The 115,343-nt window shown below is 54.3% G+C and carries 108 protein-coding genes and 3 tRNA genes (2 of these 111 cut by a window edge); 44 read left to right on the top strand and 67 right to left on the bottom strand.

The genetic code is table 11. The annotated features are described in order from the left end of the window. From VN12_RS20155 to VN12_RS20145, 3 genes are all read left to right on the top strand, one after another. Positions 1-322: the 3' portion of a GntR family transcriptional regulator gene (locus VN12_RS20155; RefSeq protein WP_146678490.1), read on the top strand. Its footprint begins 77 nt before the window's first position; the window shows 322 of its 399 coding nt (coding positions 78-399); its start codon lies beyond the left edge, outside the window; the stop codon is at positions 320-322. 65 nt (positions 323-387) lie between these two features. Then, positions 388-1,323 carry an ABC transporter ATP-binding protein gene (locus VN12_RS20150; protein ID WP_146678489.1) on the top strand — a complete coding sequence of 312 codons (936 nt, stop codon included), beginning with the start codon at positions 388-390 and terminating at the stop codon, positions 1,321-1,323. A gap of 26 nt (positions 1,324-1,349) precedes the next feature. After that, positions 1,350-3,392 carry an MFS transporter gene (locus VN12_RS20145; RefSeq protein WP_146678488.1) on the top strand — a complete coding sequence of 681 codons (2,043 nt, stop codon included), beginning with the start codon at positions 1,350-1,352 and terminating at the stop codon, positions 3,390-3,392. 257 nt (positions 3,393-3,649) lie between these two features. Here VN12_RS20145 and cysS read toward each other — a convergent pair whose 3' ends face one another. Further along, positions 3,650-5,221 carry a cysteine--tRNA ligase gene (cysS, locus tag VN12_RS20140; protein WP_146678487.1) on the bottom strand — a complete coding sequence of 524 codons (1,572 nt, stop codon included), beginning with the start codon at positions 5,219-5,221 and terminating at the stop codon, positions 3,650-3,652. Positions 5,222-5,304: 83 nt separating this feature from the next. Beyond that, the gene (locus VN12_RS20135; protein ID WP_146678486.1) at positions 5,305-6,018 is read right to left on the bottom strand and encodes a zinc metallopeptidase; all 714 of its coding nucleotides are present in this window, start codon (positions 6,016-6,018) and stop codon (positions 5,305-5,307) included. Between the two features lie 321 nt (positions 6,019-6,339). Between VN12_RS20135 and VN12_RS20130 the strand changes: the two genes are divergently transcribed. From VN12_RS20130 to VN12_RS20115, 4 genes are all read left to right on the top strand, one after another. Further along, on the top strand, positions 6,340-8,064 hold the full coding sequence (locus VN12_RS20130; RefSeq protein WP_146678485.1) for a TlpA family protein disulfide reductase: 1,725 nt from the start codon (positions 6,340-6,342) through the stop codon (positions 8,062-8,064). Continuing rightward, positions 8,061-9,029 (top strand): alpha/beta hydrolase, encoded by a 969-nt coding sequence (locus VN12_RS20125; RefSeq protein WP_146678484.1) that lies wholly within the window; start codon positions 8,061-8,063, stop codon positions 9,027-9,029. Before VN12_RS20130 ends, VN12_RS20125 begins: the two co-directional genes overlap by 4 nt. 178 nt (positions 9,030-9,207) lie before the next feature. Then, positions 9,208-9,768, top strand: coding sequence for a DUF1579 domain-containing protein (locus tag VN12_RS20120; RefSeq protein ID WP_240491205.1), 561 nt, complete (start codon positions 9,208-9,210; stop codon positions 9,766-9,768). 73 nt (positions 9,769-9,841) lie between these two features. Beyond that, the gene (locus VN12_RS20115) at positions 9,842-11,368 is read left to right on the top strand and encodes a sulfatase (protein ID WP_205855096.1); all 1,527 of its coding nucleotides are present in this window, start codon (positions 9,842-9,844) and stop codon (positions 11,366-11,368) included. Positions 11,369-11,385: 17 nt separating this feature from the next. Here VN12_RS20115 and VN12_RS20110 read toward each other — a convergent pair whose 3' ends face one another. The 5 genes from VN12_RS20110 to VN12_RS20090 all read right to left on the bottom strand — a co-directional run bounded on the left by VN12_RS20110 (position 11,386) and on the right by VN12_RS20090 (position 16,489). Beyond that, positions 11,386-12,750 carry a Gfo/Idh/MocA family protein gene (locus VN12_RS20110; protein WP_146678483.1) on the bottom strand — a complete coding sequence of 455 codons (1,365 nt, stop codon included), beginning with the start codon at positions 12,748-12,750 and terminating at the stop codon, positions 11,386-11,388. 56 nt (positions 12,751-12,806) lie between these two features. Beyond that, positions 12,807-13,748 carry a ThuA domain-containing protein gene (locus tag VN12_RS20105; RefSeq protein WP_146678482.1) on the bottom strand — a complete coding sequence of 314 codons (942 nt, stop codon included), beginning with the start codon at positions 13,746-13,748 and terminating at the stop codon, positions 12,807-12,809. A gap of 187 nt (positions 13,749-13,935) precedes the next feature. Continuing rightward, positions 13,936-14,577: a type II secretion system protein gene (locus VN12_RS20100; protein WP_168164520.1), complete on the bottom strand. Its 642-nt coding sequence runs from the start codon at positions 14,575-14,577 to the stop codon at positions 13,936-13,938. Between the two features lie 11 nt (positions 14,578-14,588). After that, the gene (locus tag VN12_RS20095; protein ID WP_146678480.1) at positions 14,589-15,884 is read right to left on the bottom strand and encodes a PQQ-binding-like beta-propeller repeat protein; all 1,296 of its coding nucleotides are present in this window, start codon (positions 15,882-15,884) and stop codon (positions 14,589-14,591) included. 185 nt (positions 15,885-16,069) lie between these two features. Then, positions 16,070-16,489, bottom strand: coding sequence for an FHA domain-containing protein (locus VN12_RS20090; protein ID WP_146678479.1), 420 nt, complete (start codon positions 16,487-16,489; stop codon positions 16,070-16,072). Between the two features lie 207 nt (positions 16,490-16,696). Between VN12_RS20090 and VN12_RS20085 the strand changes: the two genes are divergently transcribed. The 7 genes from VN12_RS20085 to VN12_RS20055 all read left to right on the top strand — a co-directional run bounded on the left by VN12_RS20085 (position 16,697) and on the right by VN12_RS20055 (position 31,418). Then, on the top strand, positions 16,697-17,092 hold the full coding sequence (locus VN12_RS20085; RefSeq protein ID WP_146678478.1) for a hypothetical protein: 396 nt from the start codon (positions 16,697-16,699) through the stop codon (positions 17,090-17,092). A gap of 36 nt (positions 17,093-17,128) precedes the next feature. Then, positions 17,129-19,222: an elongation factor G gene (gene fusA, locus VN12_RS20080; RefSeq protein ID WP_146678477.1), complete on the top strand. Its 2,094-nt coding sequence runs from the start codon at positions 17,129-17,131 to the stop codon at positions 19,220-19,222. A gap of 90 nt (positions 19,223-19,312) precedes the next feature. Further along, positions 19,313-20,383, top strand: coding sequence for an NAD(P)/FAD-dependent oxidoreductase (locus VN12_RS20075; RefSeq protein ID WP_146678476.1), 1,071 nt, complete (start codon positions 19,313-19,315; stop codon positions 20,381-20,383). 59 nt (positions 20,384-20,442) lie between these two features. Beyond that, complete coding sequence (gene uvrA, locus VN12_RS20070; protein WP_146678475.1) at positions 20,443-26,496, top strand: excinuclease ABC subunit UvrA; 6,054 nt, start codon at positions 20,443-20,445, stop codon at positions 26,494-26,496. 90 nt (positions 26,497-26,586) lie between these two features. Then, positions 26,587-27,045: a hypothetical protein gene (locus VN12_RS20065; RefSeq protein ID WP_146678474.1), complete on the top strand. Its 459-nt coding sequence runs from the start codon at positions 26,587-26,589 to the stop codon at positions 27,043-27,045. Between the two features lie 61 nt (positions 27,046-27,106). Then, entirely contained in the window at positions 27,107-30,688 is a 3,582-nt protein-coding gene (dnaE, locus tag VN12_RS20060) for a DNA polymerase III subunit alpha (RefSeq protein ID WP_146678473.1), read from the top strand. Between the two features lie 10 nt (positions 30,689-30,698). Continuing rightward, complete coding sequence (locus tag VN12_RS20055; RefSeq protein WP_146678472.1) at positions 30,699-31,418, top strand: hypothetical protein; 720 nt, start codon at positions 30,699-30,701, stop codon at positions 31,416-31,418. A gap of 13 nt (positions 31,419-31,431) precedes the next feature. Here VN12_RS20055 and VN12_RS20050 read toward each other — a convergent pair whose 3' ends face one another. Together VN12_RS20050 and VN12_RS20045 are read right to left on the bottom strand one after the other, a co-directional pair. Next, positions 31,432-32,652, bottom strand: coding sequence for a cofactor-independent phosphoglycerate mutase (locus VN12_RS20050; protein WP_146678471.1), 1,221 nt, complete (start codon positions 32,650-32,652; stop codon positions 31,432-31,434). Between the two features lie 43 nt (positions 32,653-32,695). Next, positions 32,696-34,060 carry a homoserine dehydrogenase gene (locus tag VN12_RS20045; RefSeq protein ID WP_146678470.1) on the bottom strand — a complete coding sequence of 455 codons (1,365 nt, stop codon included), beginning with the start codon at positions 34,058-34,060 and terminating at the stop codon, positions 32,696-32,698. 104 nt (positions 34,061-34,164) lie between these two features. Here VN12_RS20045 and VN12_RS20040 point away from each other — a divergent pair, with 104 nt between their 5' ends. Then, complete coding sequence (locus VN12_RS20040; protein ID WP_146678469.1) at positions 34,165-35,532, top strand: tRNA modification GTPase; 1,368 nt, start codon at positions 34,165-34,167, stop codon at positions 35,530-35,532. Positions 35,533-35,553: 21 nt separating this feature from the next. Here VN12_RS20040 and VN12_RS20035 read toward each other — a convergent pair whose 3' ends face one another. Genes VN12_RS20035 through VN12_RS20020 form a run of 4 tightly spaced genes read right to left on the bottom strand, consistent with a single transcriptional unit; the run spans position 35,554 to position 39,851 of the window. Then, positions 35,554-37,065, bottom strand: a complete 1,512-nt coding sequence (locus VN12_RS20035; RefSeq protein WP_146678468.1) for a helix-turn-helix domain-containing protein — start codon at positions 37,063-37,065, stop codon at positions 35,554-35,556. A gap of 27 nt (positions 37,066-37,092) precedes the next feature. Beyond that, complete coding sequence (gene gluQRS / locus VN12_RS20030; protein ID WP_146678467.1) at positions 37,093-38,217, bottom strand: tRNA glutamyl-Q(34) synthetase GluQRS; 1,125 nt, start codon at positions 38,215-38,217, stop codon at positions 37,093-37,095. A gap of 24 nt (positions 38,218-38,241) precedes the next feature. Next, complete coding sequence (locus VN12_RS20025; protein WP_146678466.1) at positions 38,242-39,357, bottom strand: hypothetical protein; 1,116 nt, start codon at positions 39,355-39,357, stop codon at positions 38,242-38,244. Further along, positions 39,285-39,851 (bottom strand): DUF2760 domain-containing protein, encoded by a 567-nt coding sequence (locus tag VN12_RS20020; RefSeq protein WP_146678465.1) that lies wholly within the window; start codon positions 39,849-39,851, stop codon positions 39,285-39,287. The genes VN12_RS20025 and VN12_RS20020 overlap by 73 nt, the downstream gene beginning before the upstream one ends. A 281-nt stretch (positions 39,852-40,132) precedes the next feature. Between VN12_RS20020 and VN12_RS20015 the strand changes: the two genes are divergently transcribed. The 7 genes from VN12_RS20015 to VN12_RS19985 all read left to right on the top strand — a co-directional run bounded on the left by VN12_RS20015 (position 40,133) and on the right by VN12_RS19985 (position 47,486). Further along, positions 40,133-40,903 carry a hypothetical protein gene (locus VN12_RS20015; RefSeq protein WP_146678464.1) on the top strand — a complete coding sequence of 257 codons (771 nt, stop codon included), beginning with the start codon at positions 40,133-40,135 and terminating at the stop codon, positions 40,901-40,903. 7 nt (positions 40,904-40,910) lie between these two features. After that, entirely contained in the window at positions 40,911-41,849 is a 939-nt protein-coding gene (locus tag VN12_RS20010; RefSeq protein WP_146678463.1) for a rhomboid family intramembrane serine protease, read from the top strand. Positions 41,850-42,018: 169 nt separating this feature from the next. Then, positions 42,019-43,455, top strand: a complete 1,437-nt coding sequence (locus VN12_RS20005; protein ID WP_146678462.1) for a hypothetical protein — start codon at positions 42,019-42,021, stop codon at positions 43,453-43,455. A 79-nt stretch (positions 43,456-43,534) separates the two neighbouring features. Beyond that, positions 43,535-44,227, top strand: coding sequence for a DUF3299 domain-containing protein (locus VN12_RS20000; RefSeq protein ID WP_146678461.1), 693 nt, complete (start codon positions 43,535-43,537; stop codon positions 44,225-44,227). A gap of 174 nt (positions 44,228-44,401) precedes the next feature. After that, entirely contained in the window at positions 44,402-45,541 is a 1,140-nt protein-coding gene (locus VN12_RS19995; protein ID WP_146678460.1) for an ABC transporter permease, read from the top strand. A 38-nt stretch (positions 45,542-45,579) separates the two neighbouring features. Continuing rightward, positions 45,580-46,344, top strand: a complete 765-nt coding sequence (locus VN12_RS19990) for an ABC transporter ATP-binding protein (RefSeq protein ID WP_240491204.1) — start codon at positions 45,580-45,582, stop codon at positions 46,342-46,344. Positions 46,345-46,352: 8 nt separating this feature from the next. Beyond that, positions 46,353-47,486 (top strand): HlyD family secretion protein, encoded by a 1,134-nt coding sequence (locus VN12_RS19985; RefSeq protein WP_146678459.1) that lies wholly within the window; start codon positions 46,353-46,355, stop codon positions 47,484-47,486. Here the strand turns inward: VN12_RS19985 and VN12_RS19980 are convergent. Both VN12_RS19980 and VN12_RS19975 read right to left on the bottom strand, forming a co-directional pair. Continuing rightward, positions 47,483-48,652: a zinc ribbon domain-containing protein gene (locus tag VN12_RS19980; RefSeq protein ID WP_146678458.1), complete on the bottom strand. Its 1,170-nt coding sequence runs from the start codon at positions 48,650-48,652 to the stop codon at positions 47,483-47,485. The two genes, VN12_RS19985 and VN12_RS19980, sit on opposite strands and share 4 nt — an antisense overlap. A gap of 228 nt (positions 48,653-48,880) precedes the next feature. Further along, positions 48,881-50,155 carry a 6-phosphofructokinase gene (locus VN12_RS19975; RefSeq protein WP_240491203.1) on the bottom strand — a complete coding sequence of 425 codons (1,275 nt, stop codon included), beginning with the start codon at positions 50,153-50,155 and terminating at the stop codon, positions 48,881-48,883. Between the two features lie 182 nt (positions 50,156-50,337). Between VN12_RS19975 and VN12_RS19970 the strand changes: the two genes are divergently transcribed. The 5 genes from VN12_RS19970 to VN12_RS19950 all read left to right on the top strand — a co-directional run bounded on the left by VN12_RS19970 (position 50,338) and on the right by VN12_RS19950 (position 57,040). Then, positions 50,338-52,011 carry a tetratricopeptide repeat protein gene (locus tag VN12_RS19970; RefSeq protein ID WP_146678456.1) on the top strand — a complete coding sequence of 558 codons (1,674 nt, stop codon included), beginning with the start codon at positions 50,338-50,340 and terminating at the stop codon, positions 52,009-52,011. A 273-nt stretch (positions 52,012-52,284) separates the two neighbouring features. Continuing rightward, positions 52,285-53,274 (top strand): polysaccharide biosynthesis/export family protein, encoded by a 990-nt coding sequence (locus tag VN12_RS19965; protein WP_168164519.1) that lies wholly within the window; start codon positions 52,285-52,287, stop codon positions 53,272-53,274. Between the two features lie 72 nt (positions 53,275-53,346). Next, the gene (locus VN12_RS19960; protein ID WP_146678454.1) at positions 53,347-54,483 is read left to right on the top strand and encodes a GNAT family N-acetyltransferase; all 1,137 of its coding nucleotides are present in this window, start codon (positions 53,347-53,349) and stop codon (positions 54,481-54,483) included. Positions 54,484-54,605: 122 nt separating this feature from the next. Further along, positions 54,606-55,967: a glucose-1-phosphate adenylyltransferase gene (glgC, locus tag VN12_RS19955; protein WP_146678453.1), complete on the top strand. Its 1,362-nt coding sequence runs from the start codon at positions 54,606-54,608 to the stop codon at positions 55,965-55,967. Next, entirely contained in the window at positions 55,964-57,040 is a 1,077-nt protein-coding gene (locus tag VN12_RS19950) for a GGDEF domain-containing protein (protein ID WP_146678452.1), read from the top strand. The genes glgC and VN12_RS19950 overlap by 4 nt, the downstream gene beginning before the upstream one ends. On the opposite strand, the gene VN12_RS19945 is transcribed toward VN12_RS19950, so the two are convergent. The 6 genes from VN12_RS19945 to VN12_RS19920 all read right to left on the bottom strand — a co-directional run bounded on the left by VN12_RS19945 (position 57,007) and on the right by VN12_RS19920 (position 66,781). After that, the gene (locus VN12_RS19945) at positions 57,007-58,254 is read right to left on the bottom strand and encodes a hydrolase (RefSeq protein WP_146678451.1); all 1,248 of its coding nucleotides are present in this window, start codon (positions 58,252-58,254) and stop codon (positions 57,007-57,009) included. The two genes, VN12_RS19950 and VN12_RS19945, sit on opposite strands and share 34 nt — an antisense overlap. Then, the gene (locus tag VN12_RS19940) at positions 58,239-58,964 is read right to left on the bottom strand and encodes a metallophosphoesterase (protein WP_146678450.1); all 726 of its coding nucleotides are present in this window, start codon (positions 58,962-58,964) and stop codon (positions 58,239-58,241) included. Before VN12_RS19940 ends, VN12_RS19945 begins: the two co-directional genes overlap by 16 nt. 29 nt (positions 58,965-58,993) lie before the next feature. Beyond that, the gene (locus tag VN12_RS19935) at positions 58,994-62,095 is read right to left on the bottom strand and encodes a PSD1 and planctomycete cytochrome C domain-containing protein (RefSeq protein ID WP_146678449.1); all 3,102 of its coding nucleotides are present in this window, start codon (positions 62,093-62,095) and stop codon (positions 58,994-58,996) included. Between the two features lie 114 nt (positions 62,096-62,209). After that, a complete protein-coding gene (locus VN12_RS19930) occupies positions 62,210-64,762 on the bottom strand; it encodes a serine/threonine-protein kinase (RefSeq protein WP_146678448.1) in 2,553 nt (850 codons plus the stop codon). A 1-nt stretch (position 64,763) separates the two neighbouring features. After that, the gene (locus tag VN12_RS19925) at positions 64,764-65,444 is read right to left on the bottom strand and encodes a hypothetical protein (protein WP_146678447.1); all 681 of its coding nucleotides are present in this window, start codon (positions 65,442-65,444) and stop codon (positions 64,764-64,766) included. Between the two features lie 536 nt (positions 65,445-65,980). Beyond that, positions 65,981-66,781, bottom strand: a complete 801-nt coding sequence (locus VN12_RS19920) for a hypothetical protein (protein ID WP_146678446.1) — start codon at positions 66,779-66,781, stop codon at positions 65,981-65,983. Positions 66,782-67,584: 803 nt separating this feature from the next. Here VN12_RS19920 and VN12_RS19915 point away from each other — a divergent pair. Then, positions 67,585-68,103, top strand: a complete 519-nt coding sequence (locus VN12_RS19915; RefSeq protein ID WP_146678445.1) for a phage integrase family protein — start codon at positions 67,585-67,587, stop codon at positions 68,101-68,103. Between the two features lie 165 nt (positions 68,104-68,268). Next, on the top strand, positions 68,269-68,547 hold the full coding sequence (locus VN12_RS19910) for a hypothetical protein (RefSeq protein ID WP_146678444.1): 279 nt from the start codon (positions 68,269-68,271) through the stop codon (positions 68,545-68,547). On the opposite strand, the gene VN12_RS19905 is transcribed toward VN12_RS19910, so the two are convergent. The 11 genes from VN12_RS19905 to VN12_RS19855 form a co-directional block, all read right to left on the bottom strand. Beyond that, positions 68,521-68,916, bottom strand: a complete 396-nt coding sequence (locus VN12_RS19905; RefSeq protein WP_146678443.1) for an ERV1/ALR-related protein — start codon at positions 68,914-68,916, stop codon at positions 68,521-68,523. The two genes, VN12_RS19910 and VN12_RS19905, sit on opposite strands and share 27 nt — an antisense overlap. After that, positions 68,895-70,085, bottom strand: coding sequence for a hypothetical protein (locus VN12_RS19900; protein WP_146678442.1), 1,191 nt, complete (start codon positions 70,083-70,085; stop codon positions 68,895-68,897). The genes VN12_RS19905 and VN12_RS19900 overlap by 22 nt, the downstream gene beginning before the upstream one ends. A gap of 4 nt (positions 70,086-70,089) precedes the next feature. Continuing rightward, a complete protein-coding gene (locus tag VN12_RS19895) occupies positions 70,090-70,410 on the bottom strand; it encodes a hypothetical protein (RefSeq protein ID WP_146678441.1) in 321 nt (106 codons plus the stop codon). Positions 70,411-70,416: 6 nt separating this feature from the next. After that, positions 70,417-71,250 (bottom strand): hypothetical protein, encoded by an 834-nt coding sequence (locus VN12_RS19890; protein ID WP_146678440.1) that lies wholly within the window; start codon positions 71,248-71,250, stop codon positions 70,417-70,419. After that, positions 71,250-73,508, bottom strand: coding sequence for a hypothetical protein (locus VN12_RS19885; RefSeq protein ID WP_146678439.1), 2,259 nt, complete (start codon positions 73,506-73,508; stop codon positions 71,250-71,252). The genes VN12_RS19890 and VN12_RS19885 overlap by 1 nt, the downstream gene beginning before the upstream one ends. Beyond that, entirely contained in the window at positions 73,509-74,108 is a 600-nt protein-coding gene (locus tag VN12_RS19880) for an HK97-gp10 family putative phage morphogenesis protein (protein WP_146677734.1), read from the bottom strand. It abuts the gene before it with no gap. 250 nt (positions 74,109-74,358) lie between these two features. Beyond that, a complete protein-coding gene (locus VN12_RS19875; RefSeq protein ID WP_146677735.1) occupies positions 74,359-74,910 on the bottom strand; it encodes a hypothetical protein in 552 nt (183 codons plus the stop codon). 29 nt (positions 74,911-74,939) lie between these two features. Further along, positions 74,940-75,401, bottom strand: coding sequence for a hypothetical protein (locus VN12_RS19870; RefSeq protein WP_146677736.1), 462 nt, complete (start codon positions 75,399-75,401; stop codon positions 74,940-74,942). Next, positions 75,402-75,806, bottom strand: a complete 405-nt coding sequence (locus VN12_RS19865; protein ID WP_146677737.1) for a DUF3168 domain-containing protein — start codon at positions 75,804-75,806, stop codon at positions 75,402-75,404. Then, on the bottom strand, positions 75,803-76,123 hold the full coding sequence (locus tag VN12_RS19860) for a phage head closure protein (protein WP_146677738.1): 321 nt from the start codon (positions 76,121-76,123) through the stop codon (positions 75,803-75,805). Before VN12_RS19860 ends, VN12_RS19865 begins: the two co-directional genes overlap by 4 nt. Further along, on the bottom strand, positions 76,120-76,722 hold the full coding sequence (locus VN12_RS19855; protein ID WP_168164450.1) for a head-tail connector protein: 603 nt from the start codon (positions 76,720-76,722) through the stop codon (positions 76,120-76,122). Before VN12_RS19855 ends, VN12_RS19860 begins: the two co-directional genes overlap by 4 nt. A gap of 95 nt (positions 76,723-76,817) precedes the next feature. On the opposite strand from VN12_RS19855, the gene VN12_RS25950 reads away from it, so the two are divergent. Continuing rightward, a complete protein-coding gene (locus VN12_RS25950; RefSeq protein WP_168164451.1) occupies positions 76,818-76,991 on the top strand; it encodes a hypothetical protein in 174 nt (57 codons plus the stop codon). On the opposite strand, the gene VN12_RS19850 is transcribed toward VN12_RS25950, so the two are convergent. The 16 genes from VN12_RS19850 to VN12_RS26855 form a co-directional block, all read right to left on the bottom strand. Beyond that, complete coding sequence (locus tag VN12_RS19850) at positions 76,988-77,335, bottom strand: hypothetical protein (RefSeq protein ID WP_146677740.1); 348 nt, start codon at positions 77,333-77,335, stop codon at positions 76,988-76,990. The genes VN12_RS25950 and VN12_RS19850 overlap by 4 nt on opposite strands. A 76-nt stretch (positions 77,336-77,411) precedes the next feature. Then, the gene (locus VN12_RS19845) at positions 77,412-78,887 is read right to left on the bottom strand and encodes a phage major capsid protein (protein WP_146677741.1); all 1,476 of its coding nucleotides are present in this window, start codon (positions 78,885-78,887) and stop codon (positions 77,412-77,414) included. Positions 78,888-79,087: 200 nt separating this feature from the next. Continuing rightward, on the bottom strand, positions 79,088-79,663 hold the full coding sequence (locus tag VN12_RS19840; RefSeq protein ID WP_146677742.1) for a hypothetical protein: 576 nt from the start codon (positions 79,661-79,663) through the stop codon (positions 79,088-79,090). A 33-nt stretch (positions 79,664-79,696) separates the two neighbouring features. Further along, positions 79,697-80,620 (bottom strand): hypothetical protein, encoded by a 924-nt coding sequence (locus VN12_RS19835; protein WP_146677743.1) that lies wholly within the window; start codon positions 80,618-80,620, stop codon positions 79,697-79,699. A gap of 23 nt (positions 80,621-80,643) precedes the next feature. Further along, positions 80,644-81,051, bottom strand: coding sequence for a hypothetical protein (locus VN12_RS19830; protein WP_146675973.1), 408 nt, complete (start codon positions 81,049-81,051; stop codon positions 80,644-80,646). Beyond that, a complete protein-coding gene (locus tag VN12_RS19825; protein WP_146675972.1) occupies positions 81,051-81,347 on the bottom strand; it encodes a hypothetical protein in 297 nt (98 codons plus the stop codon). The genes VN12_RS19830 and VN12_RS19825 overlap by 1 nt, the downstream gene beginning before the upstream one ends. An 856-nt stretch (positions 81,348-82,203) precedes the next feature. Continuing rightward, the gene (locus tag VN12_RS19820; protein ID WP_146678438.1) at positions 82,204-84,147 is read right to left on the bottom strand and encodes a hypothetical protein; all 1,944 of its coding nucleotides are present in this window, start codon (positions 84,145-84,147) and stop codon (positions 82,204-82,206) included. Continuing rightward, positions 84,138-84,791, bottom strand: a complete 654-nt coding sequence (locus tag VN12_RS19815; RefSeq protein ID WP_146678437.1) for an HK97 family phage prohead protease — start codon at positions 84,789-84,791, stop codon at positions 84,138-84,140. Before VN12_RS19815 ends, VN12_RS19820 begins: the two co-directional genes overlap by 10 nt. Beyond that, entirely contained in the window at positions 84,788-86,287 is a 1,500-nt protein-coding gene (locus tag VN12_RS19810) for a phage portal protein (protein WP_168164518.1), read from the bottom strand. Before VN12_RS19810 ends, VN12_RS19815 begins: the two co-directional genes overlap by 4 nt. An 80-nt stretch (positions 86,288-86,367) precedes the next feature. After that, a complete protein-coding gene (locus tag VN12_RS19805) occupies positions 86,368-88,161 on the bottom strand; it encodes a terminase TerL endonuclease subunit (RefSeq protein WP_146678435.1) in 1,794 nt (597 codons plus the stop codon). Next, positions 88,158-88,613, bottom strand: coding sequence for a P27 family phage terminase small subunit (locus tag VN12_RS19800; protein WP_146678434.1), 456 nt, complete (start codon positions 88,611-88,613; stop codon positions 88,158-88,160). The genes VN12_RS19805 and VN12_RS19800 overlap by 4 nt, the downstream gene beginning before the upstream one ends. Continuing rightward, positions 88,614-88,766: an HNH endonuclease gene (locus tag VN12_RS26860; RefSeq protein ID WP_409994286.1), complete on the bottom strand. Its 153-nt coding sequence runs from the start codon at positions 88,764-88,766 to the stop codon at positions 88,614-88,616. 115 nt (positions 88,767-88,881) lie between these two features. Further along, positions 88,882-89,199: a hypothetical protein gene (locus VN12_RS19790; RefSeq protein ID WP_146678432.1), complete on the bottom strand. Its 318-nt coding sequence runs from the start codon at positions 89,197-89,199 to the stop codon at positions 88,882-88,884. After that, positions 89,196-89,696, bottom strand: a complete 501-nt coding sequence (locus VN12_RS19785) for a fatty acid desaturase CarF family protein (RefSeq protein WP_146678431.1) — start codon at positions 89,694-89,696, stop codon at positions 89,196-89,198. Before VN12_RS19785 ends, VN12_RS19790 begins: the two co-directional genes overlap by 4 nt. After that, positions 89,684-90,814: a trypsin-like peptidase domain-containing protein gene (locus VN12_RS19780; RefSeq protein WP_146678430.1), complete on the bottom strand. Its 1,131-nt coding sequence runs from the start codon at positions 90,812-90,814 to the stop codon at positions 89,684-89,686. The genes VN12_RS19785 and VN12_RS19780 overlap by 13 nt, the downstream gene beginning before the upstream one ends. A 4-nt stretch (positions 90,815-90,818) precedes the next feature. Beyond that, a complete protein-coding gene (locus VN12_RS26855; protein ID WP_168164517.1) occupies positions 90,819-91,007 on the bottom strand; it encodes a helix-turn-helix domain-containing protein in 189 nt (62 codons plus the stop codon). Between the two features lie 338 nt (positions 91,008-91,345). Between VN12_RS26855 and VN12_RS19770 the strand changes: the two genes are divergently transcribed. From VN12_RS19770 to VN12_RS19755, 4 genes are all read left to right on the top strand, one after another. Continuing rightward, the gene (locus VN12_RS19770) at positions 91,346-92,062 is read left to right on the top strand and encodes a DNA-methyltransferase (RefSeq protein WP_146678428.1); all 717 of its coding nucleotides are present in this window, start codon (positions 91,346-91,348) and stop codon (positions 92,060-92,062) included. A gap of 468 nt (positions 92,063-92,530) precedes the next feature. Continuing rightward, a complete protein-coding gene (locus tag VN12_RS19765; RefSeq protein ID WP_146678427.1) occupies positions 92,531-92,911 on the top strand; it encodes a hypothetical protein in 381 nt (126 codons plus the stop codon). Between the two features lie 907 nt (positions 92,912-93,818). Then, complete coding sequence (locus VN12_RS19760) at positions 93,819-94,220, top strand: hypothetical protein (protein ID WP_146678426.1); 402 nt, start codon at positions 93,819-93,821, stop codon at positions 94,218-94,220. Positions 94,221-94,317: 97 nt separating this feature from the next. Beyond that, entirely contained in the window at positions 94,318-94,497 is a 180-nt protein-coding gene (locus VN12_RS19755) for a hypothetical protein (protein WP_146678425.1), read from the top strand. 21 nt (positions 94,498-94,518) lie between these two features. Here the strand turns inward: VN12_RS19755 and VN12_RS19750 are convergent, their stop codons facing one another. The 17 genes from VN12_RS19750 to VN12_RS19675 form a co-directional block, all read right to left on the bottom strand. Beyond that, positions 94,519-94,710 (bottom strand): hypothetical protein, encoded by a 192-nt coding sequence (locus tag VN12_RS19750; RefSeq protein ID WP_146678424.1) that lies wholly within the window; start codon positions 94,708-94,710, stop codon positions 94,519-94,521. Then, complete coding sequence (locus tag VN12_RS19745; protein WP_146678423.1) at positions 94,707-96,392, bottom strand: ParB/RepB/Spo0J family partition protein; 1,686 nt, start codon at positions 96,390-96,392, stop codon at positions 94,707-94,709. Before VN12_RS19745 ends, VN12_RS19750 begins: the two co-directional genes overlap by 4 nt. A gap of 84 nt (positions 96,393-96,476) precedes the next feature. Beyond that, positions 96,477-97,439 (bottom strand): hypothetical protein, encoded by a 963-nt coding sequence (locus VN12_RS19740; protein WP_146678422.1) that lies wholly within the window; start codon positions 97,437-97,439, stop codon positions 96,477-96,479. A gap of 344 nt (positions 97,440-97,783) precedes the next feature. Then, positions 97,784-98,383 carry a hypothetical protein gene (locus tag VN12_RS19735; RefSeq protein WP_146678421.1) on the bottom strand — a complete coding sequence of 200 codons (600 nt, stop codon included), beginning with the start codon at positions 98,381-98,383 and terminating at the stop codon, positions 97,784-97,786. Positions 98,384-98,423: 40 nt separating this feature from the next. Continuing rightward, positions 98,424-98,804, bottom strand: a complete 381-nt coding sequence (locus tag VN12_RS19730) for a hypothetical protein (protein ID WP_146678420.1) — start codon at positions 98,802-98,804, stop codon at positions 98,424-98,426. A 97-nt stretch (positions 98,805-98,901) separates the two neighbouring features. After that, positions 98,902-99,219 (bottom strand): hypothetical protein, encoded by a 318-nt coding sequence (locus tag VN12_RS19725; RefSeq protein ID WP_146678419.1) that lies wholly within the window; start codon positions 99,217-99,219, stop codon positions 98,902-98,904. Further along, the gene (locus VN12_RS19720; protein WP_146678418.1) at positions 99,206-99,511 is read right to left on the bottom strand and encodes a hypothetical protein; all 306 of its coding nucleotides are present in this window, start codon (positions 99,509-99,511) and stop codon (positions 99,206-99,208) included. The genes VN12_RS19725 and VN12_RS19720 overlap by 14 nt, the downstream gene beginning before the upstream one ends. A 482-nt stretch (positions 99,512-99,993) precedes the next feature. Next, complete coding sequence (locus VN12_RS19715; protein WP_146678417.1) at positions 99,994-101,094, bottom strand: tyrosine-type recombinase/integrase; 1,101 nt, start codon at positions 101,092-101,094, stop codon at positions 99,994-99,996. Continuing rightward, the gene (locus tag VN12_RS19710; protein WP_146678416.1) at positions 101,081-101,491 is read right to left on the bottom strand and encodes a hypothetical protein; all 411 of its coding nucleotides are present in this window, start codon (positions 101,489-101,491) and stop codon (positions 101,081-101,083) included. The genes VN12_RS19715 and VN12_RS19710 overlap by 14 nt, the downstream gene beginning before the upstream one ends. Continuing rightward, a complete protein-coding gene (locus tag VN12_RS19705) occupies positions 101,488-101,829 on the bottom strand; it encodes a hypothetical protein (RefSeq protein WP_146678415.1) in 342 nt (113 codons plus the stop codon). Before VN12_RS19705 ends, VN12_RS19710 begins: the two co-directional genes overlap by 4 nt. Further along, positions 101,804-102,325 carry a GNAT family N-acetyltransferase gene (locus tag VN12_RS19700; RefSeq protein WP_168164516.1) on the bottom strand — a complete coding sequence of 174 codons (522 nt, stop codon included), beginning with the start codon at positions 102,323-102,325 and terminating at the stop codon, positions 101,804-101,806. Before VN12_RS19700 ends, VN12_RS19705 begins: the two co-directional genes overlap by 26 nt. Further along, entirely contained in the window at positions 102,309-102,653 is a 345-nt protein-coding gene (locus VN12_RS25945) for a hypothetical protein (RefSeq protein WP_168164515.1), read from the bottom strand. The genes VN12_RS19700 and VN12_RS25945 overlap by 17 nt, the downstream gene beginning before the upstream one ends. A gap of 158 nt (positions 102,654-102,811) precedes the next feature. Continuing rightward, positions 102,812-102,903 (bottom strand) — tRNA-OTHER (locus VN12_RS19695). A 255-nt stretch (positions 102,904-103,158) separates the two neighbouring features. After that, positions 103,159-103,235, bottom strand: a tRNA-OTHER gene (locus tag VN12_RS19690). A 216-nt stretch (positions 103,236-103,451) separates the two neighbouring features. Then, positions 103,452-103,676, bottom strand: a complete 225-nt coding sequence (locus VN12_RS19685) for a helix-turn-helix transcriptional regulator (RefSeq protein WP_146678413.1) — start codon at positions 103,674-103,676, stop codon at positions 103,452-103,454. Between the two features lie 119 nt (positions 103,677-103,795). Continuing rightward, the gene (locus tag VN12_RS19680) at positions 103,796-104,320 is read right to left on the bottom strand and encodes a hypothetical protein (protein ID WP_146678412.1); all 525 of its coding nucleotides are present in this window, start codon (positions 104,318-104,320) and stop codon (positions 103,796-103,798) included. Between the two features lie 90 nt (positions 104,321-104,410). After that, positions 104,411-104,483 (bottom strand) — tRNA-Phe (locus tag VN12_RS19675). Between the two features lie 196 nt (positions 104,484-104,679). Between VN12_RS19675 and VN12_RS19670 the strand changes: the two genes are divergently transcribed. From VN12_RS19670 to VN12_RS19625, 10 genes are all read left to right on the top strand, one after another. Next, positions 104,680-106,359 (top strand): prenyltransferase/squalene oxidase repeat-containing protein, encoded by a 1,680-nt coding sequence (locus VN12_RS19670; protein ID WP_168164514.1) that lies wholly within the window; start codon positions 104,680-104,682, stop codon positions 106,357-106,359. Between the two features lie 19 nt (positions 106,360-106,378). Then, positions 106,379-107,287 (top strand): hypothetical protein, encoded by a 909-nt coding sequence (locus VN12_RS19665; RefSeq protein ID WP_146678410.1) that lies wholly within the window; start codon positions 106,379-106,381, stop codon positions 107,285-107,287. Between the two features lie 11 nt (positions 107,288-107,298). Then, positions 107,299-108,099, top strand: coding sequence for a 3-methyl-2-oxobutanoate hydroxymethyltransferase (gene panB / locus VN12_RS19660; protein ID WP_146678409.1), 801 nt, complete (start codon positions 107,299-107,301; stop codon positions 108,097-108,099). An 18-nt stretch (positions 108,100-108,117) separates the two neighbouring features. After that, positions 108,118-108,753 carry a peroxiredoxin family protein gene (locus tag VN12_RS19655; protein WP_146678408.1) on the top strand — a complete coding sequence of 212 codons (636 nt, stop codon included), beginning with the start codon at positions 108,118-108,120 and terminating at the stop codon, positions 108,751-108,753. Between the two features lie 237 nt (positions 108,754-108,990). After that, entirely contained in the window at positions 108,991-109,485 is a 495-nt protein-coding gene (locus tag VN12_RS19650) for an RNA polymerase sigma factor (protein ID WP_146678407.1), read from the top strand. Further along, positions 109,482-110,090, top strand: a complete 609-nt coding sequence (locus VN12_RS19645) for a hypothetical protein (RefSeq protein WP_146678406.1) — start codon at positions 109,482-109,484, stop codon at positions 110,088-110,090. Before VN12_RS19650 ends, VN12_RS19645 begins: the two co-directional genes overlap by 4 nt. Positions 110,091-110,274: 184 nt before the next feature. Next, positions 110,275-111,852 (top strand): hypothetical protein, encoded by a 1,578-nt coding sequence (locus tag VN12_RS19640; protein WP_146678405.1) that lies wholly within the window; start codon positions 110,275-110,277, stop codon positions 111,850-111,852. 111 nt (positions 111,853-111,963) lie between these two features. Next, entirely contained in the window at positions 111,964-113,118 is a 1,155-nt protein-coding gene (dgt, locus tag VN12_RS19635; RefSeq protein WP_240491202.1) for a dGTP triphosphohydrolase, read from the top strand. 20 nt (positions 113,119-113,138) lie between these two features. Next, the gene (locus VN12_RS19630) at positions 113,139-113,867 is read left to right on the top strand and encodes an SOS response-associated peptidase (RefSeq protein ID WP_146678404.1); all 729 of its coding nucleotides are present in this window, start codon (positions 113,139-113,141) and stop codon (positions 113,865-113,867) included. Between the two features lie 237 nt (positions 113,868-114,104). Then, positions 114,105-114,446 carry an ATP-dependent Clp protease adaptor ClpS gene (locus VN12_RS19625; RefSeq protein ID WP_146678403.1) on the top strand — a complete coding sequence of 114 codons (342 nt, stop codon included), beginning with the start codon at positions 114,105-114,107 and terminating at the stop codon, positions 114,444-114,446. An 84-nt stretch (positions 114,447-114,530) separates the two neighbouring features. Here VN12_RS19625 and VN12_RS19620 read toward each other — a convergent pair whose 3' ends face one another. Next, complete coding sequence (locus tag VN12_RS19620; RefSeq protein ID WP_146678402.1) at positions 114,531-115,013, bottom strand: ATP-dependent zinc protease; 483 nt, start codon at positions 115,011-115,013, stop codon at positions 114,531-114,533. A gap of 26 nt (positions 115,014-115,039) precedes the next feature. After that, positions 115,040-115,343, bottom strand: partial view of a gamma-butyrobetaine hydroxylase-like domain-containing protein gene (locus VN12_RS19615; protein ID WP_240491448.1) — the 3' portion only. The gene runs 23 nt beyond the window's last position; the window shows 304 of its 327 coding nt (coding positions 24-327); its start codon lies off the right edge, out of view — the gene reads right to left on this strand; it ends in the stop codon at positions 115,040-115,042.

Genomic DNA, 115,343 nt, shown 5'->3' with positions numbered 1-115,343 from the left:
CGTTGCTTCGGGCGAATTATCAGTGGGAGTTTCGGTTCCTAGCGTTCGGCAATTGGCTCGTGAGTTGGTGATAAATCCTAACACGGTGGCGAAAGCGTATGCCGAGTTAGTAGATCGCGGATTTCTAGAAACGCAGGCGGGCAAAGGTTACTTTGTTGCCAAGCGGCGGCAGGTGTACACCAAAGCGGAGCGTTTGCGGCGGATTGATGAATACATCGAACAGCTGGTGAATCAAGCGGTCACGTTGGATATTGAGCGCGAAGTAATCGTTCAGCGTTTACAGGAACGCTTTGAAAACAATTTGAAGCCCGCGAGCGATTAGATCGACGTGATGGCCGACATTGGCACTTTTCTTTCCGTTTTCATTCACAAGGAAGGGGCGAATCGATGAAGCCGATCGCAATTTCTGCTAACAATCTGACTCGATACTTTGGTAAAACGCCTACCGTTCGGCAGGTGTCCTTTGATCTTCCAGTTGGAACCGTGACAGGTCTGCTGGGGCTCAATGGAGCTGGTAAATCAACGTTGATCAAGATGCTGATGGGGCTGCTAGCTCCAACCCGGGGTACTTGCTCGGTTCTCGGTGTTGACAGCACCATTCTGACTCCCAGTGTTCGAGCTCGGATTGGCTATACCATTGAAGGGCACTTCGCCTACGGCAGCATGACCGTTCGCGACTCAGAGCAACTGCAATCGGATTCATTTCCGAATTGGAATCCGACTCTGTTTCAAAATACGATTGATCGATTTGGGATTCGTCCTACCGCTCGCATTCGAACACTCAGCCGCGGTCAGCGCGCGGGAGTATCGATTGCATTGACCATGAGCAGTATTCCGGAGCTTTTGATATTGGATGATCCCGCTTTGGGGTTGGATCCTGTTTCACGGCGAGCTCTCAATGAAACAATCCTTGAGTTTATGGAAGATGATTCCCGTACCGTTCTCTTAAGTAGCCATCTGCTGGATGACATCGAACGCGTGACGGATCGCGTGCTTGTAATGGTGGACGGTCGTATTCTCGTGAACAGCACCGTATCTGCATTCTTGGAAAGGGTATCCATTTGGTCATGCGATACCAGCGGGGAGACTCGTCAGGTACCCTGCGTTCCCGGTCTGATTCATGCCTACCAAACAGGGAGAAGGCTAACGATGGCTGTTGTCGACGTGGACCAAGAATCGGAAGCCGCAATGGTGCGAATCGGCGGTCCATCGCTGAGTCGAAGCGATTCGTCTTTTGATGAATGTGTTGTCGCTTATCTATCTCGTTCGCGAAGCTCGCATTCGTTCTTAGGGAACAGCGCGACAGCCACTTCAACCCGTTAAGTCAGAGTTAGAAAAGGAAGAATGCAATGAACGCTTTGCTGCGAAAAGAAATCCGAGACGCAGTCCGATGGCTTCCGATGGGAATAGCGTTGCTCGGCGTGATCTTGATTTATGTTTCTCGCACGATTCACGCTCCGAGTTTATCCAGTCAGTTAACCATGATCGCGTGGTTAACTTCCCTTCTCTACGGTTCGTTCTTGAGTCTGGTAACGTTTTTACCTGATGAGCGTGAGGCTGCTCGAGCCTTTTTGATAAATCGTGCGATCTCTCCGGATCAGATTTTTCGAATACGCATCCTGGTTGGGCTGATAGTTTACGGGTTGGGGATGTTGATTCCCTTCAGTGCACTCGCGATCTATCTTGCATCGATCGGTCCAGTCCGTTTGCCAGTCAGCCCATGGCAATTGGTTCCTGCTTTCTTGGTGATCGTTACGGGCACGAGTTTCTATTTCGCAGGAATCGCCATCGCTTGCCGGCCATCCAACTGGTTTGGAACTCGTTTGTTGCCGTTGGCAACGGCCATCGGAGGCAGCTGTTTGTCGTTCATCCTGCACATCCACGCATCAATGATCGTGACGGTGTTGGTTTATGCCTTATCTTGCATATCCGCGCTTGTGATGGCCTTTGCCGCACGTCACTCGTTTGTGAGGAAACCGAGTGAACTGGAGCCGACTCGGCTTCGATCCATGTCGCTGGCCACGAATTCCGTACTCCTCTCATCGAGCATTTTGATCGTTGGCGCTGTGGGTCTTTTGCCCCTTCATTTTCTTGATCAAGTCGCCTACATGTATCCAACGATTGAATTCGATAAGGATGGAATACCTATCTATGCGATTCGCAGTTCTGCACGAAACCGAGGCGGAATAAACGAAGTGCTGGAATCGATTCCGATGACTGACTCATCCGATTCAAAACCGGAAGGTATCGCGATTTCTGACTTCGGGACCCATTTCTCGATTAACTCCTTGCGAGTTCCGGAGAACCAGTTCGATCCGACATTTGTGCAAGCGAGTCATGATGGGCAACGGCAAATGTACTTCGATCCATCGGGATACCTGTTGGTTTACCAGGTAAATCCAGTTCTGGGGATGGTTTTGGATTATGTCATCGCGTCCGACGCGGTGTCGCTCCCCAACGAGTCTCGCGGGACTCCCTTCCTAAGAATCCCTCGGTTTTTGACGTTAGCTTCTTTCTATCCCTCCGTTCCTTTCAGTTCGGAACGTGCGCATCCTACGTCAGCTCAATTCGATCGATTGGCAGAATGGGCATTTGTGACCAGTGACGGAATCAAACGCGTCGAGTTGCAGAAGCGAACTATCGAGACATTGATCGAGGAATCGATCGATTCCATTGGCTTCCCCGTAAAAGGGGGGATTGAGCGATTTGCCGTGCAGTCTGGAGATTCCGTACGAATCTACAAGAGCGACGTGGCTGAGGCTGGCATCCAGCCCAAGCAGTTTACGTTGGAGTCGACGCTCAAAATAGATGGGAAATCTGGGGGCTTTCTCTGGTATCTCGATAGCGAGAACTGGAGTTACTTGGATGGCTATGCAATGCAGCGCTATTTCCATGTGACTCGTAGTACAGCAGGTAAGACGCGAGAATATACATTCGTCCTGCCTCGTGAAACGCTGGCGTCCTTGGGACGTGTTCGGAGCGAATCCTTGTTTGTATTTGGGGCCTTGCCCCCCGTGCTGACCATTGGCAGTTTAATCCTCACGCAATCGTTTTTCGATTTCAATACGAATGACTATATACCTCTCTTCCTCCAGATGATGGTCTCTACCGCTTTGATATTCTTCGTATCTCGGCATCGAGGACTGAGACCAAGGCAGACGTTGCTTTGGTGCTTGCTTGCAGTTTTGTTTGGACTGGGAGTGCCGCTTGCCGCGTTCGCAATATATCCACTTGCAGTGTATGAGTGTTGCAGCGCCTGTCATCGACGTCGTCGAGTTGAACTCGCGAGTTGCGAGCATTGCGGAGCGAATTGGGACGCGTTGCCATCCGAAGGAATTGAAGTCATGGAAAGCGAAGCGGTGGAAACACTGGTTGCTGCCGGGCCCGCATGAAGATGCAAATCAATCCGTGTAAGGCATGGCAGACCAGAGCGACGGGTCAGAAAGCCAATTTCGGTTCATGGTGAAGGGCGAGCTTGGCAAGATAACCAATTGGCGGCAATTTCCTGCGCGACGGGATAGCCGCTTGGGTGCAAACGCGTGAAGATCGAGCCCGCCCCTTCACAAGAGAACACCCTGCGATTCCCAGGACAACAGAGGTGGGGGACAGACAGACGCTGTCCCCCCGCGTCGCACGCATTTGCCTTTGCTTACGATGCGGCTTCCCAGGTCGTACCGTTCTTGCCGTCTTGCATGCTGATTCCAAGCTTGTTTAGGCCGTCACGCACCGCATCGGAGGTGGCGAAGTCCCGTTTTGCACGCGCGTCTGCGCGGAGCTGGATAACAAGCTGCATGACTCCCTCTAACAACTTCGCGGTGTTGTCGCTCCCGCTGGTTTGCTTCGGCGGCTTGAGGAAGATGCCGAGGATCCACCCCAGTTCCTTGAGAATGCTCATGCCGGTCTGCAAAGACGCTGTGAGGGTGGATGTTCGCTTGGCAGGATCCTCCAATTGTTCGCTGTCGATCAACCGATTGAGAACGCGTACGATTTCAAACAGGTCTCCCATAGCGCCGCCAGTGTTGAAGTCGTCGTCCATCTTGGTCAAGAACGACTCGCGGAGCTGAACCAACTCCTGCACCAGAGGATGCGCATCTTGGGGAGAGACAAAGTCCGATCGACGTTTTCGGATGGGCATCGCAGACGCGTCGTAAAAGTCAGCGCCCGTGATTTTCTGGTATCGTTGGATAAGACGATAAAATGTTTCCAGCGATGCACCGGCTTCATCGAGGGGAGTGTCGCCGAAGATGGTGGTAGATCGGTAGTGGGATCGGAGTAGGAAGAATCGAATGCGCTCTCCGGTGTGGCGCTCGATCAAGGTTGCGAGTCCGCCGGCCCCTTTGGATCGGGATATCTTTCCGGCGGTCGCTTCTTCTGCGGAAGGGGACTCCGATTCGCGATCGCTTTTCCCTCCCACCTTTCCTTTTTCCGCATCGGCTCGCATCAAGCCATTGTGAAGCCAGTACCGGACCATGGGTTGGCCGTGGCAGCAACGACTTTGTGCCAGTTCGTTTTCATGGTGGGGGAATACAAGATCGAGTCCGCCGCCGTGGATATCAAAAGTTCTTCCTAGAATTCGCCGGCTCATCGCGGAGCACTCAATATGCCAACCGGGTCGACCATTCCCCCAAGGGCTCGACCAACTCGGCTCTCCAGGCTTTGACGATTTCCAAAGGGCGAAGTCGCCGGGCGACCTTTTGCGTGAAGCCGTTTCGCCCCCTTCCCCTTGCTGGGCATCGGCCGTGCGATTGCTCAAGCGGCCGTATTCGAGGTCTTTGAGAACGTCGAAATAGACGTCTCCTTGGCTTTCGTAAGCAAATCCCTTCTCGATCAGCTCTTCGATAAAACGAATAATCTCTTCCATGTTCTCGGTGGCTCGCGGCATATGGTCGATTTGGTCGACACCGAGCGATTGCAAGTTGGAGAGATAATCAGCCGTCATTTGCGTTGCGAGTTGGAACATGGAGATGCCCTTTTCTCGCGACTTATTGATCAGCTTGTCATCCACATCCGTGATGTTTACAACCCAAGTCACTTCGAATCCAGAATAGACCAAATAGCGTTTGATCGTATCGAAGATGACAGGCCCAACCATGTGACCAATGTGGGCCTCGGCGTAAACCGTAGGGCCGCACAGATACATCCCCACTTTCCCCGGTTCGACGGTCTGAAAGGGTTCTTTGGTCTTTGTGAGGGTGTTGTAGATGCGAATCGATGAAGTCATATCCGTGCTCTAGTTGGTTCTAGGGTCAAGTGCAGAGCACGGATTCTAACAAAGACCTCCCTATTGGAGGCAATATCGAACGCTTAGGAATCCCGGTTCGATTGGCCAGCGCCGCTGATCAACAGGAATTGCAGGACGTAGTAGGCGACTTGCGCGACCGATTGGAGCGTTGCGGCCACGTACGTCAATGCCGCTGCATTCAGCACCTTGCTCACGTAGGGAAGTTCACTCGGGCCGATCAACCCCAGGCCGACGAGTTCGTTTTTGGCCCGCGTGCTGGCATTGAATTCCACGGGCAAGTTGACAACTTGGAAAACCACGACCGCCGAGAATCCGATGATTGCGATGAGCATGAATGGTAGGGCAAGTTTCGATAGCCCTGCCATCAACAATCCGAAAGCTGCCATCATCAAAATGCTAGCAATCGAGCTACCAAAACCTGCGATGGGCACCGCCATGTTCCGGATCACGAGAGGTGCGTAGCTTTTCGCATCTTGGATCGCGTGTCCGACTTCGTGGGCTGCGATTCCAACGGACGCCATCGAGTGACCTTGGTAAACCTCAGGACTCAGCCGAACCACTTTGGAGCTAGGGTCATAGTGATCGGACAAGTGCCCGTGGCCCTGTTCGATTGGAACATCGTAAAGACCATTGGCATCGAGAATCCGACGCGCAGCCTCCGCTCCCGAAAGCCGAGCGGGAACCTGGCTCATCGCGCGATAGCGTGATTGAACCATCCATTGTGCAAGCAACGCCAGCAGCATGGGGGGAACAAGAAAAAGGAGGTAAGTCAGCATCTATCGGTTTCCTTAACGGGGAGGGCTATTGAAATCGTAATGGCAGATTGTGGTCGCCGATCATCCACGAGCACTTGTTGTGCCATCTGATCGGAATCTACAACGCATCCTAGCAGGAATCCAAATGAACCTGGTGGATCGGTTGAGAATAGGCTGGTCCGATGGAAGGTTGGATGGGGAAATTCCACCTCTGCCGCGTGGAGGATGGTTCGAGGGTCGTCTTAGTTTGGTTCATGGGCGGCCTTGCCATCTGGTTGGATATCGGTCAAGCTCAGGGGGTGCGCAATAGGCCCGCGATCGGGCGTTGCTAGGCGCATCGTTATGAGAAATTTTGTAGAAGGTAGGAAGACCGTGCTAAGTTCCCCATTCTCCCGAAAAGCCGCCCGCGTTTGGATTGCGATCACGCTCGCCTCGTTGACTTCGTTCGGTTGCGGTCCGGAGAAGAAGGAAGAGATATCCGCGGAAACCAGCGGTTACATGCCAGCGGACAAGAAAGGTGGAGTCGCATCTGCCAAGCCGGCAGGAGGCACGCCGGAGAAGGATGCCAAGGTAGCTGCTGACGCGAGCACCACCAACGCGGCCGCTCCTGTTCCCCCCGCCGTTGCGTCGTCAGATTCGGCGCCAGGATCGAAAGACCCTGCCATGCCCGCAGCCCCGACACCGCCGGAATTCGAACTTGGGAAAATCGACCCCAAGATCGCAGCTCGAGAGTTTATGACACTGAAGCTGCCGGAAAGTCTTACCGATGCCGAGACGCTCAAAACCTACATTGCAAAGAACTCCCGGTCGATGCGTGAACTGCTGGCCGAAGCCAATCGTCAGACTTTGCCTAGCGATGAAGCGCTCAAGCGAGGAATGGAACTAGGTCGAGACAAGGTGAAGGCGGCCGATGCGTTGGCCAAAATTGCTGCCGACGACGAACAAAAGTCTCTCGCGGCTCTCTCCAAGCTCGAAGCTCTCGCGCAGATGACGAGTATGGGAGATATTCTTTCCTCGGATGATCTCAGGGACTTCGCAAGCAAACTGACTTCGAGCGAGCTGCCTCAAATCGCCGAACAAGCGGCTGCGCTATTGTTGGCCTTGTCCATCGGCGACCTGGAAAAGGGGACCACGACTCCTGAGGCAGTGATCGCGACGATCGAAAAATCGCTTGAGGCCAAAACACTAGGAGCACCAACCCTATCGAGCATCACCGGTGCAATCGAAGCGCTCGAGGCGAAAACAGAAAAGCCCCAACTGGAATTAGCTCAAAAAGTGGAGGCCAAGTTTCGCGACAGCAAGGACACGAGCCTTTCCATGACTTCCTGGAAACTCCTCGCGCAGCGCACCCCTAGCTTGGACGCGTTGACGCAAGCCCTCGAGCCTGGGTCCGAGACGGCCATGAAGCCAGAGGAGATCGAAGCTAAGGTTCAGCAAGTGCTCAAGGATCTCCCTTCGCAATGGACGTCGTTCTTCATCGCTTCCCAGTCCACCAACGTGGAGTACTCGGGGAGAATCGAAGCGGCCAAGGTACTGATCAAGACGGTCGAGTCACAATTGGATTCCCTTCCCCCCTCTGAGAACATCAAGGAGCTCAAAGCGACTTGTGAAAATTTTTGGAAGCGTGTGGATGTGCTGGGTAAAGAACTGGACCTATCCGGCTTAGTTGACACGGAAGGGAAACCGTTTCAGATCGACGATTACAAAGGCAAGGTTGTCGTGCTCGACTTCTGGGCGACTTGGTGTGGGCCTTGCTTGGAAGAAATTCCGAGCATGCGAAAGCTGCTTGAGACCCGCAAAGAGCAAGGGGTTGAGGTGGTTGGAATCAACGTGGATGAAGATCGCACTCGCCTCGATGCCTTTCTGAGCACAGAAAAGCTTCCGTGGAAAACCTTTGTGTCCGGCAATCCAGAGAAGAAGGCCTTCGAAACAGAAGCCGTAGCACGGCTTGGGATCAACGCTATCCCCTTCATCGCCATCCTCGGCAAAGATGGCAAGGTAGCGGCGATTCATACCCGCGGCCGAGCCTTGGACACAAAAGTTGCCGAACTAGTGGGTGCACCATGATCGGTGCTCGAAAATCCAAACGCTTCATAGGCGTTCGCCTTTTTTCGGGAATCGCCCTCTCGGTCGCTTCCTCGATACTCCACCCTGGTACGGCCGTCGGGATCGAGCCCCAGCAGTCCACGGCGAAAAAGTCTTCTTCGAGTGACGTTCCGATCGTTAAGGAGATCGCTTATCTGCCTGCCGATCGAATCGAGAAGGGGGACCTTTACCTTCCTCCGGAATCGAAGGGAGACGACGCAAAGGAACGTGAGGCGGCGGAGCGGCGTCCAGCGATCTTGATCATCCATGGCGGTGGTTGGGTCGGGGGCAAGCGGGATGCTGCCAGAGAGATCAACATCGGGACGACGTGTGCATTGGAAGGCTATGTCTGTCTGAGCATCGATTACATGCTACACGATCCGAAAAGCGAGAAACCTTGCTGGCCTCAAAACCTGTACGATTGCAAGACCGCTGTTCGGTGGTTGCGAGCGAACGCGGAAAAGTATCGTATCGATCCGGAACGAATTGGTGTCATCGGTGGTTCGGCTGGTGGTCATTTGGCCGCCATGGTCGGGGTTACCGGTCCAGAATGCGGATTGGACCCTGCCGGACCGTACGGTGAGTTTCCGTGCAGCGTGAGGTGCGTCGTCGATCTGTATGGTCCGGTCGATGTTACCGATCGAGACGACGTGAGCGCGCTGAGAGCAAAGCGAGCCGATGCGCCGGAATTGTACAAGTCGTTTTCGGTTCAGACGTATCTGGATCCGAAGGATCCCCCCGTTCTCATTTTGCATGGCACGGCGGACAAGACCGTCCCGGTCGAGCAATCGACTCGGTTCGCCGAAGCGCTCGCCAAGGCGGGCATCGAACATCAACTCGAGATCATCGAAGGGGCTCCTCATACGTTCCATCTGCAGCCAAAGCAAAAGGATCTGCGACCCTTGGTCTTGGGATTCTTCAACAAGCACTTGCGGTGGGAGCGATAACCTCTTCCTGGTATCGTCGTGATTCCCGGCATCGTCGTGAAACGGTTTTCCATGGTTCCTGCGAGCGGCAAAAAAGATCATCATCGGCGAGATGGTGTCGATTTTGCCGATCGGCGTTCGACTGCCTGATAGGATTGAGCTTGTTCCCGTTTCACGTTCCCTGCAAAGGAGAATTCTCATGAAGTCGTTGATCGCATCCCTGCTTTTGTTGGTTTCCCTTGGTCTGGCCGGCCAAATCATTGCCCAAGAACCACCTGAGATGCCTAAGCCAACAGCTGAGCACAAGTGGCTCCACAAGTTCCTTGGGACGTGGGATTCTCAAGCGACAGCGAAGATGGGACCGGAGCAGCAGGAGATGAAGTGCACAGCAGCAATCGTTTCCAAACCGCTTGGGGAATTCTGGATCATCAATGAGATGAAGGGCGAGTCATTCGGCTCCCCCATGAACGCCATTCAAACCATCGGTTACGATCCGAATCTAAAGAAGTATGTGGGAACTTGGGTTGATTCCGAGAACAGTTTCATGTGGAAATACGAAGGGACTGTCGATGCTAGCGGAAAGATACTGACGTTGGAGGCGGAAGGCCCCAATTTCATTGGCGATCTAAAGACCATGACCAAGTTCCATGATATCTACGAGTTTCGCTCGGAAAATGAGATAATCGTTACCTCTAAAATACTGGGGGGCGATGGCAAGTGGGTCACATTTATGACAGGGACATCCAAGAAGAAAAAGTAGGTTGTCCTCCAAGAGACTGGCGGATCCATGTACATTGGGAGGGTCGACACGATTCTCTCCCAAGGTACTAAAAATGAGCCGAATGACGCGATGGTTTCGAACGGGTTGGGTGCAACCTCTAGTTTTTCTACTCACATTGGTTGCTGCTCAGACTCCATTCGGGAGCCTTCTTGGTGAGGAGCAGCCAACCGGTGCACCCAAGGGTGAGCAATCGCCACGTCGGCCGAATATTGTCTTTGTTATGGCTGACGATCTCGGGTACACGGACTTGGGATGCTTTGGAAGCAAGTACTACGAGACACCTCATATAGATAGATTGGCTTCGCAAGGGATGCGGATGACCAATTACCACCAGTGTCAGAATTGCACTCCTACCCGCGCTGCCTTGATGAGCGGTCAGTACGGTGCACGGACGGGGGTATATACGGTGGGTGGAATCGATCGCTTTTCATGGCAACAGCGCCCCCTTCGGCCTGTCGACAATGTGACGCAATTACCCCTTGATCGGGATATCATTGCGAAGCAGCTCGGGAAAGCCGGGTACAAGACGGCCATCTTTGGCAAGTGGCATATCGGTGAATCCGGAGAGTATCATCCTGGCAAACGAGGTTTTGACGAAGCGATCACCAGTGCGGGGAAGCACTTTGATTTCAACACCAATCCCAAAACGGATTATCCACCCGGTACCTATTTGGCAGATTTCTTAACGGATCGCGCCGAAGACTTTATCCGCCGCCATCGCGATGAAGCCTTCTTTTTGTATTTGCCTCACTTTGGAGTTCATTCGCCCTATCAAGCAAAAGAAGATTGGATTGCGAAGTTCCGATCGAAGCCCGCCGTTGGAGGACATCGCGATCCTGTTTATGCTGCGATGATTGCCTCGGTCGATGAGAGCGTAGGCCGCATCACGCGGTTGCTCGACGAACTCCAGCTGTCCGACAATACGTTGGTGGTTTTCACGAGCGACAATGGTGGTGTCGGCGGGTATGTTCGAGAGGGCATTAAGAAGGGGGGAGATGTAACCGACAACACTCCCCTTCGCAGCGGAAAAGGGAGTCTCTACGAAGGAGGGACTCGCGACCCATTCATCGTTCGCTGGCCCGGCGTGGTATCCGTGGGGTCCACATGCGACGTGCCGACCATTCATGTCGATGTCTATCCGACACTTCTCGAGATCGCATCGGCTCCAAAGCCGTCCCATGTTCTCGATGGCGTGAGCATGGCTTCCCTGTGGAAGGATCCTGCGAGCGAATGGAAACGGGACGCGATCTACCAGCACTTCCCTGGTTATTTGGGGGCGGGTGAAAACACTTGGCGTACCACGCCGGTCAGTTTGATTCACCAGGGGGATTGGAAGCTCATGGAGTTTCTCGAAGATGGCAGATTAGAGCTTTACAACCTGCGCGAGGATATTGGCGAATCCAAAAACCTAGTCCAACGAGAGCCCGCGAAAGCCAAGGAGCTTCATGAGAAATTGATCCGTTGGCGCATCGAGGTGAAGGCACCGATGCCAACACCCCATCAAGCAGATTCCAGTGCGGGGGACTCCAAGCCCCCCAAAACGCCAAAGAAGAGGAAGCGAGATCGCGAATTGCAATAGTTCGGCGTTCCGTGCGATCAGGCGAGTCCGTCGACGGTAAAGCCTTCGCGGTAGTTCCGTTTGATCAGAGCCTGGGCTTCGGAATGATTTTCAATCTTCATTTGATCGGGATTCCAGCGAAGGGGCGAGCCAGGGAATCGGTTTGCCAATACACCCAGTAGCACCGCTTCCGTGAGAGGTCCTGCGTAATCGAAGTTGGCAGTTGTCGGTGTTCCTCCCAGGCAGGCATCAATGAAGAGATGATAGTGATTGCCATTGGGGGCGATCTCGATCTTGGTCGATTTGAAATCCGTTTCCGGCAGAAGGATCGGCTGAGCGACGTGAGGAAGGAGTACATAGCCTTTCTCCCCGACGAACATCGAGCCTTGATCGGGCAGCCCGAGGGGCTTGCCTTCTTTGTCCGTCTGCTTTGGCCAATCAGCAGTGTTCGGCATCAAGCCACCATCGCTCCACGTGAGAACAAAGGAGTCGGTGGTGAAGGGGGATGAACCGAAGCGGAATGTGGTTTGATTCTTCAGCCCGTAGGAATCTTTCGGTGGGACGGGGCTAGAGGATTCCACCAAGTGGGGAGTTCCAAGTTTCAGTGCCGTGAAGACTGGATCGAGAATATGGATCGCCATATCTCCCATGGTTCCACAGCCGAAGTCATACCATCGTCGCCAGTTCGCAGGATGGTAGTGACCCTCGGCAAAGGGACGTGCTGGTGCTGTTCCGAGCCACAAGTCCCAATCGACATGGGCTGGAACTGCAGTTTGCATGGGAGCTGGACCTTCGTAGCCCCAGGTCTTGCTACTCCAGGAATGGACTTCCTTCACCTTGCCGATCGCGCCGCTTTGAATGAGATTCACGGCGGTTCGGTACGCGGTGTGGGAGTGGATTTGGGTTCCCATTTGGGTGACGACTTTGGCCTTTGCGGCGGCGAGCCTGAGTTGTCTCGCTTCGTAGACATCATGGGTCAGCGGTTTCTGGCAATACACATGTTTTCCATGATTCATCGCAGTCATGGCGGCGGGAGCATGGGTGTGGTCAGGTGTGGAGACACTGACGGCATCGATTTGATCGTGCATGGCGTCGAGCATTTTGCGGTAGTCACTAAAGACCTTGGCCATCGGATGCTTTTCTTTCGCGGCTGCCAGTCGCTGGGCATCGATATCGCACAGCGCAACGACTTCGACTTTCGCATGCGAGCTCAGCGCCCCCAAGTCCGCGGCTCCCATTCCTCCCACTCCGACGCTGGCCAATCGAACTTTGCCACCGTCGATACCTGGGCTTCCGACGGCCGAATGGACCCCTTGCATCCAAGCAGCAGTGATCGCGCCGGCTTGAGCGGAACGAGTGAGGAAGCGACGTCGATTCGATCGAGATGGTTGCTGATTGGCCATTTGGCATAGTCCTTTTGAAGGAGGGGGGATGGAAGGGAGGGGAGGGCTCTCGAAAACTACTTGCGATTCTTAGGATCGAGGTTGGCATCGAGTTCTGTTGCGGTGACCGATGACTTGACACCATCGACCGGTACATCCACCTTGGCGATCCAAAGCAAGGCGTTCAGTACGACTTTGCGAAAGTTCTCGTCCCCCCAATTGTCGTGGTTGTGACCACCAGTGAAACCGAAGCCTCGCCCCCCGTCGGTTCGCTCGACCGCCCACATCATGGCCTCGGATCGACCGGAGTTAGCGACGATGTGTTCGTAGGGGCCTTTGGGATAAACGTAAGGACCATCGCGGACGTCATCGGACGGAGCGGCGACGAGAATAGGTGTAAATTTGGTTCCTTCGATAACAGCAGGTTCATTGCCGGCGATATCCGAGAGGAATCGCATGTTCATGTACCATTCGTCGCGGATGGTAAAGGGTTTCACGCCGCGGGTGATCGGATGCTCGGGGAACTTGGCAAACTGCGGTTCCCACATGGGGTTACACGAGAACATGTGTTCGTAATGGCCGCCGATAAACTTCTTGAACTCGCGACCGGCTTGGTCGGGAACAATTTCGACGCCGTAGTGCATGAAGCCCAGACCAAGCCCCTTGTCGGCCATGGCCTCGATCTTCTTCAATCGGCGTCCGTTTTCCTTCACAATTTCATGTCCGCCTCCACCATCCATATAAAAGACAATGGCATCGGCGTCATCCAGCATCGACTCGTCCTGTGGCCAGCCATTGAGCGTGAACTCCGTTCGGAGCCCGGGTACTTCTGACAGGCATTTTTTCAAAAGCTGAACACCCGCATTGAACTCATGCATGCGAGGTGGGTGCGACGGCTTGCCAGCGATGAGCACCAGCTTTCGCGAAGATTCATTCGACTGGGCCGAAGCAGGCTGCGAGCTGGTTCCGAAGAGAACGAGAGCAGCCCAGGTCACAAGGCAAAACAACGAAAGACGCATTTTGATGGGAGGGGAAAAGGGGAAGGATGGAGAGAACTCGCCGGAGGCGACCTGGGACAATATACCTGGGAACGGGGGAGGTCGCTAGAAAATCTAATACGGGCGCTGGTCTCAGCTCGGTTGATGGAGAAAGAAGGCAATAAGCAACTGGGAGACGACGGGATGGGGCCTGACTTTCCAATTGGGGTTAGTCGGCGCGTCCGACGCCCTGTTGAAAGCCCTGTGAGGAGAAGTAGCCACCGGAGTGGGGGCCGGTTCGACTGCGGATTTGTTGCGTTGACAACTCGGGGCTCAAGGCCCAACGCGTTTGGAAATCGATCGGCGCATCGAACAAAGAGAAATGCTCGCGACGATTCGTCGTCGAAAGGACGTAATGACCAAAGAAGATTTCACCGTCTTGTTGTCGATCCAGCGATTCGCGACGGGGGCATCGAAAGATCTTCGGGGGCCGATAGGCGATTTCGGGCAGCTCAGCGATCGGTCCCTCGAGTGGGAGTCTTTCGTAAAGATTCTTTTGTTCGACAAAGGGTAAGACCTCGACCATCCAGCCGCTGATCGCATTGGGCTGGGGTGGCTTGGGGAGCTGTTTGTGGACTTCGATGTAATGTACGAGTCCCTTGTTCAGCTGGTCGATGTTGTTCTTGCACATCAACTCGCGCGCTCGCTCGCGCGCGGCTTGGACGGCAGGGAACAATAGCCCCATAAGCGTTGCGAGGATGGCGATTACGACCAAGAACTCGACCAGCGAAACACCCCAGGATCGCCGTTGGAATCGAGGCTTGCAGCGCAGGCTTATCGGATTGCTCCACACCATTTTGAATCGTTCCATCGCAAGGGGAATCATGGCGCTGCGATGCAGAAGAGATGTTTCTCGCCACGAATGAAGAGTTCGTTGTCCGCCACTGCCGGCGTTGCGTCGACACCTTCCCCAATGGAATTGGTCGCGACGACGGCCAGGGAATCGCTATCGCGAACGACCACGATCGTACCTTCCCGGTCGGTCAAGTAGAGATGCCCACCCGCGGCGATAGGAGATGCGTAGGTCGCTTTGATTCCCGGAACGCGAGCGGCACTAAAAAGAACCTTGCCAGTTTGGATATCGACGCAGGTTAGCAGCCCGGTCCTCGCTTTGTAGTAGTAGACACGGTTGCCGCTGAGAACCGGAGAAGCGACATCAGGCGTATTCTCTTTATGCGACCACCGAAGCTTATCCGTGGCAGCCAAATTACCTCGACCGCTCAAATCGAAAGCCCCGATGAATGCCCCGCGATATCCACTCGCGACGATCGCCGTGCCGTTGGCGGAAACTGCGGATGCGCAAGGTCTTTCGGTTTGACCGCCGCAATGCCACAGTTCCTTTCCTGTGTTCAAGTCGTAACCGCGGGCTGCATTTTGGCCGTTCATCACAACTTGCTTAGAGCCGTCGGGTGATATCGCGATATGGGGAGTCGACCAGCAGGTTGGTTCAGGTCGATTCGCGGTCCAGATCACGTCGCCAGTTTTTTTGTTGAGGGCAAAGAGTTTAGACTCTTGTTCGTGATCCCATGGGACGATGATCTTGTCGTCCACGATGGTCGGGGAGCTCCCTTCGCCGAAACCATTGCGAATGGTCATATCGCCGAAGTCCCGTTTCCAGACTAGTTTCCCATCCATCGTGTAGCAGAAAAGTCCTTGGGAACCGAAGTGTGCGTAAACGTGTTCACCGTCGGTGCAGGGGGAAGCAGAGGCGTAGGTGTTGGTCTCGTGGGTACTCTCATGGGGAGCGGCTTCCAGGGCCGTTTGCTGCCAGAGCGTTTTCCCTGTCTGACGATCGAAGCAATAGACCTGAAACGCGAGTCGGTTGCCGGAGGACGTTGGGGCAGCCGTTACGGCGAATACCTTTTGTCCCCAGACAACGGGTGAGCCCGAGCTCTTGCCGGGAATCGCTACTTTCCATTTCACATTCGTGGTGTCGCTGAACTCGGTGGGTGGCTGGCCGGTTAATGCCACGCCATTCCCATTGGGACCTCTCCAATGGCCCCAGTTCTCTGCCAGAGAGGAGGGTGCCTGCGCGAAGGCGAGCAAGCCCGTGAGCGCGAAGGTTCGCAGTGGAATCGAAAGCTGGGGAGCAGACTCGAACGGTAAACGGCGACGCATGAAACCCCTCACTTGCAGTTGTACAAAGGTCATCGCGCGATCGAATCAGCCGATCCTCTCGTGGCACAACGTTCGTTGCCTACCACCCGTCGCGCGTCAGAGAGTGGTCGGACGATAGTGTAGCAGTTCGCAAAGTTGACAGGGGGATTCGGCTAGGAGGGGGGACCGAAGTGCCAACAACCGTTCTACTCGTCGGGGTGGTCGGAGTCTGGTTTCTTTCGGCGTTCCAAGCCCGCTTGTTCCAGCAGGGAGGAACGATGGGAGAAATCGATGACGTCGTCGTCCCCTGGAGGAGGCCCCATTGCGCCTAGATCTTCGGGGTTGTATCGGATTTCGTATTGGTGTTTGGCGATGGTGAGGATGACGCCCGGATCCAATCGCTTTCGGCTGACGCGGTAGCCGTTCACCTTGGTGCCGTTACGGCTATCCAGATCCTTGACGAACCAATATCCTTGTTCCAGCGATAGTCGGCAGTGTTGGCCTGAGACATTGGGAAATCGGAGGACGATATCGCAGTTGTCCCGTCGACCGATCAAGATCCGTTCTTTCTTGAGCGGAATGTCTTCGCCACCGCCGGTGGGGACAAGAAAACCGAAGTTCGCCATGATGCACTCGAAAGAGGAATAGAATCGGGCGTTCGCTTGTGGCGAGCGTCTTATTCACCCGCCACGGATCCATCCACTGTACGACGCGAAAATCGCGCGGTCAACTTTTTGGTTCCCAAACCGGCGTTCCTTGCTGGTTCACGGCGGGCTCCCGCCCGTCGCTCCTCCTCCCATTCTTCCGTAACCCCATCAAAACGAGTTCCCAATATGCCTTGGATTACCGTCTTTTTCGGATTTTTGCTCTGCGGACTGACCGGCTTTACCGCCATGTTGATCGAAGGTGAACTGAAGCCTGGGACTTGGCTGATTCCAGCCGGATTTGGCATCGTCCTCATCCTTTTAGGGGTGATAGCATTGCGGGGCGGGAAGGTTCGCAAGCACGCGATGCACACCGCCGCGCTGATCGGAACGATTGGCGCATTTTTGTGTTTGTTCCAAGGGATCAGCGGATTGATCAAGCTGATGAGGGACCAAGAAGTGAACATGCTCGCTTTTGGAATGGTCTGGTCGATGGCGATCATTTGTCTGACCTTCGTGGGGGCTTGCGTGCAATCCTTTATCGCGGCGAGGAAGGCGAGGGAGCGAGAATCGCTACAGGGCTAGGATTTCGCGTTCGAAGGGGGTACATTGCCTCCCACTATGGCACGAGAACTTAAGACCTTACGGAACATCGGTATCATCGCCCACATCGACGCCGGAAAGACTACGGTCACCGAGCAGATGCTCTACATGAGCGGAGCCAAGCACCGCGCTGGGGCAGTCGATTCAGGAACCACGGAGACCGACGACGATCCTGAGGAACAGCAACGGGGCATCACGATCTTCGCAGCCTGCGTGACGTTCCGTTGGAAGGATTGCACGGTCAATTTGCTTGATACTCCTGGTCACGTCGACTTCACCGCTGAGGTCGAACGCTGTCTTCGTGTTCTCGACGGCGCTGTCGTCGTCTTTTCGGCCCGCGAGGGGGTGGAAGCTCAAAGCGAGACGGTTTGGAGGCAGGCAAATAAGTACGGTGTTCCTCGCGTCGTTTTCATCAACAAATTGGATCGTGAAGGGGCGGACTTTTACCGCGTTCTCGAGGAGATTGGTCCCCGTTTGCATGCGGACCCCGTCGCAATCCAAATCCCGGTCGGGCAAGGACCGGCGCACACGAGCGATCCGTTTCGCGGCATCATCGATTTGATCGATCTCAAGTTCTTAACGTTTAACCATGACGACAATGGGAAGACGGTCGAGGTGCATGAGGTTCCGGAGGAGCTTCGAGCCGACGCGATGGATTGGCGCAATGAGATGCTCGAAAAGCTCTATGCCCATAGCAGCGAAATGATGGAATTGGCGATGGAAGAAAAGCCGATCCCGAGCGACCTGATTCGGGCAACGCTTCGTGACGCCTGTATTCAAATGAAGTTGCAGCCAGTGGTGTGTGGCTCTGCCCTGCACGGTGCCGGGGTTCAACCTCTCTTGGACAGCGTGGCGACGTATTTACCTTGCCCCTTGGATCGACCGCCCGTGGAAGGGGTCGATCCCAAGAAGCGTGATAAGGTTTTGCTGCGAAATCCGGATGCGAAAGAACCTTTCTGCGGCTTGGTTTTCAAGATTTTGCCGGCCAAAACCGGCGACATGTTTTGGATCCGCGTTTATTCGGGACGTTTGGAATCCAATTCCCGCGTATACAATCCCAATCGCGATAAGAAAGAGAACGTCGCCCAGTTATGGCAAATCCATGCCACAAAGAAAGAGCGACAGGGACAAATCGATGCACTGGAGTGCGGGGACATCGCATGCGCGATCGGCCCTCGCGATTCGATCACGGGGGATACGCTGTGCGATACCCGCGAGATGATCGAGCTCCCATCGATCCAGTTTGCGCAGTCGGTTATTTCGATGGCGATCGAGCCCGAGAACACCACCGAACGGAAGAAGCTGGCGGAAGTTTTGGAGATGCTCAAGCGTCAGGATCCAACTTTCCATGCGGTCGAGAACGCCGAATCGGGGCAGACTCTCATCAGCGGAATGGGAGAATTGCACTTGGAAGTGATCAAGAATCGGTTGGTGCGCGACTTCAAGTTAGCGGTGAAATTCTACAAACCGCGTGTCAGTTATCGAGAAACCATCGCCGATACGGCCGAGGTCATGGGCGAATGCCATCGCCAAGTCGGATCGCAGCAGTTGTTCGCGCGGCTTCGCGTCCGATTTGAGCCGCTCGAGGATCGTTCTGGCAAAGTGATCGTGCTGGATCGAACGCCTGTCGAGCAGATGCTTCCCGACAATCTTCGCCAAGCCGCGTTGGAGGAGCTTCGCAATCGCGCGGAAGGGGGTGGACTGATCGGATCGTTCCCCATTACGGGAATACGAATCAGCATTTTGGGAGCCGAGACAGCGGAAGTCGGGTCCGATGAAGTCGCGTTTCGCATCGCCGCCAATGATGCATTCGACGAAGGGCTCAAACTGGGTGAGCCGACATTGCTCGAACCTGTCATGAAGATGGACATCACCACTCCCCCCGATTACTTGGGGGAGATTGTCGGCGATTTGCAACAACGACGCGGATTGATCGAGCGAACCGAAGCCCGCGGAGCGGTAACCAGCGTGATCGCGTTAGCACCGCTCAAGGAGCTATTTGGTTATTCGAGTGCGATCCGTTCGCTAAGTCAGGGAAGAGCGGGCTGTTCGATGGAACCCCACGGCTATCAAGTCGCACCGAAAGAGGACGCGGACGCCTTCGCCATGTAACGTTCGCAACTGGTCGGACGCGTACAATTCGTATACAAATCCACGACGATTAATTCTTGATTCGATTCTCCCGGACATTGGATAGCTAGTATGAGCAACGTTGAAAATTGCATTATCATCGGGAGCGGACCCGCGGGATGGTCTGCTGCGATTTACGCCGCCCGTGCCAATCTGAAGCCTCTGCTCTTCGAAGGGGCAATGACCGAAGATAATCGGATCAACGGCCGTTATCCGATGGGGCAGTTGGCCCAAACGACCGAAGTGGAAAACTATGCGGGGTTTCCTTCTGGCAAACTCAAGGAGTTTCTAGAATCGGCTATATCCGAGGACCGCAAGTACATGCTCCCACCGGTCGAAGAGCATCCTCACGCAGTCACAGGTCCTGAGTTGATGGAGCTGATGCGTCAGCAAGCAACGAACTTCGGAACAAGAGTGATCACCGATGACGTGACTTCCGTTGACTTTAGTGGCCAGCCGCTGAAGCTTCACACGTCGGAGAACGGTTGTTTCGAAACGCACACCGTAATCCTTGCGACGGGTGCTAGTGCGAATTACTTGGGACTGCCGAGTGAAACCAAATACAAGAACCGTGGCGTCAGCGCTTGCGCGGTCTGCGATGGTGCTTTACCCCGCTTCCGCAACAAGCCCCTCGTCGTAGTGGGTGGCGGGGATTCGGCCGTGGAGGAGGCCAGCTATTTGACCAAGTATGCGTCGAAGGTTTACATGATTCTTCGCCGAGGCGAGATGCGTGCTTCGAAGATCATGCAGGATCGTGCGTTGTCCAATCCAAAGATCGATCTCGTAAAATTCTCGGTGGTCGAGGAAGTGCTCGGTAACGAGTCGGACGATCGCGTGGGTGTAACAGGCATTCGATTGAAGAATGTAGAAGACGGATCGACTCGCGACATCGAGGCCTCGGGACTCTTTCTGGCAATCGGGCATACGCCCAACACGAAATTCCTAGGTGGCCAGGTCGAAACTCACGCCAGTGGATACATCCGCTGGACTCAGCCGTACCGAACATTGACGAGCGTGCCAGGAGTCTTCGCAGCGGGAGATGTCGCTGACGACTATTACCGACAAGCCATCACATCGGCTGGAACGGGTTGCATGGCGGCTTTGGACGCGGAACGATATTTGGGAGCGGCGGGAATCCACTAGAAGACAACGCCCCAGTGTGTGTGGGATCAACAAAACGCTTTTGATGAGGCAAATGAAACTTGGCAACGACGCGTGATCTGCCGATCGTCGTTCGCGGTGCTCGCGAACACAACCTTCAAAACGTAGATCTGACGCTCGCTAGGAACCAGCTCATTTGCTTTACCGGCGTGTCGGGCAGCGGAAAGAGTTCGCTCGCTTTCGACACATTGTACGCCGAGGGGCAGCGACGCTATTTGGAGAGTCTATCCACTTACGCTCGTCAGTTCGTAGGTCAGATTCCGAAGCCGGATGTGGATTATCTTTCCGGACTGAGCCCTTCGATCTCGATCAGCCAAAAGTCGACTGGGAATAATCCTCGTTCGACGGTAGGGACGATCACCGAGATTCACGACTTCCTTCGCGTTCTCTTTGCACGAGTTGGCACGGGATTCTGCCCAGACTGTCAGATTCAGATTTCATCGCAGACTCGCGATCAGATGGTCGAGAAGATCATGGGGCTCGATCGTTCGAAACCCTACTTGTTTCTCGCTCCTATTGTTCGAGGGCAGAAGGGGGAGCATCGGGATCTGTTCGAGGATTTGCGTAAACAAGGCTTTAATCGAGCACGCATCGACCAACGCGTGTATCTCCTTTCCGAGCCCCCGTCCCTGGAGAGACAGATCAAGCACCACGTGGAATTGGTCGTAGATCGCATTTCCGTTGAAGCTAGCAGTCGGCAGCGGATCGCAGAAGCGGTGGACACTGCGATTCGATTTGGTGAAGGAACACTCTTACTCGCCCCCATGGTCCCCGGCGAGGACGATACGGCAACCTACGACACGGCTGACGATATTGTCTTTTCGACGAGTTACGCGTGCGCTTCGTGTGGCAAATCCTATCCCCCACCTTCTCCGCAATTGTTGAGTTTCAATTCCCCACAGGGGGCGTGCCAAGAATGCGAGGGCTTAGGGGAATCTTTTCGTTATGATCCCGAGCTATTGATTCAGCTGCCGGACAAATCGATTAAGAACGGTGCGATTCCACTGATCGGCAAACACAGCGAGATGACGCGATGGTATCGCCGATCGATCTCCCTGTACTGCGCGACGATTGAGGGAAGCCTGGGATTGGAGACTGGGAGTCTCCTCTCGACTCCTTGGTCGAAACTCTCAGAGGCGGAGCAAGAAGCGCTGCTCAACGGTTACCAAGGGGAATCGGTGAGGGTAAAGGGCAAAGCGTTACATGGACAAGACTTCCGTGGAATCGTACCTGAGTTGCGCGATACTTATCGCGCGACGTCGAATCCATTTACGCGTGCCAACCATGAGCGCTGTATGCGAATCGGTCGGTGTCCGGCATGCGACGGTTCTCGATTGAATGCACAAGCGAGATCGATTCGACTGAAGACGCACGCGAAGGGCTTCCACAACGTCCCTTGGTATTCGATCGGTGGCGTTTCCCGCCTCTCGATCGATCGATGCAGTGAATTTTTTGAAGGTTTGGAATTGAGCCCACTCCAATGGCAGATTGGAGAGGAAGCGGTCAAGGAGATTCGAGCGAGGCTTCGATTTTTGATCGATGTTGGTCTCGGGTATCTTTCGCTCGATCGGACGGCTCCGACTTTGTCAGGCGGAGAATCGCAGCGTATTCGGCTTGCTAGCCAGATCGGATCCGGACTGGTAGGGGTGCTCTACGTGTTGGACGAACCGAGCATTGGGCTCCACCCGAGGGACAACGATCGGTTGCTCGCCTCGCTCCAACGTTTGCGCGATCTAGGGAATACTCTGATCGTTGTTGAACACGACGAAGACACGATGCGCATCGCGGACACCATCGTCGATTTCGGTCCGGGACCTGGTGTTCGAGGGGGGAAGCTAATCGCGTCGGGGACGCTCGACGACATTATTTCGAATGACGAAAGCCTGACGGGAGGCTTTCTCAATCGAACCCGGCGCATTCGGTCCCCCGAGTCGCGACGGCCTGGAAACGGGAAGAAAATCAAGATTCTCGGAGCGGAACATCACAATCTGAAGAACCTCGATGTTGATATTCCACTCGGGTGCTTCATCGCCGTCACCGGTGTGAGCGGCAGCGGGAAAAGCTCATTGATCACCGAGATCCTATCGCCAGCCATTCGGGGTGTTTTTCAGCGGGGTGTGGAAGAGTCTGGAAAGCACCGCGAAATCCAAGGGATCGAGCATATTGATAAGGTCATTGATATCGATCAAAGTCCCATTGGACGGACCCCGCGCAGCAACCCTGCAACCTATGTCAAAGTCTTTGACGAAATACGTTCCCTATTTGCCGAATTGCCTGAATCCAAACGGCGAGGATTCGATGCGGGCACATTTAGTTTCAATACGGAGCAAGGCCGATGTTCGGCTTGTGAGGGGCATGGAGCAGTACGGCTTGATATGGAGTTTCTCGCCGACCTTTGGGTTCCCTGCGCGGTATGCGAAGGAAAGAGGTACGACCGAGCGACATTGCAGGTGGAGTACAAAGGGAAATCGATCGCCGATTGCTTGGAGCTCGATGTCCAGCAAGCTCTCGAGCACTTCAGCGAGTTTCCAAAGATCGCGAGCAAACTAGAGACGTTGCACGGAGTCGGATTGGATTACCTCAAGCTGGGGCAACCGTCCCCGACCCTATCGGGGGGCGAAGCGCAACGTATCAAATTGTCCAAGGAGCTGAGTCGTCGATCGACGGGCAAGACCGTGTATGTGCTGGATGAACCGACGACGGGCTTGCACTTCTACGACATCGATTTACTACTCGGCGTGTTGCAGTCCCTGGTGGAATTGGGAAACACGGTGATCGTCGTCGAGCACAATCTCGATCTGATCCAAGCAGCCGACTGGGTGATAGACCTGGGACCGGAGGGGGGAGAGGCTGGTGGTCAGGTCGTTTGCACAGGGACTCCAGAAGAGGTTTCTCGGTGCAAAGCGTCGCATACCGGAAAGGCACTTGCACGGTATTTCGAGTCGCACCGAAAAGTATCGAAGAAAAAGAAAGCTACGCCGAAAACCAAAACGAAGAAGGAACAAAAAGATGCACCGGCGTTGCAGGATATTCACGTCGTTGGCGCGGAACATCACAATTTAAAGAACGTCGATTTGACCATCCCCCGCAACAGAATGACCGTTTTTTGTGGTCAAAGCGGCAGTGGAAAGACGTCGATGGCGATGGATACGTTGTATGCGGAAGGGCAACGTCGGTTTGTGGAGAGTTTGAGCCCGTATGTACGGCAGTTTGTCGGTCAAATGCCCAAAGCCAAGGTTGCTCGGGTCGATGGTTTGAGTCCCTCCGTGGCCATCGAGCAGCGGAATCTATCGCATACACCGCGCAGCACGGTCGGGACGGTAACGGAGATTTACGATTACGTTCGTGTGTTGTTTGCCCGTCTTGCCCAGATGCATTGCACGCAGTGCGATGCGCCGGTGAGCAGCCAGACCAGCGATCAAATCCTCGATCGCATTCGAGACTTAGCGGCTGCTCAAGGCACTGGCCGGGCATTGCTGCTCGCCCCGGTCGCCCCAAATGCAAACACCGACCTCACGAGCTTCCTCACATCGCTCCGCCAGCAAGGCTTCGTGCGGATGCGGATCAACGGAAAGGTGTATCCGCTCGACGATATACCCACCTTGCAATACCAGTCGCGAAATGAATTCCAGTTGGTGGTCGACCGGTTGCAGTGGGATCGGCTCGATCCTAAAAGTTTGAGGGACAGCGTCGATACGGCCCTCACGATGGGAAATGGGATTTTACAAATCGCCATGGTCGATGACTCAAGGTCAGAGGTGCACTGGGAGGTCAAAACGATGTCGCTGCAGCTCGCCTGCCACGCGTGCGGCATCTCATTTCAGCCCCTGACACCGCACAGATTTTCTTTCAATTCTCAGGTCGGCTGGTGCGAAGCCTGCCTGGGAATCGGTTCGATGCGCGGGATCGATCCCAATGCGGCTTTCGAAACAGAGAAGAGTTTATTGGAAGGAGGATTGCCAATTTGGCCCGATCTTCAATCTCCCCTCTCGCGAGCCATGTTGTATGCGTTGGGGCGTGAGACCGGATTGCCGTTGGATCGACCCATCAAACAGTTAACGGCCGGGCAACGCGCTATGCTCCTCAAGGGCCTTCCAAATCGTCAATTTGTTGTCACCCAAGGGGATTTGGCAGCGGCGATCGATCCGAATGCGGCTCCGAATTCGAAGGTGTATATGACATTTGCCTATCGAGGCGTTTACGCGGCTGTGGAATCCGCATCTAGTTCGAACATCCGCGATCGATACGCGTTGGCAAACTTCATCAACGAGGGACCATGCATTGATTGTGGTGGTGCACGGGTTTGTTCCGAAGCAGCCCACGCCCGATATCGCAATCATACGATCTCTGACATTGTCAAATTACCAATTGGATCGTTAAATGAACGGGTGCTCAGTTGGAAGCTTTCGAAGCGCGAGCAAAAAATTGCAGGCGAACTTCTGCGCGAAATCCAGCATCGCTTGCAATTTCTATGCGATGTGGGGTTGGAGTATTTGACCCTAGATCGCTCGGCGAACACCTTGAGCGGAGGCGAAGCACAACGTATCCGGTTGGCCAGTCAACTCGGCGCCGGATTGAGCGGCGTCCTTTATGTTTTGGATGAGCCGACCATCGGGCTGCATCCTCGTGATAACGATCGACTGATTCGGGCCATGAAGTCGCTTCGGGACCTGGGGAATACCTTGGTCGTTGTTGAGCACGATCGCGAGGTGATTGCGCAAAGCGATCAGTTGCGAGACTTTGGGCCGGCGTCCGGGCCGCTTGGAGGCAATGTGGTCGCGCAGGGTACTCCCGCACAAATAGCCCGCGCGAAGAACTCGGTAACGGGACCTTTTCTGAGTGGTAAAAAGAAGATCACACCCCCTTCAACCCGTCGTGTTTCCCTCGACGATGCGATCCACATATCCAAGCACGATTGGACCGATATCGCGATCACACCGCACGGTTGGTTAACGGTGAAAGGAGCCGAAGCGAACTCTCTCAAGGGAATCGATGTGTCGATCCCGATCGGTTGTTTCACCGCGGTGACGGGTCCGAGCGGAAGTGGCAAGAGTAGCTTGATCAACGGAATTCTGTACCCCGCCTTGGCACGATACTTTTACGCTACGGATGGTGTGCCGGGCCCCTTTCGCGAAATCAGGGGACATTTGCATTTTAAGAAAGTGCTCAAGGTAGATCAGTCGCCACTGGGGGCGTCTCCGTCAAGCAATCCAGCGACCTACACCGGAGTCTTTGATCATATTCGGCAGCTATTTCAACGATTGCCGGAAGCGAAAACCAGAGGTCTCACAGCCGGTCATTTCAGCTTCAACGTTTCGGGCGGGCGATGCGAGAAGTGCGAGGGGTTAGGGCAAGTATGTATTCAGATGCACTTTCTACCCGATGTTTGGATTTCATGTGACGCCTGCAACGGACGGCGGTATACCTCCGAGGTCCTCGCCGTGAAATTCAAAGGGCATTCGATCGACGATGTGCTCAACATGTCGATCGGGGAAGCGAGAGATTTGATGAGCGAGATCCCGAAGATCCATCACATGCTTTCAACCCTCTGCGATGTCGGGCTGGACTATCTCGCGTTGGGGCAAAGCGCCCCGACGTTGAGTGGTGGTGAGGCTCAGCGGGTCAAATTGGCAACCGAGCTTTGTCGCCCCAACAATGGGAAGACCATTTATCTTCTCGATGAACCAACGACCGGATTGCACTTCAATGACATCCAGAAGCTCCTTCACGTCTTGCAAGCCTTGGTGGATAGCGGGAACACGGTTGTCGTAATCGAACACAACCTCGATATCATCCAATGCGCCGACTGGATCCTCGACCTCGGCCCGGAGGCAGGCGAGCAAGGAGGAGAACTTGTCTTCGCCGGTACCCCTGAAAAACTGATCGAATATGCTTCGAATAGAAGCTATGGCGATGCGGAAGGGATCGCTTTGCAAGTTTCCGAAAAGAAGACAAGGGGACGCAAAGCGGCTTCGAAAACCGACATTGCATCATCCGCCAAACCGACGGGCCACCGCAGTTATACGGGCGAAGCGTTGCGAGAATTTTGGGAGGGGACCAAGCGGCCGTCCCGACCGCCGAGCAAGCCTCGATGACCCGTGCTTCAATTCCGTTTGGTCTTCGCTCCCCGAGGAGATATAACTGAGAGAAGTCTTATTGAATCCCTCTCTCCAAGGATCGAATCAGTGAAAATGCAGATCGTTACCAAGCTTTCGTTGCTTTCGTGGATGTGCCTCGCAGCTGCCATGGTGGGGTGCGATACCAAAGGGGATGTGACGGTGGAAGGAGCGCCCGATTTGAGCGAAATCGTCGCGCCTGATGTCGAAATGCCGACCCCTCATTCTCCCGCTGAAGCGGTAAAAACGGTGTCGGTGAAGATCGACACGATGAGCTGTGTCGAAGGTTGTTTCAACGGAATCCAGAGCGTCCTCAAAAAGCGGGAGGGCGTGGTGGATGTCGGGCTGGCTCCGCAGAAGAATACGGAGGGATTGATCGACAACTCAGTGATCACCATTTCGTATCGAGGGGAACTGGATCGAGCCAATATTGAAAAAACGATCCTGGGAGCCGGGTTTGACGGCGTCGAGTTTGTCGAGCCTTCCGAAGCGACCGCTACCGATTCGACGGGCGAGCCGACCAAGTAGTTGGTACGCGATCGATTGAGCTCCGATTTTTAGACCTTCTTGACGTAACCGTGGCGACCGAATGGAATCCAACACCCCTGCCCAGCGTCCGTTTGTTCACTTGCACTGCCACAGTCATTACAGTTTGCTCGATGGTGCAAGCCCGATCGGCAAACTGCTCAAGAGGGCCAAATCGCACGGCATGACCGCGTTGGCGCTCACCGATCACGGTAACCTGCACGGCTCTCTCGAGTTCTACAAGAAGGCTCGGGATTTGGGCATCAATCCTATTCTGGGGTATGAAGCCTACGTCGCGCCGGGCAGTCGTTTCGAACGGGACGCTTCCTCGTCGAAAGAAGCGGCGTACCATTTGACGCTGCTGGCTAAGAATCAAACCGGCTTTAAGAACTTGATCCGCCTCGCTTCGGCAGCAAGTCTGGAAGGTTTCTATTTCAAGCCGCGAATCGACAAAGAGATCCTGGCGAAGTACAGCGAAGGGATTATCTGCCTCAGCGGTTGTGTCTCGAGCGAGTTTTCGCGCGCGATCCTTCGGGGACAAGACACCGATGCGGCGATTCGAGACGCGACCCATGTCACCGAATGGTTTTCGAAGGTCTTTCAAGATCGATTTTTCATCGAGATTATGAACAACAATCTCGAGATCCAGCGGCAGCAAATGGCCGGGGCAATCGATGTGGCGAATCGAGTCGGTATTCCCTTGGTCGCCACCAGCGATGCCCATTATGTCGACAAAGAAGACGCAGAAGTGCAAGACGTCTTGCTTTGCATTGCAACGGGAAAATTCCGCACCGATACCAATCGCATGCAGATGGAAGGGGATCAGTTCTACCTCCGTTCGCCGGAGGAAATGTACCAGCACTTCCCAGGTCATGCCGATGCCGTCGCTCGATCGCAGGAGATCGCCAATTCGGTCGATATCGATTTGGAATTGGGTAAACGGAACTTCCCGACCTATCGGTTGCCCAATCCCGAAATCACTGCCGACGATTACTTGCGAGAGCTGTGTACCAATGGTCTCAAGGCCCGGTATGCGAAGAGTCCTGACATGCTCGTCGATGGCGAATTGGCAACGGTGGTTCAAGAGAGATTGGATCGCGAGTTGGGTGTGATTCGCAAGCTGGGATTCTCGAATTACTTTTTGATCGTATGGGATTTCGTCCGTTACGCACGTGAGATCGACGTACCCGCGACCGCTCGGGGGTCTGGAGTCGGTGCACTGGTGTGTTATGCGCTGTACTTGTCCCACGTTTGTCCCGTCCGGTATGACTTGCTGTTCGAACGGTTCTTGGACGAGAGCCGATTGGAGGCGCCCGATATCGATATCGATTTTTGCCAGGAGCGACGGGGCGAAATCATTCGGTATGTAAAGGAAAAGTACGGCGAGTCGAACGTAGCTCAGATTGGAACGTTCGGTACGTTGAAGGCGCGAGGGGCGATCAAAGACGTGGGGCGAACGCTCGGATTGCCGTTGAATCGGGTTGCTCAAGTCAGCGAGTTGGTTCCGGACGATCCTAAGATCTCGATTCAAAACGCGATGGAGGAAAGCGAAGACCTCAAGAAGCTTTACGAGAGCGATTCCGATGTCCGCGAATTGCTCGATTATGCGATGAAGATCGAAGGGATGGCACGCAACATCGGTACGCATGCCGCGGCCGTCGTGATTGCGGACAAACCCCTTACCGAATACGTCCCATTGATGCGCGTATCGGGCAAAGAGGACATTATCACCCAGTGGTCGATGGGGGACGTGGAAGCGGCCGGATTGCTCAAGATGGACTTTTTGGGCCTCCGCAACTTGACCATCCTTTCCAAATCGGTCGACATCATCGAGCAGACTCGAGGAGTTCGAATCGACCCACTCGATTTCCCGCTGGATGACAAAGAGACCTTTGAGTTGCTCAAACGCGGGGAGACGAAAGGGGTATTTCAGTTGGAGTCTGGAGGGATTCGCGACTTGCTCCAGCGTATGAAGCCCGACCGATTCCACGATATCATCGCGACCAATGCGCTCTATCGGCCCGGTCCTCTCGAAGGGGGAATGGTCGATGAATATGTCGCCGTGAAACTGAAGAAGAAGCAGGCTACTTATATCCATCCCGTTCTCCAAGAGATCTTGGAAGAGACCAACGGCGTGATGGTTTATCAAGAGCAGGTCATGCGGATTCTGAACCGATTGGGAGGAATCGAGCTCGCCAAAGCCTACACGTGTATCAAGGCGATCAGCAAAAAGAAGGAAGAATTGATCGCTGCCAACGCCGAGAAGTTTCTGGCGGGATGCCTGGAGAAAGGTCTAACCCGGAAGGAAGCCGAAGACTTCTGGAACATGATTCTTAAGTTCGCGGGGTACGGCTTCAACAAGAGTCATTCGACAGCTTACGCGCTCGTCGCATACCAAACAGCCTACTTAAAGACCCACTACAAAGTGGAGTTCATGGCCGCCTTGTTGACGGGTGATATTCCCAACCGGAACTTCAAACGAAAAGATGGTCTGGTCGAGCATATCGAAGATTGCCAACGGATGGGAATCGCTGTGGAGGCCCCCAGTGTCAATACATGCTCTGCCGACTTCAGCGTCGCCGATGGCAAGATTCACTTTGGCCTTTCGGCGATCAAAGGTTGCGGTAGTTCCGCTGCCGATGCAATTGCCACCGAAAGGAAAAAGAACGGGCCTTTCAAAAACATCTTTGAGTTTTGCGAACGTGTCGACGCAGCAGCTTGCGGCAAATCCACGATCGAATCATTGATCAAAGCCGGTGCCATGGATTGTTTCGGTGCAAAGCGGGCGCAGGTAATGGCTGTGATCGAGAAAGCTCTGCAGGGAGGAGCCGCGAAGCTGAAGGACAAGAAGAGCGGACAGATGAGTCTCTTCGACGATGTTTCGGCGGTCGCCGAAGAGGTCAAGGTGGTATTGCCAGATGTTCCGGAGTTTCCGGAACGTGAGAAACTGGCGATGGAAAAAGAAGTGCTCGGGTATTACTTGACCGCCCATCCCCTTTCCGAATATGCGACAACCCTGCAAGCATTTTGTTCGCATACTTCCTCGACGATCAAGAATGCGAAGCATCGTGACGAAGTGTTGATGGGAGGGATGATTTCCTCTATCAAGATGGCGTTTATCAAGAATCCGAAACCGGGGCAGTCAGCCAAGTACGCCAATTTCGACTTGGAAGATATGGATGGTTACGTTCGTGGAATATGCTGGCCAAGCGACTTTGAGCAGTTCGGCGAATTGATCCAGCACGATGCGGTTGTTTTGGCGCGGGGAACCGTCGACAAGCGAGGGGAAGGGGACGAAGTAAATTTCATCGTCAATGAACTTATTCCGATCGCTGAAGCGGACACCAAGTTCACAACCGGGATACACATTCTGTTCGATCAATCACGACACGACCCTGAATTGATGACGAAGATTCGCGAGATCCTGCGCGGGTATCCAGGCCAACGCGATGTGATGTTCGCGTTGCGATTGCACTCTGGTGAAACAGTACACATCAAAGCGACGAAACATCGGGTTGCCATCGATTCCGAATTGCGAACACGATTGGACGATTTGTTGGGACCCCCGAGCCATAAACTGCTAGCGACCAAGCCGAAGATGAAGAGCGGTGGTAGCCAAAACCAGTTCCGTCGATCTGCGACGTGAGGATTCGCGCATGGTTCTTGCGTCGTTGAAAAAGCCGTTTCTCATCTCCCTGATCGTTTCCATCGTGTTGGCCGCGTGTATCGGGATCGTTATTGTCTTGATCGGTCGATTTAGTCCTTTCGAGGCCCGGATCCTGTTCTCGACTTTGGTCATCGCTGGAGGGAGCTTGGGAGGGCTAGCATGCAGTCCTGGGTTGCGTAGAGAACTGTTCTCGGGGCGAGATCTCTTTGTCGAGTCGGTAGCGATCCTAGGCGTCGGGTTGTCGCTCCTCGCTACCTTGTTCAGTCTGGTACTCATATGGTCGGACCGGTTCGTTATCGGCTTTTGGCAAACGAACATGGTACTGGTGGTTTCTGCAATCGCCTGTGGCCACATCGTTCTACTCTCGCTCGCGAGATTAGCGAGTCGAGTTCAGTGGTTGCAGTTCGTCGCCAGAGGTGGCATTATCGCACTGGCAATTCTCATTTCGATGATGATCCTCGCTCCTGCATCGTTTTTCTTGGAGGCCCAAGTTCTCGCGGTGCTATCGATCTTCGTGACGGCCATGACAACGACAATTCCTGTGATGCACAAACTTCATCCTGCGGAAGTTGACGTGGACGTTTCGACGAGGTCCCTAGATCGTTCGGCACTTTCAGAGAGTCTCCAGCAATTGGATGCTGAAATCGACCGTGTGAAAGCTCGCCTCGCAGAATTGGAAGCGAAGCGAGCGAAGATCATTCGGGGCTAGCGAGCTGTCGTTTTTATCGTCCAGAAAAGCCCGCTTGGATCCAACTCGGAATCAATTTCCATCCATCCGGAAACTGAAGATTCGATTCCCCTGCTGCGACTTCATCGTAGCTCTTCGAACCATCTGCTTGAATGCCTTTACCGCATGTGGCAAAAGGTACCCAGCCGTGCGAATGCTTCTTGGTGCTGACCGGGGTCGGGTGATCTGGCATGACGAGAATGCGGTAGTCGCCGATCTTTTCCAACGCATCGAGAACGGGTCCGACGACGTGATGATCGATCGCTTCGAGGGCTTTGATCTTTTCATCGACTCGCCCCTCATGGCTCGCTTCATCGGTGGCTTCGACGTGGACGCAGACGATATCGTGCGTTTTTAAAGCTTCGATAGCAGCCTGTCCTTTTCCAGCATAGTTGGTATCGAGGTACCCAGTTGCGCCGACGACGTCGATTCGATCCCAACCGATCAAGGCAGCTAGACCTCGAAGCAGGTCGACGGCGGTGATCATGGCACCGCGGCATCCGTGAAGAGATTCAAAGGAGGGAAGTTGTGGAGTCTTTCCCAGTCCCCAGAGCCAGAGGTTGGTCGCTGGACGTTTGCCAGCAGCCACTCGTTTTTGATTGACCGGATGATCTTGGAAAACCGCTTGGCTTTCTTCCATCAGGCGACAGAGAAGTTCGCATCCGGGTCCCTTGGGGAAGTCGCTTTCGATCGATTCATCGGTCAGGTCGTGCGGGGCGGTCGTGCGCGTGTCCGACGAGAATGGAACATCGGAGGGAGACTGGCCTCGGTAGATCAAGAGATTCCTGTAACTGACACCTGGGACGAATTCCAACTGGGCGTTCCCCAGCTTCTCTTGAGCTGTCCGGAGCATCTCCGCCGCTTCTTCGCTCGAAATGTGATCCGCGGTGAAGTCGACCATAATCTGATCTTGGACGGTTACCAAATTGCATCGGATCGCCCAATCGTAGGGCCCGAGTTGGATCCCCTGCGCGGCGGCTTCGATTGGAGCCCGCCCGGTAAAGAACTCGTGCGGGTTATAGCCAAAGAGCGTCATATTTGCGACTTCGCTGCCAGGCGTGAAGACGCGCGGCACGTTGTCCGAACGTCCCACGACGCCTTGTTGTGCGATGCGGTCCATGTTGGGGATCTTCGCGGCTTGAAGCGGTGTCTTTCCGCCGATCGACTCGACAGGGAAATCCGCGCAGCCGTCCGGAATGATGATAACCCATTTCATAGTCGTGTCGTTTCTGATTGGAGGTGAAAAGGTCCTGTTCGCGTCATGCTTTATCCCCTTCGGAAACACGAAGATAAACGGCTTCGTCGCGCACGGAGGCTAAATTACGGATTTCGGTGTTGGCCGCCATGGCAGCCGATTCGGTCGCTTGGTGGGTCATGATCACGAGTGGGACAGTCAAAGGCGAACCCTCGCGTCCATCCCGCGACTCATCCGACGAAGAACCCGTTGTTTGCTCGGGCTCGGGCTCGTGCTGGATGATCGATGCGATCGATACTTGGTGTTTACCAAGGATGCCTGTGATTTGAGATAGAACACCAGGTTCGTCGGCGACGTGAAACCGCATGTAATAGCGGCCCTTGGAATGCTCGTAAGGTAGAATTTCGATTTTCGATTCCCGGTCGGACCAAAGTTCCAATCGCCGGAACGTAATATCGGTACGACCGGCTGCGGTATCGATCATATCGGCGACCACCGCGCTCGCGGTCGGCATCTGTCCTGCCCCTTTGCCGTGGAAAAACATATCTCCAACCGCGTCGCCGACGACCAAAATTGCATTGTAGGCCCCTCGAACTTCCGCGAGCGGACGTCCTTTTCGGATCAGCGTCGGTGAGACATGAAGTTCGAGCTGACCGGTTTCTTCGTGCAGGTGAGCCGTGGCAATCAGTTTGATTCGATATCCGAGTTCGGATGCATATCGCAAATCGGCAAGCTGAAATGCTTCCAAGCCACGGCGATGGATCTCTCTCCATTTCACGCGAACACCGAATGCGAGGTGGGCGAGAATAGCAAGCTTCTGCGCGGCATCGCTTCCATCGACATCCATCGTCGGATCTGCTTCCGCGTACCCGAGTTCCTGAGCGTGGCGAACCGCGTCGGCGTAGTCTTCCCCCTGCTCCTCCATCTGTGTGATGATGTAGTTGCTCGTACCATTGAGAATCCCGCGGAGCGAGCGGATTTGATTGGCAGAAAAGCATTGCGAAATGTTCGCAATGATCGGGATTCCCCCCCCCACGCTCGCCTCAAACGCGATGGTCCGACCCAACGCTCGAGCTCGATCGAAGAGTTCCTCTCCGTGTTCGGCAAGGAGCGCTTTGTTTGCGGTGACTACATCTTTTCCTGCATCGAGCAACTGCAACATGATCGTGCGAGCCGGCTCGATGCCCCCGACCAAGTGCGCGACAACTTCGATATTCGGATCTTGGAGGACGGAGTTCAAGTCATCCGTCAAAACCCCTTTGGGCAGTTGGATAGATCGATTCTTCTTCAGGTCCCGAACGGTCGCCTTTTCAAGCCAAAGAACGCGGCCCGCGTGGCGAGCCAAACGGTCCCCATGATCGAGCAGGAGTTTTGCCACCCCGGTGCCGACAGTTCCCATGCCGACAATGGCAACCCTTGTTTTCTCCATGAAAGAGCGTCATCCTCTGTTGGTGATCATCCGAAAAGGCACAATAGTAAACCAAGATCACGATCTCGCAAAGTTACCGTTCCGCAAACCGGGATGCCCAGGGCATGCAATTCGATACCGAAACGACCATCTGCGCCATCGCCACAGGCGAGGCGCCTGCCCTCCGAGGAGCGATTCGGATCACCGGTCCGGATACGCTGGCCATGCTCCGAACTCTTGGCCCGCTTCCTGAAAAAATCCCGTTTGCCCAACGAGTCGGGATGGACATCGACCTCGGAGAGCTCGGGCCGCTCCCCGTCTCGGTTTTTTGTTGGCCGGACTCCAGAAGTTACACCGGTCAGCCTTCCGCCGAATTGCACACGCTCGGTGCACCGGTCTTGTTGAGCGAACTACAACGAAAACTGATTTTGTCCGGGGTGAAACTCGCGCAACCAGGAGAGTTCACGCTCCGAGCGTTTCTGGCAGGAAGGCTGGACTTGACGCAATGCGAAGCGGTGCTCGGTGTCATCCACGCACACGACCAACGAAGTCTTGCGGTGGCACTGAACCAATTAGCGGGAGGGTTGGCCGCACCTTTGGCTGACACTCGTCGCGATTTGATCCATTTGTTGGCGGACATCGAAGCTGGATTGGATTTTGTCGACGAGGACATCCAGTTCATTTCACCCGAGCAGATCGAGTCGAGGTTGCTCGATGCCCTATCGAGTGTAGAAGGGATCCTCTCCCAAATGGACTCTCGCTCCGGACAAAAACACGAGTGGCAGATCGCTCTCACCGGTCCTCCCAACGCGGGCAAGAGCTCGCTTCTCAATGCCATTGCAGGCACCGAGGTCGCGATGGTTAGCCCGACACCTGGCACCACGCGTGATTACCTTCGTTACCGTGTCCAACAGTCCGATGTCGCGTTCGATCTGCTCGATACCGCTGGCATGGAAGAGTGGCAGGAGGACTCACCGCGCGGCCTCGCACAGGCATTTACTCGATCGCAGATCGAGCAAGCGGACTTGCTTCTTTACTGTTCTCCACACGATGAGTTGTCAGAACCAATCCCTGCCCCGGTGTTGAGTTCGTCCAAACCGATTTGGCTCATCGAAACAAAATGCGATGTATCTCGCCCTCACGGTGGGACACGCGATCGAAACGTCGAACGCATCGAGGCGCGATACGAAGTCAGTTCGAAGACAGGGGACGGTGTCGCGGAGCTTGGCCATGCCCTCTTGCATTGGGTACAGCAACAAAAAGCGGAACAGGCCGACGCGGTTCCGATGACGGTGGAGCGATGCCAAGGCGCTTTGTTAAACGCAAAGGGTGCGATCGCAGCCGCCCTCGATGCTGTCCGAGGTCGATGTGGCGATGAAATCATCGCTGCCGAAATTCGGATAGCGTTAGACGAAATTGGTTTGGTAGCAGGCACGGTCTACACCGAAGACGTGTTGGACGCGCTCTTCAGTCGGTTTTGTATCGGCAAGTAGCTACCCAAGCCAATTGGTGAATCAGTCATCGCGGATTTCTTCGAACTGCGGGAGATCGCCCTCGGCCTCCTCGTCTCCCGAGGTCGAGTCTTGGATCAGTCCCCATTGTTGCAATCGACGAATCATACGAGCGCGAGAAATGGATAGGAGTTTCGACGCCGCGGTGCGATTTCCTTTGCAATGCTCGAGCGCCTCCATGATAAGCTGCTTCTCAACTTGCTCGAGGACTTCATCGAGCGCAATGGGTTCGAGAGAAGGAGGCCGTTCAAAGTGGCTGGGGCTCGTACGGATTGCGATCGGAAGGTGGGATACGCCGATCTCGCCTCCCTCGGATTGTTGAATCGAAGATTCGAGGACGCTGGCCAACTCCTCGTAGCTCCCTGGCCAGGGATAGGCTAGCAACGCATCTTTTGCTGGAGAAGCGATCGTGAGGTGCCGAGAGATTTTCTCGGAGCGAATGCGAAGCCCTTGCTCCGCCAACTGCTGCCTTGCTTGAAACCAGCTTGCAATGATGGAATCCAAGTCTTCCAACCTTTCGCGAAGCGAGGGGAGCTCGATGCGGAGCGGTGAAAGACGTAACCAAAGGCGCAACCATAACGAGTTCGTGCCACGCGATTCGTGAAGCGGCTTACGGCAGCTCGCAAAGGTAACGAGCTCCGGTCTCGAGGCGAGATAGCGATCCAAGGCGAGCAGGAGTTCTTCTGGAAGTTCATCGAGTCTCGATAAAAAGAGACTGGCTCGGGACCCAAAGGAACGAATGACTTCATCCACCGCTTCGAGGACGCTTTCCAAAAGCGATCCATCCATAAGATGGCAGTCAACCCGGATGGTCGATCCGGGTTGATAAAGCAGATTCTTTCGCGAGGCACGCGTGCGGGCGAGCATGGCAATGAGGGCGTCCCGCTCTTCACAAACATCACCGATCAAGATGGTCGAGGTCTCGGATGCGCATGCCATTTCCCATTGCTGTCGCAGTAGTACGGCTCGTAGCGACTGTCCCGCGATTAACCATGGCCAAGGTAGTGACGATTCTCCATCGGTCGATTTTGGCAAAGGGCATTCGCGGCTGCCCGATTGCAATCGTCGATAAATATCGAGCAATCGTTCCGGCAGCCGAAGCACCAACAACGTACCTGTTGGCCCCGGTACGCCCATCCCGTCGCTATGCGGCTCCAGTGGTACAATCACTTTCGCCGTCGCGTCGTCCCATGACGAAACGTGAAGAGAACTCCGATCCCAAAGGGTGGGGGGAGCGAGCTGGGCGATCCAATCGGCGAGACGGTCGGTGGCGCCGTCTGGCTCGGTATCCGGTTGACCTTCGAGAGGTCGAGAATGAAAACGGCAGTTGAGACCAATCAAGTCCAAGGGAACGGAATCGGGCCCGCGAATTGATGCGATCCAAGCCAACATCGCTTCATTCGCGTAAACGAGAATGTCTTGCTCGTCTAGCACATACATCGGAATGTCCGAGCTACCGATCAGTCTGGCAATCTGCCGCTTCGCAATCGATTTATTCGGATCATCCGAGGACATACGAGGGAGCCTTGTCGTGAGGAGGTATCATGCGGGGCGTGGCAACAGAACTTGTACGGGGTCTTTTGGGATTCTATCGAGCAGCGTTCGATCCTGCCTGAGCATTGACTCCAATTCCCCGAGATCTATTTCTTCTGGGCGATCGATCCAGCCTAAGCTGTTTGCCAAAAACCCTAGTATCAAGCGATTGGAATAACCCTCGTCTCGAAGGGTGCAAAGCCGGGTGTCACCATGCCGTTTCGCGAGCCGCCTACCGTCTGGTCCAACGACGAGTGGCGCGTGAAACCAGCGAGGAGGGGCCCATCCCATCGAGCCGTAGAGAGCCAGCTGCCGATAGGTGCTGCTGACCAAGTCCGCTCCGCGCACCACTTGGTTGATTCCCATGTCATGATCGTCAACGACTACCGCGAGTTGATAGGCAGGTGGACCGTAGTTTCGAGCGACGACAAAGTCGCCCAGGGATTGGATCGGTGCAAGACTTTGTTTTCCAAGGAAATCATCCCACCACGTCATTCGAAGTGTCTCGCGATCGATTTCGGTCGCACCGCTCGGAAGGGCCGCGATCGAAGAGAACCGAAATCGCCATGCGTACTTGAGACCTTGTGCGTCGAGTCTTTCTGCATCGCATGCGGTGCGATACGAACAAGTGCCCGGGTAAACAGGCCCATCGACGGGATGGGGCATTAAAGTGGAGCTTCCCTCCCCTGGCGTCGGTTCGTGGGGGGCGCTCGCCGATTGTTCGATTTCGCTACGGGTGCACGTGCAAGGATAGATCACTTCCTTTTCGCGAAGCGTTTCCAAAATCGTTTGGTAGCGAGCCAATCGCTCGGACTGTAGCACGTATCCTCGTTCGCGAAGAGACTTTCCCCAAAAGATCTCCCTCGCTTGGTCTGACTGCCCGGACACTGCGGTCGCATCGACCTCTTCCATGCGGTCCCATGTTAGCCCGAGCCATCGAAGATCTTCGAGCAACAGTGACTCGGCACCAGCCTTGGTGCGCGGAGTATCCAAATCTTCGACTCGCAAGTAAAGTTTGCCTTGATTGCATCGCGTCAGCATCCAAGCCACGAGATAGGTTCGAGCGTTACCCAGATGTTGGGCGCCCGTCGGAGAGGGTGCCAGCCGACCGATGGTTGGAGGATTCGGAGCCATGGGATTATTCGCAGTCACTCATGATCATAAATCGTTCCATGGTGAAACGTGCGAACCGCTATTTCGGCCTCCGGTTAAGGTGATAGAGATGCCGGGCAGTCTGCGCTGAAACGCGTCGATAATCGATTCCGCCGCTGCCCCTTCGGGTAAGGCCAAAGCGACGCTTGGCCCCCAGCTGCTTTGCGCAGCGCCCCGGTATCCCAATCCTTTTGCCGTTTCGATGATGCGTTGGATCGATTGAGATCGATAAACACCTCCCTGCACCTTCTCAAACACTTTCCCAGCTAACTGCCCATATTGGCCAATATGGTGGTCCCACCTTGTCCAATCGTTCGACTCGAGGGCGGGCACCAGATGTTCTTCGATCAGAGAAAGCATGGCTCCCCGGCCCGCATTGGGGTGCTGCGAGCAGACTTGAAACATTTCCTTTTCAGCATCGCCGGATTCCCCTTCGGTGTTCCTGTCTCGCAACAAGAGAACGGGCCAGTTGGGGAAAGGGAGAAGACGAACGCTTCTCGAGGGCAGGCCGTAATCGAGGATAACGCCACCGGCCAGGTAACCTGCCAAACCGATGTACGAACGAAGACCTCGCCCGCTCAGGCGTGCCAATTCCTCGATAGACAGCCGGCAACCCATGGGGTCTCCCGATGCGGCAGCCATCAAGGCGTGGATCACCATACAACTCCACTGCGTTCCGGAACCCAGACCTTGATGCGGGCGCTGGGTGGTGGCAAGCCATAGGCTGCGAACAGGCAGGTGCGATCTGCTTGGATGGATTGCAAGCCAGCGACGGCACAACTCCAAAACGCGGCCTTGCCACTCGTTTGGTGCAACGACTTGTAATTCGTCGATGTGACACTCTGCGATTTCGAACCGAAGGGTGGAGTAAGGATCGGTTACCATCCAGCCGATTCCGCCGTAACAGCTGTTTGTGCCAGGATGGATCTCCACGAGTCCCAAGTGCAGTCTGGACCCGGCTCGAATTTCATATCGGTTCGAGGGGGCATCGGCCGAGTTGGTGGCGGGGGACAAGCTGGTCATGCGGTGGTTGATGGAAGATCCGCGCGTCAAGTTTCCACTTCGGCCGCTGCGAGGACCAAAGAGTCGTCGGCGTTGCCCGACCAAGTCGGAAGATTGCATTGAGTGGCGATCCAGCCGGGGTGAACGACTCGGCCGTTCGTTTTGGGCGATCCGAGCAATCGCCAGCGAATGGGGGATGGGGTATCGGGAATGGAGACTGCTTCCCCCTCCGATTGTTCGAGCAGGGGTTTGATTCCGAAGGCCTGTTGCAAGCACTTTTTAGAGTCTCGCAGGACATCGCGCGCGGCGGCGCCGATTTGCGCATCGCTGTATTGGTCGAGGGACTCTTGGATCAAATCGATCAGTCTCGCCTCTCGTTGGAGCGTGCTGAGCAGCGTCAGCGCTTCACTTCGTGTGGATTTCGGGGCGATCGGCGCGGGCTTTTTCGGAGTCGCAAGGGGTCGTTCCGGCTCCATCGTTGGCTTCGATCCCGATGGGGTTTGCCCCCGATCGGGCTGGGCCGGGGCGGGCAAAAGAAGTTTTTGTACCGCAGCCGCTCGCTCCTTGTTCAGGAGAACGGCGAAGAAAGCGCGGAATGCGAGCAGGATTCGCATGAGACTCGCTCAAGAGGAAAAAGGGTGGACGAACGCGAAATCGAGCGAGTGAGTATACCGCAAGCCTTTTCCGTCGGGCAGCCGTTTCGATGCTGCACTGGTGGCATGTCCTGCGGTATACTTCCCGTGCGATATGGCGCAGCGAGGACGATTCAAAGGATATGAGGAAACCAGCCAAACCGAACGGGTCATCGAAGATGGGCGAGGAGCAAAGGCTTTCGAACGCTGCGCGGCCGTCGACTCCCGCTGCTACATCCTTGTCGACATCGCAGCGGATCGCCATGCAAAAGCAGTTGGGGGAGGTGTTGTACCGGGACCCACATGTGTGGCGCGATCGATCGGAACGTCAGAAGTGGATCGCAGATCGAATCTTATCACGATCCAAAGTGATGAAGACTCGAAATTTTCATGCCGTTTCTCGCAGCGATCTCGAGTCGATGGCTTGGTTGTATGACGAGTCGTTCTTGGGGGGGATCGCGTTGCCTTTGGCGGAATCGTATGGTCTTTCCTTTCGATTGAGTTCGCGAATGACTCGGGCGGGTGGAAAGACGACGCGGACGACCTTTCCGCCCACGGCGGGCAAACCGGGGCGTACTCATTACGAAATCGCCTTGTCGACGTCCCTCTTGTTTCAATCTTTTCGTGCTCCGGGCGATACGATTCGGGTTTGCGGGTTCGAATGCCAAGACCGTCTCACCGCCATGCAACGGGTGGTCGAGCACGAGTTGATCCATCTTTGTGAGATGCTGGTTTGGATCCAAAGCGACTGCGCTGCCGGACGTTTCCAGTCGATTGCGAAGAGTTTGTTTGCTCACACGGAGCATCGGCATGAGTTGATTACCCAGCAGGAGCGAGCGGCCAAGGAATTCAATATTCGTCCCGGCACGCGCGTTGCGTTTCGACATGAAGGAAAAACCTTGGTCGGCCTGGTCAATAGGATTACTCGTCGAGCCACTATTCTGGTAGAAGATAGTCGCGGGCAGCGCTTTAGCGATGGTCGCCGCTACGTGAAGTACTACGTTCCCATCCAACAACTCCGCCCAATCGCTTGATCAACGCATGAGACATTTAACGGACATCGATTCGAAACCCCAAGCGGAGGCTTTTGTCGCTTATCTGCTCACCAAAGGAATATCGACCCACGTCGAGACCGAATCCCCGCGACCGGGAACGAGCGATCCCAGTTGGTCCATATGGATCCGAGAGGAAGACCGGATTCCCGAGGCGGATCGAGAGCTGCAATACTTTCTCGCGGACCCGAATCACGAGCGGTATCGCAGTGCGATAGTCGAGGCGAGGGCGATTGTTCAGAAGGAACGCGACTTACAAAAGCAACGCGAGAAAAACGTTCAAAAGGTCAAATACACGCGCCCGGCCGGTGTGGGAGGCAAGATGCCGCCTTTGACATTGGCTTTGATCATCCTGTGCGTTGTGTTGGGGTTGGTCACGGAGTTCGGGTACGTGAGCGATGGGAACCGACTCGGTGCGATAGCGATGAAGGAACTGAAGTTCGTCGATTACGCGAAATACGTCGAGACGCGCGATCCCGCCTACTCGCTGAAACAAGGGGAAATCTGGCGCGTCATCACTCCAGCTTTCTTGCACGGCGGAACACTGCACTTGCTGCTAAACATGATCTCGCTCGCATCCTTGGGGCGATTGACCGAACGTGTCGAAGGGATCGGAAAGTATTCGATCATTCTTCTTCTGTCCGCGATCGGCGCGCACTTGCTGCAGGGGTTGATGCCTACCCAGTTCTGGGGGACACCCAATTTCGTGGGCATCTCAGGAGTCGTTCTGGGGCTTTTCGGTTATTTGGCGGTGAAGTCTCAGTTGCGGCCCGATTGCGGTTTCTACTTTCCTCCCGATGGTTACGTGCTTACGGGGATGCTTTTGTTGGCAGGCTTCTTGAGTCAAGGCGGTTTAGGAATGGCGAATATGGCGCACCTAGGTGGGTTGGCGACCGGCGCACTTCTTGGACTTTTTTGGAGCCGCTAAACTCCGCCAGGACCGTTAAAGTCCCACCCCCTTTTGGTAATTTATTCCATTCACTCCTGGTCCTGACCCCTACAAATGACTTAAATTAAACGGTCCGCCCCGCCCTAGGTCTGGGGCCGCCCGGGACTTGAGTCGACTTGTTAAGGTTCGTGGAATGAGGAATGTATCGATGGTAAGGATTTTAGCAGTTCTCGCGTGCGCATTTGTCGCTTGGACGAATCCTTGGAACTCGCTAGGGAACGCCCACGCCATGGCGTCCCTGTGTCCCTTCTGCACCGCCGCAGGTCAGACGCTTCGGCAAGAAATGGAATCGATGGACGTTGTGGCCATCGCGACTCTCGTCCCCGATGGCCGCGATGACATCGATGGGCTTGCGAAGTTCAAGCTGGAGGCGATCCTCAAAGGGGACGCGCTCGTCAAGGTGGGGCAGGAATTTCAAGCCACCTATTTCGGACCTGGCAAATCGACAAAGCGTTTCCTCATGCAGGGTGTCGACCCTCGCGAACTGGTTTGGTCCTCTCCCGTCCCCCTGACTGACGAAGGGGAGAAATACGTCTCGAAGCTTTTAAAACTCCCCCAGGATCCCGTCGAGCGATTGGCGTTCTTTCAAGAATATTTCGAGCATCCCGATGCTTTGCTTTCTCGCGATTGCTATGACGAGTTTGCACTGACTCCCTATGAAGAGGTGATCAAGCTCAAAAGCAAGATGGATCGCCCCAAGCTCATCGGGTGGGTGCAAGATCCCGCAATGGCTCCCGATCGCAAACGGCTCTACTACACGATGCTAGGTGTGTGTGGAACCAACGAAGACACCGTGTGGATGGAGAAGATGATCACGAGTACCAAGCCCGAGGATCGCGCCGGTTTGGATTCGTTGATCGCCGCTTACTTGACACTCAAAGGGGAAGCTGGCCTTCCCTTGATCGTCGATTCCTTTTTGAAAAACCCTGAGTCTCAGTACGTTGATATTTTTGCTGCGGTAATGGCATTGCGATTCCACTCCACCGAGGGGAAAGTGTTGACGAAGCCTGCCGTTGCCAAGGCGATGTGCCATTTGCTCGAACGACCCGATTTGGCCGACTTGGTCATTCCCGATCTAGCACGTATGGAGGACTGGTCCCAATTGGATCGTTTGACCCAGCTCTTCAAAGATGCCAAGGAAGACAATGCGTGGATTCGGATGCCGATCGTGAACTACACGAGAGCTTGCCCGCTCCCCGAGGCCAAAGAGCGACTTAAAGAGATGGAGCAGATCGATCCGGCAGCCGTGAAGCGATCGAAGACGTTCTTCCCTATTCCTATTCCGGGCTCGAATGCTCCCAAAAAGGACGAGTCGAGCCAGATCCGTTGGGCTCCGAAGAGCATTCTCGCGGATGCGTCCAGTGGGGCTGATGAAGAAAGGGTGTTCCGAGCAGGCTTCGCGGCTCGCATGCAGTCGCGCGTCGCTACGGTGGCAGGAGAATCGATCGTTTTCAACGATTTCGATACTACTCTATCGAATCCACATTCCATTCACTTGAACCACTGGCGAGCGCTCGGCGTAGTATCGCTCGCAACATTGACAACCGGTACGTTTATGTGGTTGGTTGCTACCCGAAACGGCTAGGCATCGACAGGTGTTTTGGCATCGACCCTAGTCCCTCGACAAATTAGGTTCTCTTGCTTTTCCGAGAGACTCATCGCGTATGTTGAAACCTGAATCGCAAAACGAGGCATTCTTTCAAGGGGTTGCTGAAGACCTACCTGAGGAGTTCTCCTACAAGGCGCTGAGCCGAGCGGCTATCTTGTCGGTGTTCTTTGGCCTCTTTGGTCTTCTCGCTTGGTTCTCCCCGCTGTTGACGGTTTTGCCATTCCTGGCGACCCTCTTCGCGTGCTTAGCTTTCTATAATCTCAACAGATTTCCGGCCGAGCTAACTGGGAAGCTTTGGGCTGCCATCGGCGGTGTCCTAGGTATTGCCTTGTTGATCGGGGCTCCTGCCAAACACTCTTACATTTATTTGACCGAGGTTCCGGACGGATACGAACGCATTTCGTTCGCTGCCTTAAAAAGTCCTATGGGGGCTCCCGATGTGCCAACGCTGGAAGCATTGAAGCTCAACGGGAAGAAGATCTTCTTAAAGGGGTACATCCACCCCACCTCGTTGGCCAGTATGAGCTCCAAGTCGTTTGTCCTGGTCCCCGATTGGGCGACTTGCTGCTTCGGTACACAACCGCCATTGACACACATGATTGAAGTCCGATTGGTGAACGAGAAGTTTGCGACTCGATCGTACCGGCAGCATTCTCTCGCGGGGACTTTCGAGGTAATGCCACAAATCAAAGAGATCGATGGCTTGACGGGCGTCTATTACGTCCTCGAAGCAGAGCATTTTCAGTAGCAGGGTGCGGAGCAGGATTCCGTGGAGGAGGGGGCTTGGGAATCCAACGATGGACCGTCCCTTTATCTTTCGCATCTACCTTTCATGCATCCGGCGTCGTGGGTACAACCGTACAACGCCTCGACCGTTGGTTTCATCCGCCGGTCTTCTCTTCGCGGTTGATGGAACTCCACTATGTTTTGGATCGCGCTCAAGATGCTTTTTCACGACCGAGCCAAATACTTAGGCTTGGTCATTGGCGTCGCGTTTTCCACGCTTCTTATCAATCAGCAGTTGGGGATTTTCTTGGGGCTCCTGGCACGTGCAGCCGCCGTCATTGTCGACGTGCCCGAAGCCAACATCTGGGTGATGGATCCTGGGGTAAAGAATCTAGACACGGTGTTTCCTCTCCGAGATACCGAACTTGGACGCGTTCGAGGGGTACCAGGCGTGGAGTGGGCAGTACCATTTTTTAAATCGATGGCCACCATTCGGACGGCAACGGGGGAGCTTGAGTCGGCACTTCTCCTCGGCGTCGACGATGCCTCGCTAGTAGGTGTTCCTTCGGAGGTGGTCCTAGGGGAGATCGAAGAACTCAGGCGTCCGGATGCTGTGGCGGTGGGGCTAGACGGGTACGGAAAAGTTTGGCGGAATGAACCCATCACGCTAGGGCGCACCGTGGAACTAAACGATCGCCGAGCCGTTGTCGTGGCAGTGGTCAAGGACTCCCCCAAATTCACATCGTCGATTACGTTTTTCACCCGTTACTCCCAAGCATTGCAGTACACCAACAACGGCCGCAATCAAATGTCGTTTATTCTCGCTCGAGCGCAAGGTTCGCAATCGGCGGAGCAAGTTGCAGCGACCATTTCCGAAAAGACAGGACTTCAAGCCATGACGTCGGTCGAGTTTCGGAATAAGGCCATCCAATATGTGATCGACAATACCGGCATTCCCGTGAGTTTTGGGACAGTAGTGGGGTTGGGGATTTTGGTAGGGGTCTGTGTGGTGGGATTGATGTTCAACCTGTTCGTCTTGGAAAATCTTCGATACTTTGCCGTTCTCAAAGCGATCGGTGCCCGCAATGCGAAATTGGTTGGAATGGTATTTCTACAGGCCATAGTCGTTGGTTTCGTGGGTTTCAGTTTAGGGCTCTTCGGGGCAGCCTCCTTCTTTGAATTCGCTGGAAGGAACTCAAACTTCGCTGGCTTCTATTTGCCTTGGCAGATTGGCCTCCTCTCGGGAGCGGTTGCGGCGGGAATCATTTTTCTAGCATCGCTGGTCGCGCTGCGCCGTCTTTTATTTGTCGATCCCGCCGTTGTTTTTAGAGGCTAACCGATGCACCGAAGTGGAGAATCTCTTTGAGCCTAACTGTGCATCGAAACACCCTCCCGTCGAAGGCCGATGAGAACATCGCAGTTGCGTGTCGGTCAATCACTCGCGATTTCGGCGAGGGGCAAGCGAAGGTGCGAGTGTTGCACGGTGTGGACCTAGTCATCCCACTCGGCAAGACGACTTTTTTAGTCGGCCCTAGCGGATGCGGAAAAACCACTTTGATTTCCATTATCGCAGGTCTGCTCACGCCGACGTCGGGGCAGGTTCATGTCTTAGATCGCGAGATTACCAAGCTGCGTGGGGGACGATTGGTTTCGTTTCGAGCTCAGACCTTAGGGTTTATCTTCCAGCAATTTAACTTGATTCCTGCATTGACCGCTGCGGAGAACGCGGCGGTTTCGCTGGTTGTGCAAGGCCACACGCTCGCTGCAGCCAAGCGAAAGAGCTCTGTGTTGCTAGACAAACTGGGCATGAGCAGCAATGCGAACAAGTATCCGAATCAACTTTCAGGTGGACAGCAGCAGCGCGTCGCCATTGCGAGGGCTCTCGTCCATGATCCGCGGATCGTCATATGCGACGAGCCCACCGCCTCGCTCGATACCGAATCCGGTTACGCTGTCATGCAACTAATGCAAGAGGTGGCAAACTCACCGCAGCGCGCAGTGATTGTCGTGACCCACGATAACCGAATCTATGGATTCGCGGATCTGATCGCAAGCATGTCGGATGGCCGTATCCTGGACGTCTCGGCGCAACCCGATACAGAATCTACCCGCTCCGAAAGCGAGAAGTCCTCGCACTGAGAAATGCCATGAATCGATCTTTAACTTCTCTTTTTGCAATTGCTTCGGTTGTGCTAGCGGGTGTTTTGTTGGTCTTCGCCATTTCTTTCATTCGAAAGAATACACCCCGGGAGCAAGAGACTGCGGTGAAGCGAACTCCTCCCACCGCTCCAAATGTTCAATCGGTTGCTTCACGGCCATCTGACTATCCCTCGAACGCCAACTTCATTGGAGGTGTTGGAATAGTCGAACCCGTAGGAGAAGCGACGACGATCGGCTCTCAACTCCCGGGTGTAGTCGAAGAAGTGTGTGTGCAACCCGGTCACTCAGTGAAACAAGGGGATGCACTGATTCGATTGGATCGCCGGTCCGCGATCGCAGACGTCGCTGTCGCTAAGGCTGAATTGGTGTCACAACAAGCTCGATTGGCAGAACTGCAAGGGAATATTCCAACCCTCGAAGCTCGCTATCGAGCTGCGATCGCGATTCATGAACAAGCGGAGGCGGCGCTCCGCAACGCGGAAAAAGACTTTGAACGTGTGCGATCGGTTCAAGGAACCTTTGCACTGTCCGAAGAGGAAATCGATACGCGACGACTTAATTTGGAGACCGCGAAAGGAAAAATTGCCGAGACCGAAGCGAGGCGGCTTGAGGCCAAGGCCAACTTGGACCTCCTCGCGGGACCGCAGGCTCCTTCCATAGAGGTCCAGAAAATTGCCGTCGTGCAAGCGGAGGCGAATTTGCAACGAGCCCAAACCAATTTGGATCTGAGAACCATCGTGGCACCTAAGGACGGAACAGTTCTTAGCGTTCGGTTGAGAGTAGGCGAGTTCGTCCCCGCTTCTATTCTTTCGACTCCTTTCATCTCGTTAGGAGTCATCGATCCATTGCATGTTCGAGTCGATATCGATGAAGCAGAAATCCCACGTTTTTCAGCCGGAGCGAAGGCCTATGCGTCCTTGCGTGGGAAACCGGGTACCAAGGTTCCACTCCAGTATGTCCGCACGGAACCGTTAGTTGTTCCAAAGAGGACCTTGACGGGGACTGTGAGTGAGCGAGTCGACACACGCGTATTGCAAGTCATCTACTCGGCGAAACCCGACGAGCTCAAGGCTTCGGTTGGTCAGCAAGTCGACGTCTATATCGAAGGGAAAATCGATTAAAGCGAATTGGGATCGACGCCAGTGAGTCCGACATCGTAGCCCGCACCTTTGAGTACCGAGTGCGCTTTGATCAACACGATTATCAGGAGGATGAGTGGCAGAAACGGGATACAGCCAAGGAAGTAACCCAGAATGAATAGGGCCGCCACAGGACCATCGTAGAGCCGAATGCACAAGAAGATATACGCAATCAAAAATCGAATCGCGAGAAATAAGAGGGAAAGAACGAGGATGGCAAACGGGACGCCGATGGCGATCAAAAGAGTCATATCGACCTGTCCCTTTACCAGGACCAGTTGGGCTACGACTACAAGGATTCCGTACAGGATCCCGACCACAAGACTCCATAGGAACGATGTAACGAGAGCGCGATGCCAATAGGCGATGGAGTAAACGGTGTCTTGATCAAGGGAACGCTTGCGTTTCGAAGGCGCTCGGTAGCCTCCCCCCGTTGGATAGCTTGCAGTATATGGATTCTGAGTCGCCTGGGCTGGGGCATTCCAATTTGCATCGGGGATCGCGAGATCATCCCAAATCGAAGGAGACGGAACGGACGGAGTGACAGGGGGGGTCGTGGCAGACGGACGCACTGGAGACTTGGGGCCATTGGACTTTGGTGTACTAGGCTTAGGTGCAGCCGTTTGTCTTGATTTGGGATTGGCCGGTGCAGGAGTCGGCGTGGGTCTAGGCTTGGAGACTTGTACCGGTGAAACGGCAGGCTTCGGTTCAGGGAGTTTTAAGGGAGCGATGAAGAACACTTCATTGCACTCGGTGCACTTTCCTTTCTTTCCTTCCATGCCCGGTTTACCCTCAAACATGAAATGGCAAGCAGGGCACTCGAATGGGAAGCTGTCGGTAGTGGGTGCATCGATTGCTTTTTGGCTGAGCGTAAAGATGTGTCCACATCCTTTGCACATGCCCCGCGTCCCTTCGAGCGCGCTGACGTAGTGCAGGACGACCCGACATTTCGGACAACCGATTTGCAATACATCTGAGTCGCTCGTATCGGCTGACGGGGGAGCATCGACTGGAGCGAGGGAAGCGGGTTCAAACACAGGGATATCGAGTGTTGCGCTGCAGGAAGGGCACTTGCATTTCTTGCCAGCGGATTGATCGGCGACACGAAGCGTCTTGCTACAGTATCTGCATTGAAACTCAATACTCATCGTGATGTCGGGATGGCGAGTGGGCGGAATTTGGATGGGAAAGGTTGGGCTGCCAAAGCGGCTCCTGCGGGAGCATGGCCCCATTGTAATTCGAGACTTGTGGCCGAGGGGGACAAGGGAATGGATCGGAATGAGGAGTTGGAAGGGACGCAATAAAAAAACGAGGCATTTGGCCTCGTTGGTGAATGAAAAAGTCGGCTGGGGGCGGGACGCCCGTCGCGCTGCCGACTAGGCCTCGGTTGGGAGCTCAAGGAGTCGAGCCATCCGGTGGAAATCACAGCCCGTCTCAATAAACCGAACTTTAGTTACCAATGTCTTTGGATCAACAAGTTGTTCGAATGGAACAAACGAAATGTTGAACTGTCCGCCAACGGATACCATGACCCCATTCTTCTTTTCTTCGATAAGGGCTCGATAAGCACCGACTCCAATTTGGGAGCCGAGCATTACGTCGAAGGCTGTTGGAATGCAGCAGCGAGATTCGTAACCCAGTTGGATTCCATTGACTTTGCGCGATTTCCCGGTGGCTTTTTTGTAAGCGTCCGACACCATCGACGCGAAAGCTTTCCCAATTGCAATGTTGGAGATCGCGATATGGCCATGGTCGTCGCGAGCGACGCCATCGAGGTAAGACATCGGCAGATACTCTGCAAGCCCCTCTGCGATGACGATGCATCCGTAATTGCGGCCGGCCTTTTCACGCGCGATCATCATCGCCACCATTTTTTGCACGACCGCATCGAGATCCATGACCGTTCGGACCTTTTCGGAACCGTCTTCTTGTTTGACGGTTTCGGTCTTTTTGAGAGGGCCAGTGATGTCTTCCACGCTCAAGACCATGCAAGCATCTCCGGCGATCGCTGCCCCGTAAGCAAGCCAACCGGCGGAGCGTCCCATCGCTTCGCAAAGGAAGTAGGCCTGACCTGCCGCGGCGTCGCGGTTCAGATTGCGGATTTCCTCCGCCAGCACTTCGGCAGCGCTGAAGTATCCGAAGGTGAAGTCGATACCCGAGTAATCATTGTCGATGGTCTTCGGAAGGTGAATGACGGGCATCCTCACTTCAGACGCGGGTAAGGTGTCTTGGTAAAGTTTCATCTTGTTCGCTGTTTTGAGGGTGTCGTCCCCACCGATGCTGATCAATGCATCGACCCCGAGCGATCGCAATGCCTTGTACGCTCGACCGAGTGGGGCCGAGCGTTCTGGATCCCGAAGATGATCGGGACTCGAAACCGATTTCCCTGGATTCGATCGCGCCGTTCCGATCATGATCCCCGGTTCGGTACGGGAGAACTCCAGGCGTTCATGGGTGATCTTGAAGTAATGCTTCCCCTCAACCAGCGGCTGACTTGGATCGAAATCGATCAAGTTCGAATAGCCGTGTTTGACGCCGATGACCTCGATACCGGCATTCAAGAAAGTGAAGGCTGCGGAGGTGATCACAGCGTTGGCTGCGGGAGCGGGACCACCGGCGAACAAAATTGCGACTCGTCGAATTGCGGTCATAACCATTAGATCTCGTAATAAGTTGCGGTGAAAATCAATCGTTTTAGTCGCGCGAGATTGTACTCGCGCTGGGGGACTTGTCCAACGCCTCCGCCGTTCTGGAAGACTCGGTAGTTTAGGGGGTTTTTGCCCGATATTCCCGCTGTGACGACGGTAACTCTCCAAGACGTGTCGGGATGGATATGATGATTGAACGCGTGGAAACCGTTGGACCGATGGTTACGGATACTCCGGGTGCGTCGACATTCGACGTATCCCCATCTGCCCTCGGAGCCCTTGGGATGTCCAAGCATCAGTTAGTTCCACAAAAAAATCGCATCGCGAAGCTTCTCGTCGGCTGTCTTCATGGACTGGTTGGGACCGCTTTTCTTTGCGACATGCGTTATTCCCACGGTCAGGGAGTGAATCCCCAGGGGCCTGCGACAGGGGCAGCGCTGAGGGAGGGACCGTTTTCCTTGCAGGGAGTCAGGCAACTAGGTGCTCCGGTCGCAGGTGATCTTTCCGCGTCCCCTTGGTCAAGTCGTCTGTCTTCCCCACCTTTGGCCACGGTCCGCTGGGGATCCATCCAACCCATTGACCAAGCGCCCTCCAATCCGCCGGTCGCGATGGGGGCTGTTGAAGAGCCACGTCGAATCATTCCGACTCGAACCGTATCCAATTCTGGACCGATGTCGGTGGAGTTATCGGCGGAAAAACCAACGAGCGTAACCATTGCCAATCCATGGGTGGTCTCAGAGCCCCCCACCGACGCGACTCTATCGGAGTTGTTCCCCTACACGAATGCGGCACCGACGGGCGCGGCAACGCCTGTCCGAGAAAATGCAATTCCTAGTTCTCGCGAGCAATTGGCGCAGCGAGTTAGTGAGAATCTCTTGCAGCCCGATTATTCACGATCTGTGCGACGTAACTCGGGACCTCCGCCCCGAGCCTTAGAGCGACCCGCTGGATGGAGTGCCCTGGAGGGGGAACTTCGCTCCGCGTTGGAGCAATGCGACCAACTGCTTCGTCGCGGGGCAGTTCACAGCGCTCGCGACGAAGTCGTGTTGGGACTGCGTAAATTGATGCGCACCATGGATGCGATTCGTGGGGCCTACGTCAGCGAACCGGCACTGGACAAAGCCCTCCAAGCGATGAGAGAGGAGTTGGACTTTTTAAGTGTTAGCCATGGAGTGACGGTCGAGTCGATCGTTGCGACACACTCCACCGACGTGTTGAAGAATCGATCGCTGCAGGGGGTCTCGCCCGCGGTTGCATCGCAGCACTATCGAAGTTTTGCTCGGTATCAATTCCTGCTTGGGGCGGATGAACATCCCTGGGCAGCAGATCTTCTCTATGCACTCGGAAAGACCTTGGAAAAAGAAGCTGAAGCGAACTCGGCCGCCTCTCTTTCTCTCCGAAGCCAAGCGGTGATCTGTTACCAAGCTGCCATACATGTCCAGTCGAACCATCCCGAAGCGAGCAATCAACTCGGGTACAGCTTGTTGTTATTGGATCGAGTGGATGAAGCATTGGTTGCACTCAATCGCGCTGTGCAGCTCAACCCTTCCTCCAGCTCTTGGGCGAACCTTGCCGAAGCCTACAAGAGATCGGGGGCCCTCGAGCAATCCTCGGTGGCGGCAGCAAAAGCTAGTGAGTGGCAACGAGCCGAGAGGCCTGGATACAGTCGCAGCAACCCTGAAGTGATCGAGATCAGTCCGGAAGAGTTCGCTCGCTTTAGCCCAGCTCAAAACTCCTACTCAAGCACGACCAATCCGACTGCGCCCTCGCCAACTGCGATCCCGCCGGTTGCGACGCAGTCGAATCGCACGTCGACGCCAGTGCAATCAGCCGGTCGATTCTCCAATCTTTTCCGGTAATGCCCCACTATGCCTACGAATATGTTGATTGGAATGCAAATCAAACCGTGTCGAGTAGCTCGATGCGTTTCCCTGTTTGGTTCCATAGCCCTCGGCCTGATGACTTCGAGACTTGATGCTCAAATGCATGAAGGGCCATCGGGGGGGGAATCTCTAGCGCCATACTATTCGTCCGCAGTCCAATCGTCCGCAGTCCAAATCCCCCCGCCATCTCAGCCTATCGGGGTCACGAGCGGTGCATGCCAACCGTGTATTTCAGCGGTGGATTGTGCAATGGACTGCGCCGTGGGTGGATCGGGACCGAAAAAGTGGTGCGATGCCACGCCTGCGAACTTCCAACCGTTGATCCACGGCGAGTACATCGGCCCGGTTCGTTTACCCGCATTGCTCGAGTATCGCGTGCGCGTCAACGACGAAGTGACGTTTACCTACATCCCCAATCGGGAACGTTCGCAAGGGGATTACAGATTGATGGTCGGCGATTCGATCCAGATGAGCTCCGTCTCGGACGAATCGCTCCGTCGCGAAAAAATCACCGTCCAGCCCGATGGAAAGATTTATGTACCCGTCTTGGACACGCCGGTGGAAGCATCGGGCAAAACCATTTCTCAGCTGCGAAGAGATCTTGAGGCGGCGTACAAAAAGTACATTGTCAGCCCTGCGATCAATGTGGAGTCTGTCAGCGTCAACACCGCGCTCGCCGACTTGCTCGATTCGGTCAATGGCCCGTTTGCCGCGGGCGGTCGCGCGTTTTCCACCGTCGTGAACCCAGATGGGAGGATCCAGCTTCCGATGGTAGGGGGAGTTTACGTGCTCGGCCTCACTCTGGATGAAATCAAGCGTGAGATCAATCTTCGCTACCGCGATCGAGTCGCTGGAATCGATGTGGAGCCGAGGCTCACACGGGCGGCACCGCACTCCTTCCACGTCTACGGCCAAGTCGCTCAACCCGGTCGTTTCGAAATGAATGGTCCCACGACCGTCACGGCGGGGCTTGCGCAAGCGGGAGGGATCTCGATTGGGGGAAATGGGAGGCAAGTGGTTATATTCCGGCGGGAGCAAGATTGGCGTCTTATTTCCACCGTGCTCGATCTTCGTGGAGCTCATCTGGGTAAAGTCCCGAATCCTTCCGATGAAATATGGCTTCGCGATTCCGATCTAATCATTGTTCCAGAAAGGCCGATCACTCGGTTTGGCCAAGCCGCGCAGTTGATCTTTACCGACGGTATCTATCGCGTCATCCCCTTTACGATCCAGAAGTAGAATCCGTATTCAGTCGCAGGAGATTGGAGTACACTCCTGGCTTGCTAACCCATCTCGATTCCAACGATCGCCATGAGCCACTACCAAGTTTCCCGCGTTGAGACCCGAAAACAACAAAAACAATTCATGGAGCTGCTGTGGGAGCTCTACAAGGGGGATCCAAATTGGATACCTCCATTGCGTATGAACCAAGAAGAATTGGTTGGGTTTCGCCGCCATCCCTTCTACGAAAACGCGAAGTGCCGCCCGTTCATCGTGGAGAAGGACGGGAAAGTCGTCGGCCGCATCGTTGGGATCATTAACCATGGGCACAATCAGCGTTACAAAGAGAAGCGGGGCTTTTTTGGGTTCTTCGACTGCATCGATGATCAAGAGGCAGCGAACCATTTATTTCGAGCCGCCGCTGAGTACTTGAAGAGCGAAGGGATGACCGATGTCCGAGGCCCCTGCAATCCGTCGCTCAACTACGAGCTAGGAACGCTCGTGGAAGGATTCGATACGCCTCCCACCTTCATGATGACTTACAACTGGCCCTATTACGACAAACTCATACGCGGTTTCGGTTTCGAGAAGACACAAGACTTGTATGCGTTCGAGGGGCATATCGACATGCTCGATAACATCGATCCGAAGCTCAAGTTCGTGATCGATGAAGTCAAACGACGGTTTAACGTCACACTCCGGCCTGCCAGCCGCAAGCACTTCGACAAAGAGATTCAACTCTTCTTGAACATCTACAATCGGGCACTTCAAAGTACTTGGGGGTTTGTACCGCTGACGGAGGCCGAGAGCAAAGCGATCGGTTTCAGCTTGAAGTTCTTGATCGATCCCGCTGTAACGTCGTTCGTCGAAGTCGATGGTCAGCCCGTCGGCGTTGGGCTTGGCCTTCCAGACTACAATCCGCTCATCAAGAAGATCGATGGCAAACTCTTCCCATTCGGATTCTTGCGACTTCTTTGGGGCAAAAAGAAGATCAAGAAAATTCGGGTTATCAGCACGAATGTGGTTCCGGAGTACCAGCGTTGGGGATTGGGCTTGGTCGCGCTCGAAAGGATGCTTCCCGACTGTTTGGCGAATGGAATCGAAGAAGCCGAGTTTTCTTGGGTTCTCGAAAGCAACGATCTTTCTCGCGGTTCATTAGAGCGCGCCGGTACGAAGCGAACCAAAACCTATCGACTTTACGACAGATCGCTGTCCGACATCAACTAATCCTTGCTAAGACGCCGAAACAAGGATTTGTTATACTCCATAAAAGTCTCCGAGCCGGCGATTTGCTTGACCGAAAAGCTGGCTTGTAAGAATCCTCTCGACACGCATGGAACACGGACGACATGAACGAGGCACTAGCAGTAATCCTGGCGGGCGGAAAAGGTACACGTCTTGAGCCCCTGACGCGGGATCGAGCGAAGCCGGCCGTTCCGTTCGGCGGTGGCTATCGCATCATCGACTTCGTTTTGTCCAACTGTCTGAATAGCGGCATCCGCAAGATGCTTGTCTTGACGCAATACAAAGCCATGAGTTTGGACCGGCACATCGGGCTTGGATGGCGCGATTACTTCAGCCGCGAGTTGGATGAATTCATCGACATTGTTCCTCCCCAACAGCGCATCGATGAGCACTGGTATCAAGGAACAGCCGACGCTGTCTACCAGAACATCTACGCCATAGAGAAGGAGAACCCTAAGTACCTTTTGATTTTGGCTGGCGATCACATCTACAAGATGAACTACCACGCCATGATTCAATTTCATAAAGAAAAGCAGGCGGATCTCACGATAGGGGCTCTGCAGGTGGACGTCGAATCAGCGAAAGAATTCGGCGTGATGCAAATCAACTCCGATCAGCGGATCATCGGCTTCCAAGAAAAGCCAAAGAACCCGCAGACCATGCCGAATGATCCCAATCATGCGCTGGCATCCATGGGGATTTATGTCTTCAATACCCGGTTTCTGTTCGAGCAGCTCTGCCAAGATGCGAATGATCCGAAGAGCGCCCATGACTTTGGAAAAAACATCATTCCTTCGATCATCGATAAACGACGCGTTTTCGCTTTTCCATTTCGTGATGAGAATCGCAAAAAGGAAGCGTACTGGCGCGACGTTGGTACGCTAGATGCCTTCTACGAAGCCAATATGGATTTGGTTAGTATCGATCCGCAGCTCAATCTCTATGACGGTTCATGGCCCATTCGCACCCATCAGCCGAACCTCCCCCCTCCGAAGTTCGTGTTTGGTTCGCGCGGTGAAGGAGATCGCATAGGCACGGCGATCGATTCGATCATTTGCCCAGGTACCGTCGTCAGCGGCGGACGCGTCGTGCGGAGCGTCGTCGGTCCGCGCAGCCGCATCAACTCGTACTCGCAAGTTTCGGACAGCATCCTCTTCGAAGGCGTGGAGGTCGGGAGACACGCGAAGATTCGCAATGCGGTCATCGATAAAAACGTTTGCATCCCGCCAGGAATGGAAATTGGATTCGACCTAGATTTAGACCGTTCGCGCGGATTCACCGTTTCTCCCAATGGAATCGTGACTGTTGCCAAGACGGAAGATCTTTCGATGTTCGCGACCAACGCCCTTTCTTCTCGCATGCGTTCGGACAACCCTGGAAAAACACCAACACCCCACCAACCTGAACAACAGTTCACGCTGGCTCGGCATGGAGCGGACATGCCATCGCGCGAGGAAGAAAGATGAACACGACTCCGGTCCTATACTTGATGATGGGACTACTCTTCGGAACTACTTTTTTGTCGGTCGGTATCGCTCTTGGTTACTGGTTTTCCAAAAGGGGGCAGCCTGATTACCCCCTCTCATCCAGTTCTCACCCTCTCAACTCCCTCGCCCCCGCCGTTCCGAGCTTGGATGAAACTCAGCAAATCGTCAATGCGATTCGTAACTTCGCGACGTGGACAACCGATTTAGCAGGCGACTTTTCCCGCTACCAATCCACACTAAGTTCTCTCACACGCCGAGCCGCCGATGGGTCGAGCATCCAAACCAAGGAAGATGTTCAAGTCCTTCTCGAACAGATCGTAGCCGCCAACCGGCTATTGCAAGAACGACTCGATTCGGCAGAACAAAAGCTGGAAGATCAAACGAAACAGCTGGCGGGTTACCTCTCCGAAGCTCGCACCGATGGCCTAACAGGTCTGGCCAATCGCAGAGCGTTCGATCAAAAGATCGAAGAGTGTTTTAGCAACTGGATCAAGTCTCAGCGATTGTTCTCGCTCGCGCTCATCGATATCGATCACTTCAAAAAGATAAACGACACCTACGGCCATCCCGCTGGAGATGCTGTGCTTCGGGAAGTCGCGCTTCGACTCAAGGACTTCAGTGCCGATACGATCCAAGTTGCTCGCTACGGTGGTGAGGAATTCGCGATCCTGCTCGAATGCGATGCCATGGCAGCGGCACAAGTCATGGAGAAGATTCGTCTCGCTATGTGCGATCGAACCGTGCCCGCCGAGGGGCATGACATCCCGGTCACCCTGTCGTGCGGAGTCTCGCAGATCGTCGCAGAGGATCGTATTGGCAAACTGGTGCGCCGAAGCGACGAAGCGCTTTACACGGCAAAAATGGCGGGTCGCAACCGGGTCTTTATCCACCACGGACAGCTTTGCGAAGTCTTTGGTAATCCTTCTCCTACTGGAATCGTTCAAGCCAACACGGGGCAAGATCCAGGAGCGTCGAGTTCTAGTGACGCATTGGAAGAAAAAATCCTGAGGCAGATCGATCACATACTTGCCAAACATTCTCGTTCTGTGTGAAAGCGGTCAATCATCGCCAGACTCAAGGCCGCTTTGGTGGGCAAGCTGGCGACTCGAACCCATTCTTTGTCGCTGTGCAGTGCGTCGCCCTCCGGACCAAAGGTATCAAGATTTGGGACGCCGAAACCTGCAAGTTTGTTGCCATCGCTCGCTCCACCAGACGCTCGCCACGTGACCGGCTGACCAAGAACGGCCGCGACGGTTTCGAGCTCTCGCATCCAATGCTCCGTCGGTTTGTTCACCGTTTTCGGAGCCGAATGGATTCCGCCATGCAATGCGATGCTATGGTCCACCTCAGAGAGCTGAAAGAGATCCACGACTTGCTGGATCTTTTTCTCGGCCCAAATGCGATCGTCGTCGTCGTTGACGCGTACATTGACCCGTACCACGCACATATCGGGAACGACGTTGACGGCATCCCCACCGCGTATTCTGCCGACATTAAAAGTGACGCCGGGGCGGACGTTGTTCAGAGCATCGATCTGAATGGCGACTCGACTCGCATGGACGATTGCATTTTTCCCTTGATGGAAATTGCGACCGGAATGTGCAGCCTTACCCCGAACAATCAAGGTATAAGTTCCCGTCCCCTTGCGAGTGTGGACGAATGCACCATCGGCTAAGGTGGGTTCGTAAAGCATCGCAAATTGGTAGTCCGGAGCAATCTCTTTCCACAGACTCGTCGACGCAGGGGAGCCGATCTCCTCATCCGGCGTGAGGATAACGGTCATGTTCAAGCTGGAGGGTTTGAGGAATCGCATCGCCGCCATCAATGCCCAGCGCATCACGACGATCCCGCCCTTGGCATCGATCACACCCGGCCCCCGAAGCCGAGCCTCACCCTCTACTTCGTAGGATACACATCGTTGGAACGGGTCGGTCTTGCCGTATACCGTGTCATAGTGAATGGTTAAAAGCAACCGGCGATCAGGGGTCGCTTGCTCCCCAACCCAATCCCAACGCAATGCGTGAGTGGTCGACTGAAGTGCCGCATTGCCGTAGTCGTCCTGCACGGCGAATACTGGCAAGGGGAGTTTCTGGATCGGTAAGCCGAGCGGAGAAAAGTACTCCTCCAAAAAGGTCTCGACCGTAGCGAGTCCCGCCAAGTTGTCCGAACTGGAGTTTAGATTGCACAGAGCAATCAATTCGTCCCGCATGGTGTCCTGATGTGCGATAAGCCACGTCCTCGCGGCTTCCATTATTCGGGTTTCCATGAAATCGATCGTCCGTTTTCGTCAAAGTCAAAGTGAGCCAGAGAAGCTAAACAAATAAATCTTGTTCCGCGCGGATGCTGAAACACCCAATTCTTGTGATGGTGTCCGAAGAACCACCACTGTGGAGCATGAAGGTCGAATAGGTCTTGTAAGAACCGATTGGTAGCGCTCCAAGGTAACCGGTGGGGAAGCGTCGCGATGCTCTGTACCAACTCCGCAGGGCAATCGTGCGTGACGACCATGTTTGGCCTCTGCTGGTCGTAAAGGTGAAGCGCTTGAGATGCCTGCTCCGCATTCAATTCTTCATCATGCCACCAATTCAGCCCCTCTACCCGCGAGGCCTTGTCGATACTCTCCGCCCCACGTGCAAAAAAGAAACGGAGCTCCCCTTCGGCAAGCGGGATTGAATGCATGCCATAGTCCCCGAGAAAATGGGGTGGCAGCCGTCCGAGATGGTCATGATTACCCGCGATGGCCCGATGTTTCTTCGGATCCACATGCTGCATATCGGTGTAATCGAGCGAAAGATCACCCACCTGCAGCGAGTAGTTTGCATCCGATATCAACTTCAAATACGAACGACCGCGAACGCGAGGGTCTCTCCAAATCGCGGGCATGGTACGTCGGTCTTTGTCTCGGTCTGCACGGCGAACACGTTCCTGCATCCGACCGTGAACATCACCGATGAGACGAAAATGAACCGAAGTCATCCCATGAACCTTCCGTTTCCGTTTTCCTGTTAATTCCGATTCAGGAACTCATCTAAATTGAAAACGATATTGATGACCAATGCGAGCGAAGCAACGTCGAGGTCCGATGCGGTCGCGCTCTTTGGCTTTTCACCCAACTGGGCGATCCGGCCCGCGTCTTCCGGCGAGGCTGCCAGCCTCTCCCGGAATTGGCGATAGGCATCGAGCAAGGTCTTTGATTCCGAAACGGTTGCCGGACGCAATAATGCCTTGTGTACCACGTACTGAATCTGCTCTTCGGATTGGAGGTACCCGGATTCGATGGTCTTCGCCGCAAGGTATCTTGCCGCCTCCAGATACTGAATATCGTTCATCAACTGCAACGCTTGAAGCGGGGTGTTGGATCTCTCTCGCCTCGAACAGAATTGCTCTCGATTGGGAGCGTCAAAATTGGTCATAAAGGGAGGCGGGGCCGTTCTCTTCAAGTACGCGTATATACTCCGTTTGTAAAGGATGGGGCCGTGATCCTGAACGTAGTAACGCGTGTTGGAATCGCCGTAACCGACGGGCTCCCAAATGTTGGGTGGTTGATAAGTCTTGAATCCAGGCCCTCCCATTTCCGGATTCAGCAACCCGGACACGGCCAAGATATTGTCTCGGAGTTGCTCGGCATCCAGTCTCAAACGAGGTCCTCGCGCGACATACCGATTCTCGGGATCCAATGCCAACTGGTCTGGCGTTACGGACCCGAATCGCTGAAACGCTTCCGTCATCACCAATTGCTTCATCAACCGTTTGACATCCCAACCATGGTCTCGGAAGTCCACCGCGAGTTCGTCCAGCAGACGTGGATGTGACGGAGGCGTTCCCTGCGTCCCAAAATCGTCGCTGGTTTTAACAAGGCCCACACCAAAGACTTGCTGCCAAAAGCGATTCACGGTGACCCTCGCCGTGAGCGGGTTCTCAGGGGAGACCAGCCACCGAGCAAGATCCAGACGATTGAGAGGTGCATCTTTTTGTTTGGCCAGTTTTGGCAGGATAGCCGGAGTTCCGGGCTCAACCGGCTCTCCCTTTTGATCGTACTGGCCGCGAGTCATCACAAAGGCTTCCCGCGGTTTTGCTACGTCGCCAAAGACCATCGAACCTGCCAGGGAGTCCTCGAGCATCTGGCGTCGAACTCCCGCTCGCCTCCATCGTACTCGCTGCTCCTTGAGTTCATCGGAAACGGAATCCGTGACGTAGGCGAAGTAGTATTCCTCGACCGACGCACGTTGCTCCTTTCCAATATCGCTTTGTGCCCCCTGCTTGATTGCCTCGGCCTGTTTGCCCAATGCCAATGGAAGTGACTTGTTCTTTTGGGTTGTCCACCAAGTCTCCAAACCGCTGCCATCGGCAGAGCTAAACTCTCCGGTGGCTACAAATCCGTCCCAATCGCAATTGCCGCCAAACAGCCCGATGTGCAGATCCTGCACTTCCTCGGCGGGTAGGTCATTGAGCGAAACCGACAGCTGAGTCCAGACTCCAGGAACAGGAAGGGGCCCTGTGGGGCTTTTTGCGCCTCGATCGATCGACATGGCATCCTCAGGGGAGTTGGCCCAAGTCCAACGTGCAGACTTGCTCCCTGCCTTCACGGACACCGTGATCGCGCTTGCCGGCTCGTATCGATCGAGTCTGACCCAGAACTGCAGCGTCCCATTCTTGGGGACTTGAAGTACAGGCCAGCCTCCTGAGATCGTCTGTTCGAATCGATTACCGAACGATTGGCTCAAGAACCGAACTCCCATGGGAGCCGAGGATTCCATTCGCCAATTCTCTTTATTTCGAGACGTGTTGCGAGTGCGGCTTTCCAGGGGAAACTCGTCATCGATCCAAACTTGGGACGCGCGATGGGGAAGATTCTCGCCAGCCTGCACTCCTGCGCTGGTGATGGGCGTCCGTCGCTCGTAGTTTCTGGCAATTTCGAGAAGCTTCTCTCGCTCTGTGTTTTCTTGTTGCTGCAGCGCATCGAGTTCCTTCTGCTGTTCCGCAGAGATTAGCCGCTTGAACGGAGCGGTCGTCGAGATATTCCCATCCATGGCGGGATCGGCTGCATTGTAGAAAAACGCATAGAGCGAGTAGAACTCTTTGGTCGAAAGGGGATCGTATTTATGATCGTGGCATACTGCGCATCCGGCGGTGAGCCCCAACCAAGTCTGCACTGTCGTACTGGTTCTATCGACCGCATACCGGAACAAGAACTCCTCGTTGATGGCTCCCCCTTCGCTCGTCGTAACATTGCAACGATTGAAACCGGTTGCGATCCATTGATCTTGGGTGGGATTGGGGAGCAAATCACCCGCAATCTGGTCAATTGTGAATTGGTCAAAAGGCTGATTGGCATTGAAAGCACGGACAACCCAGTCTCGGTATGCCCAAATCGATCGATCGTTGTCCAAATGGAGTCCGTGCGTATCTCCGTATCGAGCCAGATCCAACCAATGCTTCGCCATCTCCTCTCCGAAATGAGGACTGGTCAAGTACTTGTCCACAATCCGTTCGTAGTTTGCACGCGATGGATTGGTGCTCAAACTCGTTACATCGGCAGGATCGGGGGGAAGCCCGGTCAATGTCAACGCAACACGCCGCACGCGCGTCGCAGCATCGGCGATCGGATTTCTCTGCAAGTGATTCTGATCGATGGCGAGGTTCAGTTCGCGATCGATGTCGATTTCGCGATCCGATTTCTTCAAGGGTTCGAACGCCCAATGCTGTTGATAGGTCGCTCCCTGCGCGATCCACTTCTCCAACATCTTCTTTTCCTCTTCGCTCAACTGACGATTGGCGGAGGGGGGAGGCATGACCGACTCCGGATCCGTGGAAATAATCCTTTGCCAAACGAGGCTCTCTCCCAGGCTTCCCGGTTTGATCGCGGCCGATTCCCCTTCCCGGATAGCGTAGGCATCCGACGCCGTGTCCAGTCTCAGTCCCGCTTCTCGTGTTTTGGCATCCAAGCCATGGCAACGAAAGCAGGTTTGCGAAAGAATCGGGCGAATATCGCGATTGAATTCAATCGGCTCGTCCCCTCTCGCCGGAGAGCTCGCGATGCAAACAAAGCAGAAAAGGGTCGATAGAAGGAGGTTCCCAAGAATGGCTTGGGGTGAACGCTGCATCATGGTGAGATTGGATCGGTAGGGGGCGGGAGCGATTCGCGGTCTTGTGATAACCAGTATATCCGTTGAAAGGAACTTCGCGCTTCGTTCGCTAGTCAAATCCCAGTCGAGGCCCGTTTAGTCCGCAGGGGGAGCCGGACGACTTGGAATTCCATTCGGTGCATCGACCGACGTGGACGACGCGGACGGTGCAGCGGCTTCTGTCCGCAACGAATGCAGGCGGTTCACATCGGCCCCTCGAGGAAAGTTGCTGGCAAAGAGTTCGAATTGCAGTACATCGCTCAGGGGCTGAATGGCGGATTCCTCGACGGGACGCTTCTTCCAAGGAATCGAAAGCTCGAGACCGCGTTCCTCGGCGAGAAGTTTCGATTCGGCGGTCAAAGGAAGTTGTTCGCTCATGCCATTGCGAAGTCGAGCTTCCACGAGTTGCTTAGTGACCTCTTCGTCGTAACAGTTGTCGATACCGCGAAAATCAAGCCATCGGGACAAATCCTCACCTTGATTGGATTCTGCCCAAAACTTCCAGTCTTCGCTCGCGGCCACATCCCAAATCACAATCGATTCCATGCCACCGAACACGCATTGTCGCGCCGTTCGTGTCACCGGAATCGGAGTCGTATTTCCAGTTACCCAGGAAGCATTGATCCAGGAACGTGCGGTCCAGGTCGTGACATTCTGTAGATCCATGACGATGCGGCTCGCGCCGCGCGTCGTTGCATTAACGCGAGGTAACTGAAGCACCGAACCACTCAATGCGAATAGGGAATTTTCCCACTTGCACTCCGCTCTCACCGGTGCAACGACTTGCAATGCATCGCCGAATCCGGAAAGGATAATGTTGCGGACATGGATCTGGGCAGGAGCCATCAACCCCGAATTGTCATTAGGAGAAGCTGGCAGAAGGCTGGCTTCACACCGAATTGCAGCGGGGAGAGTGGAGAGTCCGCTCATCGTTGCGTTGGCATCGATCGCGATGCTGCAATCCTCCAAAACCAATTGGCCTCCGCTTCGGCATTGAAACAAGGCCTGGCGGGCATCTTTGGCACGCCAGACGAAGTCGCAGCCTACAATCCGAACTTGGCTGTTGCCACAGTCCATCCAGGCTCTCGAGTCGGTCAGTTCGGTGCTGGGTACATCGACCTCGATCGTGCATCGCTGTCCAGGAGGGCTCGTGATTGTCAGCTTGCCCTGCGTTCGACCGAACCCCCGTAAATTGGATAGACTTCGGAGCGACGTCGACTGCAATACGATCTTCGTAGCATCTGGCGTCAAGTTGATTCGCTCCATGGCTTGATCCATCGTGGAAGCAAGCTGTCGATTGGTTTCTAGTTGCTCCAGACTGAAGCGGTTATCGACGACGATGCTCCCTGATTCCGCCGGAACGCTGAGCACCGGTGTCGAACTCTCCACCCCTTTCGCGGTAGCATTGATGTCGCGATCAATCAATTGCAATTCAGGAAGCACGACACGCGGGATTTCGAACTGCCCATCTCGAAGCCCCTTCGCTTGCATCCAAAACATGACACCCGCGATGCATGCCAACGCAACCGCGTGAGGAAGCATCCAACGGGCCCAAGACCCCGATCCCTCCGAGACCAACTCTCGAGGGTCCGTGTCTCGAGTCCATTGCAAGTTCTCGAGGATCGCCAGGGTCTGTAAGTCGTCGATCAAGTCGACCGGTTGTTGATATCGATCTCCTGGACGTTTCGCGATCATCTTGCGAAGTATCGCGATGAGGGAATCGCTCAACTCCGGGCGGTGGGCCCGCGGGTCTTCCGGCATCTTGGTCCCGTGCATCAAGAGCTTTTGGAGAGCGGTTCCTTCTGGAAATGGGGGCGAACTGGTTAAAAGGAAATACCAAGTACAACCGAGCGAGTAGATATCGCTCCGCACATCAGCATCGCGGGGATCGTGCGCTTGCTCAGGTGAGATATAGTCGAACGTACCGAGCGTGACACCGCTCGCGGTGAGATCGTTGGTCGAACGATCCATCTCGGTCACGCGTGCCAGACCCATATCGACTATTTTTGCGTGACCATTGGCGGTAAGAACGATGTTCGATGGCTTGATGTCTCGGTGCACGACCTGCCGGTCGCTCGCATGCTGCAACGCTTGCGCGACCTGCCGCACCAGGAAGACGGACTGGTCTACCGACATCGGACCATGACGCAACACCCATTCGCGAAGGTTGATCCCTTCGACGAATTCAAAGACGATGTAACTCCATTCGGCTGTCTCGCCGACATAGTAAACCCGAGCGATGTTGGGGTGGTCCAACTTGGCCGCGGACTGGGCCTCAAATCGAAAACGTCGCATCGCCTCGGGATCGCGACCCGCTGCTGGAATCGCCTTGATCGCAACTTCGCGATTAAGCCGAATGTCTTCGCCGCGAAAGACGGCGCCCATTCCGCCGATACCAACAAGTGATTCGATTCGAAAGTGATCAAGCTGCTGGCCAATCAATGCCTCTGCCGCGGCGTGCCATGCCAAACGAAACGTACCGCGAGGCGCGCTGGCTGGTGCTGGATCCCCCACCGGAACTCGAGCTCGAATGACAGTCCGATCCAAGTCCCCCTGGGGACGCAGGTTCGCTCCGTGGATCTGCGTTTCAGTGAGCTCGGACTCGTCACCGCGATGCAGCTCTGGATCGGAACGATTCGAGCTGCCCATGCTAAGCCGTTCTCACTCGATAGGACCGGTCTTGGAACTGTCTCGATCGTCGCGAACCCATCGCAACGGCTCGCTCGACCATCTTCAACTTTTTATAGACGACCGGCCGATTGGCAAAACGTTCCAGCGATCTGCGATACTTCAAGAAGAACATAAAGGTCTCTGCGAAATCTTCGCTCGCATTGGTTGTCGCGTAGTCCGTGATGAACTGGCTAAGCAAATAACCATAGAAAAACTTCAATTTGGCCGCCTCCGTTTTGCGGCGTTTCTTCCCAGCCTGATACACAGGATCCTTCTTCACTCCTTTTCGCCACGTGTCGTAAGGCATCGACGTGCAGTTGCTGTATGCAGCCCCAAACGTTCGAGGGAACCAATCCTGGCGAAAGAAGGATGAGTCTAAATAGTACCAAGCATGCGCGTATTCGTGGCGTATGGTGTCCGCCAAAGTCATCCCAGGCTTATACGGGACATGGGGCAAATCGCGGGGAAGATAAATCACCCCAGGACGATAACCTCGGGCTGCGTAGTGCCCGACCCGTTCAAAAACGTATCCTCGCTCGCCCCCGCTCTTCTCATTGGAAATACAAAGCTCGACAGCATCCAAATAGACGCCATCGGCGAGCAAACCTACTTCGGCAAGTTCATGTCGGACTAGATTGTATGCACGGTCAACATTGGCCATGGTTTCAAGAAGCGTTCGGTCTTCGTGGAATGGTATCCAGGCCCTGGGCCCGGAATCAAAACGGCGACGCCTCCATGCTCTCAACAAGTCTGCTTCGACCGGTCCCGAACCGCAAACCGATTTTAGGAAAAACCGCCAACCACCCAAAAGGGGGGATGCTAAGGGCGGCGCTCCTCGCAAATCGGTCAGATTCGAAACCTTCCGTCATGCAGTCGAAGCGATTCTTACCGGGAGAAAAATTTCGGCAATTCCCCGATGAGCCCCTGCATTAGACTGTCTACTTCGAAAGAAGTAGTACGGGGAGATTGCCGGTTGTGCAGCCAGTTCTTCAGGGCTGGAGGGAAGCCGGGGGCCCCGGAACAGGGCGCTATTAGCAGACCCAATTCAACGAATGTGGACCGGTAGATGGACTCTCTGCATTTCTGGTTTTCTGGTCCTGAGAGACTTGCATTCCTTGTTTGGATGGCTTTCCAGCCGCGCATAAAAAAAGGCCCCCAAATGGGAGCCTTCGTTCGACGGGCAGTGCGGGAGGGGGACTACTTCTTGAAGCGATCGACGCTGATCTTGATGACGCCCAAATCGTTTTTGCCTTCTTTGAGGGTCATTTGAGTAGAACCACGCTTCCAAGTCTCTTTCTTGCCCCCCACGGTCACTTCTTCAATCGATTTGTCTTGGCTCTCATGCCAGAGCTTGAAATCGATCGGAACCCCGGCAGGAAGCTTCTCGATTTTGATCTTTCCGTCTGCATCGCTGATACCGACGTAAGGGTGGTCGTAGACCAGAACATACGCGTTCATCCAGGGGTGGATATTGCAATCGACTTTCGTCGCCGCTTTCTCCTCCGACTTGGTGGCGATGTCGACCGAGGTTCCCGCTGGAATCACGGGATTCTTTTCATCGTTTTCGAAGAACGAGAACTTGGCATTGTGCGGGACGGAATCGGAGTTCTTGACTTCGATCGTCTGGCCAACGCGAACAGCCATCACGTGCGGAATGAATTGGCACTTCACATTGTCCAATACTGCCTTCTGGGTGGGAACCGACCGAAGATCGGGATGGATATCGTTCGCCTTGAGCTTGGTCTTTCTCGTGTCGATGGTGAATACCAAGTTGGCGATCCCGTTGTTCTTTGGATTAACGACGAGATCCTCGAGCACAACGCCCTTAGGATCTGCGTTGCATTTGTCCTTCGCATTGGCATCGATCAGCTTTGGTTCCGGGGCTTTGCCGTCCAGGACAACCGTGAACTCAATATCTGCCCACTTTTGCGCTTGGACTACTTCGGGCACTACCAAGGATCCGGCGACGGCCAACGATCCAAACAGAAATGACTTCATAAGATGCTCCAACATTGGATTCGAGAGAAACGAGGGTTTGAGGCAGGAGGCGTATCTTCGCTTTTCACCAGCGTGTTATCCTACCCAGAATCTCGCGATAATCAATGAGAAGCCTGCCGACCAATTCAGTTCACGGGCTGGCTCCTCAGAACAATTCCTAGCCAACGGGAGAGGAAGAAATCCTCAAGCATCCCGTCGAACGATTCTCAGAGTTGGGAACGAGTTCTTCACTCGCCACACCCACCGAAAACATCTCAATCCAAAGATAAAACAAAATAGTGCGGCCGAGAGGAATCGAACCTCCAAGGGATTGCTCCCACTAGCCCCTCAAGCTCATGGTGAAGCCAAGGATGGTTGTCGGTTAGAGCTTTTTGCCTCAGGTCCAAATCGTGACCTAATCTGGATGAGCACGGATTTTCCCCAAGGACCGGGCATTTTTACGTCCAGAAAGTTGTGAAATGAACCTAGAGGAATTTGCGGAGATCTACTTTCAAAACCATGAATTCGGCATCGCAATAAGTTCTCAGAAGTGCTTCTACCTGCCAGCCGCCCGGCAGTTTTTGCAGGCAACAAAGTGCGACGACATCCAGAGGATCAATCAAACAGTCGCAAACCAATTCGTAGATTGGCTGAAGTCGCGGCCGATTTCGCCGGCGACTCAGCACACGAGGAGACGCGGTTTCGTTGTGCTGTGGAAGGCGGCGTATGACAAGGGGCTTTGTCCTGTCTACGACGAGTGCCGCAAGATAAAGGTCCCGAAACGAGCGCCGCGCGCGTGGCACATTGACTCAATTAGAAAGCTGATGACGGACACACTAGCGGATGGTTCCATTTGGACCCAGGGGATTGCGAGCTCGTCGTATTGGGGGTCGCTGTTTGCCGCTTCCTGGGATACTGGCTACCGACTCGGCGACCTTCTAAACATTGAGTACAAGTCGATCGAGCGGGATCCGTCCACAGGATCTGGCCTTCTGAATTTAGTTTGCTCCAAGGTGCAACGCGAACACATCTCGAATCTCAATCCCCAAACTATGAAATTGATTGATCGTTGCATGCTGGAACAACCCAAGCGAAGTCTTATTTGGCCGTTGAGATCCGATCGCCGACAGTTCTACCGAGATGCAAAGAAACGCTTTACCGACTCTGGATTATCAGGGACCTTTCGGTTTCTTCGACGTTCGGCGGTTACCTACGCGGAATCCATAAGTCCAGGCATGGGGCAAAAACTTGCTGGACACAAAGACTCTCGCGTCACTTGGGAGAGCTACATCGATCCGCGTCTGCTCCCAGAATGCACGGTGATTTTGCCCCCAGTTCTATAGATTTAGAGCGAACAACTAACCCCAGGGCCAGTCGTAGGACTGGCCTTTTTTAATCCATACAAAGCTTGTTTTAGAGCTACAATCTGCGATCGATCGAATACGGCAATTACCGGCATGTCGAAACGGTGCTCGATCTCGTCCCTTCAGAAAGCAACGAATGCAACCATGGCAACCGAGGAAGAAATAGAACGAGCGGTAGAGCAGGAGCGAGCACGTTGCCTCGAATTACTCATGTACTACCGGGAAGCATTTGATAAGTCATCTGACGAGATGATCGGACACCTTTGGTGCAGGATCTACAATCAGATGTCGATGGGAGTAGAGGCTAAGGATGCTGGATTCCAGCAGCAATTCTTCGACGACGAAGACTGGGACGACGAAGACGACGACGAAGACTGGGACGAGGATGGCGACACATCACTCCGAGTCGATGAACCCCATTAGTTCGTAGCCTCCATATTCGGCGTCGAAATCCTGCTCGCTCCAGACGGGATTGCCGATCCGATCCGCCACCGCATTGTGGGCTCGATGACTCCACCAATAGAACGCGAGTCGATTCCCAAATGGGGGTGGATCTGTCTGCTTAAGTTCGCGCCAATGCTTCCAGCAATCACCGCAGGGAACGGACCGGAGCTCCCATTCTTGAAACCATGCGGCAATGAGACTCCAGTCGGTGAGCTCGCTCGCGATGCGATGTAGCGATTCCCACCCGGGTGCTATTTCAAATGAGTAGAGCGTGTTCCTAGTTGATTCGCTGCCTACCCATCCGGATGGGGGAGGTCGCGAGATGCTCAGCTGATCGTGATTGTCCATGGCTCTGTCCACCAATTCATCACCAACGGGGCGCCCGACTCGAATTCGTCCTCAGCGGTGTCGACTGTCTGCACCTCGTCGTACTCATCGAAGTCAACGTTCCCCGTCACAGGTTTGGTTTCGTCGATCGGAACAGGAAACACCGGATAGGGATCGACCCCGAGAGGGCACTTCGGCGTTGGGTATCTCCAAGTGCAGGGCAGAAGAGAACTAGTGATGCAATCAAAGCTTCCATCGTACTTTGGAGAGGAGCCGAATCCGCTCGCGAAGACATGAGTGCCAGCGATGGAACAAACTCCAGTGGGGAGAGTCATCGTTCGATCCGCGAATTCCATATTGCAATTGAGTGGACTGATGGTCGAGTCCGTCAATCCCGTCGATGTGCTGCAGTCGAGACAATTGGAAACGTTGATTCCATCAAGCCAGTCTGGCTCGGTGGGCCTCGTGCCGGATCCGCATGTCCAAAAGTCGTTTGCTGCGAGCCCGGTCTTGAGTCCACAAGTGCCTAGATCGGATCGATAGCCGGTGTATGTAGCGGACCCCGAAGAGATGAACCGCTCTCGGAAGAACGAGAAATCGCGAAGCCTCCGCCAGTCCTTGTACCACACGCGAGCAGTCAGCTGGATTTGGGAATCAACCCAACATGCTTTGACGCCCACGGCGAACAAGTATCTCTTTGCGATGAGATGCCGTTTCGTCACTAGGTCGTAGTAGCTGGTTCGCGTGGAATCCTGCCATTCGAATCCGGCCGTCGTGCAAAGGTGATTGACGGTTGCTCTCCAGAGCTTGTCATTCACAACCGTGCTTTCGAAGGACCATCGGTACCGATACTCCTGACCGGCTGAGCTGACCGGCGTCGTAGGTACCGCGACGGCAGCCCAACAACAGTTTGCGGCGATGTCGCTGCCGATGTTCCGCGATCCGCTGTTGTGGAAGTCCGAACTCGGCGTGGATGGCCAAGGGCAACTCGCATTGTTGGCAGAACTTGGGGGAACAATTTCAAACCCCGGTGTAATTCCAAACGATGCGACTTGGTTTTTCGCGACGCGTATCGGCGTGGCAGAGAAAGAAACAGGATGGAGTCCATCCAAACTGGAGAAGCTCATTTGCGAAATATCCGGATTGACGGAGCTATCACAACAGGAGCAACACTTCTTAAAGAGCTTCATGGTGTTATGGACAGACTTCGAAGGCGCACCATCGACTGTCGATCGAAATGAGGATTAGAAGTTTGTTGCCTGCAATGGCAGAGCCGCGGTTCCATGCAATGACCTCGGTGTGATTTGCCCAGCCAGCTGCTGTTGGCTCCTGAAGGAAAACGGCACCACTCGTGTTTGCCCCCAGCCCTCCCGATTTCGTAAAGCCCCACTTGATACCCAGGGGGCGTGGCCTCCTTTGCACGGAAAGTTCTTGTCCGCCAGCTGCTCCGATCATCGCGAGAAGTAGGTCTGCATCCGACGGGCTGAATCCGACGATTTCCGGCCGAGCGTTCATGGTTGCCTATCGTAAGAAGGAGAATGAGATCTCAGGAAATTCTTTGAACTCCAACGTATCTGGTGTGGCGTTGTCGGACTTCTTTGTTCCGTCCGAGTTTAGGCAAACGATCTTGTCTGTTGCGATCCGCTCTCCGGTCGAAGTGAGGTAGCTGTAACCCATGTCGAGAGGGGTGTTGAGCCACTTGTTCTTTTTGTAGGCGACCGAGTAATTGATTCGTACGCAGTCGAACCCAAAGTAGAACCCGCGTTCGAACCCAGTCACCGTGAGCTTCAGAGTCTGGGCACCGAAGCCCTTGAAGATCGCGGAGTTGATAGTGTCGTTGCGATCGCCGATCTGCACGTCGGTTACAGTCGGGGCTTCGTATTGAAAGAAGTCGTAGACGATCACAGGTCTCCGAACGATCAATGGCTCTGGGAATTTGTCCTTTGCCGAATTGAGATAGGGCTTTGGTGGCGTTGAGAAGTCTTTGTAAATCACTTCGGGATAGGTCTCGACCTTGCCCGAGTATCGTGGGACCCAAGTCGTTGGATCCGGATTGGATGAAGTTGTTTGATTCTCCGACTCGGTCGACCACTCGCTGTCAACGAACCAGGTGAATGGGCTACCTTCGTCCTGTTTAGGATCGAGGCCTACGCATACGCAGTTTCCTCCGGTACCGGCAATGGTGGAGACCATCACCTTTGGAAGTCCAGCAGTCGAAAGAACATTAAGAATCGATTCGTTCCTCACATCAGAGAGAACGATGTACCGGTGCCGTTCGGTGTAAACCATGTTCGATCCGGACTTGCGGATCGATCCACCTTTACCTTTTTGAACCCCCTTGAGTAACGTCGCCATTATCGAGCTCTCCCAACGGTTGCGATTGATTGAATTGAGGTTAGCATTTCTCGTTGCACACCTAGGGAAGCTTCTGCAGCACGCTTCAATGCAACTTGTTCTGATTTAGAACTGTTCTCACGATCGAGCAGAATCTTATAAGCCTCCACTGATCCCGCTTGAGCACTGACAGCCCCCTTGTAGTCGGGCATATCCTTTTTCCCAGCGTCCAAGGCAGCTTTTCGGAATGTATCCGAGCCGATTAAACCCTGTTGCCGCATACCAATGAGTTCACGCATCGTTTCTCGCAATTGAGACGCGGGGTTATATTGCTTATTGAGGTCCGAAGCTTTCGACTCTAATCGTTGACGCTCCTCGTTTTGCTTCTTGAGGGCATTCGCTTGATCGGCCAACGCATCGATTCGAGAGAAGTTGAACATGCCGTGTTCACGCAACTCCGAATGCAGCGCGACGCGTTCGCGAATTTCTTGCTCACGTTCCTCAGCCTGCTTCGCGGACATCGAGCCAAGAATCTTTTGAATCTCTATTTCCTGCCTGATCGCATCGAATCGCTTCTTTACGGCCGCTTCGGCTTGTTGAGCCGCTCGTTGTCGCTCATCAGACTGCCGCTTCTGCTCCTTCCTAAGATCGGCTTCGGCCGCCTCTGCTTCTTTGGCCTTTTGCTTTTGTTCTTCGTAAGCAGCGAATTGACTCTCATTGTTGGTCAGATTCTTTTCCTTCTTGGCTGCGGACGCGGCAGCCTCATCGCGGGCCTTTTGGATAGCCTCGATGTTCTTGCGTCCGGTGTTGAAGGTGAAGGCAGATTCAATATCCTTCCCGACTTCCGACCAGTTCAGGGTGACGATGTTATACATCGTCGACTGGACGACGGTCACGAGTTCGTAAACGTCGTAGAGAACGCCTGCGAAGTAGGCGGTGTTGTCGATGATGCTGGGCAGATAGTCGAGGTAGCCGCTGAAACTGATCACCCCCTGACCGATCTGTTCGTAGATCACCTGCAGGACCGGTGAGGACTCAGCCGCGATTTGCCGCCATGCGCCCGTCGCAATCATCTCGAGTCTCCCCCAGGCATCGTTCGCGGCACCCACTTGTTCGGCTTGCGCGTTGCTCAGATTGACACCCGTCCGATCGGCCCAGTCTGCCATGTCGCGTAAAGCCTCCGGACCATCACGAAGGCTGGATACCAGAGAAGCTCCCTGTTTTCCAAACAACTCGTAGGCAAGAACGAGCTGGTCGGTTGGGTTCTGCAGATCCTGGGTTTTCGCCATGATCTCTTCCATGGCTTTGGCAGGGCCCATCTTCAAAAGCTCGCCCGCGTTGAGTCCCGCAGCCGAGAGCTTGTCGAACAGTTCTCCCGATTGTTTGCTCGCGGCGTCAGACAACCCAACGGTCATTTTCTGGATCGCGTTGTCAATCGAAGCAGGATCCATTCCCGAAGTCTCAGCGAGCGAGAGTCGCATCGTTGAAAGGTCGCGAAACGACATGCCCAGTTTGCTCGCAGAGTCTGCGATCTCATCGACGACGGCCATTTGTGCACTGACGTTGCTCCAGGCGATTGCCATTCCGGCGATCCCTGCGACGGCGATGCCCACACCAGCTGCCACGGCGGCCGCACCGGCCGCACCCAATGCGGTGGCGGCACGAGATGCACCACCGGCCGCCGTCCAAGTACTCCGATACGTCGCAGTCTTTACGAGTGCCTCATCGATTGATCTCTCGTAGGCTTTCTGAGCTTCTGGGGATCGCCCCTGCCCAACTTCAAAAGGTTTCAGGGAATTGTTTTGAGAAGTTGGACGCGGTATCAATCCGCGTCCCGCTCCAATTTTGGGCGCACCGGTGTTGATCACGGTGAAGTCGACGTCGATGATGTCGTCTGCTGCATCGGCTGCTCTTTCAAGCTCCGTCCTCATCACCTTGATTTCTTGGACAGCATCCTTGGATTTAGACTTAACGCCCTCCAGAGCTTTTTCGATGCGAGCTGCTCCAGCTGCATGCCGTGCGGCAAATACCGCATTAAGTGCTTGTGCAGTCGCTTGGAACACTTGAATCCCGGCCGATACTCCGGGGATCGCACCTAGCATGTCCGTAATACCGGCGGTGACTGCCACGGTGATCGGTTCGAATGAGGACATGCTGGATGAGAGAGAATCGAATTCTCTCTTTACCGCGCGCGTTTCGTTGATCGAATCGCGAAGAGCCGAGTCCGCTTGCTGGGTCTTTGCACCTAGCACGATATCTAGCGTTTCAACGACTGCCATCTAGGTCCTCGCGATCGATCGAATGTAGGTGCGAATGGAGTCGGAATAGAGCTTCAATGCCTGGCTCTTCGTGCTCCGCGCCGCTCGCCGCAAAAACTCTTTGGCTGGGATCTGTCGCCGGATGGCTATCTTTTGTCGAGCAGCTCGGCGAGCTCCCTCGCTCGCGAAGTAATTCTCCTGCCGAGCTCGGAAGTCTGAACCACGCTTCTTCAATCCCTTGGCCGCTCGGGATTCGCGTCGGAGTTGGTTCGCTATTCGGCGAGCGACAGCGTTGAGCTCCCCCCGACGGCTGCCGGTCTTCCATCCCCACTCTTGGAAAGCCGCATAAAACGTCTTGCCACTGAATTGGTTATCGCTCTTGGCGGTGGTGACTCGTGCCCCGATGCGACTCCTCGATCGCTTGATCGCTCGAATCTTGATCGATCGCTGGAGCCTGCCAGATCGTTTCGGGGCGTTCGCACGTGCGGCAGCCAACGTGGGTTGAAGAGCGGGCCTCGCCGCTTTGCGAATTGCTTCCTTTGCTTGTTTGCTTGTGAGCTCCTCAAGCTTTCTGTTGAGTTCTTCGGATCCGGTCAGAACCATCGTGATTTTGCGAGGCATGCTCTTGTCTTGATGATCGTAAACACGAAAGCCGTCCCTCTAGTCTCGCCCTGAGTAAGTGTTGACATAGAGAGACGGCCTCCAAGGAGTCTGAGTAGGAATCGTTTCCGCGGAAACTAAATCCCTGAAGCCTCGCAGATATCATCGAAGTCATCGTCGGAGGCCTCGGGGGTAGCCTCATACTGAAACTGCGATGGCTCCAGCCCGAGCGGCGATATGGACGCCGCATGCAGATCCAGTCGATCGAGTCCTAGGAACTCGAGCTGACAGAGGTCTCGGAGCTCTGCGTATTCGGCTGCACTGATGCAGCTGAGCCACGCGGTCCGCGACGGGAAGCCGAGGTAGAGGGCTGTTCGCCACTGCCATCTTCGCTCTTCGCCTGCGGGGCTCCCGCTACGGTGCTTTTTTTTAATTCCTCATCGAGACCGTAGATTCGATTCGCGCCGTTGCAGACTGTGAACAATCGGCCGATGATTTTGTTACCGGTCTCCGCGACATAGGAGACCAACTGGTCGAGTGTGTCGTCATCGGTCGCACTCCGTTCGTTCTTATCATCGCACAGGCAATATGCCACGACGAAGGATCGATACAGGTCTCGGGAGTCCTTGTCTGAGATCTCGTTGCGTTTCAAGAACGACGAATAAGCGTCATCCATTCGATCCTTTTCAACGGCGGTCAAGGTCGCGATATAGAAGAGCGTTGGCTCACCCGGCTTGAACAAATGTTGCAGCTCAGGTACCGCCACCGGATTTGCTCGGACGGCGGTTTCGCGGTTCTGTCGAAGTTTGGTTAGGTAATCCATGGCTTTCAAGTGTTGGTTGAAGTGTGAAATTAAACCCCAGTAGTTGCGCGTACCGGTTTCGCGGTAACCTTCGCTTCGATTTCCACCTTGATACCTTCGGTGCGTTTGACGCCACTTGGCGCAATCTTGTTGATTCGGCAGGTATAAGTGATGGTGTTGTAGGTCCAGGTAGACGCCGCGGGGGCAGTTCCTGTTCCGGTTCGACGGTACGAGACAACGATCGTCGCCTCGCGTTCGTTGATGTCGTCATTGTCAAAGAAGTCTTCGATTGCTTTATCGCCCGCATCGTCGGGGTCGTACATACCGACCAGTTTTAAACTACCGTAGTCTGGTGGGTCATGGTCGAGAGAGTCGACAGCATCGTCCTCCATGGTGGTGACATCCGTAAGTCCCCGCGAACGCTCTGGAGGTGTGAACTCCTCGAAGAACTCAAAGACTACTCCATTAATCGAGACCCGCGTTCCTGCTCCAAGCTTCTTCTTCTTTGGCATTTAGTCACCTACATAAAGCGTTAGCACGAATGCGTGCATACAAAGGGCGGAATCACCGTTGCCGGATTCAAACGCATATTCGTCATCTACCTCGTCGAGGTCGCTCGTTGCGACGGTCATGGAAGGTAGTGCGATTCCATCGAATTGAAGTGCATCAATCACGGCAGTGACCAATTGGTCATCGAATGTTTTGGTTACGATCTCGACCACATATCGATCCCTCAGAATCCCATCGCTGTCCATGAGGTCATCGGTGTTCGATCCTCGGCGAGCGAACCATATATGCGGATAGGTCGATGATTGGGGAATCTGTTGGTAATGGATTCTCCCCGCAATCTTCTGGTGAATCTCGGGAATCGATTTCAATCGTTCGCGGATGAGGTCGGGTAGGGTCGCGTGGCTCATCCTTGCAGGACCTCCGCACAGAGTATCTCTTGCTCGGTTTCGATCTCGTTATAAGTCTGGGACAACACGTTCAAGATCCGTCCGCGAAACAGAATGCGGTCTTTAAAGTTGGCTGCGCTTCGTCGGGTGGTAATTCTCGTCGTCACTTCAGCAACGATCTGACGATATCGTTCGAGTTCGCGCCCGCTAAGATCTTCGACCAACGCAGGGTGCCCAGAGGCGATTGTTTTCCAGTCCCCTTGTTCGTGACCTAAGTCATCGTAGTTTTGTTCACGTCGCTGTATCGTGATTCGATGGCGAAGCCTACCCGCCCTCATTCGCACACCTCTCCGGCCGTGTAGTCTTCCGCGGGTCTCAATTGCTCGAGCATTGCGACGGTTCCGTGTTCAATCTCTTTCGAGATCGTTCCAATGAGCACGGTCTCGCGGTTTTCGTACCAGTGCGAAGTGAGCATCAGAGCAGCTCGCGTCAACGTTTTGGGTACTTTTTCAACCTCGCTCCAACCCGCAGTGAAGGTAATGCTCACCGCGTTTGGGGTAGCTCGAGTACTTGGGAAGCACTCATGGTCCTTGAGTCGGAGGCTGAATCGGCCGTTGTCCGCCGGTTGTACTATCTTGTCGAGTTCGATCGACTGCACGGCACCGGTCGGATCCACATACTGCACGCTCGCAACCTCTTTTACAGGCCATACGGGCAGATCGATCGATCCTCGTTTCCGCGGAAACCGATCGAGCGTCATCCGATAATCTGCCATCGCGATGCAACATCCTAAATACTCCTCGATGTATTCGTGGGCTGATTCGATTGCTTCGATGATCCAATCGTCTTCGGTTGTATCGGGAATTCGCGAATTGCGTCTAACACGTTCGGGAGTGACCACCCAAAACGTGTTTTCGGAAATTCTCGCGATGCGCATTCGTAGGCTTCCCTGTACATCCAAAGGTCTCGAAACAATCGCTTCGTTGCGAAGCTGAACAACACCCATCGTCTAGATGCTGTGGCGAGGAGGTGGTGATCGCATTCCAACTCCATAACCCCGAGCCTTGGCTTGGCTCTCGCGATCGGGGACCGAAGCAATTCGATGGTGAAGTCACGTCGAAATCGCTTCGAGAGATCGAACCAACTGAGGTAGATGTCTCCGAAGGACTCTTCTTCCAAGTCCTCCGGATCCAGCAAACACGTTAGTTCCTTCGGCGACGTCCATTGGATGGCTGTGATGGTTGTGTTTCCGATTCGAGTTTCGAATTGACTTCATCGTCCGAGTTCGAGTCTCCACCGTCTTCGGACGATTCGGTTTCTAGGTCGGACTCGTCGGTCCGTTCCGAGCCAGGTTCTTCAATCGCCACCGTTACTGGCAGTCGAAAGACCGTTTCCAACTGCAATTCAGTCGGTTCGGATTTGAGTAGTCGACGGGCCTGACCCGAGTCAACAAGCCTTTCAGCTTCCTCGTCGGTACATTCCAAAAGTTGGTTGGGGATGATGGTAAAATCGGTCCCACCCAACGATGCGAGCACAATCACATGAGCCATAAAGATTGATCCTAGAAAATGCTCGATCGGGGCGAGTCGATCGAGCACGAAGGGAGACTTGAAACGCAAACGATGATTAAGCTTGGGTGAGCTTCTTCACTGGGCATGGGGCGTCAGCGGTCCAGCGCTGCAATCGTCCATCCATGGCCTGGTACCCCATGAACCCAACTTGCATTGTCTCCGCGAAGCGTTCAATGAGCTTCTTGATAACGATGTTCCCGACTTCTCGAACCTTGTAGTATCGGAAGTCTCCGTAGAGCATCGTTATTTGTGTGGTAGCGATCGTACTAGCCATGTACTGGTTGTAAATGATCGCTTGGCCGTTCAGAGTGTCTGGGACTCCATCCTTCAATCCGGATGCCCAAAGATATCGGCCTTGGGTATCCTTCAGCAGCCGCAAAGCTTGAATCACAATATCGTGGGCCATGTACATGCCATTCCCTCGATACGTTGGATCCACAGCATGCTGCAGTTTGACCGTGTCGTCTGCGCCAATGGCGGCGGCGAGTGCGGCCGTTACTCCAGCTGCAGCCTGTGTCACGACCCCTCCTGGCTGGGTGGTTCCGTTGCCCAACGTTGCGCGACGCAACTTGATGCGTCCTAGTCTCTCTCCAATCATGCTCCCCACAATCAGATCAATTCGGGGCAGGGAATCACGACTGAGTTGTTCGGAAACCTTGATGAAGTTCGAGGTGAAGTCGTAGGCTTTTAGAGAGAGTTGCTGTAGGACGGCATCTGGTTGAGCCAGCGCGTTGATGTCCTGGGCCTCGTTGATCTGAGTCCCTTCGTTCGCTGTGTCATCACCAATCGGCCACTTGATCTCCTCGCCCGTTTCGGTTCGCATCAAATCCACATATGCGAAGAATGGACTCGTTGCCAACATCGCCAATTCAATCGAATTGATGAAGGTGATTGGGACCAATTCAGAACCGGTCCCGACCCCACCCTTGCTCATGCTCCGGTGTTCTTCTTCGAGCCGATCTTCAAGAAGGGCGTGGTTTGTGAGCCTTGCAGCCCGTTGAAGCCGTTTGTGCTTTTCGGTGTCGAGCAATTGGCAACGGATGGATGGACGGCTAGGTTCTACTTCGAGTCGCTGGCACGCCGAACGCATATCGCGATCAATCAGATCGGGATTGATGTGCGAGACGATGAAGGCCCGCATGAACTGCCGCTGGTCCGCTTGACGTTGAGCAAAAGCACGAGCCTCCTCGCGATCCTCGAAATCCTCACCGTAAGCTCGACCGGTGGCCGGGTTGGTGTCATCGAGTCCAGGCTTTTGTTTTCCGTGTTGAGTCGAACGTCCTTCCCACTCGTTGATCTCGGTGATGCGGTTATTGATCGACTCGTCATCCTCGAGCGACTTCAGTTCATTCTTCAAGGAATCGTATTCGGCGTTGACCTTATCCCACGCGGATCGCGTTTCATCAGGCCAGAGACTGACTGCTGGATCTTTCTCGGAAGCCTTTTTTCGCTCGTTATACGCCGAGCCTTGTTTCTTGATCTCTGCCGCAAGCTCAGCAGCCTTCTTACGCTTCTCTGCAATTACACTCATTGTCTTACCTCGGAATGTCGGACCCACTATGAATTGACGGTGCAAGCCTTACCGGCTGCGATTGCTGCCCACCGTCGCGTATGAACGCTGGCAAAAGTGAGATAGTCCAACGTGCCAGCGTCTAGACGTCTGGCCCGTGAGAGTCACTGGGCAAATTCCGGGGACAATATACAGGCACAAAATTTACGGTTGCAAAGTACCTAAACCGGCGCGGTCGCCGCGTAGACAAACTGGATTGTGCCTCGATCCAAATCAAGGTTCGAGCTGTCGCGAATCCTCAGTGCAAAGAAGATCGTTCGTTCCAACTTGGTCAGCGATCGTGGCACCTGAACCGTGTAGCTAGCGCCCGAGATCGTGGGCGGGATCGTTGCGAGGTGCTTCTGGTTCTTGTCGCATAATACGAAGTCGCAAGTTGGTAAGAGAACTGGTTCGTTAGCGGCATCGCGGACTGTTCTGGCTATCGAAAGATCCGCGTCTACGCTCGCCTGGATTGTTGCAACAGAGTAATCCCTGTCGTCCATACCTTGGGTCGGTAGCACCGCAATCGATTGGATACGAAATACCTCAAGCCAATCGTTCCAGGATGAAGGTTGAGTTGATCCACGAAACAACCTCCACACCGTAGCAATGCTGGGATCGACTTCCACGCTGTAATGCCCGCTCTCACCTTCTATCGGATACTCCGCGTTGGTGTCCCACGCGGCAAGCGAGGAGCCTTCAGGGAGAACGTAGAAGTCCAGGACACCAGATTGTGCGGTAAAAGTGAGTGTTTCCATCGCTGCCAACTATTTGTTGTGAAGAGAAGTTTTTTACGCGGCTGCCAACTCTCCGAGCGTTTCGGCCAGTCGCTCTTGCACCATCTGCATGTCGAGGTCGGGCCAATAGACGGCTTTCAATGCACCGAGGATCGCCACCAGCAACGTCGGGAGCGATTGCTGCACGGACGCGTTGGATAGTAGATCGCTCATGAGTCCGTTCTCGACTGCGTCGCGTTGGGCCTTTTCGGCTTGGTATCCAGCGAGCTCCTGTTCCATTTGCGTTCGCGTCTCGCTTGGACCTTCAGGAAGTCCCGCGATCGCGGCCGTCAGCTGCGTGATGCGTTGAACGAGCTGCGCGTTGTAGGCCTCGCGTTGGGCCCGCGTCGCGGCGTCCTCGAAACTGAGCGTGTACAACGCAGGAGCGCCTTCCTCCTGTTCGGTATCGAACAGGCCCACTTTAAGGGTGATCGACTTGGCAGACTCGTAGGGGATGCGAGCGTCCCATTGCATCTCGCGCACGTAGAGTGGGATTCCACCGGCCGCTACTTCGGGTTCGCTCCACTCCGTGAACTCGTCGAGCGCGTCGCTAAACACGTCTTGCCACAATGCGGTGAGCGTTGGGAGGCCTCCGGCGAGCAGAATCGACTCGGCCCAAATCGTCTCCGGATTGGCGATCGTAGCTTGCAAGTTGGCAATCGCAGCGTTGTCCTGGTCGTTCTTCTGCGGCTTGGCTTGCAGCTTGGCCAAGTTCGCCTCGAAGAAGGCCTTCAGGGGGAATCGATACGTTGCGGCTGGCCCCTTCACGCTTCCCATGTAGGGCGTCACTTCGCACTCGATGCCGGGGAGATCGACCCCCTGGCGGTAAAGATCCTCACCGTTTTGAGCGTCGTAGCCGATAGGCTCCCACTTGATCGTGGGGCGCTTGGTCACGCGAAGGTGCGAAATGTAAGGCAATGCGGAACGAACTTCTGACATGGTTTCCTCGGTAGGTATAGCGTTTACTCGTTGGGTTCAGCTTCAGGCTCGGGCTCAGGCTCGGACTCGGGTTCAGGCGGGATCGTCATTCGGAGTGAATAAGTCTCCGGATCAATCGTGTATTCATAAGGAGGCATCCATTCTTCAGGCTCCATCGGTTCGCCCGAAATGGCTTCGATGAGGTCCACTAGTGCCTTCGCACTTGCAAAAAACCGAGCAGATTGACCGGGCGATGCCGCGTCCATTTGAGAGAGAATCTCGTTAACATCCTGTCGCGTCCGAAGCTGTTGGCGCGATTGGTACCAGAACCGTTGGAACTGCTCCCGTCTGAACTTGGCGAGGTTAGCGAGTGTCGAATTGCTGGAATCGAGCAACTCTTTCGCGATCAGCAAAGACTCGGGATTCGTAGGAATCGTCGGTGATGCAAACATTACGCTACCCATGCGGAGTTAGAAGGAAGAATGAAAGAACCGCTGGAGGGCTCGTCGCCTGCACCGATGCCTTTGCCCCAGTACGCGGAGCCTAGCTTGATTCGGTAGTCACCATTGAGAGCATCGACGAACTCATCGGCATCGGTCCCGGCTGCGGTGTAGTTGCTAGTGAATGGGACGTTTAGCAGTGAGTTGTAGTCAGCAGTTCCGTTGTTGCGAAATCGATTATTGAGGAGCCATACTTCGTCGTTGTTGGTTCCTAGCTCAACGCCATAAGTCGCGTTGCCAGTTATCATGTTCCCAGATAAAGTAATTGGAATACTTCCAGCTATACTTGCGTTTGGATCAACGTAATAACCTCTTCCGTTGTTGCTCAAAATGGAATTCGTTAGACCTTCTCCATACCAACTTGGACTGCCTGCGTTTATGTGAATCGCTGTACCCGGATTGTTCACGATAGTTAGGTTTTTATAGTTATTTGCCGGTTGCCATGAATTGGCGGTCAGTCCATGCCTTCCGCCGGATGAAGCAGACGCGTTTCCTTCTAGTCGGCAATTTATAATGTTGGCGTACCCTGAATCCTGAATGTCTATGATTCTGTCGTAGATTGAACCAGAGCATTTAAGTTTGTTATTTACAAAGTGCATACCAAGACGGGTTATGGAGAAGCATCTTGCAGACGCGTGGCTAGCCGTGTTTTCTAAATCACAAAACATAACTACTGGGGCACCGATGATGCTTCCGTTAGACGATACTATTGCTTTGATGAAAGCTACTTCCAGCCAGGTTACCCCGAACAACCCCACTCCGGAGCTAGACGTGAATAACGGGTAGTTAGTTGACGGGTAGATTGGTACTAGCGAAATCCAACCGCTGGGTTGAATCGGCATTCCCCACGAATCTGATCCAATAATGTATATTCGGTTAGATCTTGTAGGGGGGGTTGTAAATGAAGCGTTGGTCAACGTTGCTGTGTACGCATAAGTTCCTGGCCCAATTCTGCACTCAAGCGAATCACCTAAAGAGAAATTAAAGCCGGTGATTACACTCGACCACGTAGCACCACTCACCAATTGAGCACGATCAGCCCACGATGTCCCATCGCCTGCCCCTGCCGATGTCGTTGAAAACCATCGAGTCACCACTGCCATGCTATGTCCTCGTCACCGTGAGAGTGAGTACCGCGACATTTACGGTCGATGCTGATTCGACTTCGAGCTTGATGTAGTCCCCAGCGTTCAATGCGGTGGTCCATCCGGTCAGCGTCGACGATTGAGCCTTGACCTGGGAGGCGAGCGTGGGCTTTGCGGCCGCGACGATCGAATCCCCGTTCGTCGGTGGGAAGTTCGCGTACGAGTCCTTCCAGACGTCTATTACGATCGATCCGGATGCGTTCGCGACGAGCTCCCAGCCGGTGATTGTGCAGTTGTAAGGCACGCGGAAGAGGAGCGACTTTTCACCGACTGCGATCACAGAGCCTCCCCCATCGATCAGGAATGTTATGGCTCCATTGGTGATGCGCGCATCGTTCGAAGCGACAGCATCGGTAATCCCGTATCCCGCGAGCGTTGTTGGTTTGCTGAGGATCGACGACCAGGGCGGGCTCGTGGTGATCCTTCGAATCACGCCAGCATCGTTGATGAACTTGGCGATCTCGTTTGTGAGAGTGTTCTTAACGAGACGCCCTAAGCCAGTAGCAATATCAAGCGTGCTCGGATCGCCCGCAAGGGTTTGGAACGCCGAGGTGATGACGGCCGCTTCGAGATTCGCGAATGCGGAGTCCCCGCTGTTGCGTGCTTGGAGCGAGCCTGCGTTGTTCTTAAGGCGAACATTGGTACCGAGTTGGATTTGCCCGATTGGGAAATCAACTAGGCCTGACTGTCCAAAGATCGTTTGGACGGCAGTTGTCACGCCCGTGATGGTAGGAGTCACCATGAACGAGGTGTTTACTTCGCAAAGCGACGAGCCAATCACGCTTCCGATGGTGCTGCGGATTGCAAAGGACGGCGACCCAGATACCAAACCGTTGGTCCCGCCAGTCTTGAAGCTAAGAATGTTTCGGTAGTGCCCTGATACCGGAGTCGCCGGGGCGGACAGCGTTCCTCCGAGGTACGCGACCTCGAATCCCGTTTGCGAAACCGCACTCGCGAATGCCCCATAGTCATAGACTCGCACGCCGGTTCGATCGCCTGTGTTTACGGGAAGGATCGAGACTGAGCGAGCTGATTGGCCCGCCATTCCAATCCCAAGGAGACCTCGATTGATTTCCACGTTGCCCGTGTTGCCGCGAATCGCGAGGTCATCGGTTAAGCCGGAGTAGTCATTTTGGCCCGTACCGATAGATGGGCTGGCAGATATTACGATGTCACCGTAGATCGCACTGCCAGAGTAAGTACGACCACTGATCGCACCCGCGATGTAGCCACCGACCTGACTTAAGAACCCAAGCCTGGCATTTGATGGCGTACCAAAGTTGCCGCCAGTATCAGAAATGATTTGCAACTCGCCTAACCGCGTCTTGCGGTAGAACGCGTTGGCCGAATCGCGAACCTCCAGCGCGGCAGCACCCACGTTCCAGCGCAGAAGATGCCCGGCCGCTCCACCGATTTGGAGGGTTCCCGTGATAGACCCGTTACCACTAGCGTTGAGGTCCCCAAGCTCCAGGCCTGCGCGGGCTAAGTCGTCGTTGGTGTTGAGGCGAAATACTTGCCCCGTCGATTGGCGAATTCGAGGACCGAGCAATCCGCCGATCACCACGGACGCGTTGAAAACCTGGCTCGCAATGAATGCGTTGACGGTATCTAAGCGAGGGATGTTGGCCGATAGTCTTGCATCGGAGATCGTTCCGCTAAGCTTGCTCGCCGCGATCGCGTTAATCCACGCTGGATCCGAGTAAGAGAAGTCGCTGCGGACAACCTGGGGCGAGAGCCGTGCGTTTGCGAGCGTGCCGGTGATGAGATCGGATGCGGAGCCAGACGTCGCGATGGGTGCGAGGTTTGCTGTTGGAGTGTATGCAGCGAGGGCGGCGGTGATTGCCGATTGCACATCCTCATTAGTGAGTCCACCCTGACGAGGTATGCCTGGGGTTACTCCCATTTCTCAAGCTCCCTTAATCTCACCGAAACGTCGTCGCGGGATCTCCAGAACTCGTTCCGTTCTCCAAGCAAGGAAGTTTGCTCTTCAAGACCAATAGATCGACTCGATGTCGCAGCGTTGTATGCGGGGAATGTCACTGGCCCAACGTCATAGCAGACCCCAACTTCCTTGATCCATCGAACATCGAAGGACTTACCTTCGGTCTTGATCGTTTCCCAGATGGTTACCGACGGATAGAAAGAGAAGCTCGATCCTGTCACGTCGCCACGCGTTAGCTTTTCGGCTACGCTCTGCCACTGCGGGTCGTTCGGCGATTCATCGCACTCGTAATAAAGTCCGATCCCATCGGTATTGATGCGGCATGTGCCTGAAAGAGTTCGACCTAAGACGTAGTTCATATCGTGATTGAACAAGCATCGAACATCCTGGCCTTCCTTGATGACGCGGTCAAAGGCTCCGGGCATGATCCTCTCCACCAAATCATCCCAAAGCCAATACTCCGTCTGAGGATCCGACTCGCTATAAAACACGGCGCCATACCCACGAATGACATTCGAGTCGCTCGTGGCGTTACGCTTTTGGATCACCAACCTACGTTCGGTCGATGTCGGATGTGGTACAGAGAAACGTCGATGGTGCATCATTGCTTTTCACCCTTCAGGAGTTTGTCGATCCATTGTTGGCTGCTCGCCTCGGCTTGGACGCGAAGGCTAGACGCGTCCAGTCCGAGAAGCGAGTCAAACCACTCGTTCGCCTCGTTCGCATATGTTGATCCGACGAGGGACGAAACGTTTCTCATGACGTTCTCGACGATCGCGACGACGTTCTGTCGATCTTCCTCGAGAGGCTTGTTGCGATCGCTGCGTATGCAGATCCGATTGATCGCTCGACCAAAAGCCTCCTCGAGGAGAGCTCGATATGCGGTACGGTGAGATGGATGGACGCGAGAAGTGCGTTTGCGGCGTCGAGATCTGAAACCCGTTTCCGCGGAAACGCCTGGCTCGATCGGTTGCAGGTTTAGAGGGATATACTTGGTGTCGCCTCCCTCGTAACTGTCGTAGTTCTCCCAGCCTCGTGTTTCGTTTGGTGAGAATCGCCCCGACTGAATCCCGGTGATGGCGATAGTATTTCGAGTCAGCGCGTCCGCCCACAACAACGCATTGATGTTGTTTTCGATGTACATTCCTGCATCACGTTCCTCTTGCGTTAGAAGCTTGGTGGTGCATTCGGCAGCATTTCCAACTAGCCAATGGGACAACGCCCCGTCGTGGTAGTTCTGCTTGTCCGCCTCGAGAGAGTTATGACTCACCGAGTCTTTCAGACCCAACCTCGATGGAGGGAGGTTGTACATTCGGGCAACTTCGCGAACCTGGTCCTCCTTCAATTGCGGTAGCTGGGCTTTTTGTGGATCCACCTGGGTGGATATCCATTGCATTGCATCGCGAATCACGAGTGTTTTAAAGGCTTTGTCGGACCCCGCGAATTTCTCGTCGATCTCCTTTTGAGTCTTTTTGACTTTGTTGGGATTGGTACCCTGCTTCACCTGCAGAATGCCGCCCGCACTCATGTTGTTCTTGAAGAACCTTGCTTCGAATTGCTTGGCTGCCAGAGCGGTCGAGAAATCCTGTCGGAAGCATCGGATCACGTGGGCGCCCGCGATGCCATCGATCGACAGTCCCTCGAGGTGGAGAATGTCGTCTTTCGAAAATGTTCGTGTACCGCGTCGGGTTTGAGTTCGGCACACGAGTACTCCGTTCACTCTCTCCAGCCAGGTCCGGTCAGGGAGCAGCTGGTACAGGCCGATCACGTCTCCGCGGTTACTGCGATCAATCCAAGCGTAAGCATTACCCCAAAGCAACGCGGAGGCGAAGTACCGTCTCCAAAACTTGTAGGAGTTGATTTCTTCGTTCGCCATCCCGTAACGATGTACAACCCGCTGCACGGGATGGTCGGTGGCAACCGTTCGCCCCTTTTCAGTCCGACGATAAACGTTGAGAGGAAGCTTCGCACAATCCCCCGATATCATCGAAACGGCTTGGTGTAGTGGTGCATACCCCAATGCCTTAGCTGCGGTGACTGTTGCTCCCGCGTCACCAACGAATGATTCGCCGCTATCAGCGAGCAATGAATCGACAGTCACTGGTTGACTCGGATCTTCAAGGGAACGTGACACCCAAGAAGCAGCTCGGCTTAGTGTTCTTGTAATCCAGTTTCCCATAGTTAATCCAAAGTAAAGACGTCGTCATCGCCGTCGTCATCGACTTCGACTCCGCGACTTGCTACTGTTTGCAACGACATGAGCAATGCTTGAGGTCCATCCACTTTTTGAATGCCCCCTTTTTTGTTCTTCACCAATCGCTTGAACCCGTTGGTGTTGGTGATCGCAACTGCATTTCCCATCTGCCAGGTCATGACGGCATTTCCGTTGTGGCGTATTCGCTGCGCGATAATGCGACGTTCGCATTCCTGGACGACTGGCCCGTAATGAATGATCTGTTGTGGGAACTCGACACGTTCAGCCTCGGTCGCGGCTTCGAGCTCCTGAGTGATGTGCTCAGCTTGATGCGGATCGTAATAGAACTCGTTCACGTGAAACGTACGAATGATCTCCACGAGATCCGCGGTCAGAATGGGATAGTCGATCGACCTGCCGGGAGTGAGCTTAATGAATCCTTGCTCGGACCATCGTAAGTAGTTGATTTGCTTCGCTTGCTTTCGCGCTTCTGCCTCCGGCAGCCAGAACCATATCCTTGTCCAAACGATACCGTTCTGATCTTCAATGGATAATGCAGCGGAAACCGTATCTCGAATCGAAGCCAAGTCGAGCCCCAACGAACTACTAACAGCATCGATCTTCTTTAGGTAATCATCATCGTAGTTCTTGAAGCAATCGATTCGCTTCTTTGCGTTCTTCCGCTCCGTTGGCCCAGCATCCCAATCCTGCAGGCCGCGTGGGAGAGAGGAAGCGATCCAACTATTGGAAGAGGTTGCCCAAATCCCCAGCCGCAATCGTTTGAAATCCGACCATGTCGATGGATCGTCCTTCGCGGCTAAATAGTCGGCGCGGAAGGTACTTAGTTTGAGTGGGGAATCTCTGTCGGTACCGAGTGAAGGGTTCGCCTTCTTCCAGTTCTCTTCGTCATGTGGGTCATCGTCCTGGCTAAGTCCATACACGGTACCGAGAAACGTTTCGTCGATCACGCGCCCGCAATTCACATCGACCGCATGGTCGTGTGTGTATTTGCAAACGTTTTCGCCCTCTTCCCCTGCGGTGGTACAGGCGATGAATGCGCCCTCCGGCTGTGAAGCAAGCATCCACTTTAATGCGTTGTAAAACTCGAATCCTTTCCATCGGTGGAACTCGTCCGCCAAGCAATGGCCATTCACGCCGTCTGCCGATGCTGGATCCGCAGCGATCACTTCCCACGTGGAGTCTCCATACTCGACGGTGTAGAAGCCCTCGAGCTTCTTAATCTTGCAGGCTTCTTCGAGTGTCGGGCTGTTGCGAATCTGCCGAATGGCATGTATTAAACACTTCTGTGCTTGCTTCTTCGTTGTCGCTGCGAGGTACAAAGCGATCTGACGCATTACCCCGCCGAACCCAACAGAATCAGCGAACAGCAAGTAGTTTCCGAGCAACGATAGGAATGGCGTCTTACCGTTCTTTTTCGGGAGCTCGAGGTACCACATTCGATACCGACGGACCCAGAAACCCCACTCTTCGCTGTACTTGACCCAGCCGAAGAATTGCGAAGAACAGACACCTTGCCATGGCGTGAGCCTGAACGGTTGACCAGCCCACGCACCTTCTGTAAGAGTTCCGTGTTGATCTGCGAACTCTAGCCAATGGTCGGCTCTACGTTGATCGAAGACACAACCTTCGAGCATTGCTCGCTCGTCGGCTTCCTCCCCAGATCCCTCGCGAACATACTTGAGCCACCCTTCGCGACGCGCTTTGTTCCGAAGCGATAGAAGGTTGGTACTGTTCGGCTTTTGGCTTTTAGGACCGATCACCGGTCGTACTTCCTATGGGCGAATGCTTGGATGGCTGCTCCTTTGTTCGAAGGAATGCCGCCGTGCTTTCGCATTTGAGCGAGACTAAATGGATGTAAACCAAACTTGGGCCAAAGTTTCTGAAGGGTCGTGAGCGCCTTCTCTCTCATACGAACTTGGGGCGACTCGGACTCGTATCCACTTTCGGATGTGAACGTTGCTCGCGAAGGGTCCTCGATCAGCCACTTTGTCAGGGTGCGATATTCACCATAGGTCCTACACAATTCGGCAAACGTTTCGAGATGGAGTTCCGTGAGCAAGTTGATTTCCACGAGCTGTGGAGCGATCCGTTCCCAATAAGCAATTCCAATGGGGCAGAGGTCAAAGCCTGCAGGGCTGGGGACCTGCCTGATTGGCTGCGACTTTTTCGCGACTTTGGAAGGCGGCGATTTCTTGACGATCTTCTTGGCCATCTATTCACCTTGTGCGGTCTTGCGGTCGTGGCATCGCTTGCAGAGTGCTTGCCAATTCCATCGGGCCCAGAACAGAGTTTCATCGCCACGATGGGGAGTTATGTGGTCGACAATTGTGGAAGCGATGTAGCGATCGTCTTTTGCACAGTTCACACAGAACGGGTGCTCGCGGAGGAAGCCGATGCGGGCGTTCCTCCACTGTCGATCGTAGCCACGCTTCGCACTGTTTCTGCGAACGGCGGAACGTTTATGAAGTCGACGTGCGCGGTCAGCCAACGCTTTGTGGAGCTTCAATGCAAAGCACCTTCGATGCTTCCGCGGCCGCTTGCAGCTTCAGCTTGGTTACTTTCTCAGGCCCAAAGGCCTTTAGGTATTCGTCGGCCCATGCGACGGATGCCCTGCCTTTAGCCCAGCAAAGCGTAAATCCATAACGCACAATCGATGTTCGATTTGAGCGTATCAGCTCTGCCTCGAAATCTAGCTCGAGCTGCTCGCAGCGACTCTGGAGAGACTTCGCTTCACGCGAGTGTTCAAGTCGCTTCGTATTGCAGCGATGCCATTCCTTCAGTTTCTCTTCGAGAGTCATGCTGTCCTATCGTCTTTCACACGGATGAAAGGGCGGAGTAGATATTCGCACCATCGCCAAAACTCAATCGAGTCTAGAAATGGATTCAGCCAATCTGACATAACACAGTATCGAACTTCGAACGGGCTCCGATGATGTTCACCATGATGCCGAGGACTCTGAAGTACACCAACCTCTTGAAGCATGCGAATGAATGGGCTGCATTTTTGGTGAGCCCAAGCATGAATCTCGTTTGCTTGAGAAACGAATACGAACACCAACGAGGGATACAGTGCGAATGCGATTGCTGCCGGAAGGATGGTTGTCCAATTCCGTGTCCAATAGCCGTTCTGCAGGAATGCAGCTGGTTGTGCGTGGTGCAGGGTATTAGGCTTGGCAATGTACTTGCCAATGATCGGCCAGGATTCTTCGAAGTAGCGATCCTCGATCCAATGCCAGACACCCGAGAGAAAATCAGCGAGCAACCAAGCTACCAAAAGCTCGGTTACAAAAACCATTTGCTGATTCTCTCCTTGAAGACGAAGCCTAGTACTGCACCGTTGAAGAGTCCGAATCCGAATGCTAGGGCGAATAGAAGTATGCTACCCATCCATTGAACCACTGGGCGATCCGGGTTGCGATTCAAGATCCCCGCGTCCGGTTCGGCGGGAGGCTTCTCCTTTGGGGGCTTCCTCCCGAGTTTGCCACCAGTTACGTTCTCGAGGAGATCCTCATCGCCTGGCTCAATATCCTGCGTCGGCCAAGCGGTTCGAACGAAACGCGTTTCCGCGGAATCGCTCACCTCTTTTGCATAGGGGGGCAGCGACTCGAGAGCTTTTGGCAAGCGACCTTGGAGAGCATTCAGGACGAAAGGCATGGATTGACCTAAGCCTTCCCCACCACCGCCCCATGTGAGAAGACCAACAACCTCCGGACCATTTGCCGTGTAATCGATCACGCTCGATCCGGATCGGCCGCCAATTGCCTCCGGGTGCCAAGTGAGAATTTGCCCCTCCGATCGATTGAGCCGCAGTACTTGCAACGATGGCCATTCACACCGGGGGCACCCGTAGGTCGTGATCAGAGTGCTAGTGTCCGGCTGCCGATTCGCCATAGGCACGGGCTTCACGTCGCCCGCGAATCCATCTGCTGCGCGGAGTACTGCAAAGTCCAGCGACATTCCGCGGCCATATCCACTGGCAATAATCGATGCGGTGCTTTTCTCGCTTCGACCGTTGGTTTCCCAACGTTCAACATTGACAGTCCGACCTTTCGTGGTCCCCGCGACGTGGGCGTTCGTAAGGATCAAGGCTCGGCCGGATTTGTCCCGCCCTACTACGGTTCCACTCCCACACACACCGCTGACGGTTACGCGAACCGTTGCCCTGATCACTTGTTCGAAGGGATCGCCTCCTCCAGCGCTCGCTAATTCAGAACGAATTTGATTCGAGCTGGATAAGTCTTTGGAGTCTTCGGCATTGAGCGTGGCGATCGTGATCGCAGCTCCGCTGCTGACGATGGCGGGCGGAGCCGCAACAAGTGGGCATTTTCCCGTCGGACAGTCCAGCACTCGTTGTTGGCCAAAGGCCGTCGATGCCATCAGAACGATTGCACCGATTACTGCAGCGCGCAGCATCTTCTCACCTCTTTCGTTTCGTAAGAACCCTTGAGATTCTCCAGACCGTAGCGCGGTGTATTCCGAATTGTCTTGCGATATCAACCGATCGACTGCCAGCCCTATAGGCAGCAACAACTCGAATTCGATCGAGATTGCTGAGCTGCTTACGTTGGAGCCCAGCCTTGAACCTTTGCCACTGACGAGATCTCACGTTTAAGAATCCGGCGAGGAGTATACAAAGGGCGAGGGGAGTGGTTGCAATGTACCTAAACACCCCCCCCTAAAACACTCTCAAAAATGTGCGCGCCTGCTACGCGGTCAACGCTAATTCGCGGACGCTAAGATTTTGCCCCCCTACCGTCTCGGAGTTCGGCCGTCAGCCTCGTTCCGCATGTGAGGGCAACCGCGGTAGATTCTTTGGTCGGATTCCTCAGGTGACATTGAACTCACCTTGAGAGGTGGACGATACAGCCGCAACGTTAACGCTCTTTGTCGTTCGTTAACGTTCATCATGAGTCTGCATCAAGTTCGATCCAAGCGAGGTTTATCATGGCATCGTCTGCCGCTGCTTTGTTGTCTAAGTCCACCGAGAGCTGGAAGCCTGCCAAGCGACCTGAACTTCCCATCAAGCCTTATTACTCGTCGGGCGGAATCACGCTCTACCATGCTGATTGCCGTCACGTCCTTCCCTATCTCGTCAACTTCGATCTACTCCTCACCGATCCACCCTATGGCATTCGAGCTGACAACTGCGGTGGGAGGAAGCAAGCGAAGAAGGGTAAGGGGACATGGAGAGATTATGGAGACACGGACTGGGACCGCGAACGGCCGCCAGCATCATGCTTCAACCTCATGATGGAGCGGTGCAAGCATCAGATCATTTGGGGCGGCAACTACTTTAGCGACCTGCTCACTCCATCGATGAGATGGTTGGTTTGGGACAAAGGTCAGAGGAACTTCTCCCTCGCAGACTGTGAGTTTGCGTGGACCAACTTCTGGAAGGCGTCACGCATCTTCACCTACCATCGAGCGAAAGCCAATCGCGATGCTCGCGTTCATCCAACGCAAAAGCCATTGGCTCTGATTGAATGGTGCATTGGATTCGCTGCAGGGGTTAAGACCGTATTGGATCCGTTCGCAGGTGGTGGAACCACTCTGGTTGCCTGCAAGAAGTTGGGTATTGAAGCTGTTGGAATCGAACTCAATCAAGTCTACTGCGACAGCATTGTTGAGAGACTCCTCTCGACCAATCAAGAATCTCAGTAGCCATTAATCCAAGTAGGGAAAACACGATTCGGAGAAGTCGCTCTTCCGCACCTGTTGGATTTGAACGTATAATTCCAAGAATACTCCAATACAGAATCGGACGAACAACATGAAAAGAGTTGAATCCATACGAGAGCTTCCGAGAGGGTTTCGTGAGTTCTCTCCTCCCGCTGAACCAGATTCAATTTGGTCTGTACTTTCCGAGTGTATTGAAGCAGCTCGACGCGTTGGCGCTTCATTTGTCTCTGTCGAAGAAAACTATCATGGTCGAAAGACCAAGATTTCAATGCGAGTCCCTCAGGCGGGAGAATGACGGCGATCAGGCTTGCTAGTGAGCAAACTATTGGTAAATGAAGTATCGCGAACTTGCTCAATCATTGAGTATGCTTCGAACCGGAAAACTAGAACCCCTTTGTTCAGCTGTCGAAAATCTCAACGTAAATTGCCGTGCAAAAGGAAAAACTAACTATGGAAGCTTTGATGGGAGCCGTGCAAGCGGCCATTGGCGTTGCGGGGAAGATACTTGAGTTTTCATCGGCGGCGAGTTTGGCTGACCTCAAGAATGCAATCGCCGATCTAAGGCTTCAGCTTGCGGATATCAGATTGCAGGCGGCTGACCTCATCGAAGAAAATCGAGAGATGGCAAGAACCATTAAGGAACTGCAATCGCCACCGAGTGTGGTTGCTCGCGACAATTGTTATTTCACCAAGGAAGGAGACGGACCGTTTTGCGTGGGATGCCACGATTCTAAGAGGCAAATGATCAGGCTTCTTTCCGTCGGGGGAGAGGAGAAGCAGTTTTCTGACCTTCGATATCGATGTCCTGTATGCAAAACCACCGTCTATTGATATCAGTCAAGGTCCTAACACCTGCCAATTGGCGTGGTACCGGAAAGGGAGAAGCAAAACGTGGAAATCATTGGTGTTCTGGTGTTAAGCTTGGTGATCTTCGTCTTTGGATGGAGTCTGCTGAGTCGCCACTATTGGAAATCGCTTTGTCAGCAAAAGTGCGACCATTTGCGTGACGTAGACGCCGATTTGGATCGCACTCGCTACAGACTCAGTCAGGCTGAGAGGAGCCTAGAAAGGTTTCATAAACTGGAGCGTGCGTATAGTGAATTGTCGCGTTCCTAGTAGTGCGGTTCAAGTCTCAGAGTTGGAGAGTGAAAGTGCGGCAGTACACCGAATCCTATACAACGCTGCAGATGCGCCGGAAAGTGAGCAGCTCAGATTGGCAGATTTGGGCGAAGCCTTGCGACGAAAGGTTGCGACCTGCCGAGTTGCTTGCGTATCAAGGCAAGATGCTAGAAGCGATCGAACTTGCTGAGAAGATTTGGGTCGAGATAAACGGTTCGATGCTAGGTGTCGAGTTTCGTTGCCTTACAAAGGCATCAACTGTAACAGCGAGTTACCCGCTTCATGAGGGTTGGGCAACTATAAATTGAGAACTATAGAGATTGCTGAGTTGGAAAGGGATGAATTGCCCAAAAGTAATCAATAGACCACCCAGTTCATTTTGTTCGAAGGATGACCAAGAATATGCGGTGTGTTATGTGGCTCTTGAGTAGGATATCTCGCAAGTCAAAGATGACGGAGCATGAGCGAAAAATCAGCAAAGTTAATGACTTGATTCTCGCTGAGGTGCAAAAAATCGTTCGACTTAAAAAGAAGCGGTCTTGATCATCGCATGTTTGGTTGGTGATTTCGTTGTCGCTTTCAGTACCAGAAGCTTTTGTTTGCATTTAATGGAGTTGTCATGAGTTCTAGTTCGAATCAATCCGAGGCAGGAAGTTTCTTCATTGTTTCAGGAGCAGTCCTGTTCCTGGGTGCCTCATTCATGTCGTTTTGCCTGTGGTTCTTTCCTACCTACGCCGTCTGGCGATCGGGTCAGAGCGGCAAGGCTACTCTTATGCGAGCCGAGCAAGAGAAGCAAATTCAGATTGAGCAAGCCAAGGCCGAATTGGAATCTGCCAAGCTCCGAGCCGAGGCGATCGCGATTGTTGGTGAAGCTTCGAAGAAGTATCCCGAGTATCGAACACAAGAGTTCATCGGTGCATTTGCTGATGCGGTCAAGTCGGGGCAGGTCGAGCAAATCATCTACGTTCCCACGGAGGCAAACATTCCGATTGTTGAATCTGGACGGTTCCGAAATCAATAGCCGTCAGCAAGCAATGATGCCACGAGAGATACTCGACCGACCAGTGCAACCCGTTCCAAGGCGAAACGAGCGCTCGACGATAGGAGACCCGGTGCACATGGCAGCGTACGAAGTCTACTCGCACGTGTTCCAGCCACAGCAAGCCTTAATAGAAGGGAATTGCCGTGGCGGGTTTGGAATTGGTGAGCTAATTGCGTTCTTGTACGCGCGTAGCTTTCCGAAGTCTGAATGGAAGCAACGAGTAGAAGAAGCACTCGACGGGAATAAGAATCTTTAAGTGCTCAGTTGCCGCATCGACTCAAAGATACGTCAGCTTCCACGTCGGATGGTAGCAGCCAGCCCACTTGTCACCATCCAACAGAATGCGAATGTAGCCGCCCCTTGCGGACTTGATGGTCCCATACCGTGGTCCTCCAAGTCCGCCTGTGTAGAGTACTCTTCCGCCTCGCTTCGCAGGAACGTGATATAGCATTCGAATCCGTTGCATCATGCGATTGCCTTTGGAATCGAGAGCGATTTCTTTGAATCATGCGATCGCAAAACGAATTCCACAAGTTCCGATTTCTTGGAGACCGACGGTTGGAGCTTTAGTTCGGTGCACAGCTTCAGCAACTGTTCTGTGGTATGTCGGCCGAGCCATACTCCCAGGAGTTGCTTCTGCGGTCCTTGCTCTTGTTGGGCCTCTCGCCAGAAATCAATCATGCCTACGGAGCATCGCTTGGCGAGTGCCTTCACCAAATGATCTTGAATGTGCGGAAGCTTCTCAAGGTCCGGAAGTTCCCCCTTTGCCGAAAGGCCTTCAGGAGATCGTTCTTTCGAACTCACCGGCCAAAGCATCAGCCGCCACATCGACACGATCGTTGTGGTGTTCGCGGTTATTGGCATCTTCGCCGGTGGTCCCCAAGCACCTTTGATAGGCTTAGTTTCGATATCGCATTCCGCGAACGACCAATCTGCGAGATGGTCGAATCGATTGGACTGAAGGTAAGCCCGGAGAAGGAATGGAAACGTTGTCATCATGTCCGCTCCGAGGGCACTGTGAGTCAATTGAAGCCGGAGAGCCATCGACCCCCACTTTGCGGAGTAGTCCTTGAGGCGTTTATTTGCTTCAATGCGCTTTGAGCTCTCTTCGGCAGCTTTGTCCTCTGATGACAGCGGCTTCTCGATATCGCCCGCAGACACCTTGCCATTGGGAAGTCGGTTTCGCTTCTCGAAGATTCTCTTTACAAGAGGCTTTTGTAGTTCGTCCCACAGGTCGCAGTTGAATGTGACGACCATCTTCTCGCCGTTGTCGCTGAATGTCGCCGGAACCAGCTGCACCATTTGCTCCTCGGTTGGAGTGAATAGCATCTTGTGATGGCCCCAGTACCCCTGGACTAGATTCCCCGTCGATCTTTCGCGCTCGTCCATAGGTCGTGTGTGTTGATCGAACAGTCGCTCGAGCCAATAGGGCCATCCCTCTTCTGCGATGAGATCAGCCCTTGAATCGTCGTCCCGTAACTCAGACTCGATCTCGCTCATGAATTCGTCATGGTCGACGAACGGAATCAACTTCCTGGCAGCTCGTTCACTTAGCTTTCCGTTCTTGACCATATCACGAATCGACTTTGGAAGCCGAAGCATACGGAGTGCGTTCTTCGTTCCGCTCTCACTTTGAAACCCGACGGCCTTGCCGGCGGCAAGTCTATTGAGTCCGGAGCCGCCTTGTTCGATGGGTTGCATGAGCAGGACGATGAGCTCTGCCCGTTCAATAGGATCGAGATCACGCCGGTTGCTGTTTGCGGCTGCCATGCGTACCAAGGCGTCCGGCGTTTCCTCGGAAACGATCGTCGCTCTGATTGATGTTTTGCCAAGCTTTCCCAACGCTCGAAATCGTCGCTCGCCACTTAACAGTTCGTAGGGGTACTTTGAATCATTCGTAGCTCGCACGGTCGCTGGCTCCAGCTGTCCGAGCTCGTGGATCGACTCGGCGAGCTCGTCGATCGAGTTGTCATTCCAAAGCTTGCGGTTGTTCGCGTGCGGCCGGATCTTCGACAACGGTATGTCGTGGATTTCATTCGCATGGGCGAGCTCGCGCAGCTGTTCGGATCCGGAAACTTCCTCCCACTTTGGTTCGGTGCTTTTGTTTTTGATCGGCTTGGTTGTCTTGCGTTTTGCTGTTGTGGATGCCATAGTTCAATTGTCCTTTCGGGGATGCCATGGGGTCGTGAGGTGAAGTCTCACGGCCCTTTTTTGATGAGACGAAATGTGGAGTACTTAGCTGGGCGCGTCGCGGGTTCGACGGCCAAAGCTCGCGATCAGTTGGCGTTCTTCATCGTTGAAGCCGGTGGCTCGTTGTTCGGGAGCCACTTGAATCTTTGATCGTAGATCTTCCCGAGCGGCTTTGCGGTAAGCCTGGCTGGTGTCCTGTGGATTGTGTCGAGCTGACAGCCAACCACGCTCGATGGGAATCTTTGGCGAAGCAGCAGAGACCCGAGCGAACAAAGCATACAGCGGGCTATCCCAGCGACGAGGGTTCTCTTTTAGAAGCTTGTGGTAGTGCTCGATCAACGCTTGAATATGATTCGGATCGCACCCTCGTTGTCGCGCTGATTCGACAGCCTGCTTCGCCTGTCCGATATCGAGTTTTGTAAGTTCCACCTCCACCTCCTCGAAGCTCCCAGGGGAGGAGGGGGAATTAGGGATAGAGGGATATATAGTGTCTGCCGTCGGCGCTACGGGTGTTGATACGGGTGTTGATACCGTAGCGCTACCCGTAGCGCTACCGGTGGCGCCACCCGTAGCGCGAGCCTCCCAAACCTCGGAAACTTGGGGATGCGACTTGTTCCATTTCTCGCTCGCGGAATGGATCTCATCGAAGTTCACCTGGATGGTCAATCCTGTAATCAAACCACCATCGGTTGTTATGCCCCTACGGAGCAAACCTAAATCGCGAAGGGTACGGACAGCGGCCGGTATCGAGGACTTCTCGCAAAGTACATCTTCGTCAGTCGCCAATTCTTCTCGCGAACGATGGAGGGATTCCAGCCCAGCCACTTTGGCTACCAATCGCAGAATCTTTCCCGCAACGGTGTTCAATCCGATCCTGTGATACCGCAATGCGTCCTCAGTCATTCTGAGCAGTTTCCGCCTTGCGCTCAGTTTTGCAGCTTCGTCCTGCGCTTTCCCAAATTGATGATCAAAGAGCGAGTAGTCCGGCTCCTGATTTGCTCGTTTCATCGTTTGTACCTCCGGCATCATGTCGGGATGGTGTGTTGTAACTCGCGTTGTAAAACGGCACTTTTGCAACGCTTAATCCTTGGAAACAATAGTCCTACTGAGACTATGGTTTACAGTACTTTTGATGTAGCATGCTCGGCACGTGGAGACGTGCCTCTAGCGGTCTCAAAGATCACAGATCCCTGAGTCAGTGGCGCACAACGAACGGTCCAAGCCGAAGCTCAGTTTTTGCGAACACCGTTGTTCACCGAAGTCGAATTGTCCGAACAGTCCGCGATCTCACTCAGGCGTTTTCGAACACGCGAGGAATGCTCATTCGGATTGATCGTCGCGAAAATCGATCGCTAGGGGCTCATGATCACCTCCCTCTCTTCAAGCCATGTCATGGCTGCGGGGACGTTGACATACATTCGGTTCCAATCTTCACCGAATATCCATCTGCAGAGTGCTTCACATTGGCGGAGAGCCAATCCAAAGCGTTGATCGGGCAATGTGCCCATGCAGTTCCAGTAGTACGACCGATCGAATAATCGGCCTATCGCCACATTGGCAGATTGTGTCCAGGAGCATCTTGCATGCTGAACCTTACCTCGAATGTTGATATTGCGAGGCTGTACTTCGATTCTAGAGAGTCGCCGTATTGGCTCGTGAAACACATGTTTTCCTAGCTTCCATCGCTTCAGTTCGACGAATAGTGAGCTGTATACTCCAGTGCCGCAGCACTTCCAGCATTCATCGGCGACGACGGCGTCAAACCCATGAAATATGCCATCGCCTCCACACGTCCAACATTCGTGATCGATGCGTTGCACGTCGTATCCATCTTCGATGCCGAAGCGATGGCAAAGCATCGATTTGATGCAATAGAACTCCATGCGCAACATAGGAGCGGTGTTGGCTGCCCAGAGCACGTGGGCAATTCGATTGACTCGTTCATCGATCATTCCGGATGCTTCCTTTCTTGTTCGCGCGTGCAGAAAGCTGCTAGGCCGTCACTCCGGGCGGCGTTCTAACGTCCAGCTCAATGCAGCCATGCACGAGTGAATCCACGTCGAAATGCGGGGCAAAGATTCTCGCACCGCGATACTTGAAATCCTCCCTTGCCTCGTGTTCGAGTGCAGTCAATACCGCGTTGAAAGCAGTTTGTACGATTTCGCTCTTGGTGGCATACCTATCGATGAACCACTTGCGTCCAAACTGCGTGTCAGGAATGGAAGTCTTCGAATCGATCGCCTCGAAGCAGACTTGTATTAGAAATGATTGGCCTACCTGCCAAACCCGGAACTTCCAGTCCTTGAAAGCCACCTCTTTGAGAACCATCTTGAGTGACTCTATGGTATGCCATTTGTGAATTTTGATTCGCATCGTTTATGTTTCCTTTGCGTAGCGCGAGCACGGCCGATCGAATTGCTTAGGCCAGCTTGGTGGGATAATCGCAACGTTAGTTCGTTACGTCGACTAGCTAGTCGACATCGAATTGAGACGAAAAGATAGCTTCTCCTCGGTATCTAAATTGTTCTCTCGCATCGTGCTCGATCGCATGCAAAACAGCCTTCAAAGCCGTCTGAACAATTTCGCTTTTGGTCGAGAACTTCGAGACATACCACTTGCGCCCGAAACGTTCCGGAGGTTCGGCTATTTTCGGATCGATCGCAGTGAGGCAGACTTCCATCAGAAATCCTTCGCCTCTCTTGCGGACCTTAAATTGCCGATTTCGGAAGGTTATCTCTTTTAGAATCGAGTAGATTGACTCCATGGTCTGGCATCTAGCATTCTTCATTTGCATTTCCTTTGCATAACGCGAGTACGGCCGTGGTAATTGCTTCCGCCAACTTCTGCGGATTGTCCCCACGGTAAATCGTTACATCGACCAGCTTGGCTAGCTTCGCTGGCATCTTGACGCCCTGATCAACGATTGCGACGATCGGCTTGTCGTAGGCCACAGCTGCCCCCAGCTGAATTGCGGTGGTAGTGGAGATGTCATCTCCCGCTCCAACCGTAAGAACGACCACGGAAGCTCGTTTTAGTAAAGCAAACCTTTGGTCGAGTGAGTCCTCCTTCGGGAGATCCATCGCTACCATGACTGCGATACCTTTCGTCGTTTTAAGTCTCGTTGCACCTGTCGGTCGAGTCGTCGGCAATGATCCGGATGCTGCGATCGCATTCGTGCGATGAATCGCGACTCCACGGGAGATAGAGCTCGCTTGCTGAGCTCTGAGTGCGTCAGCGCGGAAAGATAGATCTCGACCCGATGTGGATCCATTCGGTCGGAAGTGATTGTGGACATGTTATTCGTTACCTCCAGAAATTTTCTCTCCCGGACTCATCGCCGGGCGTAGATCATCAACACACCAGATTTCAGTCCGAACCCTCGTTCCGGACTTGATCGTTACCTCAACACAGTCGCGTATCAGTAGACTTTGGTTTGTTACCGTTCCTCTGCCGCACACTCGCGAAAGATGACGTTGCCTCGATCGCACGAACACAACCGTTCCGAGCGCCGGCTGCCAGCCAGAATCCTCTCGCTCGAATGCTCTCTGTCGCGGGGTCTTGCTCATGACGCTAACCTCTCGAGTAGCGAATCGTCGATCGACAAGTAGTTTCGACGAGCGACGGCCGGAGAATGCCCGAGGAGCAATCCAGCCTGATGCTCGGTGATGGTCGGATCCGCAGCAAGTTGGTTCGCACGAGTCGCTCGAAACGCGTTATATGGAGGCTTCCATCTGGGGACACCCACGCGATCTTGTAATTCGTAGAGCCATTCGTAGCAGTTGTTCTCGGTGATCCTCGAGAGCACCCGATCGCCTGGGCCCAGCCCTCGGAGCAGATCGGGCAGATACTCGCGAATTGCAGGGTAGATCGGGTTGATGCGAACGCGGTTGTTCTTGCTCTCCTGCAGGAGGATTCGGTTGCGATTCAACTCGACATCACACGCACGCAGGGTCAGCCCCTCGCGCAGCCTGCAGCCGGTCCATTGAACAAACCTCAGCCAGTATCGTTCCTCCGTCGTGCGGCAGGACGCGACCAATTGGTCAATCCATTCCCATTGAACGGTATCTTTCTCGCGAGGGGCAATCGATCGATTCAGTGCATCACATGGATTTGTGCCGAGCGTGTCCGGATTTCGTGTTCGTAGCCATTCGAAGAACAAGTTCCAATGCTTCGCGTGCCGAGCGAGTGTGTTCTCGACATAGTGATGCTCTTCACCGAGGTCGACGATAAGATCGGAGAGACACCCCTCATCGATGCGACTCACGTCGTTGCCGCAGCGAAGCAGCTTGCGAACGTCGCGAAGCACAGCTTCGTCCGTTGCGACGCTCGTGTTCATCTCCTGCCGAGCTGCTTCGTATTCGTCGATCCATTCCGCTAGCGCAAGCTGAGCCGGTTCGCACCCATTCGATTGCTTCTCGAGAAGGCGCGATTGCAAATACTCGAACTGTTTCCGCGGAATCGATTTGAGCCAATCCGCGGTAGATCGAGGTATCGGAGCCTCCGATCGCTGTGCCTCGAGTATCCGCTCCACATGTCGCTTCATGCCCGACCATTCGCGATCGCTGAGACGGAATCGACCCAAGCTCAACGTGTCTTGTCTACCCTCGCGAGGACCGCAGTAGTGGCGAAAGATGATTTGATGTCGTTGGTCACGGCAAAACATCGATTACCTCCGGTGCCGGCAGCCGAGCTAGATTGCGACGATCGACGAGCTTGGCCTGCTGCGTCTCGAGAAGGGCGCCCACGCCGTTAGAGAGCGTTTCCCAGGCAGCACGATTGAAATTGGATTTGCTCCAGGCACACGTCGCCCAAAGGAACCCTTTGGATTCGAAATTCGCGTAGACGAAATCGTTCTCGTGCTCCACGTGAACCTTTCGCACATCAACCGCCAGCGTCTTCAGCAATCTCAAGAACGCGTCGGGATCAACGTTTACTCTCGTGAGCGACTTCGAGCAGCCAGAGACCGATATTGAAACGAGATCTCCCCGCTTGAGTCTCGCAACCAAGAGGACATCGCTCGCCGAGATCAATTGTTTTTGAACGTCTGCGATACGCTTCATGGCTTCACCTTCGCACCGAGGGCTTTCAAGAGCTCGATGACGTCGCGACGTGTTCGATACTTTCGGCCGCCGAGCGCTAGACCGCTGGGCATCGGGAAAGTCTTACGGCTTGTAAGAACATGAAACTCCAGGGGATGACTAAGAACGCAACGGAGCCACAAAAACGCTTCATCCGTCTCCTTGATCCCAAAATCGATGTATTGAAAACCGTTCCATCGGTCGGAGCCCAACGAACCACCGATTTCCATGAGCCATGATTTGGACACTCGTTCGACAGCGAAAGCCATCGGAATCGGCGGTTCGATCGCGACCTTAATACGCGTTCTTGATGATTGCATGAAATGCCTCCGTTTCCATGCGAGAGGGTGGATTCAGCCATACGAATCGATAAAGGTCGCTTCCATTCGGATGCAGCGCCTTGAATCCCATCGAACGGAAAAAGATTTGCGTTCGGACCAAATCATCGGGAACTGCAGCCAGGATCTTGCTGCGTTTGCAGGCCTCCACGGATCGCTTGACCCCTTGGATAAGTCGAGTTCCCAGACCGCTTCGCTGATGGTCAGGATCGACTGCGATTCGGTAGATGGCGATGTAGTCCCTGGAGTGTCCCAGAATCGAATAGGCTACGACGCAGCCATCCTGACAAAGCACGCATCCGGAGACATGCCCCTCTCCGAGCAATCTGGTGATCTGCTGCAGCGAATATGGTTGGAACGAAGGATGTTTTGAAAAACGAAACGCCTTACGTTCAATTCTCGCGACTGCCTCGATGTCGGAGCGAAGCATCCATCTCCAGCGAGCTTGGGACTGTGTGGTGTCACGAGGAGCTTCCATTGCTGCCTCCTGCCGCGACGGATCGCGTGAGTTCGCGAAGATAGATAACAACTTCGGGAGGAGCATCGAAGCTAAGAAGAACTCCCTGGTCATTGAAATTGACGACCCAAATCGTCACATCAATCTTTCCGATCTTCAGGAGAAAGTTTTCTTTGCGGACCCTCCTCACGACCGCAGCGATTTCTCCTTCTCCAACGGCCGAGTCATCTACAGCACTGATTTGCAGCAGAACCGCATCGCCGTTCCTGCAGATCAACCTGAGGTTGATTCGGATTTCGTCAGCGACCAAGATGATCGACTGACCCACCCTGCGTCTAAGGGATAGCATGACGCCTCCTCCATGTTGGGGACTCTGAAAATCCTGCATCGCCAGTCCTTGCGAACTGGCGATGCAGGTTGCAAGTTGCACTCGGTGCAACTAGGAGTTAAGCCCTCAACACGCTTTCGCTAGTCACGCCCGAAATCTCGCTAGGCGTGTTGAGAGCAAACCACCGGCAGGATTCGAACCTGCGACCTTCCCCGCTTCGGCCGTGGCGCGGCAAAGAATGGGGACGCTCTTCCATCTGAGCTACGGCAGCGAAACTTCGACGAGACGGAATCCCATCGCACCAAACGGCACCCGAAGTCCGATAGTCTTTTGATTCATGGAGCAAACCTGGACCGATGAGCCTCTTTCAGCGACAACGCTTATGGACTCGCTCGAACGCGAGCGATGCTTCGCTCGCGAAGGCCTCGGTGCGTCTGCAGAACGCATTGCCTCTCGAAACGCTTTCAGTCCGGATGTCGCTGGTTTGGTGAGCATTCTGAATCTTCGACAATGGAAATCGAAACCAAGCCACCTGCGGGAGTCGAACCCGCGCCGGTCCCAGTAGGAGGAAAGGGACTGCTCGACCGACAGAGCTAAGGCGGCTACCCGATGTGAATTGGAGTCATCGGGGCTTGGCCTGATTCAGAAATCGCGTTGACGCGCCCAGTACGTCGAAGGCGATGAGGCAAAGATCGCGGACCGCGCGGCCCAGAAACGAACAAAGCCCGCTGAATCAGGTTCAGCGGGCTAGAGTGTGGAGTATTCCCCACATGGAGTCAACTGGGTCCGGTGAGTTTTGTGGGAATTTCCCCACAATTTTTAATCGTCGATCCTAATTCGTTTTCCGCACGCATGAACCAAGCGGCTGACATATTCGAAGCTCGGAGAATGCTTGTAACTATCATTCACAAACCGCGAAAGAAAGTCCCGTGGCACGTCTGCCCTCATCGCAAGCGAGGTGACGGTTTCACCATTCGAAGAGAGAAACGCCTTCACTTCGTCGCGAATTGCGTCTAACTCGCTTAGGCTCGTAACAGTTGGCATATCGATCATCCCTCTGAGAATACTGTCTCAAGAACCGTTAGGCAAATAGAGTTCAACATTTCGAATTCCATTCGAACCATGTTCTGGATGCCCATTCAAAGTCGAGTAATCGGCGGCCATCAGACGTCTTCAGGTAGGAACGAACGCAAATCTGTGACATCCACATAGTGGCTGATACCACGGACGAAGTCCGACAAGCGGTGATGTTCGACATCAGATAGCCGTCCGCTCCGATACTCTTCTGAAATGGACTCAACTAACACACGTTCCGAATTGCCGGCAGCCTTGTACAACTTGGCAAAAGCTTTCTCAAAATCGGCATTCGATTTGAATTGCTTACCGCAAAGAATGTGATTGCGAATAGTGTTGTGACAGGAATCAAAACGAGTGCGAATGGAATTTGCTAATGCTTCAAGTCGCTCTACGCCAGCATCGGTTATCTCAAGAACTTGAAGAGCCGAGGGCGTATCTTCATCGATTGAGAGAGAGAAAGGCTGTACCCTGAGGAATCCACTTTTTGCAAGAACTCGACAGCGGTGACGAATAGTTTCAGCATCAGCGGAGCGGACGCATATTTCATCTGATGAAATTGGACAGCAGCCTCTAGCCAGTTGAAGAATTGCAAAATCGAGCGAGTCACTCAAGGCTTCCCCTCCGTAGTCACATAGTGACTAGTTGCCCTAACGCAACTCACGTTCCTGCAAAAGTTGCGTCGGTAAATCCACTGATTACAGTGGTCAGGGCCGGGATCGAACCGGCGACACATGGATTTTCAGTCCATTGCTCTACCTACTGAGCTACCTGACCAACGGACAAGGGCAAAAAATCAACCCAAAGGGAGGCACTGCCCGCGTCTGTGAAGGGAATGTATGGGCAAAAACCTACTTTGTCAATTCACCCTCCCTATGTTTGTCAAGAAGTGCCGCGGGAGGTAATCTTTACGCATAGTCGTAACGGTCCTTTCGACGCTTATCCCCCCCTTTTCACTTGTCCGGAGACGCGCGTGGCTCTTGAATTGTTCCGACGCCGGGATCGTTTATCCCTCCACGTGTTCGCTTGCATTGTTCTTTTCGGCTGGCTCGCAGTCGGCGGCCGCTCGCCCGCCCTCGCTCAGAAATACGATCCGCAGCACCCAGTCGTGCTCGAGATGGTCAAGCGGGGGCTGGATTACCTTTCTAAAACGGCTCCTTCCTCCTACGGCGAAGGAGGAACGATGCTGGCCGCTTTGGCCATTTACAAAGCCGACCCAGAGGCCACTCCGGACCACCCACGCATCAAGGCGGGGCTGCAGCAAGCTGTCGAGATCGCGCGGAGCATGTCCGGCAATTCGTTTCAGTGGGGGCACGATTCGATGTATTCGGTCCCTGTCGCGGGAATGCTCCTCACCTCGGTCGACCCTGCGATGTACAGCGCGGAAATCAAAACCATCCGCGACGTTTTAATCGGAGTGCAACGCCCCAACGGCGGATTTGGCTACATGATCGAGAGCCCTTACAAAACCGCTGGCTCGGGTGATATCTCGCAAACCCAATACGTCATGCTGTGCCTCTGGACGATGAGCCAAGCCAATATCGAAGTCCCCCAAGAGCCCGTGCGACGTTGTTTGCAGTTCCTCGCGTCGGCACAAAAGAACGACGGCGGCTGGGCCTACCAAGCTCCCGATCCCAACGGGCAGAACAGCAGCGTTACCAACTCCCTCACTGCCGCTGGATTCTCAGGTTACTTGATCGCCGGTGACACGCTCGGGTTGTTTCGCAGCAAATGGGCTCAGAACCAAGAGGAAGAAGGAATCGTTCCAACAGCTTTCCAACGCGTCGATCCGGATGAAAAGAAAAAAAAGGCCGCTGCTGTCGATAAGTCCCAAGTGGAAACGGTGGTGAAGCGCGCGGAAAATTGGTTCAATACCCATCCGTATCAGCGAGCGATGTGGCACTACTACTACGTCTACAGCAAAGAACGATACGAGTCCTTTCTCGAGATCACCAAAGGAAAAAAGGAAAAGAGTCCAGACTGGTATAACGACGGAGTCGAAGCTCTGATCGCCGCTCAAGACGCTTCGGGAGGCTGGGGGATGAAGGGTGGAGATGTCGATGGTTCCCTGGGACCCGATATCTGCACCAGCTTCGCAATCCTGTTCCTGATTCGCAGTACCCAAAAAGCGATCGGTGAGTTGCACGACGATGTTTTGCTGGGAGGTCAGGGGTTACCGGACGATCCCACCTCTGTGGTGGTCAAGAACGGAAAGTTGATGAACCGAACCGCGGCCACGAATATCGACGACGCATTGAAGATGCTCGAAGACAGTTCAAAGGTGGATGGCAAGGACGGGTTGATCCCCGATCAAATGGTCTTGCCCAAGGATCCTAAGGAGCGCAAAGACCAGCTCAATCGGTTCGCTCGGTTGATGAATTCGCGCGATGCGGCCACTCGGAAGTTCGCCGCAAGGCTTCTAGGGCGGGGAGATGATCTCGATTTCGTCCCTTCGCTCATTTATGGCCTGACCGACCCCGATGCTGCCGTTGCTCGCTACTCCGAAGCGTCCTTGCGATTGATTTCTCGGCAACTTGACACGTATCACTTGCCGCGAGACGGAGAGATCAACTCGAATCATCGCACCACGGCTGTGCTCCGCTGGAGGCAGTGGTATCTCACCGTTCGACCTGATTACGTATTTGTCGACTGATTCACGCTCCTGAGCACCTATGAACAAAGCATCCAAACCCAATACCGCGAGCGTCTTTGAGATCGACGAGAGCTCGATGCGCGCGAATAGCGTGGATCGCGTCTCCAGCCTGCTTACCAGTTTGCTCGTCTTGGTCGGGCTGGCTGTCGCGATGCTAGGCCTGCTCTTCTTTCTGCGGATGGCTTCGTCGCACGCGGAAGTTATTCAGCTAGAGCCTGAACGAATCTCTGGCCGAGGAGACAACGCGCCAGGTTTCGAACGCGATTTTGACCCACCGACGCCTGACGAAGTCGAACAACTCAATGAACCTGCGATGGAGTCAACGTTGCAAATGGTCTCCGAGGCCATCAACAACATCTCCGATGTGATGGAGAGTCTCGAGAGCGCTAACAGTTCCGCCAATGGTCGCGGCGACAACCGGCAAGCGGGGCCTGAAGGGGAAGGGGACGATTTGGTGCCCCGACACGAACGTTGGGATTTGAAATTCCAAGCGCGCGACAAACGGGGATATGCGATCCAGTTGGATTTCTTCAAGATCGAGATCGGTGCTTATGGGGGCACGTCTCCCAATGTGGACTACGTCTCCAATCTCGCATCGCAGCCGGTGAAACGAACCGGTTCTCCGAAAGCCGACAAACGTTTGTACTTCTTGAGTATTACCGAAGGGGTCCTCAAGCAATACGACAAGCAGTTCTTGCAATCGGCCGGTGTCAATCTCGGAAGCAGGCCTCCCATCAAATTCATTCCACCTGAAACCGAAGAGCTCCTCGCTCAAGCAGAGGCTCGCTACTTCAAAGAAAAGCGGAGCCCGAACATTCGCATCGCCGAGATCGCCAAGACCGTATTCGAATGCAGACCCGCTGCAGTCGGCAAAGGTTTCGAGTTTGTCGTCGTGGATCAACGCTATCGCAACGCAGGAAAGAAGTAGTACCAGCTGATATGGACTCACCCGCATCCCGCGTCACGGTCAAAACGCTTCAAAACATGAAACAGAAGGGTCAGCCGATTACGATGCTGACCGCTTACGATTTTCCCACCGCGCAGCTTTTGGACGAATCGGGGATCGATTGCATTCTCGTCGGTGACTCCCTCGGAATGGTCGTCCAAGGAAAAACGACCACCGTACCCGTTACCGTGGAAGAAATGATCTATCACGGCGAGATGGTCACGCGAGCCACTCGCAGAGCCATGGTAATCGTCGATTTACCTTTTCCGGTTGGTCAACTGGGAGTAACGCATACCGTATCGGTAGCGGCCGAGATCATGAAAAAGACGCAATGCCACGGAGTGAAGATGGAGGGGGGGCATCAGCAGTCCGACTCGATCCGCGCCATGGTCGATGCGGGGATACCCACCATCGCCCACATCGGACTTCGTCCCCAAAGCGTTCACGCATTGGGAGGGTATCGTGTTCAAAGAAATGGGGAGCAGCTTTTGGCGGACGCCAAAGCGGCGGTGGATGCAGGAGCATTCGCCGTCCTGATCGAATGCGTTCCTGCGGATTTAGCCGAGCAAGTCACCCAATCGATTGCAATCCCAACGATCGGGATCGGCGCCGGCAAGGGATGCGATGGTCAAGTGCTCGTGACCAACGATATGCTTGGCTGGAACAGCGGTTACGTCCCCAAATTCGTGCGGCAGTTTGCAGACTTGCGGTCCCAAGCGACGAGGGCCGTGGAACGGTATCGCGAGGAAGTCAAGCAACGTACCTTTCCCGGTCCCGATGAATCGATGAAGTAATCTAGCGAGGAATAAGCCATGTCCAAGGTGCAACGATCGAACTCGAATTCTTCAACTCTTGGTAGCGTCTCTGCGGTGCTCATGGGAGCGGCCAGCGTATTGTTCACCGGAAGTGGGACCGTGGTAGCTCAAGAGTCCGGAGCGAAGGCTGCTGTTCAACCAGGTGCGGAAGCTATCCCCAAGGTGGGGGAGAAAGCGACCGATTACCAATGGACGGAACTCAGTGGTCAAGAACTGTCCCTTGCAGAGCTGCAGAAGAAAGGGCCGGTTGTCATCGCCTTGCTCCGAGGTTATCCCGGTTATCAATGCCCAGCCTGCACCAAGCAAGTGGGGGATTTGGTCAGTCACTCCAAAGAGTTCGAGAGCCGTGGAGCTAGCGTGGTCCTCGTGTACCCGGGGGCGGTGAAGGATCTTAAATCCAAGGGGAAGGAGTTCTTGGGAAAGACCGAGCTACCTGGGCACTTCCATTTTGTACTCGACCAAGACTACGGATTTACGTCTCGCTATGGATTGCGATGGGAGGCGGAGGCCGAAACGTCTTATCCGTCGACACTTGTCATTGGGAAAGACGGCAAGGTCCTTTATTCGAAGATCAGTCGAACGCACGGCGGTCGGGCGGAGGCCAAGGAAGTTTTGGCCGCGATTCCCCAGTAGTGGTCACTCATTGCCCGTTGGCTGCGCCCATCCGTAGCATTCTTTTGTAGCGCTCATGCGCAGCGCCCCGCCAGGGATGGGATTGTTTGGTTGTGGACGGAAAGCAAGCTTCCTCGCTTTCCGATCTTTTTTGGGGCCTGTTGAAATAAGTCTTCTTCGCTGGTGACTTGTTAGTGTAGTGTCCGATCCGCCGTTTTCCTGGCGGTTGATTCACCTTGAACAAGTCGACGGGAAAGCATGTCTTGGAATGCGGAGCGAGAGATTCGAAGCTTTGTGGAGCAGCATGGCTCCGCATTGGTTCTTTATGCTCGCCAGTTCTGCTCGAATCCCGACGATGCGTTGCAAGAGGCGTTGATCGACCTGGCGCGTCGTATGGAGCTACCCGACAATCTGCTCGGTTGGATGTATCGCGTTGTCAAGAATAAGGCGATGAACCAGGCCAGGGCCGACCGAAGGCGAGCCAATCATCAAGCGGTGGTTGCGTTAGCAGGGGACTCGTGGTTTGAAGAGGATCCGGGCGTTTCCTTGGATGCGCAATGCGTTTCCGAATGGATAGGCGAGTTAGGCCCTTTGGAACGCGAGATCGTTACAGCGAAGATCTGGGGGGATCTTACGTTTGAGCAGATCGCCGAATTGACTGACACCTCTACATCGACCGCGTATCGGTATTTCGTCAAGAGTATGGAGAGGTTCCGTGAACGATTTCATAGTCCGTCAGGAGACCTGAGATGAATATGGATTTCAATAGCGAGCATGGAAGCGATGTTCAGCGATTGCGACATCTGCAGCCGCGAGCTCCGAAACTGGATTGGGAGTTGATACAAAACGCTTCAGGCGATCGTCCGGCATCGCATCAGAAAGTGGTAGAACAAACGGTGCTTAATGTGCATCAGCCCTCGAGGTCCGCATGGCTGAGTTGGTCATCCGGAGTTTTGATTGGTGCCGCCGCGATGTTCATGGCAGTGAAGATGATGCCGGTCAAAGTGGAGACGCCGAAAATGCGAACGCTGCCATCGGTTGAGTCGATTGTGACCAGCGATTCCAAATCGATGGGTAAGTCCGATCGATTTGAGAAGGGGTGGGAAGAGATTTCGATCCGGCGAGCCGATTTGCGACTTGTTGATGAGTTGCTGTCTCTACGAGAAGGATTGGAACTGCGCATTTTGACGGCGACGAAGCTAGGTCCTGTGGAGGAAGCCTATAGGACCAATGAGGAGAATGCCAAAGCCGCGATTCAAGCCGACGAGCGGATGAGTCAGCCATTTGGTTTACGTAAGACGCTTACTCCCAAGGCTTGGGAATCGCTTCTGAGCGAGTGGGATAAGCCTACGACTTAGAGGGGGCGAAACCCCTCACCCCCAGCCCCTCTCCCCGAAGCGGGGCGAGGGGGGCCAAGTTCGCCATTTCGCGGAGCGAAATGCGACTCTAGGCGGGAGCCGAGGGGCGAGCTCAGGCTGTTCAAGGGATCGAGGGCTTATTGTTTCGATACTGTTTTATTTATTTGATACTGAAGGTGCATTCATGTGTTCTCAAATCAGTCTTGTACAACGTTTGCGTCGTGTTCTATTGCTCGGTTGTTTAGCAATGCCCGCAGGTCTTGCGATGGGTTCCATCTCCATGGCAGATGACTACGAAACGGTGGTAGATCCAGAGAGTGGCATAAGCACTCGGAAGCGGTCGCTTGTCCTGCATCCGATGGCAGAGACGGTTCCTGCGTTACGTATTCGGTTACTACCGGAGGCATTTCATGCAAAGCCCGGAAATGCAGCGACTTACTATCTGAAAGCGACAGGGTTTTTCGAGCAAAATGCAGCGAGAGATGAATTGAGTCGCTTGCAGAAGGAGGCGGCCATCAAAGCCAAGGAACAAGGCAAAGAGCTTGCTGACGTCGCCCCCTATTCGTATCTGGAAATGGACCCCAGCGAGTTGCCAGTGGAGGAAGTTCGCAAGTATCTCGAATTGTTCTCGTTCCAGCCATTCCTGCTCGAGGAAGCGAGGATGCGATCGGTGTTTGAGATGGATAGGAACATCAAGGAATCCGATAACCCGATCGGCTATCTGATACCCGAGATCCAAGTGATGCGGGATCTTGCAAGTACCCAAAGCATTCGCTGTCGACTGGCGATCGCTGAAGGAAAAACGGATGACGCGATTCGCGTTCTTTCGCAGCAGTTCGCCTTGGCTCGGCATTTAGGTCAAGACGATTTCATCATTTCGGGTGTGGTGGGGATAGCAATTGCGTCCATTGCGCAGTCCGACGCGCTGCATGTGGTTCAGCGAGCTGATTGCCCGAATCTCTACTGGGCGATTGCGACCATGCCAGACCCCTTGGTTAGTTTCGGTAAGTCGATCAGTATCGAGGCGAATTTTATCGAGATGCAGTTCAAATCTTGGCGCTCCATCACCGAGGAGCCTAAACCGGATTCCTTTTGGGAGGGAGTGATTCAACAGTTCGCAACCTACACCGAGGACTTTCCTGTCGAAACACCTGAAGACCGCGGGCTCGATGTTAGCGAGACGTCTTTCGGGAGCTTGTCACGCGATGAACGGGAGGGAGCCATCCGGAAAGCGATTGAGTCGGAGCACACTGCAGCAAGAGTCTATCTGGTAGATGCATGTGGAATGACGAAGGAGCAAGTTGAGCGATATGGGAACGCGCAAGCGATCTTTCTCGCGATGAAGCTGCACTACGAACGAATGCGAGACGAGTACTTCAAGTGGCTCTACGCGCCGACCCCAGACTGTCTGAAAAATTTGGAGCAGGTAGAGGCTCGAATGGGAGATCAAAAGAAACACCCGCTGGGGCGTTGGACGCGAATGCCTTGCTCGCTGCTTCCTTCGTTGATTGGCATTCAAAAGGCGTCTATTCGACTGCAGCAGAATCTCGCGATCATCAAAGCTTTAGAAGGGATTCGGATGTATGGGGCCTTTCACCAAGGTCAATTACCGAGCGACTTGGGGCAATTGCCTGTCCCAGTAAGCGTGGACCCGGCTACCATGTCGCCGCTGCAATACAAACTTGAGGGAAGCTCCGCGAGACTAATGACAGTCCCGGTTAATGGCGTGCGCTCTGAGCTTTCCATACGATTTGCTAAATAGCTATCTGGACAAATCAGCCGCTGGCGCATTGAATTCACGAGGACTGGACTTTCGCTCACAAGGTGGTTTTGGTGAAATAGGAGAACGAAAATCCACCGGAACCAATCTTCCATGAACCGAACAACCGTACACGCTTCTCACACGATGATGAGCTGGCAGCATCGCGAAAGGTTGCTTCTAGCGCCTTATGCGATGTTCAGTGCCCAGAGCGCGGGGCGCGAGTTCCCGGAAGAGGTGCACCCGTATCGCAGCCCGTTCCAACGAGATCGGGATCGCGTTCTCCACAGTGCTGCTTTTCGGCGACTGAGTGGCAAGATGCAGGTCTTTACGGGGGATATGGGGGATTATCACCGTACGCGACTGACGCACACCAACGAAGTCTCGTCCCTGGCGAGAACGATCGGTCGGTCGCTGCAACTCAATGAAGACCTCATCGAGGCAATGGCGTTGTTGCATGACATCGGGCACCCACCGTTTGGGCACTGCGGTGAAGACGCTCTGGACGAATGCACGCATAGTGTTGGCGGATTCTCGCACAATCGATTTGCGCTCGAGTTGGTGACCAAGGTGGAGCAGCGATACACCGAATACTCGGGCTTGAACCTAACGCGAGAAGTACTAGCAGGGCAGGAGTTTCGTTCGGACAAGGATTCCGGGCGAGCTCCTATGTTGGAGATGCAGGTGGTGGATGCCGCCGACAGCATGGCCTACGATGCGCACGACGTCGATGATGCGATCAAATTGGGGCTATTGAGTTGGGAGCAATTGTCGGGACTGAGTTTGGTGCAAAGAGCCAAGCAGATCGCTCCGATCGAGGACGCGGCTCCCGAGTGGAAACGGCAGATGTTGGTGCATGCTCTGCTCGACGTGCAGATGCGAGACTTCCTCACGAATTCCTTGGAGACACTTCACGACGTTCGGAATCTCGATACGACGGGTGTCCAAGATCTTGGGATTCGTCTCTCGATGTCCTCCGAGTTCGAATCGGACAAAGAGGAGTTGGAGGAGTTTCTTTTCGACCATGTGTACCGGCATCCCAAGCTCACCGAGATTCGGCAACGGGCTGCTACGCGTATTCATCAGTTATTCCGATTGCTCAAGTCGCATCCGGACCGGTTGCCAATTCGATTCCAGGCTTGGGTGACTACTTGGGGGTTGGAGCGAACGATTGCGACTTACGTGGCGGGGATGACCGATCGATTCTGCGATGATCAGTATTTGCATCTTGTTGAAATGGGGCGACCCCGCGGGGCCGATTGGAGCTAGTCTCCGGGGAGTGACCAACCGTGTGCGGGCGATTTACTCTGAAAACCCCGGTCGCTGATTGGCTGGAAAGTTTGTTTCCCTCGGAATCGTTCCGCAAGCTGATCGACACGTCGCGCGTCACGGGCTGGGCACCTCGCTACAACATCGCTCCGACGCAGTCCATTCTCATTCTTCGAGAGCAAGGGAACGGGAGCTATTGCATCGAGCCAATGCGCTGGGGGCTGGTACCTGCTTGGGCCGAATCTCTTCAAAGCGCCTACAGCATGTTCAATGCGAGGAGCGAGACCTTGCTGGAGAAGAGTTCGTTTAAGAACTTGGTCCAAACCAATCGATGCACCATCTTGGCGGACGGGTATTACGAATGGCAGGCAACGGAGAGTAAGCAGAAGACCCCGTATTGGATTCATGCACCGGAGGAGAAACCGTTTGGAATGGCGGGATTGTGGACGACGAATCACCGCATTCATCCGGAGCGTGATGTTTCGAGTGCGACGGTTATTACGGTTCCTGCAAACGACGATACCCGCAGGGTGCATGATCGGATGCCGGCCATGCAGTGGACAGGGGAAGAGGTAATGGCTTGGCTGGCCGATCGGGGCAAAGTGTTGGGGGAAACCGATCTTCACGATTCGCTGGCACCAGCCCCGTCGGGGTCCTTGCACTGCCGTCGCGTGAGCCGGGAGGTTAACCGCGTGCAGGTCGATTTGCCGGGGCTCGTCCTGCCTGAGGAAGGGCTTTTCGAGACGTAGTCGAACGTTCGTTTTCGGGAGAGTGAGCAAGCTGACGAAACTTTCCCGGTTTTGCGGGTCGTAGCTGATTCTCTTGGAAATCGTTCCTTGGCGATTCTTCTTTTCGAATGAATTCTGCTTGCCAGAACACCCTAGGCACCCCTTAAAATAGGGGCTCCTCGATCGGTCGCTCGGATTCTGACGACTTTCGGATCGGGGAGAATGTAACCTCCTTCTAGACTTGTTGTTGAGATTCCCATGGCTGCATCGGATTCTGCCGTCGCTGAACCAATCGTTCGCCCCATTGCGAAAAAGCCTGCGCCCAAGAGGCCGCCACGATACAACGTGATTTTGTGGGACGATCCCATTCACACTTACGATTACGTCATCGAAATGATGCAACGTCTGTTCCATCATTCTGCGATCGAAGCGTTAAAGATTGCTGAAGAGGTCGATATGAAAGGTCGTGCCGTTTGCTACACCACGAGCAAGGAAGTGGCGGAGCTGAAGCGAGACCAGATACAGGCCTATGGGAGCGATCCCCACAGTTCGTCCCCGAACGGCAGCATGTCCGCATCGATCGAGCCGACCACAGCTTAGGTTTCGCGAGCCTAGGTTTCGCGAGTGGGGGCCATCTCACAACGAGGCGCGTGCGCCGTCCTCATCTAGATTTGTGAGGGAAGGTCAGGGTCTGCTGTATAGATGCTGGCGAGAGCAATCGATCAAGCATCGCTCGGCGAGCGCGGATCGGCCCAAAAGAAGTTTGCATTCCAGCGACGATCGATCGCACAGGGTTACTTCGATCGGCCACTGGAATCCGCCGATGTAGAGAATCGTTTCGATAGAAGGGCGTTGTTCGACGCAGCCGCTTGACGAACGGATGGTTCGATCCGCTAGCCAACGAGCTTCGCAGCGATAGGAGGATTGATCTCCGAAAACATCGCTCCAGGTTAGAAAGCGGATCCAGGTTTCTCCCTTTTTCCGAAAGCGTTCGATTCGGCTCGCGTGGAGGCTGGAAAGAACGGCCCCGGAATCCAATTTGGCGATCATTTTGTCGATGCCGAACTCTGGTAGCGAAACCGATTCTCGCCAACCCATAACCAGCAACTCATCCGCAGCTTCGGCGAATGGTCCTGCGTTGGATTGTGCTAGATTGAACGGTGGCATCGAGGCGATCGCGTTCCGATATCGGGTCAAGGGGGAGGCATCGGTTTACCGATTTGCCGGAGATACTCTATTGTAAATAGACCCGATGAGTGGCCATCCGAAAAACCAATGTTATAGGCGTAATTTCCGACGGGCCTCACTTCTGCAACGGAGAGAGGGACCGTTTCGCTGGGAGCGAGGATCGCCAAAGGATTAGCTGGTTTCCCATCGCTCGCTCGCTTTTTTTCCTTGCACGTCGCACAGGGGCACGCATCTCGCAGATGCCGAAACGGGTAATCGAGAACAGCGCCGTCGTCCCACTCGATTTCCAAGCTCCGTCGGGGGGACAGT

The organism is Pirellula sp. SH-Sr6A (assembly GCF_001610875.1).
Lineage (GTDB): Bacteria > Planctomycetota > Planctomycetia > Pirellulales > Pirellulaceae > JBKCUI01.
Note: the sequence above shows the minus strand (reverse complement) of the source record. Positions and strands in the feature narration are given on the sequence as shown.

What these genes read in the sequence shown, in the direction of transcription:
- VN12_RS20150 (WP_146678489.1), top strand. Translation starts at nt 388, where the DNA reads ATGAAGCCGATCGCAATTTCTGCTAACAATCTGACTCGATACTTTGGT.
- VN12_RS20145 (WP_146678488.1), top strand. Translation starts at nt 1,350, where the DNA reads ATGAACGCTTTGCTGCGAAAAGAAATCCGAGACGCAGTCCGATGGCTT.
- cysS (WP_146678487.1), bottom strand. Translation starts at nt 5,221, where the DNA reads ATGACTTCATCGATTCGCATCTACAACACCCTCACAAAGACCAAAGAA.
- VN12_RS20135 (WP_146678486.1), bottom strand. Translation starts at nt 6,018, where the DNA reads ATGCTGACTTACCTCCTTTTTCTTGTTCCCCCCATGCTGCTGGCGTTG.
- VN12_RS20130 (WP_146678485.1), top strand. Translation starts at nt 6,340, where the DNA reads ATGAGAAATTTTGTAGAAGGTAGGAAGACCGTGCTAAGTTCCCCATTC.
- VN12_RS20125 (WP_146678484.1), top strand. Translation starts at nt 8,061, where the DNA reads ATGATCGGTGCTCGAAAATCCAAACGCTTCATAGGCGTTCGCCTTTTT.
- VN12_RS20120 (WP_240491205.1), top strand. Translation starts at nt 9,208, where the DNA reads ATGAAGTCGTTGATCGCATCCCTGCTTTTGTTGGTTTCCCTTGGTCTG.
- VN12_RS20115 (WP_205855096.1), top strand. Translation starts at nt 9,842, where the DNA reads ATGAGCCGAATGACGCGATGGTTTCGAACGGGTTGGGTGCAACCTCTA.
- VN12_RS20110 (WP_146678483.1), bottom strand. Translation starts at nt 12,750, where the DNA reads ATGGCCAATCAGCAACCATCTCGATCGAATCGACGTCGCTTCCTCACT.
- VN12_RS20105 (WP_146678482.1), bottom strand. Translation starts at nt 13,748, where the DNA reads ATGCGTCTTTCGTTGTTTTGCCTTGTGACCTGGGCTGCTCTCGTTCTC.
- VN12_RS20100 (WP_168164520.1), bottom strand. Translation starts at nt 14,577, where the DNA reads ATGGAACGATTCAAAATGGTGTGGAGCAATCCGATAAGCCTGCGCTGC.
- VN12_RS20095 (WP_146678480.1), bottom strand. Translation starts at nt 15,884, where the DNA reads ATGCGTCGCCGTTTACCGTTCGAGTCTGCTCCCCAGCTTTCGATTCCA.
- VN12_RS20090 (WP_146678479.1), bottom strand. Translation starts at nt 16,489, where the DNA reads ATGGCGAACTTCGGTTTTCTTGTCCCCACCGGCGGTGGCGAAGACATT.
- VN12_RS20085 (WP_146678478.1), top strand. Translation starts at nt 16,697, where the DNA reads ATGCCTTGGATTACCGTCTTTTTCGGATTTTTGCTCTGCGGACTGACC.
- fusA (WP_146678477.1), top strand. Translation starts at nt 17,129, where the DNA reads ATGGCACGAGAACTTAAGACCTTACGGAACATCGGTATCATCGCCCAC.
- VN12_RS20075 (WP_146678476.1), top strand. Translation starts at nt 19,313, where the DNA reads ATGAGCAACGTTGAAAATTGCATTATCATCGGGAGCGGACCCGCGGGA.
- dnaE (WP_146678473.1), top strand. Translation starts at nt 27,107, where the DNA reads ATGGAATCCAACACCCCTGCCCAGCGTCCGTTTGTTCACTTGCACTGC.
- VN12_RS20055 (WP_146678472.1), top strand. Translation starts at nt 30,699, where the DNA reads ATGGTTCTTGCGTCGTTGAAAAAGCCGTTTCTCATCTCCCTGATCGTT.
- VN12_RS20050 (WP_146678471.1), bottom strand. Translation starts at nt 32,652, where the DNA reads ATGAAATGGGTTATCATCATTCCGGACGGCTGCGCGGATTTCCCTGTC.
- VN12_RS20045 (WP_146678470.1), bottom strand. Translation starts at nt 34,060, where the DNA reads ATGGAGAAAACAAGGGTTGCCATTGTCGGCATGGGAACTGTCGGCACC.
- VN12_RS20040 (WP_146678469.1), top strand. Translation starts at nt 34,165, where the DNA reads ATGCAATTCGATACCGAAACGACCATCTGCGCCATCGCCACAGGCGAG.
- VN12_RS20035 (WP_146678468.1), bottom strand. Translation starts at nt 37,065, where the DNA reads ATGTCCTCGGATGATCCGAATAAATCGATTGCGAAGCGGCAGATTGCC.
- gluQRS (WP_146678467.1), bottom strand. Translation starts at nt 38,217, where the DNA reads ATGGCTCCGAATCCTCCAACCATCGGTCGGCTGGCACCCTCTCCGACG.
- VN12_RS20025 (WP_146678466.1), bottom strand. Translation starts at nt 39,357, where the DNA reads ATGCAATCTTCCGACTTGGTCGGGCAACGCCGACGACTCTTTGGTCCT.
- VN12_RS20020 (WP_146678465.1), bottom strand. Translation starts at nt 39,851, where the DNA reads ATGCGAATCCTGCTCGCATTCCGCGCTTTCTTCGCCGTTCTCCTGAAC.
- VN12_RS20015 (WP_146678464.1), top strand. Translation starts at nt 40,133, where the DNA reads ATGCAAAAGCAGTTGGGGGAGGTGTTGTACCGGGACCCACATGTGTGG.
- VN12_RS20010 (WP_146678463.1), top strand. Translation starts at nt 40,911, where the DNA reads ATGAGACATTTAACGGACATCGATTCGAAACCCCAAGCGGAGGCTTTT.
- VN12_RS20005 (WP_146678462.1), top strand. Translation starts at nt 42,019, where the DNA reads ATGGTAAGGATTTTAGCAGTTCTCGCGTGCGCATTTGTCGCTTGGACG.
- VN12_RS20000 (WP_146678461.1), top strand. Translation starts at nt 43,535, where the DNA reads ATGTTGAAACCTGAATCGCAAAACGAGGCATTCTTTCAAGGGGTTGCT.
- VN12_RS19995 (WP_146678460.1), top strand. Translation starts at nt 44,402, where the DNA reads ATGTTTTGGATCGCGCTCAAGATGCTTTTTCACGACCGAGCCAAATAC.
- VN12_RS19985 (WP_146678459.1), top strand. Translation starts at nt 46,353, where the DNA reads ATGAATCGATCTTTAACTTCTCTTTTTGCAATTGCTTCGGTTGTGCTA.
- VN12_RS19980 (WP_146678458.1), bottom strand. Translation starts at nt 48,652, where the DNA reads ATGAGTATTGAGTTTCAATGCAGATACTGTAGCAAGACGCTTCGTGTC.
- VN12_RS19975 (WP_240491203.1), bottom strand. Translation starts at nt 50,155, where the DNA reads ATGACCGCAATTCGACGAGTCGCAATTTTGTTCGCCGGTGGTCCCGCT.
- VN12_RS19970 (WP_146678456.1), top strand. Translation starts at nt 50,338, where the DNA reads ATGATGATTGAACGCGTGGAAACCGTTGGACCGATGGTTACGGATACT.
- VN12_RS19965 (WP_168164519.1), top strand. Translation starts at nt 52,285, where the DNA reads ATGGACTGCGCCGTGGGTGGATCGGGACCGAAAAAGTGGTGCGATGCC.
- VN12_RS19960 (WP_146678454.1), top strand. Translation starts at nt 53,347, where the DNA reads ATGAGCCACTACCAAGTTTCCCGCGTTGAGACCCGAAAACAACAAAAA.
- glgC (WP_146678453.1), top strand. Translation starts at nt 54,606, where the DNA reads ATGAACGAGGCACTAGCAGTAATCCTGGCGGGCGGAAAAGGTACACGT.
- VN12_RS19950 (WP_146678452.1), top strand. Translation starts at nt 55,964, where the DNA reads ATGAACACGACTCCGGTCCTATACTTGATGATGGGACTACTCTTCGGA.
- VN12_RS19945 (WP_146678451.1), bottom strand. Translation starts at nt 58,254, where the DNA reads ATGGAAACCCGAATAATGGAAGCCGCGAGGACGTGGCTTATCGCACAT.
- VN12_RS19940 (WP_146678450.1), bottom strand. Translation starts at nt 58,964, where the DNA reads ATGACTTCGGTTCATTTTCGTCTCATCGGTGATGTTCACGGTCGGATG.
- VN12_RS19935 (WP_146678449.1), bottom strand. Translation starts at nt 62,095, where the DNA reads ATGATGCAGCGTTCACCCCAAGCCATTCTTGGGAACCTCCTTCTATCG.
- VN12_RS19930 (WP_146678448.1), bottom strand. Translation starts at nt 64,762, where the DNA reads ATGGGCAGCTCGAATCGTTCCGATCCAGAGCTGCATCGCGGTGACGAG.
- VN12_RS19925 (WP_146678447.1), bottom strand. Translation starts at nt 65,444, where the DNA reads ATGGCCAATGTTGACCGTGCATACAATCTAGTCCGACATGAACTTGCC.
- VN12_RS19920 (WP_146678446.1), bottom strand. Translation starts at nt 66,781, where the DNA reads ATGAAGTCATTTCTGTTTGGATCGTTGGCCGTCGCCGGATCCTTGGTA.
- VN12_RS19915 (WP_146678445.1), top strand. Translation starts at nt 67,585, where the DNA reads ATGACGGACACACTAGCGGATGGTTCCATTTGGACCCAGGGGATTGCG.
- VN12_RS19910 (WP_146678444.1), top strand. Translation starts at nt 68,269, where the DNA reads ATGGCAACCGAGGAAGAAATAGAACGAGCGGTAGAGCAGGAGCGAGCA.
- VN12_RS19905 (WP_146678443.1), bottom strand. Translation starts at nt 68,916, where the DNA reads ATGGACAATCACGATCAGCTGAGCATCTCGCGACCTCCCCCATCCGGA.
- VN12_RS19900 (WP_146678442.1), bottom strand. Translation starts at nt 70,085, where the DNA reads ATGAAGCTCTTTAAGAAGTGTTGCTCCTGTTGTGATAGCTCCGTCAAT.
- VN12_RS19895 (WP_146678441.1), bottom strand. Translation starts at nt 70,410, where the DNA reads ATGAACGCTCGGCCGGAAATCGTCGGATTCAGCCCGTCGGATGCAGAC.
- VN12_RS19890 (WP_146678440.1), bottom strand. Translation starts at nt 71,250, where the DNA reads ATGGCGACGTTACTCAAGGGGGTTCAAAAAGGTAAAGGTGGATCGATC.
- VN12_RS19885 (WP_146678439.1), bottom strand. Translation starts at nt 73,508, where the DNA reads ATGGCAGTCGTTGAAACGCTAGATATCGTGCTAGGTGCAAAGACCCAG.
- VN12_RS19880 (WP_146677734.1), bottom strand. Translation starts at nt 74,108, where the DNA reads ATGCCTCGCAAAATCACGATGGTTCTGACCGGATCCGAAGAACTCAAC.
- VN12_RS19875 (WP_146677735.1), bottom strand. Translation starts at nt 74,910, where the DNA reads ATGGATTACCTAACCAAACTTCGACAGAACCGCGAAACCGCCGTCCGA.
- VN12_RS19870 (WP_146677736.1), bottom strand. Translation starts at nt 75,401, where the DNA reads ATGCCAAAGAAGAAGAAGCTTGGAGCAGGAACGCGGGTCTCGATTAAT.
- VN12_RS19865 (WP_146677737.1), bottom strand. Translation starts at nt 75,806, where the DNA reads ATGAGCCACGCGACCCTACCCGACCTCATCCGCGAACGATTGAAATCG.
- VN12_RS19860 (WP_146677738.1), bottom strand. Translation starts at nt 76,123, where the DNA reads ATGAGGGCGGGTAGGCTTCGCCATCGAATCACGATACAGCGACGTGAA.
- VN12_RS19855 (WP_168164450.1), bottom strand. Translation starts at nt 76,722, where the DNA reads ATGCGCATCGCGAGAATTTCCGAAAACACGTTTTGGGTGGTCACTCCC.
- VN12_RS19850 (WP_146677740.1), bottom strand. Translation starts at nt 77,335, where the DNA reads ATGGCTCATGTGATTGTGCTCGCATCGTTGGGTGGGACCGATTTTACC.
- VN12_RS19845 (WP_146677741.1), bottom strand. Translation starts at nt 78,887, where the DNA reads ATGAGTGTAATTGCAGAGAAGCGTAAGAAGGCTGCTGAGCTTGCGGCA.
- VN12_RS19840 (WP_146677742.1), bottom strand. Translation starts at nt 79,663, where the DNA reads ATGGAAACACTCACTTTTACCGCACAATCTGGTGTCCTGGACTTCTAC.
- VN12_RS19835 (WP_146677743.1), bottom strand. Translation starts at nt 80,620, where the DNA reads ATGTCAGAAGTTCGTTCCGCATTGCCTTACATTTCGCACCTTCGCGTG.
- VN12_RS19830 (WP_146675973.1), bottom strand. Translation starts at nt 81,051, where the DNA reads ATGTTTGCATCACCGACGATTCCTACGAATCCCGAGTCTTTGCTGATC.
- VN12_RS19825 (WP_146675972.1), bottom strand. Translation starts at nt 81,347, where the DNA reads ATGATAACTGGCAACGCGACTTATGGCGTTGAGCTAGGAACCAACAAC.
- VN12_RS19820 (WP_146678438.1), bottom strand. Translation starts at nt 84,147, where the DNA reads ATGGGAGTAACCCCAGGCATACCTCGTCAGGGTGGACTCACTAATGAG.
- VN12_RS19815 (WP_146678437.1), bottom strand. Translation starts at nt 84,791, where the DNA reads ATGATGCACCATCGACGTTTCTCTGTACCACATCCGACATCGACCGAA.
- VN12_RS19800 (WP_146678434.1), bottom strand. Translation starts at nt 88,613, where the DNA reads ATGGCCAAGAAGATCGTCAAGAAATCGCCGCCTTCCAAAGTCGCGAAA.
- VN12_RS19790 (WP_146678432.1), bottom strand. Translation starts at nt 89,199, where the DNA reads ATGACTCTCGAAGAGAAACTGAAGGAATGGCATCGCTGCAATACGAAG.
- VN12_RS19785 (WP_146678431.1), bottom strand. Translation starts at nt 89,696, where the DNA reads ATGGTTTTTGTAACCGAGCTTTTGGTAGCTTGGTTGCTCGCTGATTTT.
- VN12_RS19780 (WP_146678430.1), bottom strand. Translation starts at nt 90,814, where the DNA reads ATGCTGCGCGCTGCAGTAATCGGTGCAATCGTTCTGATGGCATCGACG.
- VN12_RS19770 (WP_146678428.1), top strand. Translation starts at nt 91,346, where the DNA reads ATGGCATCGTCTGCCGCTGCTTTGTTGTCTAAGTCCACCGAGAGCTGG.
- VN12_RS19765 (WP_146678427.1), top strand. Translation starts at nt 92,531, where the DNA reads ATGGAAGCTTTGATGGGAGCCGTGCAAGCGGCCATTGGCGTTGCGGGG.
- VN12_RS19760 (WP_146678426.1), top strand. Translation starts at nt 93,819, where the DNA reads ATGAGTTCTAGTTCGAATCAATCCGAGGCAGGAAGTTTCTTCATTGTT.
- VN12_RS19755 (WP_146678425.1), top strand. Translation starts at nt 94,318, where the DNA reads ATGGCAGCGTACGAAGTCTACTCGCACGTGTTCCAGCCACAGCAAGCC.
- VN12_RS19750 (WP_146678424.1), bottom strand. Translation starts at nt 94,710, where the DNA reads ATGATGCAACGGATTCGAATGCTATATCACGTTCCTGCGAAGCGAGGC.
- VN12_RS19745 (WP_146678423.1), bottom strand. Translation starts at nt 96,392, where the DNA reads ATGGCATCCACAACAGCAAAACGCAAGACAACCAAGCCGATCAAAAAC.
- VN12_RS19740 (WP_146678422.1), bottom strand. Translation starts at nt 97,439, where the DNA reads ATGAAACGAGCAAATCAGGAGCCGGACTACTCGCTCTTTGATCATCAA.
- VN12_RS19735 (WP_146678421.1), bottom strand. Translation starts at nt 98,383, where the DNA reads ATGATCGATGAACGAGTCAATCGAATTGCCCACGTGCTCTGGGCAGCC.
- VN12_RS19730 (WP_146678420.1), bottom strand. Translation starts at nt 98,804, where the DNA reads ATGCGAATCAAAATTCACAAATGGCATACCATAGAGTCACTCAAGATG.
- VN12_RS19725 (WP_146678419.1), bottom strand. Translation starts at nt 99,219, where the DNA reads ATGAAGAATGCTAGATGCCAGACCATGGAGTCAATCTACTCGATTCTA.
- VN12_RS19720 (WP_146678418.1), bottom strand. Translation starts at nt 99,511, where the DNA reads ATGGATCTCCCGAAGGAGGACTCACTCGACCAAAGGTTTGCTTTACTA.
- VN12_RS19715 (WP_146678417.1), bottom strand. Translation starts at nt 101,094, where the DNA reads ATGTTTTGCCGTGACCAACGACATCAAATCATCTTTCGCCACTACTGC.
- VN12_RS19710 (WP_146678416.1), bottom strand. Translation starts at nt 101,491, where the DNA reads ATGAAGCGTATCGCAGACGTTCAAAAACAATTGATCTCGGCGAGCGAT.
- VN12_RS19705 (WP_146678415.1), bottom strand. Translation starts at nt 101,829, where the DNA reads ATGCAATCATCAAGAACGCGTATTAAGGTCGCGATCGAACCGCCGATT.
- VN12_RS19700 (WP_168164516.1), bottom strand. Translation starts at nt 102,325, where the DNA reads ATGGAAGCTCCTCGTGACACCACACAGTCCCAAGCTCGCTGGAGATGG.
- VN12_RS25945 (WP_168164515.1), bottom strand. Translation starts at nt 102,653, where the DNA reads ATGCTATCCCTTAGACGCAGGGTGGGTCAGTCGATCATCTTGGTCGCT.
- VN12_RS19685 (WP_146678413.1), bottom strand. Translation starts at nt 103,676, where the DNA reads ATGCCAACTGTTACGAGCCTAAGCGAGTTAGACGCAATTCGCGACGAA.
- VN12_RS19665 (WP_146678410.1), top strand. Translation starts at nt 106,379, where the DNA reads ATGAACAAAGCATCCAAACCCAATACCGCGAGCGTCTTTGAGATCGAC.
- panB (WP_146678409.1), top strand. Translation starts at nt 107,299, where the DNA reads ATGGACTCACCCGCATCCCGCGTCACGGTCAAAACGCTTCAAAACATG.
- VN12_RS19655 (WP_146678408.1), top strand. Translation starts at nt 108,118, where the DNA reads ATGTCCAAGGTGCAACGATCGAACTCGAATTCTTCAACTCTTGGTAGC.
- VN12_RS19650 (WP_146678407.1), top strand. Translation starts at nt 108,991, where the DNA reads ATGTCTTGGAATGCGGAGCGAGAGATTCGAAGCTTTGTGGAGCAGCAT.
- VN12_RS19645 (WP_146678406.1), top strand. Translation starts at nt 109,482, where the DNA reads ATGAATATGGATTTCAATAGCGAGCATGGAAGCGATGTTCAGCGATTG.
- VN12_RS19640 (WP_146678405.1), top strand. Translation starts at nt 110,275, where the DNA reads ATGTGTTCTCAAATCAGTCTTGTACAACGTTTGCGTCGTGTTCTATTG.
- dgt (WP_240491202.1), top strand. Translation starts at nt 111,964, where the DNA reads ATGAACCGAACAACCGTACACGCTTCTCACACGATGATGAGCTGGCAG.
- VN12_RS19625 (WP_146678403.1), top strand. Translation starts at nt 114,105, where the DNA reads ATGGCTGCATCGGATTCTGCCGTCGCTGAACCAATCGTTCGCCCCATT.
- VN12_RS19620 (WP_146678402.1), bottom strand. Translation starts at nt 115,013, where the DNA reads ATGCCACCGTTCAATCTAGCACAATCCAACGCAGGACCATTCGCCGAA.